Origin of the sequence: uncultured Tateyamaria sp. (assembly GCF_947488715.1) — a bacterium.
In the GTDB taxonomy this organism is placed as follows: domain Bacteria; phylum Pseudomonadota; class Alphaproteobacteria; order Rhodobacterales; family Rhodobacteraceae; genus Tateyamaria.
In genome coordinates this window covers 562430-673290 of record NZ_CANLAG010000001.1, presented here as the reverse complement: position 1 = coordinate 673290, position 110861 = coordinate 562430, and the positions used below count along the sequence as shown (strand labels likewise).

At 62.0% G+C, this 110861-nt stretch carries 124 protein-coding genes and 1 pseudogene (2 of these 125 running past the window's edge); 51 read left to right on the top strand and 74 right to left on the bottom strand.

Annotated features, from left to right (window positions below):
• The 7 genes from Q0936_RS03420 to Q0936_RS03390 form a co-directional block, all read right to left on the bottom strand.
• Positions 1–1737: the 5' portion of an HWE histidine kinase domain-containing protein gene (locus tag Q0936_RS03420; protein ID WP_299296095.1), read on the bottom strand. 795 nt of this gene lie to the left of the window's left edge; 1737 of the gene's 2532 nt are visible here — the first part of the coding sequence; its start codon is at positions 1735–1737; its stop codon lies off the left edge, out of view.
• A 93-nt stretch (positions 1738–1830) separates the two neighbouring features.
• Positions 1831–2229 (bottom strand): hypothetical protein, encoded by a 399-nt coding sequence (locus Q0936_RS03415; protein WP_299296093.1) that lies wholly within the window; start codon positions 2227–2229, stop codon positions 1831–1833.
• Between the two features lie 68 nt (positions 2230–2297).
• Entirely contained in the window at positions 2298–3776 is a 1479-nt protein-coding gene (locus Q0936_RS03410) for an aldehyde dehydrogenase (RefSeq protein WP_299296091.1), read from the bottom strand.
• An 8-nt stretch (positions 3777–3784) separates the two neighbouring features.
• A complete protein-coding gene (locus Q0936_RS03405) occupies positions 3785–4819 on the bottom strand; it encodes an LLM class flavin-dependent oxidoreductase (protein ID WP_299138319.1) in 1035 nt (344 codons plus the stop codon).
• A gap of 12 nt (positions 4820–4831) precedes the next feature.
• The gene (locus Q0936_RS03400; RefSeq protein ID WP_299296089.1) at positions 4832–5734 is read right to left on the bottom strand and encodes a flavin reductase family protein; all 903 of its coding nucleotides are present in this window, start codon (positions 5732–5734) and stop codon (positions 4832–4834) included.
• Positions 5731–6510, bottom strand: a complete 780-nt coding sequence (locus Q0936_RS03395; RefSeq protein WP_299296086.1) for an alpha/beta hydrolase — start codon at positions 6508–6510, stop codon at positions 5731–5733. The genes Q0936_RS03400 and Q0936_RS03395 overlap by 4 nt, the downstream gene beginning before the upstream one ends.
• The gene (locus tag Q0936_RS03390; protein WP_299296084.1) at positions 6482–7081 is read right to left on the bottom strand and encodes an amino acid synthesis family protein; all 600 of its coding nucleotides are present in this window, start codon (positions 7079–7081) and stop codon (positions 6482–6484) included. The genes Q0936_RS03395 and Q0936_RS03390 overlap by 29 nt, the downstream gene beginning before the upstream one ends.
• Positions 7082–7190: 109 nt before the next feature.
• Between Q0936_RS03390 and Q0936_RS03385 the strand changes: the two genes are divergently transcribed.
• Complete coding sequence (locus Q0936_RS03385) at positions 7191–8039, top strand: LysR family transcriptional regulator (RefSeq protein ID WP_299296082.1); 849 nt, start codon at positions 7191–7193, stop codon at positions 8037–8039.
• Between the two features lie 4 nt (positions 8040–8043).
• Here the strand turns inward: Q0936_RS03385 and Q0936_RS03380 are convergent, their stop codons facing one another.
• From Q0936_RS03380 to Q0936_RS03310, 15 genes are all read right to left on the bottom strand, one after another.
• Positions 8044–9189: a M56 family metallopeptidase gene (locus Q0936_RS03380; RefSeq protein WP_299296080.1), complete on the bottom strand. Its 1146-nt coding sequence runs from the start codon at positions 9187–9189 to the stop codon at positions 8044–8046.
• Positions 9176–9571 (bottom strand): BlaI/MecI/CopY family transcriptional regulator, encoded by a 396-nt coding sequence (locus Q0936_RS03375; RefSeq protein WP_299138336.1) that lies wholly within the window; start codon positions 9569–9571, stop codon positions 9176–9178. Before Q0936_RS03375 ends, Q0936_RS03380 begins: the two co-directional genes overlap by 14 nt.
• Before the next feature lie 79 nt (positions 9572–9650).
• Complete coding sequence (locus Q0936_RS03370; protein ID WP_299138339.1) at positions 9651–10049, bottom strand: DUF2160 family membrane protein; 399 nt, start codon at positions 10047–10049, stop codon at positions 9651–9653.
• Positions 10049–10846 carry a carbohydrate ABC transporter permease gene (locus tag Q0936_RS03365; protein ID WP_299138342.1) on the bottom strand — a complete coding sequence of 266 codons (798 nt, stop codon included), beginning with the start codon at positions 10844–10846 and terminating at the stop codon, positions 10049–10051. The genes Q0936_RS03370 and Q0936_RS03365 overlap by 1 nt, the downstream gene beginning before the upstream one ends.
• Positions 10847–10994: 148 nt before the next feature.
• Positions 10995–11858, bottom strand: coding sequence for a sugar ABC transporter permease (locus Q0936_RS03360; RefSeq protein ID WP_299295514.1), 864 nt, complete (start codon positions 11856–11858; stop codon positions 10995–10997).
• On the bottom strand, positions 11855–12928 hold the full coding sequence (locus tag Q0936_RS03355; RefSeq protein ID WP_299295516.1) for an ABC transporter ATP-binding protein: 1074 nt from the start codon (positions 12926–12928) through the stop codon (positions 11855–11857). The genes Q0936_RS03360 and Q0936_RS03355 overlap by 4 nt, the downstream gene beginning before the upstream one ends.
• 91 nt (positions 12929–13019) lie before the next feature.
• Positions 13020–14084: an ABC transporter ATP-binding protein gene (locus Q0936_RS03350; protein ID WP_299138350.1), complete on the bottom strand. Its 1065-nt coding sequence runs from the start codon at positions 14082–14084 to the stop codon at positions 13020–13022.
• A gap of 93 nt (positions 14085–14177) precedes the next feature.
• Complete coding sequence (locus tag Q0936_RS03345) at positions 14178–15911, bottom strand: ABC transporter substrate-binding protein (RefSeq protein ID WP_299138352.1); 1734 nt, start codon at positions 15909–15911, stop codon at positions 14178–14180.
• A gap of 246 nt (positions 15912–16157) precedes the next feature.
• Positions 16158–17147 carry a 2-oxoglutarate and iron-dependent oxygenase domain-containing protein gene (locus Q0936_RS03340; RefSeq protein ID WP_299377857.1) on the bottom strand — a complete coding sequence of 330 codons (990 nt, stop codon included), beginning with the start codon at positions 17145–17147 and terminating at the stop codon, positions 16158–16160.
• Entirely contained in the window at positions 17144–17833 is a 690-nt protein-coding gene (locus Q0936_RS03335) for an aspartate/glutamate racemase family protein (RefSeq protein ID WP_299292918.1), read from the bottom strand. The genes Q0936_RS03340 and Q0936_RS03335 overlap by 4 nt, the downstream gene beginning before the upstream one ends.
• A 2-nt stretch (positions 17834–17835) precedes the next feature.
• Entirely contained in the window at positions 17836–19137 is a 1302-nt protein-coding gene (locus Q0936_RS03330; protein WP_299292916.1) for a TRAP transporter large permease subunit, read from the bottom strand.
• Complete coding sequence (locus Q0936_RS03325; protein ID WP_299292914.1) at positions 19134–19847, bottom strand: TRAP transporter small permease subunit; 714 nt, start codon at positions 19845–19847, stop codon at positions 19134–19136. The genes Q0936_RS03330 and Q0936_RS03325 overlap by 4 nt, the downstream gene beginning before the upstream one ends.
• A gap of 67 nt (positions 19848–19914) precedes the next feature.
• Positions 19915–20853 (bottom strand): TRAP transporter substrate-binding protein, encoded by a 939-nt coding sequence (locus Q0936_RS03320; protein WP_299292924.1) that lies wholly within the window; start codon positions 20851–20853, stop codon positions 19915–19917.
• Between the two features lie 38 nt (positions 20854–20891).
• Positions 20892–22163 carry an FAD-binding oxidoreductase gene (locus Q0936_RS03315; protein ID WP_299292912.1) on the bottom strand — a complete coding sequence of 424 codons (1272 nt, stop codon included), beginning with the start codon at positions 22161–22163 and terminating at the stop codon, positions 20892–20894.
• A gap of 83 nt (positions 22164–22246) precedes the next feature.
• Positions 22247–23191, bottom strand: coding sequence for a GlxA family transcriptional regulator (locus tag Q0936_RS03310; protein ID WP_299292910.1), 945 nt, complete (start codon positions 23189–23191; stop codon positions 22247–22249).
• 83 nt (positions 23192–23274) lie between these two features.
• On the opposite strand from Q0936_RS03310, the gene Q0936_RS03305 reads away from it, so the two are divergent.
• From Q0936_RS03305 to Q0936_RS03295, 3 genes are all read left to right on the top strand, one after another.
• Positions 23275–24435 carry an acyl-CoA dehydrogenase family protein gene (locus Q0936_RS03305; protein WP_299292908.1) on the top strand — a complete coding sequence of 387 codons (1161 nt, stop codon included), beginning with the start codon at positions 23275–23277 and terminating at the stop codon, positions 24433–24435.
• An 88-nt stretch (positions 24436–24523) separates the two neighbouring features.
• A complete protein-coding gene (locus Q0936_RS03300; RefSeq protein WP_299292906.1) occupies positions 24524–26605 on the top strand; it encodes an acetate--CoA ligase family protein in 2082 nt (693 codons plus the stop codon).
• Positions 26602–27387, top strand: coding sequence for a carnitinyl-CoA dehydratase (locus Q0936_RS03295; RefSeq protein WP_299292904.1), 786 nt, complete (start codon positions 26602–26604; stop codon positions 27385–27387). Before Q0936_RS03300 ends, Q0936_RS03295 begins: the two co-directional genes overlap by 4 nt.
• Here the strand turns inward: Q0936_RS03295 and Q0936_RS03290 are convergent.
• From Q0936_RS03290 to Q0936_RS03275, 4 genes are all read right to left on the bottom strand, one after another.
• Positions 27384–28967, bottom strand: a complete 1584-nt coding sequence (locus tag Q0936_RS03290) for a tripartite tricarboxylate transporter permease (RefSeq protein WP_299292902.1) — start codon at positions 28965–28967, stop codon at positions 27384–27386. The genes Q0936_RS03295 and Q0936_RS03290 overlap by 4 nt on opposite strands.
• The gene (locus Q0936_RS03285) at positions 28967–29530 is read right to left on the bottom strand and encodes a hypothetical protein (RefSeq protein ID WP_299292900.1); all 564 of its coding nucleotides are present in this window, start codon (positions 29528–29530) and stop codon (positions 28967–28969) included. The genes Q0936_RS03290 and Q0936_RS03285 overlap by 1 nt, the downstream gene beginning before the upstream one ends.
• Positions 29531–29590: 60 nt before the next feature.
• Positions 29591–30541, bottom strand: coding sequence for a tripartite tricarboxylate transporter substrate-binding protein (locus tag Q0936_RS03280; RefSeq protein ID WP_299292898.1), 951 nt, complete (start codon positions 30539–30541; stop codon positions 29591–29593).
• A 123-nt stretch (positions 30542–30664) separates the two neighbouring features.
• Entirely contained in the window at positions 30665–31924 is a 1260-nt protein-coding gene (locus Q0936_RS03275) for a cytochrome c peroxidase (RefSeq protein ID WP_299292896.1), read from the bottom strand.
• Between the two features lie 51 nt (positions 31925–31975).
• On the opposite strand from Q0936_RS03275, the gene Q0936_RS03270 reads away from it, so the two are divergent.
• Positions 31976–32446: a tetratricopeptide repeat protein gene (locus tag Q0936_RS03270; RefSeq protein ID WP_299292894.1), complete on the top strand. Its 471-nt coding sequence runs from the start codon at positions 31976–31978 to the stop codon at positions 32444–32446.
• Between the two features lie 291 nt (positions 32447–32737).
• On the opposite strand, the gene Q0936_RS03265 is transcribed toward Q0936_RS03270, so the two are convergent.
• The 4 genes and pseudogenes from Q0936_RS03265 to Q0936_RS03250 form a co-directional block, all read right to left on the bottom strand.
• On the bottom strand, positions 32738–33652 hold the full coding sequence (locus Q0936_RS03265) for a LysR family transcriptional regulator (RefSeq protein WP_299292891.1): 915 nt from the start codon (positions 33650–33652) through the stop codon (positions 32738–32740).
• Between the two features lie 19 nt (positions 33653–33671).
• A complete protein-coding gene (gene leuD / locus Q0936_RS03260; RefSeq protein ID WP_299292889.1) occupies positions 33672–34277 on the bottom strand; it encodes a 3-isopropylmalate dehydratase small subunit in 606 nt (201 codons plus the stop codon).
• Positions 34277–35652, bottom strand: a pseudogene (gene leuC / locus Q0936_RS03255) (3-isopropylmalate dehydratase large subunit). The gene leuD and the pseudogene leuC overlap by 1 nt, the downstream one beginning before the upstream one ends.
• Entirely contained in the window at positions 35649–36551 is a 903-nt protein-coding gene (locus Q0936_RS03250; RefSeq protein ID WP_299292887.1) for an alpha/beta hydrolase, read from the bottom strand. The pseudogene leuC and the gene Q0936_RS03250 overlap by 4 nt, the downstream one beginning before the upstream one ends.
• A 221-nt stretch (positions 36552–36772) precedes the next feature.
• Here Q0936_RS03250 and Q0936_RS03245 point away from each other — a divergent pair, with 221 nt between their 5' ends.
• The 6 genes from Q0936_RS03245 (at position 36773) to Q0936_RS03220 (ending at position 40875) form a co-directional block, all read left to right on the top strand.
• Positions 36773–37366, top strand: a complete 594-nt coding sequence (locus Q0936_RS03245) for a TetR/AcrR family transcriptional regulator (RefSeq protein WP_299292885.1) — start codon at positions 36773–36775, stop codon at positions 37364–37366.
• Positions 37367–37615: 249 nt separating this feature from the next.
• Positions 37616–37966: a hypothetical protein gene (locus tag Q0936_RS03240; RefSeq protein ID WP_299292883.1), complete on the top strand. Its 351-nt coding sequence runs from the start codon at positions 37616–37618 to the stop codon at positions 37964–37966.
• Positions 37967–37969: 3 nt separating this feature from the next.
• Complete coding sequence (locus tag Q0936_RS03235) at positions 37970–38578, top strand: SRPBCC family protein (protein WP_299292881.1); 609 nt, start codon at positions 37970–37972, stop codon at positions 38576–38578.
• A 12-nt stretch (positions 38579–38590) separates the two neighbouring features.
• The gene (locus tag Q0936_RS03230; RefSeq protein WP_299292879.1) at positions 38591–39427 is read left to right on the top strand and encodes an SDR family NAD(P)-dependent oxidoreductase; all 837 of its coding nucleotides are present in this window, start codon (positions 38591–38593) and stop codon (positions 39425–39427) included.
• Positions 39428–39450: 23 nt separating this feature from the next.
• Complete coding sequence (locus tag Q0936_RS03225; RefSeq protein WP_299292877.1) at positions 39451–40422, top strand: haloalkane dehalogenase; 972 nt, start codon at positions 39451–39453, stop codon at positions 40420–40422.
• A 54-nt stretch (positions 40423–40476) separates the two neighbouring features.
• Complete coding sequence (locus tag Q0936_RS03220; protein WP_299292875.1) at positions 40477–40875, top strand: MAPEG family protein; 399 nt, start codon at positions 40477–40479, stop codon at positions 40873–40875.
• 69 nt (positions 40876–40944) lie between these two features.
• On the opposite strand, the gene Q0936_RS03215 is transcribed toward Q0936_RS03220, so the two are convergent.
• Together Q0936_RS03215 and Q0936_RS03210 are read right to left on the bottom strand one after the other, a co-directional pair.
• A complete protein-coding gene (locus tag Q0936_RS03215; RefSeq protein ID WP_299292873.1) occupies positions 40945–42168 on the bottom strand; it encodes a glycerophosphodiester phosphodiesterase family protein in 1224 nt (407 codons plus the stop codon).
• 118 nt (positions 42169–42286) lie between these two features.
• A complete protein-coding gene (locus Q0936_RS03210; RefSeq protein WP_299292871.1) occupies positions 42287–43180 on the bottom strand; it encodes an AraC family transcriptional regulator in 894 nt (297 codons plus the stop codon).
• Between the two features lie 166 nt (positions 43181–43346).
• On the opposite strand from Q0936_RS03210, the gene Q0936_RS03205 reads away from it, so the two are divergent.
• Complete coding sequence (locus tag Q0936_RS03205; RefSeq protein ID WP_299292869.1) at positions 43347–44294, top strand: SDR family oxidoreductase; 948 nt, start codon at positions 43347–43349, stop codon at positions 44292–44294.
• Between the two features lie 82 nt (positions 44295–44376).
• On the opposite strand, the gene Q0936_RS03200 is transcribed toward Q0936_RS03205, so the two are convergent.
• From Q0936_RS03200 to Q0936_RS03165, 8 genes are read right to left on the bottom strand one after another with little or no spacing between them, the layout of a single operon-like run.
• Positions 44377–45045: a GntR family transcriptional regulator gene (locus Q0936_RS03200; RefSeq protein ID WP_299138419.1), complete on the bottom strand. Its 669-nt coding sequence runs from the start codon at positions 45043–45045 to the stop codon at positions 44377–44379.
• 15 nt (positions 45046–45060) lie between these two features.
• The gene (locus tag Q0936_RS03195; RefSeq protein WP_299138422.1) at positions 45061–46272 is read right to left on the bottom strand and encodes a 2-isopropylmalate synthase; all 1212 of its coding nucleotides are present in this window, start codon (positions 46270–46272) and stop codon (positions 45061–45063) included.
• A gap of 11 nt (positions 46273–46283) precedes the next feature.
• The gene (locus Q0936_RS03190; protein WP_299292866.1) at positions 46284–47171 is read right to left on the bottom strand and encodes a dioxygenase; all 888 of its coding nucleotides are present in this window, start codon (positions 47169–47171) and stop codon (positions 46284–46286) included.
• Positions 47172–47182: 11 nt separating this feature from the next.
• Complete coding sequence (locus Q0936_RS03185; protein WP_299138428.1) at positions 47183–48493, bottom strand: TRAP transporter large permease; 1311 nt, start codon at positions 48491–48493, stop codon at positions 47183–47185.
• Between the two features lie 3 nt (positions 48494–48496).
• Positions 48497–49114, bottom strand: a complete 618-nt coding sequence (locus Q0936_RS03180; RefSeq protein WP_299292864.1) for a TRAP transporter small permease — start codon at positions 49112–49114, stop codon at positions 48497–48499.
• 15 nt (positions 49115–49129) lie between these two features.
• Positions 49130–50221 (bottom strand): C4-dicarboxylate TRAP transporter substrate-binding protein, encoded by a 1092-nt coding sequence (locus Q0936_RS03175; RefSeq protein WP_299292862.1) that lies wholly within the window; start codon positions 50219–50221, stop codon positions 49130–49132.
• A 22-nt stretch (positions 50222–50243) separates the two neighbouring features.
• Complete coding sequence (locus Q0936_RS03170) at positions 50244–50702, bottom strand: OsmC family protein (RefSeq protein ID WP_299292860.1); 459 nt, start codon at positions 50700–50702, stop codon at positions 50244–50246.
• A gap of 15 nt (positions 50703–50717) precedes the next feature.
• On the bottom strand, positions 50718–51371 hold the full coding sequence (locus Q0936_RS03165) for a malonic semialdehyde reductase (protein WP_299292858.1): 654 nt from the start codon (positions 51369–51371) through the stop codon (positions 50718–50720).
• A gap of 131 nt (positions 51372–51502) precedes the next feature.
• Here Q0936_RS03165 and Q0936_RS03160 point away from each other — a divergent pair, with 131 nt between their 5' ends.
• On the top strand, positions 51503–51886 hold the full coding sequence (locus tag Q0936_RS03160; RefSeq protein ID WP_299292856.1) for a YciI family protein: 384 nt from the start codon (positions 51503–51505) through the stop codon (positions 51884–51886).
• A gap of 28 nt (positions 51887–51914) precedes the next feature.
• Here Q0936_RS03160 and Q0936_RS03155 read toward each other — a convergent pair whose 3' ends face one another.
• Both Q0936_RS03155 and Q0936_RS03150 read right to left on the bottom strand, forming a co-directional pair.
• Positions 51915–53525 carry an alkaline phosphatase family protein gene (locus Q0936_RS03155; RefSeq protein WP_299292854.1) on the bottom strand — a complete coding sequence of 537 codons (1611 nt, stop codon included), beginning with the start codon at positions 53523–53525 and terminating at the stop codon, positions 51915–51917.
• A 20-nt stretch (positions 53526–53545) separates the two neighbouring features.
• Positions 53546–54223: a glutathione S-transferase family protein gene (locus tag Q0936_RS03150; RefSeq protein ID WP_299292852.1), complete on the bottom strand. Its 678-nt coding sequence runs from the start codon at positions 54221–54223 to the stop codon at positions 53546–53548.
• A gap of 132 nt (positions 54224–54355) precedes the next feature.
• Between Q0936_RS03150 and Q0936_RS03145 the strand changes: the two genes are divergently transcribed.
• The gene (locus tag Q0936_RS03145; protein ID WP_299138449.1) at positions 54356–55402 is read left to right on the top strand and encodes a TAXI family TRAP transporter solute-binding subunit; all 1047 of its coding nucleotides are present in this window, start codon (positions 54356–54358) and stop codon (positions 55400–55402) included.
• A gap of 67 nt (positions 55403–55469) precedes the next feature.
• Positions 55470–57836, top strand: a complete 2367-nt coding sequence (locus Q0936_RS03140; protein WP_299292850.1) for a TRAP transporter large permease subunit — start codon at positions 55470–55472, stop codon at positions 57834–57836.
• A gap of 108 nt (positions 57837–57944) precedes the next feature.
• On the opposite strand, the gene Q0936_RS03135 is transcribed toward Q0936_RS03140, so the two are convergent.
• Complete coding sequence (locus tag Q0936_RS03135) at positions 57945–58559, bottom strand: TetR/AcrR family transcriptional regulator (RefSeq protein ID WP_299292848.1); 615 nt, start codon at positions 58557–58559, stop codon at positions 57945–57947.
• 272 nt (positions 58560–58831) lie between these two features.
• Here Q0936_RS03135 and Q0936_RS03130 point away from each other — a divergent pair, with 272 nt between their 5' ends.
• From Q0936_RS03130 to Q0936_RS03120, 3 genes are read left to right on the top strand one after another with little or no spacing between them, the layout of a single operon-like run.
• The gene (locus tag Q0936_RS03130) at positions 58832–59251 is read left to right on the top strand and encodes a DUF4345 family protein (protein ID WP_299292846.1); all 420 of its coding nucleotides are present in this window, start codon (positions 58832–58834) and stop codon (positions 59249–59251) included.
• The gene (locus tag Q0936_RS03125) at positions 59244–59402 is read left to right on the top strand and encodes a hypothetical protein (RefSeq protein WP_299292845.1); all 159 of its coding nucleotides are present in this window, start codon (positions 59244–59246) and stop codon (positions 59400–59402) included. The genes Q0936_RS03130 and Q0936_RS03125 overlap by 8 nt, the downstream gene beginning before the upstream one ends.
• Before the next feature lie 14 nt (positions 59403–59416).
• The gene (locus tag Q0936_RS03120) at positions 59417–59656 is read left to right on the top strand and encodes a DUF1772 domain-containing protein (protein ID WP_299292844.1); all 240 of its coding nucleotides are present in this window, start codon (positions 59417–59419) and stop codon (positions 59654–59656) included.
• A gap of 159 nt (positions 59657–59815) precedes the next feature.
• Here Q0936_RS03120 and dctP read toward each other — a convergent pair whose 3' ends face one another.
• From dctP to Q0936_RS03090, 6 genes are all read right to left on the bottom strand, one after another.
• Positions 59816–60874 carry a TRAP transporter substrate-binding protein DctP gene (gene dctP / locus Q0936_RS03115; RefSeq protein ID WP_299138467.1) on the bottom strand — a complete coding sequence of 353 codons (1059 nt, stop codon included), beginning with the start codon at positions 60872–60874 and terminating at the stop codon, positions 59816–59818.
• A 27-nt stretch (positions 60875–60901) separates the two neighbouring features.
• Positions 60902–62374 (bottom strand): TRAP transporter large permease, encoded by a 1473-nt coding sequence (locus Q0936_RS03110; protein ID WP_299292842.1) that lies wholly within the window; start codon positions 62372–62374, stop codon positions 60902–60904.
• 1 nt (position 62375) lies between these two features.
• Positions 62376–62960 (bottom strand): TRAP transporter small permease, encoded by a 585-nt coding sequence (locus Q0936_RS03105; RefSeq protein ID WP_299292840.1) that lies wholly within the window; start codon positions 62958–62960, stop codon positions 62376–62378.
• 90 nt (positions 62961–63050) lie between these two features.
• On the bottom strand, positions 63051–63563 hold the full coding sequence (locus tag Q0936_RS03100) for a flavin reductase family protein (RefSeq protein WP_363323269.1): 513 nt from the start codon (positions 63561–63563) through the stop codon (positions 63051–63053).
• Positions 63563–64453 (bottom strand): aldo/keto reductase family oxidoreductase, encoded by an 891-nt coding sequence (locus tag Q0936_RS03095; protein ID WP_299292838.1) that lies wholly within the window; start codon positions 64451–64453, stop codon positions 63563–63565. The genes Q0936_RS03100 and Q0936_RS03095 overlap by 1 nt, the downstream gene beginning before the upstream one ends.
• Entirely contained in the window at positions 64453–65607 is a 1155-nt protein-coding gene (locus Q0936_RS03090; RefSeq protein ID WP_299292835.1) for an LLM class flavin-dependent oxidoreductase, read from the bottom strand. Before Q0936_RS03090 ends, Q0936_RS03095 begins: the two co-directional genes overlap by 1 nt.
• Positions 65608–65707: 100 nt before the next feature.
• Here Q0936_RS03090 and Q0936_RS03085 point away from each other — a divergent pair, with 100 nt between their 5' ends.
• From Q0936_RS03085 to Q0936_RS03075, 3 genes are read left to right on the top strand one after another with little or no spacing between them, the layout of a single operon-like run.
• Positions 65708–66418 carry a GntR family transcriptional regulator gene (locus Q0936_RS03085; protein WP_299292833.1) on the top strand — a complete coding sequence of 237 codons (711 nt, stop codon included), beginning with the start codon at positions 65708–65710 and terminating at the stop codon, positions 66416–66418.
• 12 nt (positions 66419–66430) lie between these two features.
• The gene (locus tag Q0936_RS03080; protein ID WP_299292831.1) at positions 66431–67534 is read left to right on the top strand and encodes a Gfo/Idh/MocA family oxidoreductase; all 1104 of its coding nucleotides are present in this window, start codon (positions 66431–66433) and stop codon (positions 67532–67534) included.
• Between the two features lie 57 nt (positions 67535–67591).
• Positions 67592–68359 (top strand): FCD domain-containing protein, encoded by a 768-nt coding sequence (locus tag Q0936_RS03075; RefSeq protein WP_299138490.1) that lies wholly within the window; start codon positions 67592–67594, stop codon positions 68357–68359.
• 65 nt (positions 68360–68424) lie between these two features.
• Here the strand turns inward: Q0936_RS03075 and Q0936_RS03070 are convergent, their stop codons facing one another.
• From Q0936_RS03070 to Q0936_RS03045, 6 genes are all read right to left on the bottom strand, one after another.
• Positions 68425–68988 carry a F0F1 ATP synthase subunit B gene (locus tag Q0936_RS03070; RefSeq protein ID WP_299292829.1) on the bottom strand — a complete coding sequence of 188 codons (564 nt, stop codon included), beginning with the start codon at positions 68986–68988 and terminating at the stop codon, positions 68425–68427.
• A gap of 5 nt (positions 68989–68993) precedes the next feature.
• Positions 68994–69530 (bottom strand): F0F1 ATP synthase subunit B', encoded by a 537-nt coding sequence (locus Q0936_RS03065; protein ID WP_299138496.1) that lies wholly within the window; start codon positions 69528–69530, stop codon positions 68994–68996.
• 114 nt (positions 69531–69644) lie between these two features.
• Positions 69645–69869, bottom strand: coding sequence for a F0F1 ATP synthase subunit C (locus Q0936_RS03060; protein WP_015496525.1), 225 nt, complete (start codon positions 69867–69869; stop codon positions 69645–69647).
• A gap of 63 nt (positions 69870–69932) precedes the next feature.
• Positions 69933–70691: a F0F1 ATP synthase subunit A gene (locus Q0936_RS03055; protein WP_299138500.1), complete on the bottom strand. Its 759-nt coding sequence runs from the start codon at positions 70689–70691 to the stop codon at positions 69933–69935.
• Positions 70692–70710: 19 nt separating this feature from the next.
• Positions 70711–71046 carry an AtpZ/AtpI family protein gene (locus tag Q0936_RS03050; protein ID WP_299292827.1) on the bottom strand — a complete coding sequence of 112 codons (336 nt, stop codon included), beginning with the start codon at positions 71044–71046 and terminating at the stop codon, positions 70711–70713.
• 203 nt (positions 71047–71249) lie between these two features.
• A complete protein-coding gene (locus tag Q0936_RS03045; RefSeq protein ID WP_299292825.1) occupies positions 71250–72131 on the bottom strand; it encodes a LysR family transcriptional regulator in 882 nt (293 codons plus the stop codon).
• A gap of 110 nt (positions 72132–72241) precedes the next feature.
• Between Q0936_RS03045 and Q0936_RS03040 the strand changes: the two genes are divergently transcribed.
• The 3 genes from Q0936_RS03040 to Q0936_RS03030 are packed head-to-tail and all read left to right on the top strand — an operon-like array spanning position 72242 to position 73771.
• Positions 72242–72451 carry a hypothetical protein gene (locus tag Q0936_RS03040; protein WP_299292823.1) on the top strand — a complete coding sequence of 70 codons (210 nt, stop codon included), beginning with the start codon at positions 72242–72244 and terminating at the stop codon, positions 72449–72451.
• A gap of 38 nt (positions 72452–72489) precedes the next feature.
• Positions 72490–72831, top strand: a complete 342-nt coding sequence (locus Q0936_RS03035; RefSeq protein ID WP_299138509.1) for a metalloregulator ArsR/SmtB family transcription factor — start codon at positions 72490–72492, stop codon at positions 72829–72831.
• Positions 72809–73771, top strand: coding sequence for a glycosyltransferase family 61 protein (locus Q0936_RS03030; protein ID WP_299292821.1), 963 nt, complete (start codon positions 72809–72811; stop codon positions 73769–73771). The genes Q0936_RS03035 and Q0936_RS03030 overlap by 23 nt, the downstream gene beginning before the upstream one ends.
• Here the strand turns inward: Q0936_RS03030 and Q0936_RS03025 are convergent.
• Positions 73768–74658 (bottom strand): DMT family transporter, encoded by an 891-nt coding sequence (locus tag Q0936_RS03025; protein ID WP_299292819.1) that lies wholly within the window; start codon positions 74656–74658, stop codon positions 73768–73770. The two genes, Q0936_RS03030 and Q0936_RS03025, sit on opposite strands and share 4 nt — an antisense overlap.
• Entirely contained in the window at positions 74655–75536 is an 882-nt protein-coding gene (locus Q0936_RS03020; RefSeq protein ID WP_299138512.1) for a LysR family transcriptional regulator, read from the bottom strand. Before Q0936_RS03020 ends, Q0936_RS03025 begins: the two co-directional genes overlap by 4 nt.
• A 118-nt stretch (positions 75537–75654) precedes the next feature.
• On the opposite strand from Q0936_RS03020, the gene Q0936_RS03015 reads away from it, so the two are divergent.
• Together Q0936_RS03015 and Q0936_RS03010 are read left to right on the top strand one after the other, a co-directional pair.
• The gene (locus tag Q0936_RS03015) at positions 75655–76227 is read left to right on the top strand and encodes an NAD(P)H-dependent oxidoreductase (RefSeq protein WP_299292816.1); all 573 of its coding nucleotides are present in this window, start codon (positions 75655–75657) and stop codon (positions 76225–76227) included.
• Positions 76228–76615: 388 nt separating this feature from the next.
• Positions 76616–77080 (top strand): hypothetical protein, encoded by a 465-nt coding sequence (locus Q0936_RS03010; RefSeq protein ID WP_299292814.1) that lies wholly within the window; start codon positions 76616–76618, stop codon positions 77078–77080.
• On the opposite strand, the gene Q0936_RS03005 is transcribed toward Q0936_RS03010, so the two are convergent.
• Positions 77081–77641, bottom strand: a complete 561-nt coding sequence (locus Q0936_RS03005) for a DinB family protein (RefSeq protein ID WP_299292812.1) — start codon at positions 77639–77641, stop codon at positions 77081–77083. It lies immediately after the preceding gene.
• Between the two features lie 265 nt (positions 77642–77906).
• Here Q0936_RS03005 and ffh point away from each other — a divergent pair, with 265 nt between their 5' ends.
• From ffh to rpsP, 8 genes are all read left to right on the top strand, one after another.
• Complete coding sequence (gene ffh, locus Q0936_RS03000; RefSeq protein ID WP_299292810.1) at positions 77907–79406, top strand: signal recognition particle protein; 1500 nt, start codon at positions 77907–77909, stop codon at positions 79404–79406.
• The gene (locus tag Q0936_RS02995; protein WP_299292808.1) at positions 79403–79735 is read left to right on the top strand and encodes an NIPSNAP family protein; all 333 of its coding nucleotides are present in this window, start codon (positions 79403–79405) and stop codon (positions 79733–79735) included. The genes ffh and Q0936_RS02995 overlap by 4 nt, the downstream gene beginning before the upstream one ends.
• Positions 79732–80253: a GNAT family N-acetyltransferase gene (locus tag Q0936_RS02990; protein WP_299292806.1), complete on the top strand. Its 522-nt coding sequence runs from the start codon at positions 79732–79734 to the stop codon at positions 80251–80253. Before Q0936_RS02995 ends, Q0936_RS02990 begins: the two co-directional genes overlap by 4 nt.
• Positions 80250–80777, top strand: a complete 528-nt coding sequence (locus Q0936_RS02985; RefSeq protein ID WP_299292804.1) for a GNAT family N-acetyltransferase — start codon at positions 80250–80252, stop codon at positions 80775–80777. Before Q0936_RS02990 ends, Q0936_RS02985 begins: the two co-directional genes overlap by 4 nt.
• A 139-nt stretch (positions 80778–80916) precedes the next feature.
• Positions 80917–81480 (top strand): GNAT family N-acetyltransferase, encoded by a 564-nt coding sequence (locus tag Q0936_RS02980; RefSeq protein ID WP_299292802.1) that lies wholly within the window; start codon positions 80917–80919, stop codon positions 81478–81480.
• Positions 81480–82082 carry a GNAT family N-acetyltransferase gene (locus tag Q0936_RS02975; RefSeq protein WP_299138524.1) on the top strand — a complete coding sequence of 201 codons (603 nt, stop codon included), beginning with the start codon at positions 81480–81482 and terminating at the stop codon, positions 82080–82082. The genes Q0936_RS02980 and Q0936_RS02975 overlap by 1 nt, the downstream gene beginning before the upstream one ends.
• Complete coding sequence (locus tag Q0936_RS02970) at positions 82075–82371, top strand: chorismate mutase (RefSeq protein WP_299377852.1); 297 nt, start codon at positions 82075–82077, stop codon at positions 82369–82371. Before Q0936_RS02975 ends, Q0936_RS02970 begins: the two co-directional genes overlap by 8 nt.
• Before the next feature lie 49 nt (positions 82372–82420).
• Positions 82421–82819 carry a 30S ribosomal protein S16 gene (gene rpsP / locus Q0936_RS02965; RefSeq protein ID WP_299295949.1) on the top strand — a complete coding sequence of 133 codons (399 nt, stop codon included), beginning with the start codon at positions 82421–82423 and terminating at the stop codon, positions 82817–82819.
• Between the two features lie 78 nt (positions 82820–82897).
• On the opposite strand, the gene Q0936_RS02960 is transcribed toward rpsP, so the two are convergent.
• Together Q0936_RS02960 and Q0936_RS02955 are read right to left on the bottom strand one after the other, a co-directional pair.
• Complete coding sequence (locus Q0936_RS02960; RefSeq protein WP_299295947.1) at positions 82898–83215, bottom strand: multidrug efflux SMR transporter; 318 nt, start codon at positions 83213–83215, stop codon at positions 82898–82900.
• A 139-nt stretch (positions 83216–83354) separates the two neighbouring features.
• On the bottom strand, positions 83355–83816 hold the full coding sequence (locus Q0936_RS02955) for a GNAT family N-acetyltransferase (RefSeq protein WP_299295945.1): 462 nt from the start codon (positions 83814–83816) through the stop codon (positions 83355–83357).
• Between the two features lie 192 nt (positions 83817–84008).
• Here Q0936_RS02955 and Q0936_RS02950 point away from each other — a divergent pair, with 192 nt between their 5' ends.
• The 4 genes from Q0936_RS02950 to trmD are packed head-to-tail and all read left to right on the top strand — an operon-like array spanning position 84009 to position 86364.
• Positions 84009–84251 carry a hypothetical protein gene (locus Q0936_RS02950; RefSeq protein ID WP_299377848.1) on the top strand — a complete coding sequence of 81 codons (243 nt, stop codon included), beginning with the start codon at positions 84009–84011 and terminating at the stop codon, positions 84249–84251.
• Positions 84244–84750, top strand: a complete 507-nt coding sequence (gene rimM, locus Q0936_RS02945; protein WP_299295940.1) for a ribosome maturation factor RimM — start codon at positions 84244–84246, stop codon at positions 84748–84750. Before Q0936_RS02950 ends, rimM begins: the two co-directional genes overlap by 8 nt.
• Positions 84751–84753: 3 nt before the next feature.
• Positions 84754–85509, top strand: coding sequence for a hypothetical protein (locus tag Q0936_RS02940; RefSeq protein ID WP_299295938.1), 756 nt, complete (start codon positions 84754–84756; stop codon positions 85507–85509).
• 57 nt (positions 85510–85566) lie between these two features.
• Positions 85567–86364 (top strand): tRNA (guanosine(37)-N1)-methyltransferase TrmD, encoded by a 798-nt coding sequence (trmD, locus tag Q0936_RS02935; RefSeq protein WP_299295936.1) that lies wholly within the window; start codon positions 85567–85569, stop codon positions 86362–86364.
• On the opposite strand, the gene Q0936_RS02930 is transcribed toward trmD, so the two are convergent.
• Positions 86361–87635 carry a vWA domain-containing protein gene (locus Q0936_RS02930; RefSeq protein WP_299295933.1) on the bottom strand — a complete coding sequence of 425 codons (1275 nt, stop codon included), beginning with the start codon at positions 87633–87635 and terminating at the stop codon, positions 86361–86363. The two genes, trmD and Q0936_RS02930, sit on opposite strands and share 4 nt — an antisense overlap.
• A gap of 81 nt (positions 87636–87716) precedes the next feature.
• Between Q0936_RS02930 and Q0936_RS02925 the strand changes: the two genes are divergently transcribed.
• The 4 genes from Q0936_RS02925 to Q0936_RS02910 all read left to right on the top strand — a co-directional run bounded on the left by Q0936_RS02925 (position 87717) and on the right by Q0936_RS02910 (position 89956).
• Positions 87717–88451, top strand: coding sequence for a DUF6502 family protein (locus Q0936_RS02925; RefSeq protein WP_299295931.1), 735 nt, complete (start codon positions 87717–87719; stop codon positions 88449–88451).
• Positions 88452–88857: 406 nt separating this feature from the next.
• Positions 88858–89244, top strand: coding sequence for a 50S ribosomal protein L19 (gene rplS, locus Q0936_RS02920; protein WP_299138554.1), 387 nt, complete (start codon positions 88858–88860; stop codon positions 89242–89244).
• Positions 89241–89462, top strand: a complete 222-nt coding sequence (gene rpmE / locus Q0936_RS02915) for a 50S ribosomal protein L31 (RefSeq protein WP_299138556.1) — start codon at positions 89241–89243, stop codon at positions 89460–89462. The genes rplS and rpmE overlap by 4 nt, the downstream gene beginning before the upstream one ends.
• A 101-nt stretch (positions 89463–89563) precedes the next feature.
• A complete protein-coding gene (locus tag Q0936_RS02910; protein ID WP_299295928.1) occupies positions 89564–89956 on the top strand; it encodes a VOC family protein in 393 nt (130 codons plus the stop codon).
• Positions 89957–90025: 69 nt separating this feature from the next.
• Here the strand turns inward: Q0936_RS02910 and eda are convergent, their stop codons facing one another.
• Together eda and edd are read right to left on the bottom strand one after the other, a co-directional pair.
• The gene (eda, locus tag Q0936_RS02905) at positions 90026–90673 is read right to left on the bottom strand and encodes a bifunctional 4-hydroxy-2-oxoglutarate aldolase/2-dehydro-3-deoxy-phosphogluconate aldolase (RefSeq protein WP_299295955.1); all 648 of its coding nucleotides are present in this window, start codon (positions 90671–90673) and stop codon (positions 90026–90028) included.
• The gene (gene edd, locus Q0936_RS02900) at positions 90673–92484 is read right to left on the bottom strand and encodes a phosphogluconate dehydratase (protein ID WP_299295926.1); all 1812 of its coding nucleotides are present in this window, start codon (positions 92482–92484) and stop codon (positions 90673–90675) included. The genes eda and edd overlap by 1 nt, the downstream gene beginning before the upstream one ends.
• A 192-nt stretch (positions 92485–92676) precedes the next feature.
• On the opposite strand from edd, the gene Q0936_RS02895 reads away from it, so the two are divergent.
• Complete coding sequence (locus tag Q0936_RS02895) at positions 92677–93486, top strand: division plane positioning ATPase MipZ (protein ID WP_299138563.1); 810 nt, start codon at positions 92677–92679, stop codon at positions 93484–93486.
• Here Q0936_RS02895 and Q0936_RS02890 read toward each other — a convergent pair.
• Together Q0936_RS02890 and Q0936_RS02885 are read right to left on the bottom strand one after the other, a co-directional pair.
• Complete coding sequence (locus Q0936_RS02890) at positions 93483–94307, bottom strand: polyhydroxybutyrate depolymerase (protein WP_299295924.1); 825 nt, start codon at positions 94305–94307, stop codon at positions 93483–93485. The genes Q0936_RS02895 and Q0936_RS02890 overlap by 4 nt on opposite strands.
• Before the next feature lie 65 nt (positions 94308–94372).
• Entirely contained in the window at positions 94373–94810 is a 438-nt protein-coding gene (locus tag Q0936_RS02885; RefSeq protein ID WP_299295953.1) for a MarR family transcriptional regulator, read from the bottom strand.
• 67 nt (positions 94811–94877) lie between these two features.
• Between Q0936_RS02885 and hmgA the strand changes: the two genes are divergently transcribed.
• The 3 genes from hmgA to Q0936_RS02870 all read left to right on the top strand — a co-directional run bounded on the left by hmgA (position 94878) and on the right by Q0936_RS02870 (position 97874).
• On the top strand, positions 94878–96233 hold the full coding sequence (gene hmgA / locus Q0936_RS02880; RefSeq protein WP_299295921.1) for a homogentisate 1,2-dioxygenase: 1356 nt from the start codon (positions 94878–94880) through the stop codon (positions 96231–96233).
• 86 nt (positions 96234–96319) lie between these two features.
• A complete protein-coding gene (gene fahA / locus Q0936_RS02875; RefSeq protein ID WP_299295919.1) occupies positions 96320–97576 on the top strand; it encodes a fumarylacetoacetase in 1257 nt (418 codons plus the stop codon).
• A gap of 88 nt (positions 97577–97664) precedes the next feature.
• On the top strand, positions 97665–97874 hold the full coding sequence (locus tag Q0936_RS02870; RefSeq protein WP_299138573.1) for a hypothetical protein: 210 nt from the start codon (positions 97665–97667) through the stop codon (positions 97872–97874).
• Here Q0936_RS02870 and Q0936_RS02865 read toward each other — a convergent pair.
• Positions 97871–98260: a RidA family protein gene (locus Q0936_RS02865; RefSeq protein WP_299295916.1), complete on the bottom strand. Its 390-nt coding sequence runs from the start codon at positions 98258–98260 to the stop codon at positions 97871–97873. The two genes, Q0936_RS02870 and Q0936_RS02865, sit on opposite strands and share 4 nt — an antisense overlap.
• 108 nt (positions 98261–98368) lie before the next feature.
• Between Q0936_RS02865 and Q0936_RS02860 the strand changes: the two genes are divergently transcribed.
• The 5 genes from Q0936_RS02860 to Q0936_RS02840 all read left to right on the top strand — a co-directional run bounded on the left by Q0936_RS02860 (position 98369) and on the right by Q0936_RS02840 (position 104153).
• A complete protein-coding gene (locus tag Q0936_RS02860; RefSeq protein WP_299295914.1) occupies positions 98369–99076 on the top strand; it encodes a glutamine amidotransferase in 708 nt (235 codons plus the stop codon).
• Positions 99073–100248, top strand: a complete 1176-nt coding sequence (locus Q0936_RS02855) for an amidohydrolase family protein (protein ID WP_299295912.1) — start codon at positions 99073–99075, stop codon at positions 100246–100248. The genes Q0936_RS02860 and Q0936_RS02855 overlap by 4 nt, the downstream gene beginning before the upstream one ends.
• A complete protein-coding gene (locus Q0936_RS02850; protein WP_299295909.1) occupies positions 100245–101648 on the top strand; it encodes an FAD-binding oxidoreductase in 1404 nt (467 codons plus the stop codon). Before Q0936_RS02855 ends, Q0936_RS02850 begins: the two co-directional genes overlap by 4 nt.
• 278 nt (positions 101649–101926) lie before the next feature.
• Positions 101927–103585, top strand: a complete 1659-nt coding sequence (locus tag Q0936_RS02845; RefSeq protein WP_299295906.1) for an ABC transporter substrate-binding protein — start codon at positions 101927–101929, stop codon at positions 103583–103585.
• A gap of 82 nt (positions 103586–103667) precedes the next feature.
• Positions 103668–104153 carry a DUF2165 domain-containing protein gene (locus Q0936_RS02840; RefSeq protein WP_299295904.1) on the top strand — a complete coding sequence of 162 codons (486 nt, stop codon included), beginning with the start codon at positions 103668–103670 and terminating at the stop codon, positions 104151–104153.
• A 62-nt stretch (positions 104154–104215) separates the two neighbouring features.
• On the opposite strand, the gene Q0936_RS02835 is transcribed toward Q0936_RS02840, so the two are convergent.
• The 8 genes from Q0936_RS02835 to Q0936_RS02800 form a co-directional block, all read right to left on the bottom strand.
• Positions 104216–104692 (bottom strand): 3-hydroxyacyl-CoA dehydrogenase family protein, encoded by a 477-nt coding sequence (locus Q0936_RS02835; protein WP_299295902.1) that lies wholly within the window; start codon positions 104690–104692, stop codon positions 104216–104218.
• Entirely contained in the window at positions 104689–105582 is an 894-nt protein-coding gene (locus tag Q0936_RS02830) for a helix-turn-helix transcriptional regulator (RefSeq protein ID WP_299295900.1), read from the bottom strand. The genes Q0936_RS02835 and Q0936_RS02830 overlap by 4 nt, the downstream gene beginning before the upstream one ends.
• A 59-nt stretch (positions 105583–105641) precedes the next feature.
• Positions 105642–106064, bottom strand: a complete 423-nt coding sequence (locus Q0936_RS02825) for a thioesterase family protein (protein WP_299295898.1) — start codon at positions 106062–106064, stop codon at positions 105642–105644.
• The gene (locus tag Q0936_RS02820; RefSeq protein ID WP_299295895.1) at positions 106061–106522 is read right to left on the bottom strand and encodes a flavodoxin domain-containing protein; all 462 of its coding nucleotides are present in this window, start codon (positions 106520–106522) and stop codon (positions 106061–106063) included. Before Q0936_RS02820 ends, Q0936_RS02825 begins: the two co-directional genes overlap by 4 nt.
• A gap of 209 nt (positions 106523–106731) precedes the next feature.
• Entirely contained in the window at positions 106732–108180 is a 1449-nt protein-coding gene (gene boxB, locus Q0936_RS02815; protein WP_299295891.1) for a benzoyl-CoA 2,3-epoxidase subunit BoxB, read from the bottom strand.
• Positions 108181–108228: 48 nt separating this feature from the next.
• Entirely contained in the window at positions 108229–109887 is a 1659-nt protein-coding gene (gene boxC, locus Q0936_RS02810; RefSeq protein ID WP_299295889.1) for a 2,3-epoxybenzoyl-CoA dihydrolase, read from the bottom strand.
• A 103-nt stretch (positions 109888–109990) separates the two neighbouring features.
• Entirely contained in the window at positions 109991–110806 is an 816-nt protein-coding gene (locus Q0936_RS02805; protein ID WP_299295888.1) for an alpha/beta hydrolase, read from the bottom strand.
• Positions 110806–110861, bottom strand: the final stretch of a protein-coding gene (locus tag Q0936_RS02800; protein WP_299295885.1) for a benzoate-CoA ligase family protein. The gene runs 1468 nt beyond the window's last position; 56 of the gene's 1524 nt are visible here — the last part of the coding sequence; the start codon falls outside the window, past its right edge; the stop codon is at positions 110806–110808. Before Q0936_RS02800 ends, Q0936_RS02805 begins: the two co-directional genes overlap by 1 nt.

The window sequence follows — 110861 nt, the reverse complement described above, 5'->3', positions numbered from 1 at the left end:
CAGCAGCACCAGCTCTGACAACAACACACCGCGCATGTCGGCGCGCGTCATCAGATTGTGCGCCCCCGCAAGTGCTACAATGCGGCTTTCGAGCGAAGCGGCGTATCCGTCAATAGATGTGCTGCCCTGGCGTGACTGTGACGACAGCGATTGAACCAACGCGAGAATGTTGCGCACCCGGTGGTTCAGTTCATGCACCATCAGGCCCATACGGTGCCGGTTGTCCCGCATCTCGTCCTGGGTTTCCAACACCTGATACAGCGCATCATAGAGCGCGCGCACGATCTCGATATCGACGGCCGTCCACTCCTTGGACTGTTCACGCGTGCTTTCGATATAGGTGGAAAACGAGGCGCGCGGTGACAATCGCGGCACGCCGTCCTGCACCGTTATCTCCTTTTCGGGCTGACCCGCCCAGCGCACGGACCGTTCGACAAGGTTCCGGCAAAAGGCAAGCGTCACATCCCGCTGCCGCGCAACACGCAGCGCCAGAACACCCGCCGTATCGCCCCAGTCGACGTCCGGGCGCGCGGTGGGCAACGTGTTGAGGCTGACGATGGTGTCGACCGCTGTCGCAAACAGATCCGGTATGGCCCGGCAGGCATCCATGGGCGGCACATCACCCTGTGACATCACCTGCTGCCCCAGCATCATCACAACACCGTCGCAGCCCACCATCGCGGCCAATTCGTCTTTGACTGCGGTCCAATATTGATCGACGGCCAGCTTGCTGTCATCGACAACGAACAACCGGTTTGCGATGCCGAAACAGGTGGTGTGGGCCTGTTTGCGACGGCTCTCAAGGACATGCTGCACCCGCAGGCTGATCACCTTGCCCGCCAGTTCCGCCGCCACCAGCACGTTGGGGTCCACGGTTTTGAGCGTCATGTGATGTGCGGCGAACAAGCCCCACAGCACCCCATCAACCACAACCGGCACTGTCAGCGTCGCGGCCACTCCCATGTTCTCGAGGTACTGCCGATGCACCGCATCTTTACCCCGCAAAACGGCCAGCGACATATCCAACGGCCCGGCCCCCGGCAGACCGATCATCTGGCTGTCCGAACCCTGAACATCGTGAATGACGCGCACAGGCGTCTGGGCATAGAGGGTGCGCGCAATCTGCGGAATGTCACTGGCGGGGAACCGCAATCCCAGGAACGTATCCACATCTGCATGACGCGCCTCGGCCACGACCTCTCCGGCACCGTCGGGAAGGAACTGATAGAATTTGACCCGGTCAAAACCCGAAAGCGCCCGCAGCCGCTCTGTCGCGCCATGAAAGAACTGTACAAGGTCGCCATCATTGATTGGCGTGGAAAGGAACGTCTGTGCCTGGCTGAGCGCGAGACCATGATCATGCCCCTGCAAAGGCTCGGGAACGATTTCTACAATCGCCTGATCACTCGCCATGTGAATGGACATGTGGCAGGACCGGCCCCGCACCACTTTGGGCGGCAACACCTCACGCTGGGTCTTGATCGTGCTGTGGCTCAACACGTTTCGAAAGCTGTGCAATTGCTGCTCGGTGAACAGGATGTCCGGGGATTGGCCCACAATCTCGGTGCCTGCACGACCAAACAGGTCCATGCAATTCTCGCTGATGCTGGTGATCTGCGTGCAGATGCGATCTATCGCAACCAAAACGCCAAAATCCTGGACATGTCCCGGAATGTGGATCGGATCAGCGCTGCATTGATCCAGCGCGCGCTGCAATTCTTCGGGGGATAGGGTCACGACAGAACAACACCCAGTGGCAAGAAAAATCAGTCAATACCACAACCTGCGCGTGATATCAGCCTGTGTCAAATCATCGCCTGCATCGCACTGTCACTGCAACAGACGCTGAACCTCGGCCCTGAGGTCTTCGGGAAAGAACGGTTTGCGCATGATGCTGTCCACATCCATGTTCTTGACGGTGACAAGCGGGTCGACACCGGAAAACTTGCTGGGCATGAACCCAGACACTGCGATTGTCTTGGGGCGATTGGCTCTCGGGATTTGCGCCCGGATTTTGCCCAGCAACAGGATGCCGCCGTCAATGGTCGGGTGGCCCTCTTCGCTTCGGATAAAGATGTCGGCGACCACGATGTCAAACGCATCCTGCCCCAACAACGCCCAACCCTCCAGCGCGCTGTGGACGTGCACGGTTTCGATACCAACCTCATCCAAACACACGCGCCATGCCGCAACCAGATCAAAGTCGTCCTCGAGGATCAAAGCTCGCATATGTGCCTCTTCCTTGCCTTCCCCCTCTATCGCGGAGAAATGGCGCAAGGAAAAGACAGGTCAACCAATCAGCGCATAACAAACGGATTTGCCATGGGCGCCTCAGAGGTGTTGATCCATGTGGTCTGGGTCCGGGTATAGTCCAAAACCGCCTCAATACCGGCCTCGCGGCCATAGCCGGACTGGTTGAACCCACCAAACGGCGCGATGGGTGAAATGGCCCGGTAGGTGTTCACCCAACAGATGCCGGACCGCAAGCGCCCCGAAACCCGGTGCGCGCGGGCAAGGTTTTGAGTGAAAACGCCCGATCCCAATCCAAAGTCGCTGTCATTGGCCAGCGCGATGGCTTCTTCCTCCGTATCGAAGGGCAACAGCGACATGACCGGGCCAAACATTTCAACCTTGAGCGTCTGCGTGTCAGGCCCCGCACATTCCACCAGCGTCGGAGCCATATAGTTGCCAGGACGCTCCAGCGGTGCACCACCAAACCGAATGCGCGCGCCTTGTGCCGTGGCGCGTGTCAGCGTGTCCTCGATGGTCGCGATCTGGCCTGTGGTACACAACGGCCCGACATGGGTTAGCGCATCCAGCGGGTCGCCCACGACAATCCCCTTGGCCTTGGTCTCGATCAACGCGGCCAGAGGTTCCAGGATCGACCGATGCACCAGCCCCCGCGACCCCGCAACACAGCTTTGGCCCGAGGCACCAAAGTTGCCCGCGATCAGCCCGTTTGCCGCCCCCTCAAGGTCTGCGTCGTCAAACACCAGAATGGGCGACTTGCCCCCCAGCTCCAGCGTCGTGACCGCGAAGTTCTCCGCCGAATTGCGCACCACGTGGCGCGCCGTACCCGGCCCACCGGTGAATGCGATGCGGTCCACGCGCGGGTGACGTGTCAGCGGCACCGCACAGTTTTCAGCATCACCCGTGATGACCGACACGACGCCGGGGGGGAACCCCGCCTCTTCGATCAACTTGGCAAATTCCAACATTGGCGCAGGCGCGGCCTCTGACGCTTTCAGCACCACGGTACAGCCCGCCGCAAGCGCCGGTCCCAGTTTGGTCGCGGTCAGGAACATCTGCGCGTTCCACGGCACAATGGCCGCCACAACGCCGATAGGGGCGCGCCGGGTGAACACGTGCATGTCGGGTTTGTCGATGGGCAACACGGACCCTTCGATCTTGTCCGCCAGCCCGGCATAATACCGGTAGTAGTCCCCGACATATCCCGTCTGCGCAGCCGTTTCCGCCAGCAGTTTGCCGCTGTCTGTCGTCTCAATCTCGCCCAGATGGCGCGCGTCGCGTTCAACCAGCTCGGCCAGACGGTACAACAGCTTGCCCCGCGCCGTCTGCGTCATGTCGCGCCAGACCGGATCCTCCAGCGCAGATGCTGCCGCCTGCACGGCCCTGTCGACGTCCGCCGCGCTCGCGCAGGCAAAGGTGGCCCAATCGGCACCGGTTGCCGGGTTGGATGTCGCCATCACTTGCCCGTCCGATCCCTCGACCCAAGCGCCACCAATGAACAGCGGATAGTGCGGTAATTGTCCCATGGGTGTCCTCACTGAAACTTGGGCATGACGTCGTCGATGAACCGGGCCAGCGAGGCCCGCTTGCGCTCCACGCTCATACCACTGTCGATCCAGAACGAGAATTCATCGTATCCGAGGTCCTCGTACCGCTTGATCCGGTCAATCACCTGCTGGGTCGTGCCGATGGTCAGGTCGCGCGCAATGTTGTCCGCCGAATACATCTGGTTGGCCGCAATCTCATCGTCCGTGATGCGCTGGATAATGCCCTGCGACACGGGCCGCTTGTTCAAAAACCAGGCCCCGAAATAGTTGTAATAGCGTTGCAGGTCGCGCACACCCTGCGCCACGTCATCCGCATCCTTGCCCACATAAGTATGGTGCAACAGCATCACCTTGGGGCGCGGCCCATCATAGCTGTCGCAGGCATCATTGAACCGCCCCATCAGCGTTTCGATCTCTTCCATACCCTGCCACAGCGGCGTCACCTGAATGTTGAACCCGTTGTGCACGCCAAAGGCATGGCTGTTGGGATCACGCGCCGCGATCCAGATCGGCGGGCCGTCCTGCTGAACCGGTTTGGGCGCCGAAGTGGTCGATGGAAACGCATAGAAATCACCCTCATGCGCGCAGTCCCCGGCCCACAGCTGCGGCAAGAGCGGCGTGCTTTCCCGCATCCTTTGCCCCGCCTCCCAGGCATCCATGCCGGGCATCAGGCGTTCATATTCAAACGCATAGGCCCCCCGCGCGATGCCCAGCTCAATCCGTCCGCGCGTCATCTGATCGGCCGCGGCCGCCTCACCGGCCAGCTTGATCGGATGCCAGAACGGCGCCACCACAGTCCCCGTACCCAGACGCAAATTCTTGGTCCGGTGGGCCAGATCGACCAGCGACAGGAACGGGTTGGGCGCAATCGTGAACTCCATCCCGTGATGTTCGCCCGTCCAGACCGCGCGCATCCCACCATCGTCAGCCATCTGAACCAGGCTGACAAACTCGTCATAGAGAACGTCATGCGGCTGATCCGGTGTCAGACGTTCCATATGGGCAAAAAGGGAAAAGTCCATGGTCTGGGTCCTTTATGACAAGGCGTGAATTTCGCCGCCCTCGGCATCACCGAGGTAGAGGGAAAAGTTGCGGGACTGCGCCTCGCGGGCAAAACGGGTCATCATGTGACCAATCGCAGGGGTCGAAAATGCCTGTGCGGGCAAGGCTGAAAACGGGACAAGGCACATGCCGGCGGGCGCGGCGTCCATATGGGGCGCATGGGCCAGATAGTAGGTGTGACGCACCCCGGCTTCGTCGTCGGAAAACGCGGAATAGACCTGATTGATCTGCACGCGCAAACCACGTGTCTTGAGCGCCGCAGTGATATGGTCGCGCTGTGCACCCGTCGGGGTGCCCGCCACTTGCACCGGGCGCATCCCGGTCTCGGCCTGCTCCATCAGGACGTGACCGTCCACTTCAACAATGGCACCTAGAACCGTGGCCGCGCCCGCGCCGGTCTCCCGCTCAAGGCCCAGGCTGAAATACCGCCCGCCCACATATCCCAGACCCGCAGCATCCGTGTGGGACACATCCGTGATCTCCCCCATGAGAACGACGTGATCACCTGCCGGCACGACCTGGTAGGTCTTGCAACAAAACTGCGCTACCGCGCCGTCGATCAACGGCAGTTCGTGCGCTCCGAAATGATGCGGCACCTTGGCAAACCGGTCACCCTTGTACCCGGCAAAGGTGTTCGACACGTCCTCTTGCCCCTCTGCCAACACGTTGACGGCAAAGTGGGTGCAGGCCTCAAACGCTGCAAAAGTCGACAAAAACCGCCCCGGACAGACCAGCAACAGCGGCGGGTCCAATGACACAGAGGTAAAGGAATTGGCCGTGAACCCCACAGGCGCGCCGCTGGCGTCACGGGCCGTGATCACGGTCACACCCGTCATGAAGCGCCCAAAGGCATCACGCAACGCAAGCGGGTTCATGGCAGGCACCGCGCTGCGAACCCGCACAAGATGTCGCTGATCACAGTGTGATGGGTCATGGGCAACATATGCGCCGCCCCGTCGATCACCATCGCGCTGCCTTTGGGCGCGTGGCGCGCCATGGCCTCGGACATGGCGGGGGTCGAATTGGGCTCCTCCGCGCCGGTCACGAACAGCGCGGGGCAATCCAAAGCCGCCAAAAGTTCAGGTGACGGGCCATCCTCGCTGGCAAAGGTCGTGTAGGCAGATTTGTAAGCCGCAGGATGCACTGCGCGCAGCCAGGCGTCACAGGCCCTGCGTGCAGGTGTGTCCGCCTCACCGAACCAACGGTGCAAGGTCGGCTCGGGATCGGGCAAGGATGCACCGTCCAATGCAGATGCGCGCGCCTGTACTGCTGCCGCAGCCTCTGGCGAGCGCTGAAAAATGGCATTCATGGCCACAACGCCCACAACCTTGTCCGGGGCGGCCTCGGCCAACGCCAGCGCAATCATCGCGCCCATCGAGTGCCCGATGACAACCACAGGGCCCTCCAATGCCGCGGCAAGAGGGCGGACATAGTCCGACAAATCCGCACCGGGTGCTGCGTCCGATCCCCCATGGCCCGGCATATCTGTCGCCATCACCCCGTAGCCATGCCGCGCCAGCACATCGATCTGCGGGGCCCAGGCATCTGCACACAGCCCCACACCGTGCAGCATCAGCACATCCACCCCCTGCCCCGCGACGACCGCAGGCAGGCCAGAGACCTCAGACCGCGGCCGGGTTGTCCACGTCATGTCCCAAATCCTTCAGGTCCTGATACCGGTCGCCAATGCGGTGATGTGGCCGCCCCGTTGTCGCCGCCCCCAAAACGACGACAATCTCATCCGCACGCGGCGCGTCCGGGATGGCAAACTGAATGGTCAGGTAATGCGACCGCCGCCCGGCATCGTTCTTGTCCATCAGCGGCACCATGATGGGCGCATTCGCGGGCCCGCGCGTGTTGGTAAAAGACAGATACGACTTCGCCCCCACCGCCTCGCGAAAATGATTGCCGAACCGCAAGGTGTGGATGAGCCCCGAGGCATGTTCGACCTCGCCGTCCAGACCAACAACCGCCGCCTTGCCATAGGCCTCGATGGCGTCACCGCCGCCCGTCAGGGCGATCATCCTGTCAGTCAGCATCTCACCCAACACCGGGCCATAGGCCTGGATCTCGGGCTTGAGGTCCTCCACATAGCGGCCCGCCCACGGGTTGCGCACAACCGCAGCCACGGCAAACATACGCCACGGAACGCTGGCTGCGCGGAACCCTTCGATCAGCACCTCTTCGTCATATGTTACGATTTTCCGAATGTCTGGTGTCACGGCGCGCCTCGTCTGCAAGTGTCGTCCAATTGATCCGCCGCGCCGTGTTTTTTGACAAACGAAAGAATCTGCGCCTTAGGTATTAGTGTTACTGATAGGTTGCTTGCACATGTCCAAATCCCTGCCCCCACTCAACTGGTTCCGCTCGTTCGAGGCGGCGGCCCGCACGCTCAGTTCCACCGCTGCGGCCCACGAGATTGGATTGACCCAATCCGCCGTCAGCCAGCAAATCCGCGCGCTAGAGGATCGGTTGGGCGTGCGGCTGTTCACCCGGCATGCCCGCGGGCTGACGCTGACCGATGAGGGGCGCAAACTGTTGCCGCAGGTTGAAACTGCGCTGGACGGCCTGCGCGTGGCGACCGCCCCCTACGCCCACGCACGCAACAGCGCGCATATCACCGTGGCCGCATCGCTCAGCATCATCGAATGGGTGATTTCGCCGGGTCTGCCGGACTTTCACGCACGTCACCCCGATGTCACGATACGGTTTGTCAGCACGATCTGGCCGGACGAATTTGCAGTGGCGCGGGCCGATGTCGAAATCCGGTTCGGGTCAGACAAACAGGTGGGCAAAGGCGCGCAGGCACTTGGGCCGGACAGGCTGATCGCGGTGGCGCGCGACAGTGGCCCGCTCGACACGATGCCCCTGATCGAAACGGTGGGCACGTCGCATGGATGGGCCGCATGGCACCAGACCACCGGACAAACCGCGCCACAGCCCGCCTATTTCGTGGATTCCTACGGCCTCGCCCTCAACCTCGCGGCCAATGGCAGTGGCGCGGCACTGGTCAGTTCGGTGGTGGCGGGGTCCGCCCTTGCAACCGGCAAGGTGCAGCAGGTCCACGAGACCTCAATCGATGCAGCAGAAAAGTACTTTCTAGCGTTGCAACGCACATCCGACGCAACCCAAAGCTTTGCCTCATGGCTGTCAGCGCGGATCGCGCCGGCAGATGCCTGAACACTCAGTTGCGGATGCGGCCAAAGGTCGACAGACGGTTGATCTCGTCCAGTCGCTCAAGGTTTACAACCGTGGACAGCATCAAACGGTCCTGGCTCCAATCGCCGGGCCGCTGAATGGCAATCGCCGTCAGCATGACGCAGGCCACAAGCGGCAAGAGCGTCGCAAGGTACAACAAACGGGGCCGCCGCATGTGGCGGAGATCAAGCAGCGATGTGATCCGCTGGTGCAGGAAACTGGTCTGCGTGTCATGCATTGCCGTCCGGTCCGCCGTCACCAGCGTCACCTTGGGAACCGCAACCACGAACATACGGTCCCGGCGCAAAGTCTGCTGGCACACCGACAGCAGCGTATCGCAATAGGCCCGCACGTCGATCCGACCACGGCGCAACACCTCGGCATCACAGCTCAATTCGCGCAGATGTTCCACCTGACGCTTCCACGCGTGATAGGCAGGGTTGAGAAAGAATACCGGCTTGAGCGCCTCCAGCAGGATCTCCCACTCGATATCGCCCTGCCGCAAATGCTGGAACTCATGCGCCAGCGATACTTTGAGCTCCTGACGCTGGCCCAGCATGTGCGACGGCACCACCACGTAATAGAACAACAGACCCCGCGTCGAAAACGGCACCAATGTGCGGTCCGACAGACGCAGCCGCACCCGGCCAAACTGCCGCCAGGCATAGCCCGCCGACACAATCCGGTAGAGGCAGGCCATGGAGTAGCACAGACGCAAAATGCCCAGCGCAAGGCTAAGGAAAAACACCGCGATCACGGTCCAGGCCACCCAACCGGCGGCATTGACGACGTTGTTCAGAAACGTGTCGCGCAGGTTGACCAGTCGCTCGAATTCGGTCGCGGGCATCTCGAACCCGCCATTCAGATAGTAGGCGACCACCATATCCGACAGGTTCACATTCACGCTCTTGGCGTAGCCGCTCGACTGAAGCGTCGTAAACGCGAGGATCAGGAACGGCGAAAAAATGATTGCGACGAAAACGGTGTTCAGCAGCTTGAGCTGCGTGACGTAGCTGTGTTTCAGACCCAGTCGGGTCAGGCCCCAGCGAATGCCCCGCCACAAGAAAAACGCAACGATAATGAGGATATTGGCATTGATGAACGCATCCAGAAAGGCATCACCCGGTATCATTTTTCAACCTCCGATCCACTAATGCCCGGATTGTCCCCAATGCTTCGTCTGTCAGTTCATCGTCGTTGACGAGGCGCGCAACCAAAGACACAGGCGTGTCGTCAAACAACTTCATGGACAGATCTTTCAGTGAACGGGTTTGATAGGCATCCTTGCCCAGCGACGGGATGAACACGTGGCTCTTGCCGTCTTTGCGGCTGGTCACGAATTCCTTTTGCTCAAGGATGCGCAGGATGGTGGCCGCAGACGTATAGGCCAGATCGCGCCCTTCGGGCAGACGGTCCAGTACGTCGCGCACCGTGCCTTCTCCCAAGGCCCAGAGTTCGTTCATGAACTCCAGTTCGACCTCGGTCAGCAGCTCGTTACTTTTCTTTTTTCTCATACGGTACCATCCAGCACGTATCGCTCACTTTTTGTGCATCGTGAGTAAATACGAAGTTTTTAGTTTTTCAAAACGTTTTTCACACTTTCCAGAAACAGAAGATGCCCCAAACGACCGACAGCCCCAAGGGCGCCCACAAGGGTTGCCCCACGAAACCAAGCCACGCGAGGAAAATATAGGCGCTTCCCAAAAGAGTGATGAACAGGCGATCGCCCAGTGTTGTGGTCAGGCCAAACACGCCCGTGCGTTCAATTCCATCGCGGTACTTGGTGATTTCCAGCGCCGCGATGATCGCAATCGCCCCAAAGATCCCGCAGAACAGTGCAAAGGTTACAGGCGTCCACGCCATCCAGAAACTGGGCCACAGCGGATCGGTCCACGAAAACCCCTTTTCCTCGGTTTGCTGGGCGACGTTGCCCCAGCCCTGTGCCAGCGCCGCACCCGGCGCGATGGCCGCAAGATATGCCAGACGTCTCATCAGACCCTCCCCAGGGCAAAGCCCTTGGCAATGTAGTTACGGACAAAATAGATCACGATGGCGCCCGGAATGATGGTCAACGTCCCCGCCGCCGCCAACAGGCCCAATTCGTATCCGGCAGAGGATGCCGTTTTGGTCATGGTCGCGGCGATGGGTTTCGCGGCCACCGCCGTCAGCGTCTTGGCCAGCAGCAGTTCCACCCACGAGAACATAAAGCAAAAGAACGCCGCCACCCCGATCCCCGCCTTGATCGTCGGCAGGAAGATGGTGACGAAAAAGCGCGGGAACGAATAGCCGTCCACATAGGCCGTCTCGTCCAGCTCTTTGGGCACGCCACCCATGAACCCTTCGAGGATCCAGACCGCCAGCGGGATGTTGAACAGACAATGCGCCAACGCCACCGCCAGATGCGTGTCGAACAGGCCGACGGACGAATAAAGCTGAAAGAACGGCAAGGCGAACACCGCTGCGGGTGCCATCCGGTTGGTCAGCAGCCAGAAGAACAGCTGCTTGTCGCCCAGGAACCGGTATCGCGAGAACGCATAGGCCGCAGGCAGCGCCACACAGACAGAGATCACCGTGTTCAACGACACATAGATGATCGAGTTGATATAGCCCCAATACCAGCTTGGGTCGGTAAAGATGACCCGGTAGTTCTCCAGCGTGAAGGTCTGGGGAAACAGGCTAAAGCCCGCGAGGATCTCGTTTGTGGTTTTGAACGACATCGCAACCAGCCAGTAGATCGGCAGCATCAGGAACGCGATATAGAGGATCGGGATGAGGGAGCGTTTTCTCATTGGTCAATACCTTCCGCGCCGACCAGACATTCAAGAAGAGCAAAGGGCAGCCCCCGACCGAGGGTGGGGGCATAGCCCCCGCCCGTGGGGGCGGTCGGGGGCTGCCCGGCGGTTCCGCCGCCGGGCACGACACACATGTCAAAGGTCATCATTGCGCGTCATCCTTCGTCATAAGGGTATAGAACAGCCACGACACCAACAGCGTGATGGCAAAGTAGATCAGCGACATCGCCGCCGCCGGGCCAAGGTCGAACTGCCCCAGGGCAATCTTTACCAGATCAATCGACAAGAGCGTCGTCGAGTTGCCAGGCCCGCCACCGGTCAAAACAAACGGCTCCGTATAGATGTTGAAGCTGTCCATGAACCGCAGCAGGATCGCGATGGTCAGAACGGTCTTCATCTTGGGCAGTTGGATGTAGCGGAACACTTTCCAGGGGGATGCCCCGTCAATCTTGGCCGCCTGGTAATAGGCATCCGGGATCGACACGAGGCCCGCATAGCTCAGCAGCACCACCAGCGACGTCCAGTGCCAGACATCCATCACAATGATCGTGACCCAGGCCGCAAAGGGGTTCTGCGTCATGTCATAGGCAATGCCCAACACGTCGTTCAGGAAATAGCCCACCAATCCAATCTTGGGCAGGGTAAAGATGTTCCACATCGCGCCGACCACGTTCCACGGGATCAGCATCGGCAACGCCATCAGCACCAGACAGACCGGCACCCACATGCCCTTGCGCGGCATCGACAGGGCAATGATGATGCCGAGCGGCACCTCGATGATCAGGATCAGAAAGGTGAACAGGAACTGCCGTCCCAATGCGGCCTGAAACCGGTCCGAACGCAGGATTTGCTCGAACCAGTCGAGGCCCTGCCAGAAGAACACGTTGTTGCCAAACGTCTCCTGCACGGAATAGTTCACCACCGTCATAATCGGCACCAGCGCGTTGAACGCCACCAGAGCCAGCACTGGCAGCACAAACAGCCAAGCCTTTTGGTTTTCGGTCTTCATGCCCGTGCCTCCGTAGAAATCCACCCGTCGCGATAAAGCCGTGTCTGATCCGGGCGGAATGCCAGATGCACCGCCGCACCTTGTTCAGGCACAGCACCCTCGACAATCGCCTTGACCGCCGTGTCACCGACCATCGCCTCGACAACGGCATGGCGACCGACGTCCGACACCTTCTGCACCCGCGCGGGCAGTCCGGTCTCCGCCAGCGACACAAATTCCGGACGGATGCCCACTTGCGTCAACCCGCCTTCGCCAATTGTCTCACCCTCCAACACGATCTGCTCGCCTTGGAACATCGCGCCGCCGGCACGCTCTTGGACGGGCAACACGTTCATGCCGGGGGACCCGATGAAATGGCCGACAAATGTGTGCTGCGGACGCTCAAACAACTCGACCGGCGTGCCGATCTGGACCACTTCACCGTCCTGCATGACCACCACCTGATCGGCAAAGGTCAACGCCTCGGTCTGGTCATGGGTCACGTAGATCATCGTGGCCTTCACCCGCTGGTGCAGTTCTTTCAGCTTGGACCGCAGCTTCCACTTCAGATGCGGATCGATCACGGTCAGGGGTTCGTCGAACATGACGACATTCACATCGTCGCGCACCAGCCCACGCCCCATCGAAATCTTTTGCTTGTTGTCCGGCGACAGGTGCGACGCCTTGATATCGAGCATGTTTTCGACCTCGAGCATCCTGGCAATCTCGGACACCCGCGCGGCAATGCGCGCCTCGTCCACGCCCCGGTTGCGCAGGGGGAATGCCAGATTGTCCCGCACCGTCATCGTGTCGTAGATGACGGGAAACTGGAACACCTGCGCAATGTTGCGCTGGTTTGGCGGCAGATCGGTGACATCCTTGTCGTCAAACAGGATGCGCCCCTCGGACGGGACCAACAGCCCCGAGATGATGTTGAGCAGCGTGGACTTGCCACAGCCCGACGGCCCCAGCAGCGCATAGGCACCGCCATCGCGCCAATCGAGGTTGATTTCCTTGAGCGCATAGTCGCCGGGCCCGGATGGGTTAGGCATATACGAATGACGCAGGTTCGAAAGTGTGATCTTGGCCATTACACGCCCCCTGTGCGGTGCGCATGAATGCGCGCCCGGCACTGTGCCTTAGGGTGCGCCTTTGCGGCGCACCAATGTTGCGAAACCGTGTTCATGCCACGAGCCTCCCATCTTGCGAGAAATAAAAGGCCTGGCTGGCATCCATGTAGAAATCATGCGTCTCGCCAACCTCATAGGGATGCACCCCATGCGCCAGCGACACCCAACCGTCCGCGCCCATCTGAAAATGCGCACTGGATTCCGAGCCCGACAGCTCCGTGACCAGCACGGTTCCAGAGACCGCCACCTGATCTGTCCCCGCGGGGACAGGTGTCACGTGGTGCGGTCGAATGGCCAATGTGTAAGACCCGTCAGGCAGGTCTGCGGCAGCACCCGACATGGACCAGCTGACCCCAGTGTCCAGCGTCGCGGTCTGGCCCGACTTGGTGACCCGTGCCGCGTTGATCGGCGGGTCCGAGAACACGCGCGCCGCCGTCAGACTTTCGGGTTTGCGGTAGATCGCAGCAGTCGTGCCGAACTGGGTGACGTTGCCGTCCTCCATCAACGCCGTGCTGCCGCCCAGCAGCAACGCCTCTTCGGGTTCGGACGTCGCATAGACCACCACCGCGCCGCGACCGGCAAACAGTTCGGGCAATTGCTCGCGCAACTCTTCGCGCAGCTTGTAATCAAGGTTGGCCAGCGGTTCGTCCAGGAACACCGCGCGGCTTTCCTTGGCAATGGCGCGCGCAAGGGCGCAGCGTTGCTGCTGACCACCCGACAGCTCATGCGGGCGACGGTGCAGCATGGGCCGCAGTTGCAGGATGTCCGCCGCCTCTTCGACGCGGCCCTGAATTTCCGATTTCGCCATGCCTGCAACCCGCAGGGGGGAGGCAATATTGTCGTACACCGTCATCTGCGGGTAGTTCACAAAGAACTGGTGCACGAGGCTGATGTTGCGTTTCTGCGTGGACAGTTTCGACACGTTCTGGCCGTCCATCCAGATCTCTCCGGCCGCCAGCGGGTCAAGGCCCGCCATCAGCTTGATCAGGGACGTCTTGCCCGATCCGGTCTGTCCCAGCAGCACGTTAAAATGTCCGGTCTCCAGCACCAGCGAGGTCGGTTTGATGTGCGTGATGCCACGCGTCACCTTGCTGGCCTGTTTCAGCTCGATTGTCATGGGGGTGTACCTGTTTCAAAACGGCCGGGGCTGTTGGGAACCCCGGCCTGATGTCGGCCCGCCTGCACTCACCAGGCGGACCCACGGGGAGGTTTAGTTCTGCCAGCGGGCAACCAGCTCGTCATAGTTCACGGTCTCGCCTTGCGGCTTCTCGTTGTCGAGCTTGGGCTTGGCGCCGCCATTGGCGAACCAGTATTCCGCGTCCTGTTCGTCGTTCAGACGTGGACCACAGCCACCATAGACACCTGCCGCCTCATCAGCTTGCTGCATCCGAGCCATGGTGATGTCCATTTCTTCGGCCAGACGGTCCATCGCTTGCTGCGGTGTAAACGCACCGGAGTTCACGTCACCAATCTGCTGCCACCAGATCTGGGCCAGCTTGGGATAGTCAGGCACGTTGATGCCGGTGGGCGACCATGCCACGCGATCAGGCGAGCGGTAGAATTCGACCAGACCACCCAGTTTGGGCGCGCGTTCGGTAAAGGACGCATGGTTGACCGAGCTGTCGCGTGTGAAGGTCAGACCCACATGGGACTTCTTCACGTCGACCGTCTTGGACGTCACGAACTGGGCATAGAGCCACGCGGCCTGTGCGCGGTCCGACGGGGTGGACTTGAGGAAAGTCCAGGACCCAACGTCCTGATAGCCAACCTTCTGACCTTTTTCCCAGTAGGGGCCGTGCGGGCTGGGTGCCATCCGCCACAGCGGGTTGCCAGCGTCGTCGACAGTGTTGTTGCCTTCGGACTTGGGCTTGACCATGTCGGCGGTAAAGGCGGTGTACCAGAAGATCTGCTGGGCCACGTTTCCTTGCGCCAGTGCGGGCAGCGATTGGTAGAAGTCATAGGACGCCGCACCCGGAGGAGCATAGTTGCGCAGCCATTCGTCCCACTTGCGGATCGCATAGACCGCCGCAGGGCCGTTCGCCGCGCCACCGCGCGTCACCGACGCACCGGCAGGGTTGCACGAACCGGCTTCCATGCGGATGCCCCATTCGTCGATCGGCACGCCGTTCGGCTCGCCCTTGGACCCGGTGCCTGCCATCGACAGCCACGCATCAGTCATACGCCAGCCCAGGTCGGGCGCGCGCTTGCCATAGTCCATGTGGCCATAGATCGCCACGCCGTCGATTTCCTTCACGTCGTTCGAGAAGAAATCAGCGATGTCCTCATAGGCGGACCAGTTGACCGGCACACCCAGATCATAGCCGTACTTGGCTTTGAATGCGGCCTTGTTGTCCGCGTCGTCGAACCAGTCCTTGCGGAACCAGTAAAGGTTCGCGAACTGCTGGTCGGGCAATTGGTACAGGTTGCCGTCCGGACCGGTGGTGAACTGGATACCCATGAAGTCATCAAGGTCCAGCGTCGGCGAGGTTGTCGCCGCCCAGTCACCGCCCATCTGTTCGGTCAGGTTGTAGGCCAGTTGCAGCCGCGAGTGCGTGCCGATCAGGTCGGAGTCGTTGACGTAGCCGTCATAGAGGTTCCGCTGGGTCTGCATCTGTGTCTGCACAGCCTGCACAACTTCGCCTTCGCCGAGGATCTGGTGGTTGACCTTGATCCCGGTGATTTCCTCGAACGCTTTTGTCAGCACTTCGGATTCGTAACCGTGGGTCGGAATGCCCTCGGACAGGACGTTGATTTCCATGCCCGCATAGGGCTCCGCGGCGCCAATGAACCACTCCATTTCCGACATCTGCTCGGCCTTGCTGAGCGTGGATGGCTGGAATTCCTGGTCAATCCATTTCTGAGCTGCCGCGGCATCAGCCAAAGCAGTCCCGTGCCCCGCGATGACAGCAATCGCTGCAGTCGCGGAGAGTAGATACTTGCGCATCTTGTATCCTCCCAAAATGTGTTTGTGAGCCGGATTTCGCCGACTGACATAACGATAGTCGCAAAATTTCGGCGCTGTCAAACTAAATTATTAGTAGTTTTTTATTGTTTATTTACAGTATTTTAAAATCGCTCTCGCGCCAGAAAGCCACCAAAAGCGCTTTGGTCACCACTCAGGTGTCGCGCCATATTCCGCGCTGCGATCCGGCGGGACTTTGCCAAATCTGGACATGCCGGGACGCCTGTTTCACCCGTCCTTGTACTGGGCGAAACTCTTGCGGTTGCGTGACGCGATATGCGCGCCCACGGTGACGGGGGCGTAACGACAGGCCGCACGGTCCACGCCAAGGTCCGCAGGGTCAACCACCGTGTCCGTATGCGGGTCAAAGAACACCGGGATCGAATAGCGCGCGCCAGCGGTGCGGTTGATCACGCGGTGCAGGGTCGAATTGAACCGGTCATTGCTCCACCGCGCCAGCAAGTCACCGATGTTGCACACCAGCGTGCCGTCAATGGGCGGCGCTTCGATCCAATCACCAGACCGCGCGCGCACCTGCAAACCGCCGCTAGCGTCCTGCAACAGCAGGGTCAGGACCCCGAAATCCGTGTGCGGCGCGACACCATAGCGCCGCGCGGCCTCGTCGGCCTGGGTCGAGGGCGGATAGTACACCGCCTGCCCCCGCGCCAGCGGCTTGGCGTAGGCGGCGTCGAACTGATCAGCGGGTTGCCCAAGGCTGACCGCGATGGCGGACATCAGGCGACGCCCCACATGGCAGACCGCCGCGTGATAGGGGGCAAGGCCGCGCCAAAGCTCAGGACAGGCCGCATCCGGCCACTGGTTGGGTGCAACCATCGGCTTGCCCGCACGCCAGTCGGGATCATCCTCTGCCACCTCAGCAGCCCAAAAGAACACCTCCTTGAGGTCGTGGGTGTCCGCCCCATCCAGCCGCGACATACCCTGCGCCATCCACCCGCGTTGGTGTGTGTCGACGGCGACAGACGCCTTGGCCTCGGTGTCCAAAGCAAAGAACTGTGCGGCGGCGGAAAAGGCGCGGTCGATAACCGTTTGCGCAATCCCGTGGCCCGAGACATAGAAAAACCCGTGATCCGTCGCGGCGGCGTATATGGCATCGGCGACCGCATCCATCCCCTCCCCCGCCATGAGGGTGGATATGTCGATCACAGGGATCGTCTTGGCATCTGTGGCACGTGCGGCGGCAAAAGGCGTGTCGGTCATGGCTGCACCTCAGTGGGGCTCAGAAAGGCGGGTTTGACGGTGCCGGGGCGGGCCGCTTCGATCTCCGTCAGGATGTCGATCACCGGCACAGGCGTCACGTCACGGATCGCGGGTTTGTAGGGCGGCAGGTTGGTGCATTCGAGCACGATGCAGCGATGCACAGGGCGGATGTGGTCCGCGATCAAGGTGCGCATTTCACGGGCGGCGCGGTCCTGATCCAGATGCGGCAGGTTCTGCCCGATCACCTGCCGCAGGTGCATGTCCGGGTACAGACCTACGATGCTGGCCGCAAACGCGCCGTGGCGACCCAGATGCGGCGCGCCAAGGCTGCCTGCGTCGAAGGTGACGATCATCACCTCGTCCGGTGCATGGGTTCGGGCGATGCGGTCCAGTGCCACCAGCGACGAGGCAATGACCGGACGGTCGGCCAGCGCGGCAAGGTGCGCCTGCCAATAGGACAGGAACCCGCAAGAGGTCACGATCACCTCGCCCGAGGCTGCGCGCAGGGCCGCTTCGAACGGGGCAATGTCGATATCCTGCGGCGCGCCGCTGACCACATGCGCGACCGTGGCGCTTGGGATGCGCAGCACCTCGATTGGATCGATGTAGGTCTCGGCACTGCCCACATCGCCCGGCACCCTTGGGAAATCGGTGTCGAGTTGCAGGACAGTGACAGACGGTGCCATGGCTATTGCCGGATGTTGTCCGGCAGCCACGTGGCCAGCCCCGGAAACGCCACGAGGATCACCACCATCAACAGCATCAGCCCCACCATCGGGATCGCGGTTTTGGAGATATAGCCGATGTCATGCCGCGTCATGCCTTGCAGCACAAAGAGGTTGAAACCGATGGGCGGTGTGACCTGCGCCATCTCGACCACCACGACGATGAAGATGCCGAACCAGATTACGTCGATGCCCGCCTGACGGATCATCGGTTCGACAATCGCCATGGTCAGCACCACCGACGAGATCCCGTCGAGGAACATGCCGAGGATCACATAGAACACCGTCAGCGCCGCAATGAGCGTAATGGGCGACAGGTTCATCTGGTCGATCCACGCGGCCAGCGCGCGGGGCAGCCCGGTGAAGCCCATGGACAGCGACAGGAACGCGGCCCCCATCAGGATGAGCGCGATCATGGCGGATGTGCGCGTGGCCCCCATCAGGCTTTCGAAAAGGGCCGACGCCGTGAGCGACCGCTGGAACGCAGCCAGCACAAGCGAGCCGATCACACCCACCGCCGCCGCCTCGGTCGCGGTGGCCCAGCCGAAATACATCGACCCGATCACGGCAAAGACCAGCATCAGCACAGGGATCAGGAACCGGCTTTCGGAGAACATCTCGCCCACGCTCATCCCCGGTTCGGGGGCCGGGCGCTGTGCAGGCCGGAAATAGTGCCATGCGATGATGTAGGACATGAACAGGCCCGCCAGCACGAGGCCCGGAATGATGCCCGCCATGAACAGCTTGATGATGCTCTCGTTGATCGACACGCCATAGACGATCAGCGTCAGCGACGGCGGGATCATCAGGCCCAGCGTGGCCGCGCCCGCCAGCGTGCCAACGATCATGTATTCGGGGTATCCGCGCTTGCGCAGTTCGGGGATCGACATCTTGCCCACCGTGGTGAGCGTGGCCGCCGACGACCCCGACACGGCGGCAAAGATGGTGCAGCCCGCAATGTTGGTGTGCAGCAGGCCACCGGGGAGGAACCGCATCCACGGGGCCAGGCCGCGGAACATGTCCTGCGATAATCGGGTCCGGTACAGGATCTCGCCCATCCAGATAAAGAGCGGCAGCGCGGTCAGCGTCCAACTGCTCGACCCCGTCCAGATTGTGGTGATCATCGCGTCGCCTGCGGGGCGGGTGGTAAACAACTCCATCCCCACCCAGGCGACGCCCATCAGGGCCAGACCGATCCAAACGGACGACCCCAGCAGGGTGAACAGGACAAAGAGAAAGACAATCGTGGCGTAGGCTTCGGTCATTCCACCGTCTCCGATACGATTGGGTTCACGCCGGTGATCAGCATCCGGAACAGGGTGTCCCACAGGGCGATGGCCAACAGGACGGTGCCCACGGACATGGCCAGTTGCGGGATCCAGACGGGGGTATAGACCAGCTCGCTCGACCGTTCGGCCCAGACGGTGCCCCACTGGCTGACCGCGTGGCTGGGCAGGCTGAACAGGGTCACGACCCACTCGGGAATCTGGTCTTGCCCTTGCGTCCGGTCGTTCAGCATCTCGGAAAATACGTTCGCCTTGATGGCGTAGCGGGCGAAATAGGTGGCGATGACCGCCGCGGCAAAGACCGCAAACACATCGAGCCAGCGTTTCAGAAAATCATTGGCGTTCAGGATGATCGACACCCGGATATGCGCCCCGCGCGTCATGGCGTGGCACAGCGCGAAAAAGGACGTGGCCGCCATTGCGTAGCCCGCGAACTCGGTGGTGCCGGGCAAGGCCACGCTGATCCAGCGCGCAATCATACCCGCCACGATCAACCCCAGAATGGTGACCATGAACACCGCCGCCATCACCCCGCTGGCCAGATAAACACCATCCAACAGCCGCCAAAACGGGCGCAGGATACGCTCGATCCGGGGACCGGCAAACAGGCAGATCACCGCAAACAGGGATGGAAGGACAAAGAGCCAGACCCAAAGCGGCAGACCCATGACCGGTGACCAGTCACGCATGGCAAATTCCCGATGTTGGAAAAACGTAGGTCGGCGTCGCAATGGGGCGACGCCGACCTTGTGTCACTCAGTTGGCCTTGTAGGCGTCAAGGATCGCCTGACCATCCGCACCTGCGGTTTCCAGCCACTCGGCGGTCATCTTGGCGCCAATCGCTTCCAGCTCGGCCAGGAAATCGGGGCCTGCATCTTCGACGCTCATGCCGTTCTTGGCCAGTTCGTCGAAATAGAAGTTCGCCAGTTCCGCCGACTTGGCCGCACAGCTCGCCGCTGTCTCATCCGCAGCCTTCTGAATGCCCGCTTGCACCTCTGCGTCCAGACCTTCCCACGCTTGGGTGTTGACCATCACGTAGTTGCGCGGCAGCCATGCGTTGACCTTGTAGTAGTGGCTCAAGTGTTCCCAAACCTTGCGGTCATAGCCGGTAGAGCCCGACGAGATGAACGCCGACGCCACGCCTGTGGCCAGCGCCTGGCTCAGTTCCGCCGCTTCGATCTGGACGGGGATCATGCCCAGCTCTTCGGCAAAGGTCGCAGTGGCCGAGTTGTACGAGCGGAACTTGATGCCCTGCGTGTCAGAGGACGATCCCACTTCGTTGTTGAAGTAGAACCCCTGCCCCGGCCATGGGCAGGTATAGAGCGCCACGAGGTTCAGGTCGGCAAGCTGTGCATTGACTGTGTCGCGCGCGGCCTCCCACAGTTTGGCGTTGTCCTCATAGGTTGTCGCAATAAACGGCAGGTTGTCCCAACCCAGCAGGGGCGCTTCATTTGCGTGGGCGGACATAAACCGTTCACCGATCGGCACCTGACCGGTCTGGATCGCACGCTTGATGTCACCACCGCCGAACAGCGAACCACCCGGATGGACCGTGATGTCGATGGCACCGCCGGTGTACTCACGCACCTTGTCGGCAAAGATCACGCCGTGCTCGGAATGAAAGTTCGTGGCCGCATAGGCCATAGGCATGTCCCAGGACTGCGCATGCCCATCGGCCCAGGCGGCACCGGTCATGCCAATGGCCGCAACACAGGCTGTTTTGAAAATCGTCTTCATGTCATTCTCCCTGAAGGCCGAGCAGTGCGCGCGGCAAATTTCATCGGATCAAAAGGCGCCAAATCTGCGTTCGGCTGTTTTCCGTCGATCAGATCCGCGATGATCCGACCCGTTTTGGGACCACCTGTCAAGCCAACGTGCTGATGTCCAAAGGCAGAATAGCTGCGGCCGCCCGGATCATTGGCACCGATCAGCGGCAAGCTGTCGGCCGGGGCGGGCCGGTGGCCCATCCACTCGACAATCCCGTCATGGGTCACGTCCGGCAAGAGCGACGCAACCTGCCGCCGCAGCAAGGCAAAGGGCGCGCGGCTCGGGCCGTTGTCCAGCCCGCCGAACTCGATCACCCCTGCGGCACGCAGCCGACCCTCCATCGGGGTGAGCACGAATTTGCCGCTGGCCACCATCATCGGAAAACGCGGCATCCGCGACGGGTTCAACAGCTCGATATGATAGCCGCGCTCGCTTTCGAACGGCACCTTGATGCCCAGCTTGTGTGCAATGGCCTTGGACCATGGTCCCATCGCAAAGACGATACGGTCTGCGCGCATCTCTCCGTCACGCGTGACCAGCGCGTCGATGGCCCCTTCGGCCGTGACGTTCACGTCGGTGATCTCGGTCAGGTGCAACTGCCCGCCCTCGGCGACAAAGTGATCGGCCAGTGCCTGCACATAGGCCCCCGGATCAGAGATGCGCCCATGGTTGTGACAACGCACAACCGTGTCAAAGGCGGTGCCGAACACCGGGTCATCCCGCCCGTGCGTCGCCCCCGAAATAACAGAGAATTCATATCCCAGCGCCTTGCGCTTGCCCCAACCATACGCATCCGCATCGTAGGCGGCGCGGGTGGCATAGCCAAAGCAATAATCCTCTTCGCTGATGAACCGCGCGGCGGGTGTGTCGCGGGCCAGCGCGCGATGCTGGTCCAGCGTGTCATGCAACAGCATGGACATCGCCGCCCCGTAGCGGTCGACATGCGCGTCGGTGGCATGGGGCAGGTAACGCATCAGGAACGGCATCAGTCGGGGCACGTAGGACCAGCGCAAAAACAGCGGCGCGTCCCGGTTCAGCAGCATGCCCGGTGCGCGCCGCATCAAACCGGGCGTTGTCACCGGCAGGACTGCGCCCGCCGCCAGCACACCCGCATTGCCGTGGCTGGTGCCGCTCGCCGGGCCCGCCCGGTCCACGATGGTGACGTCATGCCCAGCCCGTTGGAGCCATATGGCGCAGGACACGCCGACGATCCCGGCCCCTGCAACGATGATACGCATACCGCCCCCCATGCGACGTGTTGGTTTGCCCTGTGCCGCACAACACCCCAGACCGGCGCGCGGCACAAGGCGTTTCGCAGCACCTACTGGCGGCGGCGCACTTGGGTCGGCGTTGCATGAAACGCAGTCCGAAAGGCGCGTGTCATCGCACTGGCGTTGTCATACCCACAGCGCCCCGCGATTTCGGACACCGGCTGATCGGTCTCGATCACCAACTGATAGGCGCGGTTCAACCGCAACCGGTGATAGACCGCTTGCGGGGTGGCCTGCATCGCCTCGCGCATCCGGCTTTCCAATGTCTTTTGGGTGCATCCTATGCGCCGGGCGATGTCGGGAATGGACACGGGCTGTTCCAGATGCGCCTGCATCACATTCAGTGCGCGCGCCACCATCCGACCGGGTCGGCCCACGGCTGGGCCCTGTGCCGGTGTCCTGTCGGTGGACATGAACAAATGCGCGACGTCTGTGGCCAACAACGGCCCATGCGCCATGCCGATCAGATGGGTCACCAGATCAAAAGCTGCCATCGCACCCGAACAGGTGATGCGCGGGCCATCCAACACGAACCGCTCTCTTTGCACGTCGATGTCGGGAAACGCCTCGGCAAAGGCCGTCAGCTCATCCCAGTGGATCGTGGCCCGGCGGCCATCAAGCAGACCCGCACGCGCCAGCAACCACGGCCCGGTGTCAAATCCGGCAATCACGCCGTAACGGTCTGCAACCCGCCGCAGGGCGCGCACCACCGTCCACTGGTCCAGCGCCCGGATACCGTAAGACGGCATCACGCACAGGGTGTCACCCGTCGCATCTGCCAAGGATACGTGCGGCGCGACTTGCATCCCGCTCGAGCTGGCCACCGGCGCGCCATCCAGCGTGCAGAACTGCCACTGGTACAGATCCCGCCCCGCCAAAGCATTGGCCGCGCGCAGGGGTTCAACCGTGTTGGCCAGACAGTGATTTGAGAATTGGTCAAAGAGCAGCACGTCAATGTGACGGATGTCGTGCCAAATATTTGACGAAATCTGCATGATTTATGTCTAACTCTGCATGCCAGAGCTGCGCAAGCTGCGCTTTGATCCTTGTGACCGTCGTTTGAAAGGATGCCAAGGACATGCAGTTTGGCCTGACCCAGGAACAAGAGATGATTGTCTCGACCGTGCGCAGTTTCGTGGAAAAGGAAATCTATCCCCACGAGGCCGAAGTCGAGCGCACAGGCCACGTGCCGCACGAGCTGGGTGAAGAGATCAAGCGCAAGGTGATCGACCTGGGGTTTTACGCCTGCAACTTCCCCGAGGAGGTCGGCGGCGCAGGCCTGAGCCACGTGGATTTCACGCTGGTTGAGCGTGAACTGGGCCGCGGGTCCATGGCGCTGACGCATTTCTTTGGCAGGCCGCAAAACATCCTCATGGCCTGCAACCCGGAACAGCGCGCGCGCTATCTGCTGCCTGCGGTGCGCGGTGAACGGATGGATGCGCTTGCGATGACGGAGCCCGATGCCGGGTCGGATGTGCGCGGTATGAAATGCACAGCCGTGCGCGACGGCGGCGATTGGGTGATCAACGGGTCCAAGCATTTTATCTCGGGCGCGGAGCACGCGGATTTCTTTATCGTGTTCATCGCCACCGGCGTGGACGAGACACCCAAGGGGCCCAAAAAGCGGATCACCACATTCCTTGTCGACCGGGGCATGCCGGGGTTCGAGGTGCGCGATGGCTACACCTCGGTCAGCCACAAGGGGTACAAGAACTGCATCCTTTATTTCGACAATTGCCGTCTGCCCGATGCGCAGGTTCTGGGTGAGGTCGATGGCGGTTTTGCGGTGATGAACGAGTGGCTCTATGCGACGCGACTGACGGTTGCGGCCTTTTCCGTCGGTCGTGCGCGGCGGTGTTTCGACTATGCGCTACACTATGCAGCCGAGCGCCAGCAGTTTGGCCAACCCATCGGCAAGTTTCAGGGTGTGGGATTTCAGATCGCCGACATGATCACCGAGATCGACGCAGCCGACTGGTTGACGTTGGCGGCGGCCTGGCGGCTGGACGAAGGGCTGCCCGCGAACCGGGAGATTGCGTCCGCCAAGCTTTATGCATCGGAGGCGCTGGCGCGGGTCACGGATGCGACCTTGCAGATCTATGGCGGGATGGGGTTGATGGACGACTTTCCCATTGAGCGGTTCTGGCGGGATGCGCGGGTGGAACGCATCTGGGACGGGACCAGCGAGATCCAGCGGCACATCATCAGCCGCGATCTTTTGCGGCCCTTGGGCGCATGAATTTGGATCGAATGGGCAAGGCCCATCCGACAGGAGCGAGGGGCGCTGCCCCTCGCGCTCCCCGAGGTATTTGGAGCGAAAGGAAGCCATGACGGACGAAGTGCGGGATGTGATGCGTCTGATGCGGCCCAGATCCGTGGCGGTTGTTGGCGGTGGTGCCTGGTGCACGCAGGTGGTGCAGCAATTGGTGTCGTTTGGGTTTGATGGCCCCATTTGGCCAGTGCATCCGCGTGCTGCGATGGTGGCCGGGCTAGGTGCCTATCCGTCGGTTGCGGATTTGCCCGCGCCGCCGGATGCGACCTTTGTTGGGGTGAACCGCGTGGCGAGTGTCGACGTCGTGCGGGCGTTGGCAGGCATGGGCGCTGGGGGGGCTGTGTGCTTTGCCTCAGGGTTTGCGGAGGCTGAGGCCGAAGATGCCGCAGGCGTAGATATGCAGGCGGCGTTGGTTGCGGCAGCGGGGGCGATGCCGATCCTTGGCCCCAATTGCTACGGGTTTATCAACGCGCTGGACGGTGCGCTGTTGTGGCCGGACCAGCATGGGTGCGTGCCGGTTGAGCGGGGCGTCGCGCTCCTGACGCAAAGTTCGAACATCACGATCAACCTGACCATGCAGCAACGGGCGTTGCCTGTGGCCTATGCCGTCACCTGCGGGAACATGGCGCAGACGTCACAGGCGCAGATTGCGACCGCACTGCTGGACGACCCGCGCGTGACAGCCATAGGCCTGCATATCGAGGGCTTTGGCGATGTGCGCCAGTGGGAGGCCTTGGCCGCGCGTGCCCATGAGAAGGGCGTGCCCCTGGTGGCGATCAAGGTGGGCGCATCCGATCAGGCCCGTGCCGCGACGGTGTCGCATACCGCATCACTGGCAGGCAGTGATGCCGGGGCGCAAGCGTTTCTCGACCGGCTGGGCATACCCCGCGTGCGCAGTTTGCCGGAGCTGTTGGAGACGCTGAAGCTGTTGCACGTGACGGGGCCGTTGGCTGGCGGGCGCATTGCATCGATCAGTTGTTCGGGTGGTGAGGCGAGCCTGATTGCGGATATGGCGCTGGATCACGGGCTGACCTTTCCGGCCCTGGACCAGACGCAGACCAAGCAATTGCGTGCGGCCCTTGGGCCTATGGTGGCGTTGAGCAACCCGTTGGACTACCACACCTATGTCTGGCGCGACACGGATGCGATGACGCGTGCGTGGCTGGGGATGACGGGTGCGCAGATCGATATGACGCTGTCCATTGTCGACTACCCAGTGACGGATGCTAGCGATTGGTCCTGTGCCACCGATGCCGCGCTGAACGTGCGGCGTGCAACTGAGCGGCCCTTTGGCGTTGTCTCCACCCTGCCCGAGTTGATGCCGCGTGACACAGCAGAGACACTGATGGCAGGTGGTGTTGTGCCGTTCTTTGGGTTGGCCGAAGCCTTGGCCGCGCTGGATGCCGCACGACAGGTTGGTGCGCCGCATGAGCAAGCGGTGGCCCTGCCCGGCTCTGGCCCAGCTACGGAAACCCTGTCAGAGGCGTCAGCTAAGGCCGCGCTGGCCGCGCACGGTGTCATCGTCCCGGCGCATAGAACTGCAACGCCGCACACCGTTGACGCCGCAGTGGCGGCACTCTCACCACCCTTTGCGATCAAAGGGACGGGCCTTGCCCACAAGACCGAAGCCGGGGCCGTGCGCTTGGGCGTCACACGGGCGGATGCCGCGCGTGTCGCGACCGAGATTGGGACCCGAACCGTTTTGATCGAAGAGATGATCACAGACGGCGTGGCCGAGCTACTGATCGGTGTCACGCGCGACCCGGCACATGGCTATGTGCTGACGCTGGGCGCGGGCGGTGTGTTGACCGAAGTTCTGAAGGACACGGTTTCGCTGCTGTGCCCGGCCACGGCATCCGACATTGCGCAGGCCCTTGAACAGTTGGCATGCGCCCCGTTGCTGCGCGGCTATCGCGGCCAACCTGCTGCGGATATGACGGCCATTACAGACACGGTTCTGGCGGTGCAGGACTACGTGCTTGCGCAGCGTCTGACCGTCAGCGAAGTTGAGATCAATCCGCTGATCTGCACACCGCACCGCGCGGTGGCGGTTGACGCGCTGATCCGCATGGCACGCGCGGATGACGCCACCGATACGGACCACGACCCACTGACCCAAGAGGCACCGACGACATGACCGACACTCCGATCAAGACACGGCGCGATGGCGCAATCCTCGAGGTGACGCTGGACCGGCCCAAGGCCAATGCGATCGACCTCGCCACATCGCGGGTCATGGGCGAGACATTCCTGGCCTTTCGCGATGACCCCGCGTTGCGCGTGGCGATCATCACGGGTGCGGGGGAAAAGTTCTTTTGCCCCGGTTGGGATCTCAAGGCCGCAGCCGACGGGGATGCAGTTGACGGGGACTACGGCGTCGGCGGCTTTGGCGGTTTGCAAGAAATGCGGGCCATGAACAAACCCGTCATTGCGGCGGTGAACGGTATTGCCTGTGGCGGTGGGCTGGAACTGGCGCTGAGTGCGGACATGATCCTGGCCGCGGATCACGCGCAATTCGCCCTGCCCGAGATCCGGTCCGGGACGGTGGCGGATGCGGCGTCGGTCAAGCTGCCCAAGCGGATCCCGTATCACATCGCGATGGAGCTGCTGTTGACCGGGCGCTGGTTTGACGCCGAAGAAGCGCATCGCTGGGGGCTGGTGAACGAGGTTGTCCCCGCGGGGACACTTATGGACCGGGCGTGGGAACTGGCGCGGCTGCTCGCCTCGGGGCCGCCGCTGGTCTATGCCGCGATCAAGGAGATCGTGCGCGACGCAGAGGATGCCAAGTTTCAGGACACAATGAACCGTATCACCAAGAGCCAGTTGCCCTCTGTCGAGAAACTCTATCGCTCCGAGGATCAACTGGAGGGCGCGCGCGCCTTTGCCGAGAAACGCGACCCCGTCTGGAAAGGGCGCTAGGGTCGCCGCCGCGCGCCCAGGACGACTACCAGAACCGACAGCGCCATGAACACCGCAGCCACCGGGCTGGTGAACAGGAACCACGGGTCACCACCGGTGGCCGAAAACGATTGCCGCGCGCTGTCCTCGAGTTTGGCACCGAGGATAAAGGCAATCACAAAGGGCAGTGGCGACATCCCCACCAGCCGCATGCCAAACCCCAGCACGCCAAAGCCAAGCGTGAACCAGACGGCCTCCATCCGGGTTTCCTGCACGTAGATGGCGGTCAGGGTCAGCACCAGAACCACCGGCAGCAACCGGTGGCGCGGCACGCGGGCCAGAAAGCCCATCGACCGCATGAACACACCACCCACGGTCCAGTTCATCAGGTTGGCGACGAACATGCAGGTAAAGAGGCCAAAGGCGATCACCAGTTCCGGGTTCACCTGATCCGTGGTGAACCGAAACACCGAAGGTCCGGGGTTGAAACCGCCAATGCTCTCGGCGGCCAGGATCAGGAACACCGCCGCCGTGTTGCCCGGAATACCAAGCGACAGCACCGGGATCAGGTTGGCCCCTGACACGGACGAATTTGCCGCCTCGGTCGCGGCAATCCCGCGCGGCGCGCCTGTGCCAAACGCGGTGGCATCCGGCGGGCTGTGGCGGTCATGTCGCGCCTTGGCCGATGTGTAACCGATGGTGGCCGCCAGCGTGGACCCAATGCCCGGCAGCGCGCCAATCACCGTCCCAATCACAGAGGACCGCAGGATCGTGGGCATCAGTGCCCGAACCTCGGGCCAGGACAACGCTCTGTCGGCGTCCTGATCCGGCGTTTTCGCGTCACCTGAGGGGCGCAGGCGGTCGGCGTGGCCCTGCGCCATTTGGTGAAACACGGTGCCCAGGATCAACACGCCCAACACCGCTGCGGCAATCGGGAAACCCCGGTTCAAAGTCTGGGTGCCCATGGACAAGCGCGGATAGAAATCCTCGCCCGTACCAACGTAGACGGCCAGCAGACCAAGGCCCGCGCTGATCAGCCCCTTGCCCGGTGATCCGCCCACAACCGCCGCGATGAACGACAGCGACAGAATCAGCAGGGCCGTCTTTTCCGGCAGGTCGAGATAGGCCTCGACCATCAACGCAAGGAAGGGCGCACAGAGGATCAGCACGATGTCCGAGAACGTGTCGCCCGAGGCCGAAGACAGGTGCGCAATGCGCAGGGCGCGTCGGGCCTGTCCCTTCATCGCCATGGGATAGCCGTCCAGCGTGGTCATGTAACTGTCGGGCGTGCCGGGTGTGTTGAACAGGATCGCGGGTACCGCGCCGCCAATTGTGGCCCCTTTCATAATCCCGATGAGAAAGCCCATCACCGGCAACAGCGCATCAGGGGTAAAGCCAAAGGCCGAGATCAGGATCGGCAGGGAAATCGCCATGGCAATCGGCCCGCCCAAACCCGGCGTGGCACCGGCGACAATGCCCAGCAGGAACCCGGCACAGACCATGACCAGCGTGACAGACACGCCAACCCCTAACAGAGCAAAGGCTTCGGGTCCCTGAAACACGGCCAGAATGCCCAGCCAGACATATCCCAGCGCGTCCATCAGTAGTCCCCGTTGGGCGGCAACAGCAGATCGTCAAAGGGCAGATCAAACAGGGCAATCATCCCCGCCACGGCACCTGCGCCGATCAACAGCGCACGGATCGTCACGGCGCGTTCCGCCAGGCAGATGGGGCCGCTGATGGCGATCACGCCGCCTAGCACGAAACCGATGTATTTCCAGGGCGTATCCGCCCGCAACAGCCGGTATTCGCGCGCGCTCCCCTGCACAGTGTCAGCCAAGGCAAGCGCCATAGGACCGGCCACCAGCATCACCGCAAACCCGGCAACAATCATCGCCAGCATGGCCACGCCAAACCCAAGGGTGCCGCGCCAAGGCGCGCGATCCTCAGCCTCTGTTGGACCCGGTGCCAACGCCAACAACAGCCCACCCATCAGGACAAAGACCGCCGCCACGGTCGGCGCAAGCGCATCGCCGATCTCGACCCGGCGGCGGACCTTTTCGATCAGCCCGGTATCGGTATCAAGCGGGATCCAGACCGTGATGCACAGCACTGCGAAACTGGCGCAAATCAGGCCGAGCGCTCTTGTTCCGGTGCGGGACATCTGTTGCCTTTGTGCTTGGATCCGGGCCGCGTAGCTGGATGCGGTCCGGATCACCCTAGCCTATTCTGACGCCGCCGCCAAAAGCGCACCAGACGCATCGAAATCGGCGGCCAATTGCGCCTGCAACGCCGCACCGGACACGATCAAGGGTCCGCCAAATGCCTTGGCAATCAACGCGCCCGCTCCGGTGTCGGGGTCCGAAATGATCTCGGCAATAGCGGCGGACATGGCGGCCTGTGCCTCGGCGGACATACCGGCGGGACCGGCAAACAGGAACTGGCCATCCGAGTTGAAATCGACGCCGAGGTCCGCAAATGTGGGCGCATCCGGCGTCTGGTTCAGTGGTACGGACAGTGCCGATGCGAGGTTGACCAGATCACCTGCTGCGACGCCTTTGGACTGGATACCGGCCATAAAACCAAGGTCGAGATCACCCGCGTTCACGCCGTCCATCACCGCCTTGCCACCGCGCACTTCGACGATGTTGAACGTGACACCCTGGGCCTTGCCCAGGAGATAGGCCAGGTCGGCCAGTCGTGGGCTCATCGCGCCAAAGCGCAACGCCTCACCGCCCTTGGCTGCGGCCACGGCGTCACCGATGGTCGTCCACCCCTTGGAGCTGAGCGACACCACGCCCATCTGAAACCCGGCTGTGGTGGTGATACCGGTGAAATCGCCAGGCTTCATGCCCGCGTCCGCCGCAGCCATGTTGTAGCCAAACGTCTCGGTCACAGCCATGCCGATCACGGTGCCATCCGCAGGCGCGTCCTTGAGCACGGCGGCGAGGTTCAACCCGCCCTTGCCGGTGACCTGTTCGGGAATGATTTTCCAACCGTGCCGTTTCTCCAACTCTTCGGCGATCAGGCGGGCCTGTGTGTCCGCGCCGCCACCGGCACGAAACGCAATCATCAGCTTGATCGGGCCCGGCGGTGTCCAGTCCGCAGCCAGCGTCGTTGTCGCCGCCAAAGCCACGGCCGCCGCACCCAACAGTGTTTTGAAAATATCCTTCATCGCTTGTCCTCCCAGACCCGACGACGTGTCGCCAGAGCAATTAGTTGATACGTCAACAAAATCGGATCACCGGTTTGAGTCAAGACATATCGCATGCGCCCGGCCCCCGTTGGCGGGCCCGTTTCAAGGCGTGATGCGGCCATCAACGGGCAATCCGCTGGGCACGGATGCGGGGATGCCCAGAGGGCCATCGCGCGCTGTTTCGCCCGTCAAAGCCCCTAAAAACGCAACGATCTGAGTGACTTCCGCATCTGACATCTGGATGTTCGTCATCGGCACTGCCGCGCGCAGGCGCGCCATTTCGAGACGGTCCTGCCAAACCATGAAGTCAATGCCAGAGAGCCACGGCACGTCCGGCAGGTTGGCCATGTCGCGCGTCCAGGCATCCAGCATGTCCAGCGGCGCAAGGTGGTGGCGCACAATCCCTTCGAGCGTCGGATAGGCCCCGTTGTGACCGTAGGGTGCGGTCAGGGCCACATTGCGCAGCATGGGCGTTTTGAAGGCATAGGCGTCCTCGAGCGCATCGCTTTCGCCCATCCGACCGACATCGCGCACCATGGGGTCAAAACGGCGCGTGCGGCCCGGTCCAAACGGCGGCAGGCCAAGCGCGTGAAACTTCTGATCGGTCATCAGCGGACCGGCGTGACAGCTTGCGCAATCTGCCTTGCCATAGAACAGCGCCATGCCCTGTTTCTCGGCTTCGGTCAGGGCGCTGGGATGTCCGGCCAGATGGGCATCAAACGGGCTGTCGAAACTGGTCCATTCCCAGATCATGAACGCGCTGAGCGCGTTGGCAATATCGGCGATGGTGATGTCGGTGGCGGTGTCGATATGGGGGAAGGCGCCTGCGAACCCTTCGGCATAGGCGGGGATGTGGCGCACCCGGTCAGTCAGGATCGGCCAAGCGTAATCTATGCGGTTGTGCACCGCGCCTGCGACCTCGTTTTCCTTGGGATTTCCGGCCATCTCAAACTGGGCCACCAGTGGAAAAATAGCCTGTGCGGCCAATAGGTTATCCAGACCTTCGGGCAGCCACTCCTCGGCCGGGGAATTGAAGCCGTTCTCGTAGGTGTCCGCCACGCTGAGGCGGCCATCGTGGAACATCGTGTGCAGGTCGCGCGCTCCCAGATTCCACAGGCCCGGCGCGTTGCGCGGGATGCGCTTGCGGATACGGTCATCGCCCACGCCAGCGGTGCGGTGCGGGCCCAGACCTTCGCCCCCTTCGCCGATGCCCAGGCTCAGACCATCAGCGGTGCCAAGATCGGGGTGGTGACAGGTCGAACAGGCGATATTGCGGTTGCCCGACAGGATGCGATCATAGAACAGCAACTGCCCCAGTTTGGCTTGCGCCGGATCCACGGTGATGAAATCATCCGACGTCAAAGGCTGCGGGAGCCCTTGGGCAAAGGCCGGGGATGCAGCGAGGAGAATGACATGCGCAAACTTGCCATAGCCCTTTGTTTTCTTGGCTTTCCTGCCTTTGCCGAAATCGAGGAAGCCCGCGATTTGATGGAGGCTGGTGCCTATGAGGCGGCCTATGAGGCGCTGTGGCCCGCGGCGCGGTCGGGCAATGCGGATGCCGAGGAACTGATCGGCGTGATGTACGCCCTTGGCCTTGGGGTCGAGCGCGACGACGAGCGGGCGTTCGAATGGTATTTGCGGTCGTCCATGAAGGGGCATCCCGGCGCGCAGAGCGGTGTCGGATGGTACTATGAGGTTGGGCGCGGCATGCCCGCCCCGGACCTTGTGCGCGCCTATATGTGGTACACGCTGTCCGCCATCGGCGGCGACCCGGACGCGGCCATTTCGCTGGAAGAGGTGGTCAAGAAAATGACGCAGGAAGAGATCAATCGGGCGCATATTCTGGTCGCTGACTACAAGGTGTGGATGTATCCGTTTCGGTGAGTTTGGCAGGGGATGGACGCCTTGGGAACCCCCCGGCGTTAATGCACCGTACGGTGGTTCAGATCGGGCAAAACGTACAGTTTCAGGCGACATTTGTACGTTTCCCACCCGCCTGAGACGGCTGGATTTAGCGATTTTGAGCAAATTGTGCAGTTTTGCCGCCAAACTGCACGGTTTTGGTCCGGGACTTGCGTTCATACCCCGTTAACACCTGACGGGCGTTCATATTTGAAACCGCACGGTAACTTTTGGCTAAGGGTTTCGGGGCGGGCCACATAGCGCGCGCAGACCCTAGCCGGAATTTTCATTTTCGCGGGCGTTTTGGCTGGCGACGGCGGTTACGGCGTCCACGAACTCTGCGATCAATGCGCTGTTGCCGGTCTTGCGATAGGCGACATAAAGGTCGATCCCATTCTGGCTGTGATCAAACGGCACAAACGACAGGCCGCGCGGTGCGATGGTTTGGACCCAAGCCGGGGCCAGTGCGATGCCAAGCCCGTGCAGGACAAATTGCAGCAACGTGGATTTGTCGATCACTTCGCACACGATGTTGGGCTGCCGGCCCAGCGCGCGGAACCCCTGCCACAGCATTTCGTGCAGGATCGGGCGCGCGTGTTTTGGATAGCCGACAATGGGCTCGTCCAGCAAATCGGCGGGGCCGAGGTGGTGTCTGGTGGCGAGCGGATGGTTTTCCGACGTCACCACCACCACGCTTTGACTGTAGAGAAGGCGGCTGGTGACGAAATCCTCTTGGGAGGGCGTGCGAATGAAGGCGATGTCCGTATGATAGCTGGCAAGCTGTTGGGCATGGAAATCGGAGCCGGATATTTCGAGGATTTGCGCGTGTACATTGAGGTGCCGCGCGCGGAACCTGGCCAGGGCCTGAGGCAAGAGCATTGAGATCGCTTCGTCCACGCCGCTGATCCGCAACGTCCGGAGATCGGTTGCAGACATGTGGCGGACAGATGCGACCGACGTTTCGACGTCTGACAGGATCTTTTTCGCATCGCGCAGCAATTCGGCACCCGCCTGTGTCAGGCTGACCTGTCGCGTGGTTCGGAACAACAGGGGCGCGCCAAGTTCGGTTTCGAGCGCGGTGATCCGATCCGACAGGGCGGAGGAGCTAAGCCCCAGCCGTTCGCTTGCCTTGCGGAAGTGCAATTCCTCGGCGACCGCGACGAAACACTCTAGCTGTCTGAGTTCCAAATTGCCCCCGTTTGCCGGACTATTGCGCCACGGTCACACGCATGGTTTCGGTCAGACCCGCCTCGAATTGGCGGATCGCGTCGGCGTGTTTCAGGCTGTCCAGCGTGTCATCGCGATCTTCCAACAAAGCGGCGCGGGTTGCATCATCCATTGTGAAATCCAGCGTCTCGTTGCCGTGGGACAATTGCCGCGCCGTGATGTCGATGGTGATGTGCAGCCCGTCGGGATGGTCCGCCAGTGCAAGCAACCGGTCGCGGATGTCCGCTGTGATGATGGGCAGGGCCAGCCCGTTCTTGCGCGCATTGTCAAAGAAGATGCCCGCAAAGCTGGTCCCGATGATCGCGTGGACACCGTATTGCATCAGCCCCCATACGGCGTGTTCACGGCTGGACCCGCAGCCAAAGTTGTCACCCACGATCAGGATCGATGCGTTGTTCCACGGGGGTTTGTTCAGCACGAAATCCGGGTGTTTTTTGCCCGTCTCGTCGAACCTCAGATCGGCCAGCGCCCCATCGGCGAGGCCCTCGCGGGTGATGGTCACCAGAAACCGTTTGGGCATGATCACGTCGGTGTCGACATTGGCGAGCGGGAGTGCGGCGGCAAGGCCATTCAGCGTTCTGGGCATCAGTCGGTCCCTTTCTCGAAATCGCGCACGTCAGCCAGATGCCCGGACAGGGCGGCGGCGGCGACCATGGCGGGGCTCATCAGATGGGTGCGCGCCCCGCGCCCCTGACGTCCCTCAAAGTTGCGGTTGGTCGACGAGGCGACGCGCTCGCCGTCCATGGCGATGTCGTCGTTCATGGCCAGACACATCGAACAGCCGCTCTCTGGTCGCCAGTCAAAACCGGCCTCTGTGAAAATGGTATCCAGACCTTCGGCTTCGGCCTGAAGTCTCGTCATGGCCGATCCGGGCACGACAATCGCGTTCACGCCGGGGGCGACGGTGCGGCCCCGGATTACAGACGCCGCGGCGCGAAGATCCTCGATACGGCTGTTGGTGCATGACCCGATAAAGGCGCTGTCGATGCGGATGTCGGTGACCGGCTGGCCGGGTTCCAGCCCCATGTAGTCCAGCGCGCGTGCGAGGGCCTGTTGCGCCTTGGGTGTGGTGGCGGTGCTGGTGTCGGGCACGGTGCCGTCGATGGCAACCGATTGATCCGGGCTTGTCCCCCAACTGACCAGCGGTGCGATTGTGGCGGCGTCGATGTCATAGGTCGCGTCATAGGTGGCGCCCGCGTCCGAGGCCCAGGTTTCTGCGTCGTAGCGCAGCCCGGTCGAGGCGGCGTTAAAGCGGTCTGGTCGGCGGCAATCAGGGCTGCCCGCGCGCCCAGTTCGACAGCCATGTTGCAGATGGTCATCCGGCCCGCCATGGACTGCGCAAAGATGGTGTTGCCGGTGAATTCCACGGCAAACCCGTTGGCACCGCCTGCGCCAACGACTTGGACAACTTGCATGATGATGTCCTTGGCCGTTACGCCCGGTGCCAAAGCACCTTCGACATTGACCCGCATGGTCCTGAGCCGTTTGTAGCGGAGCGTTTGCGTCGCCAGAACGTGTTCGACCTCGGAGGTGCCGATGCCGAACCCCAAGGCCCCGAACGCGCCGTAGGTGGTCGTGTGGCTGTCGCCGCATACGATGAGCATCCCCGGTGCCACGAGCCCCTGTTCCGGCACGACGACGTGTTCAATGCCTTGGCGCGGGTCGCCCAACCCGTAAAAAGCGATGCCGTGCTTGCGGCAGTTGGCCTCGAGATTGTCGATAAGGAGCTTGGACGCCGCATCATGCGGGTCGCGCTGGCGTGTGGCGTTCACGTGGTCGACCACGGACAGGTGCGCCTGGGGACGCCAGACCTTGAGGCCCTTGTGGTCGAGGCCGGAGAACGCCTGTGGGCTGGTGTATTCGTTCATGATGTGGAAATCGACATAGACCAGCATGTCGCCGTCGGGCAGATCGCAGACCTTGTGGGCATCGACCAGCTTGTCATAGAGCGTGCGGCTCATGCTTTGGCCTCTGTTGCGGTGTGCAGGGCAAAGAAATCCGCCATCCGGGTGGCGATGTCCTGGGGGATTTCTTCGGCCATGTAATGCGTGGCATCCAGCATCTCGCCGTCCACATGGGCCGCGCGTTCGCGCCACAGGGCCAGCGCGTCAAAGCAGGCCGCAATTGCACCACGCTTGGCCCAAAAGACCCGCGTGGGCGTCGCAAATTTGCGGCCGCAGTCTTCATCGTCGTGCTGGATGTCTATGGTGGCCGCAGCGCGGTAATCCTCGCAGGAGGCGTGGATGGCGGCCTTGGTGCTGAAGGCGTCCAGATATTCCGCCAGCGCATCCGCCGCGAATGGATTGCCGCCCTTGGCCTGATTGAGGCATTTCAGTTTCCAGAACGATTGGGGGTCAGTGCCGATGATCTGTTCCGGCAGCGGGTGCGCCTGGATCAAGAAATACCAGTGCCAGTAGGCCGTGGCGAAGGCTGTTCCCGCGTCGCGGTACATCTCGCGGGTGGGGGCAATGTCCAAGAGCACCATCGCGTTCACACGGTCCTCGAAATCCAGCGCCAACCGGTGCGCCACACGCGCGCCACGATCATGCGCGCCCAGAAAAAACCGGCGATGTCCAAAATGGCCCATGACGTGGATCATGTCGCGGGCCATGACGCGTTTGGAATAGGGCGTGTGATCCGCGTCGGTGTCCGGTTTGCCCGAGCGACCGTAACCACGCAGGTCGGGACAGATGACATGGTAATTCGCGGTGAGCCGCGGCGCCACGCGGTGCCACATCGCGGACGTCTGCGGATAGCCATGCAGCAACATCAGCCCCGGCGCGTCGCGTGGCCCGGCGTGACGGACGAATATGTCCACGCCGTCGCCCTGTACGACCTCTTCTCTAAAACCTTCGAACATCGCGACCTCGGGATTTGTTTGCCGCAGTCTAGCCGGATTTTCATCGAGCACTGTCCGGAAAAACTGAGCAATGATTTCGGCGAAAATGCTGTGGCAGTTTGGGGAGCGTGCTTGGGCGGTCAAGCGACCGAAGGACAGGCGCGGTGGCGGCGTTGAGCGCTCACAGACAGGTGATCAAGGGAAAGCTGGACTCAGACTAACCGGTTGGTTATTGGTCTCGCATGACCACGCAAGAGACCAAAACCCAGATCCTGGACGCGGCAATCGAGTTGTTCTGGACGTCGAGCTATCATGCCACGAACATGAATGCCCTGAGCGATGCCGCGGGCATGAACAAGGCCACGGTATACCAGCACTACCGCTCCAAGGAGGCCATTGCCATCGCGGCTGTGGGCCGTGCGCTTGAACGCACGGAGGGCTGGGTTTTCAAGGAGAGTTTTGAGGCGTTTTCTGATCCTCTGGAGCGTCTTCAGTCGATTTATCAACGCATCTACCAAAGCCACAAATCGCTCTATGAGGCGGATGGGCGGATGCGGGGCTGCCCGTTTGTTAATATCGGCGTGGAGTTGGCCGTGAGCAGTGACGGCGTGCGTGAAGCCGTCAACAAGGCCTTTGCGGTCTTTGAAGGTTATTACGCCCGGATTGTCGAGGACCTCGCCGCGTCGGGCAAGCTGGTGCATGACCTGCCAGCGGCACAGCTTGCCACAGATTTGCAGGACAACATGAATGCAACGCTGGTGACGTCAAAGCTCACCAAAAGCCCCCAGGCGATACTTGATGGAGCGGATCGCGCGCGGCGGTATCTCATCGGGTAAAAATTTTGGCCGGAAAATAACCAACCGGTTGGTATAAGGAGGAAGCCATTGAATGACATGACCACCGTCGACCCTCTGGGTCTCAGGGCATTGGCGACGTTGGCCCACGCGTTGGGCGGCACAAGCGGACGTATCAAGGGCATCTGACCGCCACGACCTGACACCTGAAAAATTCGAAACCAACGCCGTCGGTCCCCGTGCCGGCGCATGGCACCGCTGTGCCAACGCACACCCAACAGGAGCGTCCTCATGCAACTTGTCTATTCCATTGCCGTCCCCGTCCTTGTCGCCAGCTTTGCCATGCCAGCACTGGCGCAAAACGGGCCCTCGCCGCTCTATGTGGTGTCGATCCTGGGCAGCGACACGCAGACGGCGGCAGAGCTGGCATCTGCCTACAAGGCCGACGTGTTCGTCGATCTGATTCATCACGAGGGCCGGTTCATTTCGGCCCCGAATGCCGTTGCAAAGGAAATGGACAACGACTGGCTGCCGGACGGCGCGACGGCCTTTCGCAATGACGCGGCGACGTCGTTCACCGAAGCGCGCGGCGATTTTCTGACGGCCGACCAAGCCCCCCGAAACCTCCAGAAAAGGACATAACCCATGATCACACGCAGAGACATTTTGATGGGGAGCGGTGCCGCCCTTGCCGCATCCATCGCAGGGCAGGCGTTCGCGCTTGGCAGCAGATTCCCGCATGACCAACGCACCATTGGAAATTTCCGGGTCGACACCGTCACCAGTGCCGCATTGGACCAGACCTTTGCCCTGCAACTGGACGCAGCCCCGTCGTCGGTCTGGGAATTGGTCGGCTCTCACATCCGGCTCAACGAATGGTTCCCCGGCATCGCACGCGCCTATGTGCTGGAGCCGACATCAACCAACCGCAGCTTTGCGCCGCTCTTGACCCGCCAATGCGAGTTCGAGGGGGATCTGCTGACCGAGGACATTCCCTATGACAATGGTCGCGACGCCTATGCCTATTCGATCAACAAGGACCGCTCGAACGTCCTTGTCCCCATCTCGGATCATCTGGGCGTTTTCACAGTCGAACCGGTGCAGGGCGGCAAGAGCCTGCTGGTGTGGCGGCAGTACTGGCGCAAGGGCCTTATGGGTCAGGTCGGCGTGCCACGGCTTGTGAACCGTTACATGAAGCCGGGGTTGCAGAACCTTGTCGACCGCTACGGCGGCGGCTTTGTGGCTGTGTCCTGAGGGGGTGGTGATATGAACAAGACAGCATTCCTTTCCCGTTTTGGCCCCTGGGCCATGGTCACCGGGGCCACATCAGGCATTGGGCGCGAATTTGCGGATCAACTGGCGGATATGGGCATGAACCTTGTGCTCGTGTCGCGCTGTCAGGATGCGCTTGATGGTGTGGCGGCCAGCCTGTCCAAACGGTCGGGCATCCAGACACGCACCATCGCGCTGGATCTGAGCGATCCGGGGTTTCTGGCCCCGCTGAAAACAGCCATTGCAGACATTGATCTGGGCCTGATCGTGTCCAACGCCGGTGCCGATCACATGGGCGCATTGCTGCGCATCCCCTTGCCCGATTTGCAGGCGATGCAGCGCCTGAATGCGGCGTCGCATCTGGACATGGCGCATGGGTTCGGCACCCTCTTCATGGAAAAGCGCAAGACGGCGGGTCTGATCTTTGTGTCCTCGACTGCCAGCCTTCAGGCGACGCCGTTGCTGGCGAACTATGCCGGGGCCAAGGCCTATGTGATGAACCTGGGCGCGGCGCTGAACAGCGAGCTGCAAGGCACGGGCATTCATTCCACGGTTCTGGTGCCGGGGCCCACGAAAACGCCCGCCTTTACGGACAGAACGGACATCGATCTCAAGACGATGCCCATGCCGCCGATGAAGACCCGGCCCGTCGTGCGCGCCGCCCTGCAGGGCGTGATGCAGAACAAACCCATCGTCATTCCCGGCACCCTCAACCGCGTCATGGATTGGATGGGGCGGCGTGTACTGACCCGCGGGATGAGTGCCGGCATGTGGGGCATGCTGATGAACAAGGCGGCCCCCGACACCCTCAAAGTAAAGCCGCGTGTTTGACGACGGTCTGAAAGGAAAACCCAATGAAACATCTCTATGCGTTCTGCGCCGTCATGGTGCTTTGGACAACATCAATGCTTGCGCAGGGCGGTTCTGACCTGGACCCCCGCATCGCCATCAAAGCGCCGCAGGCCTCGGAATTTGTCACGGTCAACGGATCGCAAATGCACTATCTGACGGCCGGGTCCGGGGATCCGATTGTCTTTTTGCATGGGCAGCCGACATCCTCTTACCTGTGGCGCAACGTGATGCCGTTTCTGGAGGATCAGGGTCAGGTCATTGCGCCCGACCTGATTGGCTTTGGCCAATCGGACAAGCCGGACCTCGGCTACACCTTTCAGGACCACTACGCTTACATCGACGGGTTCATGGATGCGCTTGAGCTGTCTGACGTGACGCTTGTGATCCACGATTGGGGATCGGTTCTGGGGCTGACCTGGGCGCGCGAGAACCCGGACCGCATCAAGGCCGTGATCTTTATGGAGGCCCTGGTGGCCCCTGTCTTTCCGATGGACGACATCAGCGCGTTTGGCCCTTTTGCCGACACGTTCCGGGCCTTTCGTGATGCAGAGGCAGGGCCGGAGTTGTTGATCAAGCAGAACGTGTTCATCGAACAGATTTTGCCAACATCGGTGTTGCGCCCCTTGCGTGCGGAGGAAATGGACACCTACCGCGCGCCGTTCCTGAATGAGGCGGATCGCAAGCCGTTGCTGATGTGGCCGAATGAGCTGCCGATTGGCGGTGCGCCTGCGCGCAATGTTGCGGTGTTCGAGGCCAACAATGCGTGGCTGACAACCTCCGAGACGCCCAAGCTGTTGATCTACTTCGATCCCGGTGTCCTGATCCCGCCTCAGGTCGCCCATTGGATCGGGGCGCATTTCAGCAACATCGACATCCGTTACGGCGGGGCGGGCCTGCACTTTGCGCAGGAGGACCAGCCCGTGGCCATCGGACGTATCAGCGCCGACTGGCTGAACGCGCTTGCCGCGCAGTGAAACGAGCAGCGGCAGGTCCTCTGCCGCCCTACCCCTCAAGGATTGGAACACATAATGACATTCACAACCGCTCTTGTCTCCTTTGCCATCATCACGCTTTTGGCCGTTGGTCTGGAGATCATGTACACCTACGCCACCCAGGGCTTTGGCTTTGGGTTTTCGTCCAATCGCCCCGCTGTGCAGAAGTCGCCGCTTGGGTTGCGCATCCAGCGTGCCTATCAGAATCAGGTTGAATCCGCCGCCTACATTGTCCCGCTCTTGATCGCAGGGCAGATGACGGGCCTGACGGGTGCAACCGCTGAATGGGTGACGCTGATCATCATTGCAGGCCGCGCGGCGTTCATGGTGCTGTATTACACCGGGATTCCGTTCCTGCGCATCCTTGGCTTTGTCGGCGGCTCGATGGGATCGATGGTTCTGGCCTATCTGCTGCTGACGATGGCAACGGTCTAGGCGGGTCGTCGGCAACTTTGCGACCTTGACCGGCGCGCCAACATGGGCGCGCCGGGACATTTGCCCAGCTCAGTTCAAGCCAAAGCAGTTCGCATAGTAGGTCACGGTCGCGGGCCAATCCGAGAAGATGCCTTCGATGCCGACGTCTTGTGCCAGCACGTGCAGCACCTCGTAATAGTCGCCATCGTTGTCAATGACATCGGCCGTCGACTGGAAGTACCAGCCACCACCCGTTTTCAGCGGCCCCGAGCGTTCCAGCGTCCAGGTGATGATTTTCAGACCGGCGGCCTTGGCTTCCTTGGCGTAGGCGGACGGGACAATCTGGTCGCCATCCAGAGTGACAAGCATCCACATCGGCGGTGCGATATAACGGACGCCGCGTGCGTAGAGGCTGTCCATGGTGTCGGGATAGGTGGTCGGATCGTTGGCGTCGAACCCTTCGACATCATAGCTGTCGTCGAGGTAAACCGCCTGTTTGCCGAACTCCGGCTCGTTCTCGACCCAGTAAAGCACATCGTCCAGATTGAACGACTGGAGCCAAACGTCGGACGCAGGCACGCCCGCCGCCTTGTATTCGTCCACCAGCTTTTGCGCATAGTCTTGTTGGCTGAAGCCGTTGAAGGGCATGTCGACCGAGGGCGATTTCAGTTCGGGTGTGAACTTGGCGCCAAGGGCGCGGAACACCTCGATCGATTCCGCGTGGGTCATCAACGTGGTGTTGTCCGCGAACAGATCGGTGCGCCAGCCCGCGGTGCCATCAAGATATGCCTCCGCAGTTGTGGCCGCCTTGTTGGCCGCGTCCATCTTGGGCGTCAGGGTGCGGAACTCGGCGAGTGTCAACTCAGAGGTACGGCACTCGGCCACAGCACCCGCGTCGCCCGACGCAGGCGTGAAGCCGGTCACGCATTTGTCTGCCAGGTCCGAGACGACGATATTGGTCGTCGTGTGCAGGTCATTTTGCGCGTGACGGCACACCAACGCCTGATCGGCGGTAAATGTCACGTCACACTCCAGAATACCCGCGCCCTGCCGCGCGGCGGCGACGTTGCTTTCCACCGTATGCTCGGGGAACATCAGCGGCGCACCACGGTGCCCGATGGAGAACAGCGACCGTTCCGGCGTCTGCGCAGAACACGAGAGCAGCTTTTCCTTGAGCGGGCTGTCGTCCATCTGGTCGATCAGATAGAACGGGCGGCTGCCGTATTCGACGTTTGGCTCGGACAGGTGCCCGTCCGCCAAGAGCGGCCCGCCGGCAATAATGGCGGCCGTGAAAGTGAGATTGCGGATGATCATGGTTTTCCCCGTATCGGATGCATGTTGGCGCATCTGATGGTCTGCACATGACACCGGTCTTACAGCGGGATGAAGTTTGCATGACGCGGCGACTATCGCACGTCAGAGCGTCATGCGCTCACACGCCCTCAATCACGACGCGGTGTCCGTCGCTCCATTGTCGTGGCGACTGGCCGTACATGCGTTTGAATTCGCGGCTGAATTGGGAGGGGCTGGCGTATCCCACGCCGATGGCGGCCTCGTTCACGGTCATGCCGCCTGCCATCTTCATGGCGGCGTTGTTGAGGCGCATTGATTTGACGAATTGGATCGGGGCCATTGTCGTGACCTGCTTGAACTTGCGATGAAAAGCGGCGCGGCTCATGCCTGCGCGGGTCGCCATGTCATCAATCGAAATCGGCGCATCCAGATGGGACGACACATGCGCAATGGACCGCGCTATGGCGTTGCCAGCGCCAAAGGCGCGCCGCGCAAATGGACCCGCCCCGCCCTGCAGGATCGCGTAGTACAGCTCGCGCAGCCGCGCGTCGCCAAGAACCGCCGTGTCTGTTGGATTTGCCCCAAGCTGCAACAACCGCAGCAGCGCATCCGCGAACGCTGCGTCCCACTCTGCCAGCCTGATGCCCTGCGCGCGCAAGGCGTCCTTTTCCGGCCCCATGGCGCCACCGACATTTTCCATCTCCAACACGAGTTCGGTCATCACACGCTGGTTGAGCGAGATGAACACCCCGTAGAGGGGATTGGAGACGGAGGCGGCGGGTGTCCCGGCTTTGACAGGCATCGACATCGGGCAACACAGGTAGTGGCTGTTGTCGTAGATGTACCGGTGACCGTCCAGCACCGCCTCTTTGGAGCCGCAGACGATGGCCACGACGCTGGGTTCATACACCGCCGGAACGCAAGGGATCGCTTGGGTCGCCCGAAACAGCCGCACCCCTGCTATCCCGGTTTCGGTCAAACCGTCATGCACGGTGCGGTCCTGGATAAGCTGTTTGATACGGTCTTTGATCATACGCCCAGTCTAGGGCCGCGCACCCAGTCGCGGCAACACGGCTGATACAATCAGGCAAGTATTTGCGATGAATTCGGCTATTTCCGGCGTTTGGTGAGAACTATTTACAAATGCAGGATGCGATCAATGGCGCGGCGGCAACGCGCGCGAGTGAAGGACAGGTGCAATGGCAGATACGACATTTGGACCGAAAGGCTGGACACCAGAGCGGCTGGGGTCACGCGCAGGCAAAACCTATGTGATCACGGGCGCCAACGCGGGCACGGGGTTTCAGGCCGCGCGCACCTTTTTGTCGAAGGGCGCGAAGGTGGTGATGCTGAACCGCAGTGCAGAGAAATCCGCCGTCGCGGTTGCGGCACTGAAAGAAGAGTTTGGTGCAGATGCCGACGTGCATTTTGTCCGCATGGACCTGTCCGATCTGGCCAGCGTCCGGGCCGCCGCAGAGGAGGTCAGACAAACCATTCCGCAGATTGACGCGGTGATCTGCAACGCCGCAATCGCGCAGGTGCCGACACAAACGTTGACCGTTGATGGGTTCGAGAGCCAGCTTGGCACAAACCACTATGGTCATTTCGTGCTGTGCGGGATGCTGTTTGACCGGATCGAGGCCAGCAAGGGCCGCATCGTCGTTGTCGCCAGCCTTGGCTATAACATGGGGATCAAGACGATCCAGTTTGGCGACATGAATTGGGACAAGAACTATAGCGCCAACGCGGTCTACAGCCAGAGCAAGCTGGCGCAGATGATGTTTGCCTATGAATTGCAAGACCGTGTCGCAGCGGCGGGCAGGCAGGTTCAGGTCTATGTGTGTCACCCCGGTGCATCGGCGACATCGCTGATCAGCACCAGTGGCGGGTTGGTGACGCGGTTGACCTGGTGGTTGATGAGCAAGACGCCGATGGTTCAAACGGCGGCAAAGGGTGCCTATCCCGAAGTCATGTGTGCGACCGAGGACGGACTGGAACAGCGGGCGCTTTATGGTCCTACGGGGATGATGCAAACGGGTGGTCCGGTTGGCAAGGGGACGCTGAACCCCCACGCCTATGACAAGGCGGTCATGTCCAAGCTGTGGGACGTGTCCGAAGAGGCGACGGGGTTTCGTTGGGACCTGTGATCGCCGCTTGGGTGGGGTCACGGGGCTGGGATTGGCCCGGCAATTGATCCCGTTCGGTTCTTTGGTGCCGCAAGTGGGCGGCCTAGGCGAAGCGTTTTGACAGGAAGGACCCGGTGACGCGGTAGTGGGCGACCAGTTGCTCTTCGGCGCTTTGGGCATCGCCGCCGAGGACGGCGTCGAGGATGTGCTGGTGTTCCGCGTCGACACTGCGGCCATCATAGTTCGATGAGGCGCCCGCGATGTAGCGGTAGCGGATGTTCAGATCATAGAGTTGGTCACAAAAGCGCATCAGCAATGGCGAGCCGCAATTGCTGATCAGCGCCATGTGGAAATCTTTGTGGTGGCGTTCGAAGTTCTCATGGTCCGACCGCTCGGCGCGCGTCATTCTGTGGTGCGCGAGGATCAGGGCCTCGTTGTGATCGTCGGAGGCGTTTTCCATGCTCTGACGCAGGGCCTTGCCTTCGAGGGTGCAGCGCAATTCGAGGATTTCCTCGAAGTTCTCGCGACTGGTCTCGGCGGTTCTGAAGCCGCGTTGATCGAGGCGGACCACGAGTTGATCGGATGTCAGCAGGCTCAGCGCCTCTCGGATCGGAGAGGCACCGAGCTCAAGCACGTCTTTGAGATTGTCGATCTTGAGTTTGACCCCAGGCGCCAGTGCCCCGGTCACGATCATCCGCCGCAACCGGTTGTAGGCCACACGGGTGGCCGAGTTTTCTAGCGTTTGGTTCTTGGGGTCAGTTCCAAGGTACATGCTGTTCCTTACCGATCAGCCGGTCTTGACTGCCGACACGATATTCACGAACTCCTCATCTGTCAGTACGTCCCGTTTGGCAATCCCGGTTGTTTTCACTTCGTCCAGGATTGCGGCGATCTTGTCGTCCTCCAATTCGCCCAGGCCTAGCTCTCCCATCTTGTAGATGATCGACGCCTTGCCGGACTTTTTGCCCAGCACGACCTCGCCTGTTTTGCCGGTCAACGCGGGGTGGGTGGCGAACATGACCAGCGGGTCATTCATCACGTAGTTGATGCCGATACCAGACTCGCGGATGAAATTGCCGTGGCCCAGCACCGGCTTGTTGCGGGCGATCGGGATGTTGGATTTCTCGGAGATCATCGCGGCCAGTTCGGGGATCTTTTCCAGCTTGTAGTTGGTGTCATAGCCGTAGAGCAGGTGCAGCCCCATCATCAGTTCTTCGAGGGCGGCATTGCCGGTGCGTTCGCCCAGACCGTTGGCACAGCTGTGCACGCAGACCGCGCCTGCGGTCACGGCGGCCAGTTCGGTGGCGACGCCCATGCCAAAGTCGTTGTGGGTGTGAATTTCGATAGGCAGGCCGGTCATGTCATTGACCCAACGCACCATATGTTTGATCGCCTCTGGCGTCGCGCAGCCCATGGTATCCACGATGCCGATGCTGTCGGGCGGCGCGTTGTCCATGATGTAGTTGCACAGGTTGGTCAGATCGCTTTTGCGCGCGCGGGTCGTGTCATAGGGAAAGAACAGCGCGTGCAGGCCATTCTCGCGTGCGTAGTTGATGACCGGCGCGGTTTTTTCGGCGACGTCTTTCCAGGTCCAGCCAAATTGCGTGACCAGTTTCGGGTAGCCAATCGGGACCTCGATCACGACACCATCCGCGCCACATTCCAGCGCCATGTCGATGTCTTTCATCATCGCGCGTGCGAAGGTGAAGATCTTGGAATCGAGGCCAAGTTTGGAGATTTCGGTGATCGCCTGTTGGTCCTGCGGGGAGACAGCGGGCATGCCTGCCTCGATCCGGTCGACACCCAGCTCGTTCAGCTTGGTCGCGATCTCGATCTTGTCGTCGACCGAAAAGACCACGCCCGGCGTCTGTTCGCCGTCGCGCAGGGTGGCATCGTGGATCTCGACCTTTTTGGGGAGGTTCAGTTCACCGCGTACATCGGCCTCGAAATTGTACGGGCTGACCCACCATTTGCCGTCTTCCAGATGTGTTTCACGCATGTTTTTTCCTTTCAGGTCGGTGTCTGCGCCGCCTCGGGCGCCAGCACGAAATCGAAATTGACTTTGTAATAGGGAACGGTGGCGTTTCGGCCGATCTGGAGGTCATCCGGCAGTGCGTCCAGGTCGCTGCACTCGATGTAGTCCATGATCAGGTCCTCGCGGACGCCGAACACCGCGTCCTGGTCCAGATAGGGGTCGCCATTGGCGAACACCTCGGTGACCAATGCGCGATAGCCCTCGGCCTGCACGATGAAATGCAGGTGCGATGGGCGCCAGGGTTCGCGGCCTGTAGCGCGGAACAACTCGCCCACCGGGCCGTCGTCGGGTACTTTGTAGGGTGCGGGTTTGACCGTGGTCATGGCATAGCGCCCGTCGGTCCCGGTGGTCATTGAACAGCACAGGTTGAAGTCGCCCTGCCCCGTGTCCTGACTGTAGTAGAGGCCGTTTTCCGCCGTCTGCCAAAGCTCGATCACAGCGCCTTCGATCTGATGGCCGTCGGTGCCTTTGACCACGCCCTCGACGAGAACGGTTGCGCCCTCGTTGTCTTTCTTGAGGTCACCCCCGACGGGCAGATGCGGTGCGCCGACTGAGTGAAACGGGCCGAGAACGCTCGAAGAGGTCCCCTCGTGGCGCGAGCCCAGCATGTCCACCAGCGACGACATGCCGGTGACGTCCGAGATCAGGACAAACTCGTTGCGCTCATCGTCGGAGATTTGCCCGGCATCGGTGAGAAACTTGAGACCGCGCATCCATTCGGCGTGCGTCAGTTCGGTTTCCTTGGCAAAGGCGTGCATGTGTTCGACCATCTTGCGCAGCACAAACAGCGTGCGCGGGTCGGTGTCGGGGCCGCAGTAATCCAGAAAGGCCTGCGTGATCGTGTCGATGGATACGTCTTTCATAGCGTCGGCTCCTAGTTAAGCAGGGCGGTGGAGAGAACCGGATAGCGGATCAGCAGGATGAGCACACAGAGCATGATGGCCGCAAAGGGAAGCGCGCCCAGAAAGACGTCCTTGAGGCTGATGTCGCGCCGGTTGAGCGTGCTTTTGATCACAAAGCAGGAAATCCCGAGCGGCGGCGTCAGCAATCCGATCTCTGCGCCGATGACGGTGACGATGCCGAACCAGATCAGGCTGAGCCCCATTTCCTCGATCAGTGTGATAAAGAGCGGGACCACGATCAGGATGATCGAGGCGGTGTCCAGCAGGGTGCCGAGGACCAGCATCAGCAGAACGTAGATCAGCATGATCTGGAAGAAGGACAGCTCCCACGCGTTGAGCACGGCGTTGAGTTCGTTTGGCAGGCCCGCAAAGCCGAGCATCCGACTGTAGAAGGAGGCCATGGTGATCAGCAGCAGGATCGCGGCCGTGATGTGCCCGGTTTCGACCAGAGTGGACCAGAACCCGGACCAGTTGATAGAGCGCCGCACCAGCGCGACGATAAGCGCCAGCGAGGCACCGGCGGCCCCCGCCTCGACCGGGGTGAGCCAGCCGGTGTAGATGCCGCCCAGCACCAGAATGATGAGGACAACAACCGGCCACGCCTTGGAGATCATTTCCGACGTGCTCAGGCCCGCGCTGTCGTCGACGGCAATGTCTGACCCGATGTACGACGGCCAAAGCCGCGCCATGGCGTAGATGGCCACGATATAGGCAGCGGTCAGGATCAGGCCGGGAATGATGCCCGCGAGGAACATGTGGCCCACCGATTGTTCGGCCACGAAGGAGTAGATGATCAACATCGCAGAGGGCGGGATGATCATGCCCAAAACGGACGACCCCGCCACAACGCCCACGGCAAAGCGTTTGTTGTAGTTGAACCGCAGCATCTCGGGCACCGAGATCTTGGTAAAGACCGAGGCCGACGCGATGGACGAACCGGTGATCGCGGCAAAGACCGCATTGGCCCCCACGGTGGCCATGCCGACCCCTGCCAACACGCGCCGAAAGGCGGAGTTCATCACTTCGTAGATGTCGCGGCCCAATCCCGCCTTGGACACAAGCAAGCCCATGAGGGTGAACAGTGGGATCGTGGCAAATTCGTATTCCGTGACCCCGTCACCCACCGCGATCTTGAGAAAATTGAAGGCGAGGATGGATTTGCCCGAGATGATCCAGATGGTCACAAAGGACACAAGGCCCAGCGCCACGGGGATGTAGAGCCCCAGATAGACCAGCGTGACAATCGCCAGCACGGACAACATGCCGATTTCAACCGGGCTCATGGCCTAGACCTCGCTGTGTTCATCGGAGATCGGCTGGGGATCACCCAACGCGGCCTTGAAGAAAAAGAGCAGGCCCGCCATCACGCAGCCAAAGACGATGGCCAGACGTGCGGGCCACCATGGCACAGTCATAATGCCCGGCGTGCCAAAGTAGTCGCACCGCGCCAGCGCCGCCTTGAAATCAGGCCAGAACGCGCCGGTGGGCTGTGCGCCAAATTCGGGCGGCGTGAAGAAGTGGCAACTCTCGAAGGCCTCGGTGAACTCGGGCCAGACCGTCCAGACGATCATGAACATGAAACCGCAAGACACCGCGTGAATGATGCGTTCCAGACCCTCGCCGAGACGCGGCGTCCTGGCGCGCATCAGGCTGGGAAACCCGTCCGAGCGGGTCAGCCTGCCGGTGCGGACCACATCGGGCAGTTGCAAAAAGACGATGAGGACGAGGGCAAAGATCACCAGCTCGACCACACCGCGAAACGGGGCATGAAACACGCCCCGCGCAATGACGTCCATATTCATGATGACCACCAGCGCCAGCAGGACAAAGGCCCCGCTGACGTTGGCGATGATTGCAACGGTCTCGGTGAAAGACCGGATTTTGTGCAGCACGGAGGCCATCATGTTTTCCTGCCGTGCCTAGTTGGTGGCTTCGGCAGACCAGTCGCGCAACGGGGTCATGCCCGCCGCTTTCAACTTGCCCATGTAGGCGGCCAGCATCGCAGAGCCGGGACCACCGGCGACGTCGATCTCTTTGGCCCATTCAACCGCGATGTTCGGCATGGCGTCGGCCCAGGCCTGACGCGCCTCGGGGCTCAGTTCGACAATCGTGCCGCCGCCTGCGACATAGGCCTCGCGCGATGCGGTGGCGCGGTCCATGGCGACGCCTGCAACGTGGTCGCGATATTCAATCGCCACGGCTTGCAAGACATCCTTTACGTCCTGCGGCAGACCTTCCCACACGTCGGCATTCACGGTGACCGTCTTGGAGTTCACAGCACCCAGATCGGCGCGCAGCATGTAGGGCGCGACCTCTGCGATCTTGAAGGTCTTGGCCGCTTCGGGCCAGAGCATCGCCGCGTCGACAACACCGGTTTGCAGCATGTTGTAGAAGTTGGGCAGACCGCCGCGCACGCCTGCGGCACCCGGAATACCCTCGAGATAGCGCAGGTTGTACCCGGCACCGGCCACTTTGAGACCCTCGATGTCCGCCAGCGAATTGATCGGCGTTTTCGAGAACATCTGGTAGGTGTCCAGCACAACGCCAGTGGCGAGGTAGACCTGATTTTCAGCGGCCAGTTCCGCGCTCATTTGCGGGAATTCACGCGCAATTTCGTCGACGGCCTGCGCCACGACACGGGCGTCTGCGGCCACAAAGGGGGTCACGGCGGAAATGCCCTGCGAGGGCAGCGCCGAGTTGTGGAAGATGGTGGTGACAATGCCGATGTCACCCAGCCCCAGCTTGATCCCCTCGAGAACGCCGCGTGGTTTCACGATTTGGCCGCCGTAGGCTTCCATCCAGTTGATCTGGTACGCGCCGGTCTTTGCCAGCTCTTCATTCACGCGCGGGATAAAGAAATTCGAAAATTCCTGAACCCACATTGCCCGCGCCGGATAGCCGTCGATGGCGGTCAGATTGATTGTTTCCTGAGCGGTTGCCGCGCTGCCAAGCGCGCCTCCCAATCCCAGTGCAAGCCCGGTTGCTAGGGCCAGACGCCGTGTCAGTTTCATGTCTTTCCTCCCAAGTTGGTTGTTAGCCGGCTTTTTGCCAGTCTTCGTTTATGACGGTGCCGGCGCCGCGAAAGAGCTTGGCCAGCGGGCAGTATTTCGCGACGTCGGCCGCGACTGCGTTCAGTTCATCTTGTGTGGCGGTCCCGTCCGAGATGACGACCAGGTCGATCTCTTCGAAGGGGACGTCGATTTCGTCGCTCAGGGTCACGCCGAGGCGGTTGAAGCGGCAGGTGGCCGAAATGTTCAGGTGGCCGATGTCCACGCCAAGTTTCGCCGCGCATTTGTGGCCGATCACGTTGGTGCAGCCGATCAGGGCGCTCAGGGCGGTGTCGGTCGGGGTGAACCCCTTGTTCGTGCCGCCCCGCGCCGTGGGTTCGTCGATCATCTGCACCAGATCGCGCACCGCGACCTGTGACAACGAATGCGAGGGACATTCAGCGCGGGCGGTGAGGGTCACGGAAGTCTTCATCTTGACGGTCATTGCCGGGCTCCTGTGTCAGATGATTTCGCACACGTCGTCAAAGTCGAACCGGGGCAAGCGTTGGAACAGCGCGGTTTCATCCGCGTAGCCGACATTGCACAGGAAGTTCGATTTGAGCGTTGTGCCCTCAAAGAACTCAGCATCCACAACCGCGTTGTCAAAGCCCGAGATCGCACCGACATCCAGCCCGAGCGCACGGGCGGCGACCATGAAATACGCCCCCTGAAGCGTGGCGTTGCGAAAGGCCGTGGCCTCGATATGCGCTGGTTTGCCCTCGAACATCGGGCGGCGATCCTCGTGCGGGAACAGGCGGGGCAGATGGGTCCAGAATCCCAGATCATGCGCGATGACCGCGGTGACCGGAGCGCCCATGACCTTTGGCACATTCGCGGGTTTGAGGGATTTCGCGAGACGTTCCTTGGCCTCGGTGGAGCGGACAAAGATCAGCCGCGCCGGGCAGGTGTTCATGCTGGTTGGGCCCATGCGCATGATGTCGAAGATGTCGCGCAACATATCATCGGCGACGGGCCGATCCGTCCAGGCATAGTGCGACCGCGCCCCGGTCAGGATAAGATCAATCTGATCATCCGACAGACGATCAATCTTGCCCCGCAGCCCACGCACATCATCCTGCGCGGATTGCCGGAGCTGCTCCAAATGCGAACTCAAGCCGTGTCCCCCCGTCTTTCTTTTGGGAGATAATCGGTATTTTTGCGCGTTGTCCAATAAAATCGATTTTTTAACTTGAAGGGTTTTACGTTGCCGATAGCATCGCGTTGACAAAGAGGGAGGACATCCACGTGCCAGACTGGGACAAGTACAAGGCAGAGGCCAAGGCGCGCGGCGCGCTTGCGCTGGAGCTGTATGTGATCAAAAGCACGCCAAACGATATTTCGCTGGTCAAAGAGTCGTTGCCCGATCACTTGGCCTATCAAAAGAAGCTGGAGGCTGAGGGCGTGTTGTTCCTGGCCGGGCCGATTTCGGATAAGACCGGGATAGCGATGGACGCGGAAGGCATGATGATCTATCGCGCGCCAGATTTTGAAACCGCCCACGTGCTAGCCATCAATGATCCCATGCACCTTTCGGGCGCGCGAGACTATGAGATCCGCAAGTGGCTGATCAACGAAGGCAGCGTGAGCCTTTCAGTCTCTCTGTCCGGTCAGGCCGCGCACTTCAAATAGGCAGTGTCGGCCTAGACTGGGTTGGGTCTCAGGCGTCCAGATGTGGCGGTGATACCAACCCGTTTGCCTCGGCCTCTTCGCGGTCCCAATAGGCGATGTAGATGCCGGGCGGTTCCTTGCCCGCGGCCATGCGTTCGATGATCTGGGGGCTGCGGGTGATCCGCGAGTGGTGCTTGCGCGCCCATTCGAAATGCAGGTCCCGCATGCGCGCGATCTGATCCTGGTGGTCGGGGCTGTCGCCCAGGTCGTGCAATTCGTCCGGGTCGGTTTCGAGGTCAAACAGCATCGGGCGCATCAGTTCGACATGCACGTATTTCCAACGACCGTCGAAAACCATGACGAGGCGCGCATCGCTTTCATCGACATTCACGTCCTGGCGGGCGTCGCGGGTGGAATAGTCGTATTCCGAGATGCAATAGTCGCGCCACGGCGCATCCTGACCGTGCAAGAGCGGTTCAAGCGAGCGCCCTTCCATCACATGGGGCTTGGCCTCGCCGCCCATAAGTTGATGAAATGTAGGCGCCAGGTCGATCCCCTCGACCAGCTTGTCACATGATGTGCCGCGCGTGCTGTCTGCCTGGGTCCGGGGGTCATACACGATCAGCGGGATTCGGGCGGAGCAATCGTAGAACAGGTCCTTTTCGCCCATCCAGTGATCCCCCATGTTGTCGCCGTGATCCGAGCAGAACACGACCATGGTGTCGTCCATCCGCCCGCTCTGTTCGAGGTGGCCAAACAACCGGCCCATGTTGTCGTCGAGTTCCTTGATCAGCCCCATGTAGACAGGTGCCACGATCTCGCGAACATCTTCGCGGGAGAAGCTCTTGCAGATGCGCGTCTGCGTCCAGGCTTGCAAAAGCGGGTGGCTGTGTTCCTGCGGCCGGCGGTTCACGGGTGGCAGATCATCGCGCGTGTACATGTCGTTGTAGGGCGCGGGGGCCAGATAGGGCCAGTGCGGTTTGATATAGCTGAGGTGGCACAGCCAGGGCTTGTCCCCCTGGCTTTCGATGAATTCGATCCCGCGTGTGGTCAGCCATGCGGTTTCCGAGTGCTCTTTGGGAACGCGCGCGGGCAAGGGTGCGTTTTCCAGAAACCAGCCTGATTTCTTTGTGCCGTCCGGGCCAATTGCGGTGTTGGCCCATTCCTCCCACGGGGTGTCGCCGCCCATCCCGTGTGCGCGCAGGTAACGTTCGTAGTCTTCGGCATGCCGGTTCTTGTCGGTGGCCGCATTGGTGCCGTCGTCCCGCACGAAGACCTCGAAACCACATTCGCTGACCAGCGCGCCTATGGTGCTTTCGGGATCAATGCCAAGGCGTTTCATGCCTTCTTCGTCGGGGCGCATGTGGGTCTTGCCGACCAGCGTGCTGGTGACGCCGACCTCGCGCAGGTGGTCGCCCAATGTGGGCTCGCCCACCCGCAGGGGAAAGCCGTTCCAGGTGGCACCGTGGCTGCGCACATACCGGCCTGTATAGAAACTCATCCGGCTGGGACCGCAGATCGGGGATTGCACGTAGGCGCGGTCAAACCTGACCCCTTTGGCCGCCAGACGGTCGATATTGGGGGTCGCGATATGTTGGGCGCCATAACAGCTGAGATAGTCCCAGCGGAGTTGGTCGGCCATAATCCAGAGGACGTTCATCGTGTTGCCTTTTGTCTGGGCTAGCGCGGAGGCATGTAGAGGTTTTCGGATTTGAGGACGTCGATATTGACCTCCTCTCGGGCCATGGCGCGCTGCACGGCGGGGCGCGCATTGCTGAGTTCAAAGTGTTTCTGGACGTTCGGGAAAGCGGTGCCGTCATAGCCGACGCCGGTGATCCGCCCCCAGACCCAATAGAGGTAGCCATCCACGATCGACCACGTCTCGCCGTACCACCAAGGACCGTCCTGAAGGCGGGTGTCGATCATCTTCATGATCTTGTTCATGTCCTCGACCCCTTTGGGGCGCACGATCTCGAAAGACTGCGCGGCGTCGGGGATCATTTTCATGGGCATGGCGATCCGGGTGACGACGGGATGAACGGTGCCGGCCCAAAAGGCGAGGTCTGCCGTCTGCTTGAGCGCGGCAAGCTGGTCGTCGGTTTCGGGCAACAGATGCGCCTCTGGATAGGTCGCGGCCAGCCAGCTCAGGATTGCGACATTCTCGGTCAGGGGCGCGCCGTCGATCAGCAGTGCCGGCACCTTGCCCTTGGGATTGATTTTCAGGAACTCGGGCGAGTTTTGCTGGTTGGCCGCCGTGCGGATCAGGGTCGTCTCAAACGGCACGCCAATCTCTTCGAGCGCGATGGTTGCCACGCGGGCACATGTGTTGGGAGCGACAAAGAGTTCTAACTCGGGCATTGCGCGACGTCCTAATCTGGTTACAGATATTCCCCAAAACCAAAAAAATCGATTTTTTGACCGTGGGTGAGATATAAGCAGCTAACAAAAGCGGTGTCACGCTCAAAGAACACGCATCATCTGGGAGGAAATATGATGTCAAACAAACGAATTGCGGCGGTGATTGCCGCGGCCTGCATCGGCTCTGGGGCCATGGCGCAGGGTATTTTGACTGCGGAGACCGCGGCGCCGAACACAACGCCGGGGATCTCGATCATTTCGCTGTCGGAGGCCGCGTCAAAAGCCGGTATCGCCGACATTCAGGTGACCGCGGGCCAGACGCTGACCAATTCGGTGCAGAACGTCGCCGAAGGCAAAACCGACATTGCCGCCGCCCCCTTTATCCTGCCGTTCCTGATGTCGCGCGGTGTGGGCCCCTACGCTGGTCTGGGTGCCGAAGCGGGCGCGGACCTCGCCGACAATCTGGCGGTGCTCTATACCTACCGTGTCTCGGTGCAGGGGCTTTTTGTTTATGACAGCGCGAACATTTCCGGCTGGGACGGGTTGGAAGGCAAAACCATCTACAACGGTCCGCCGCGCGGTGCGGCCCTGACCAATGCGCGCCTGTTGACCAAGACGGTGACCGGCCTTGAGGAAGGCACCGGTTACACGGGCGTGCAGGTGAACTGGGGACAGGCCGTCAAGACGATCCAGGACGGATCGGCCGATGCCTTTGTCCTGCCGCAGGCCTTCCCCGATCCGCGCATCACGGCGGCACTGGCCTCTGGCGACATCACCGTCTTTTCGATGCCCAAGGACGTGCATGAAGGCGAGGCATTCCAGAAGATCGCCAAGCTTCCCGGTACGGTCAGGTTCTCGATGCCGGTGGCAGAGATGGGTTACGGCGACGGTGTGACGGTTGTGTCCGAAGACGACACTTTCCGTGGCCCGGCCACCGTGGGCGGAGACGTGGTAAACGTGAACATGGACTTTGACACGGCCAAGGCACTGACCACGGCGTTCATCGAAAACATCGAGACGATTTACCACGCCAAAGCGTCTTTCATGCCCGTCACATGGCATGGCGAAACGGACCCTGAGGTGACGGATATGTGCGGCACAAATCCGATGAAGTACCACCCCGGCGCCGTCGCGGCCTGGGAGGAAGCCGGCTACACGCTGCCTGACTGCGCCAAGTAAGCAAGCAGACGAGATCGGGGCCGGGCGCATCTCGCGTGCGGCCCTTTCTTGAGGGGTAGGTATCACCATGTCTGAGGCATCGCCCGACCAGCAGGGGACGCACGGTTTCGCGCGCCGCTTGCTCTATGTGCTTTCACTGGTGCTGGTCATGGTGGGTTTGATCAATTCCACGCCCGGCATCCCCGGATACGACGATCTAACGGCCTCTTTTTTCGGTGAAAACGGGATGCGGTTTCGCAAGTTCCCGACCGAGTGGTTCTATCCCCTGTTTTTCGCGCTGATGATGTGCGTGGTGGTCCTGAAACACTCGATGTGGCGCGATTGGGTCGGGCGCAGTGCGATGCGCCGCGCGATGGGGCTGGCACTGGACGTCGCCCTGGTGGTCATGGCGATGACCATATCGGTCACCTATCTGGTCGAAATCGAATCTGTCTGTCTGATCGACCGCCTGAATGGCGACCGCGCGCGGCTGATTGCGCAAAGCCTCGCCGCCGCTGCGGAGTTCAGTGAAAGCCTGGGCCTGCCTGCGCCCACCACAGTCGAGGACCCGCAATGCGTCAACACCACGGGCGGCTGGCTGGTTCTGATTGTCGGTCTCGCGGTGGTGGTTTTCCTGTCTTACAACATCAAGGTCTGGGGCCTGCCGCTGGTCATCGTAGCTATTGCGGTGGCGGGTTACACCATTCTGACGGTGCTCGTCTGGTATGTGTACGGCGCCGACGACATCAACAAATACCTGGTCACCAAACTGGCGGGCGAGCCGCGCCTGCTGTCTGACGGACGGCCAAGGGTGCATGACGTTCTGGTCAACAACGCCTCCGGTCTGTTGGGTCGGTTCATGGATATCGTGCTGAACACGATCTTTCCCTATCTCGTGCTTGGTTCGCTCTTTGGCAGCTCTGCCGGTGGGCGGTCCTTGATCAAGCTCGCCTTTCGCTGGACCCGGCACCTGCGCGGAGGACCGGCACATGCGGCCATCGTGTCCTCGGCCATGTTCGGCACCATCTCTGGCGGGCCCATCGTCAACGTGCTGTCGACGGGTGTTCTGACCATCCCGATGATGATCAAGCGGGGCTTTTCCAAAGTGTTTGCGGGTGGTGTTGAGGCCGCCGCCTCGTCCGGCGGGTCCATCATGCCGCCGGTCATGGGTGTTGCGGCCTTCGTTCTCGCGTCGCTGACCTCGGTCCCGTATTCCAGCGTCATCGTCGCGGCGATCATCCCGTCCATCGCCTATTTCTTCTGTCTGTTCCTGTCGGCGGTGTTTCAGTCGCGCAAACAGAACCTCACCGCGATTGGCGAGATTACGGACGACATGATCCTGGAGCGGCAGGATTACCTGAACCTCGTGATGGTTTTTGGCCCGATCCTGCTGATCCTGACGCTGTTGCTGATCTCGAAGGATGCGGTGGGCTGCGGCCTGTTGGGCGGTGTGCTGGGTGCGGATCGCGTGTTCAACGACGGCACCTGTCAGGTTGAGAGCCTGAGTTGGTTCTTGCAGGCGGTCCAGAACTCTTCCGGATCGGCGGGTGCGGCGGGCTGGTGGGCGGTCATGTTGCTGTTGGTGTTGCTCTTGCTGGATCCGGAAATCCGCGCACGCCCGCGCAAGATTGTCGACGCGCTCTCTGGGGCGGGTGTTTTGATCGCGACGCTGTACTTGATGTTTCTGGCGGTCTCGATCATCGACTTTTGCCTGTCGTTCACGGGGCTGCCCGTCTTTTTATCGTTGGACGTATTGGCCTGGCTCAACAGCCTCAACCTCGGCACGGCCGGCACCGCGTTGCCGCAGTTCGTGGCGCTTTTGCTGACGATGCTGCTGGCCGTTTTGTTGGGCATGGGGATGCCTGCGGTCCCGGCCTATGTGAACGCGGCCCTGTTGATGAGCCCCGTTCTGGCCGGGTTGGGGTTGTCGTTTTTCACAGCGCATATGTTCATCTTTTACTTTGCCGTGGCGAGCGCCATCACACCCCCGGTCGCCCTCGCCGCCTTTGCCGCCGCTTCGATCACCAAGGCCGAGCCGATGGCGACGGGCCTGTCCGCCGTGAAATCCGGGATCGTCATCTTTGTGATCCCGTTTGTGTTCGCCTTTCACCCCGAGCTGCTGCTCATCAAGGAGGCGATCCTGGACCCGCAATCGGCCAACGGCGCGTTCCTCGCCGGGTACGGGGGCCAGCTTGATATTCTGGCGCTTGTCCTGCTCTTGATGCGCCTCGGGCTGGCGTTGTACCTGTTGTCATCGGCGTTGGCCGTCTTTGACCGGGCGCGGCTGGCGCCTTGGGAGATTGCCGTGCGTTTGGCGCTCGCGGCGCTCTTGATGATGAAGGCCGAGGTGATCTGGATCACGGCTGTTGCGGCCACTTTGGCGGTACTCTTTGCACATGACCGGTGGCGCGCACGGACACCTGTGCGGGCCGTTGATCCGAACGACGGGCGTTAGAGCGCACAGCGCTTCGTTTTGTCTGTGGGCGGACTATGTCCGCTTGTTCTGGTGCAAAGTTTGAGTGGCTTGGTTGTTGGTGGCTTGAGGCCTGCGATGCCGCGAAGGTCAGCGGCCAACGCGCTCAACTGCATCTGCAACCAGCGTGTCCGCCTGTGTCCATGGATACCCCTGCATGGTGATCAGGGAATGCATGATCCCGTGCAAATGGCAGATCAAACCATCGGTGGCGATTTTCACGGAAGGGGCCATACGATCTGCGGAACGCATTTTGGCGACGGCTTGGAAAAAGACGTCATACCGGGCAATGGTCTCTTCCTCTCCGACAAAGCTGCGCACGTCCGTGTCGGTAACGCCGGGGTTCATGAAGACAAGGTGGTAATGATCCTTGTTCTCGCACCAATAGCTGACATAGGCCTGTGCGGCCTGTGACAGCGCATCTTCGGGCGTGTCCGCGCCCTGCGTGGCGGCCGTGACACGGTCGAACGCCTTGCCAATGATGTAACCCCAAAGTCGGGCGAGAATGTCCAGCTTGCTGGGGTAGTATCGGTACAAGGCCATCGGCGTCAGGCCGACTTCCTTTCCCAAGCGGCGCATTGAGACGGATGCAAAGCCTTCGCTCAGAAACAGGCGCAAGGCGACGGAAGCGATTTCGTCGCGGCGCTCCGCCAAGGTGTCCTGTGACAGTGTAGGTCGTCCGCGTGTAGGCGTTTGCTCGGGCATTGTTACGGGTCCTCACGGCGATCGGCGCCTGTCATCACAAAATAGTATACGCGTATGATTTAATATGTACAGGTCGGTATATTTAAGTGTACGCGTATATTGCAGGGAGTTTCCTGTGGCATTCAGAACTGCATTCCATGCGTTGAACCGCCGTGATGGCAAGACCGTCCGCGCACCGATTGGGGGGTCGGCCCATCACACCATCGCGGCTGCCGCATGCTTGGGCGTCATCTGTCAGGGCTCCACGTTTCCAACTGAAAGAGGACAAGACAATGTTGGTACTTTTGAAATCTCTTCTGCTGCTCAGTGGCGCAGCGATCATCTGGCTTGGCCTGAATGTCGGGCTGGGCGGAATTGAAACGCTGGGCTGGCAAGGCGCGGGTGACTTCGTGCAAGTGACCGACCCCGGTACATTCGCCGTTCAGGACAATCACACGCGCTTTATCGCGGGCGTGTGGACATGTGTGGGTGTGCTGTTTGTTGCCGGGGCGTTTGCCTTGCAACGGTTGCGGACTGTCTTGATCGTGCTGATTGGCATGATCTTTGTCGGGGGGCTGATGAGGTTGACGCAGAGCGATATGGCGCTGCTGATGAGCCGCGACATTGCACCGTCCTTGGTCGCTGAACTCGTCCTGTTCCCTCTGCTGGGGCTATGGATCGCGCGGGCAACGCGGGGGGCGGAGCATGTTTGAGATCACATTGATCCTCGTCGGTTTGCTCGCGGGCAGCCTGTTGACCGAAGGCATGGTCCTTGTGCCGTTTTGGCGTGGTTTGCCAGCGGCCAAGTTTATGACCTGCATGGCGCGGGAGGACCCCGGCTGTTTCGTTATTTCGCGCCTTTGACGGCGCTTGCGGTCATGGCGTCGATGGACTTGGCGATCCTCGATGGACGGCCCGCGACTTGGACGGCGGCGTTTCTCTGCGGCCTGGCCCTCGCCTCGTTCTTTGTCTTTTTCCGGACGATCAACAACAGGCTGGCCGCACATGCGTACAACGATCAAGAGCTGATAGCGGTGCTGCGGCAATGGTCGATTTGGCATCACGCCAGAACGGTGATGGTGATACTCGCCTTTGGCGTTCTCGCTATAGGGCGCTGACGTCGGGGCGGGTTTTTACGGCAAAGCGTCGTGCCGTTCGTCCAAGACTGTCCCGCGATGGGCAGGGCCCACGGATCAGTCACCCACTGCAAAAGAAAAGGCCGCCCCCATCAAAGGAGCGGCCCGCCGTAGGATGCGCCCTCGGGGCGCACCGCATGTTTAGTTCAGGTCGGCGTCGCGCGCGGCGTTGACGTCCGCTTCGGCGGCGGCCACGGCCTCTTGCAGCGCGGTCAGGATCTCATCCCCACGGGCCACGTTGGCGGTGAACCAGTCGTTCACAGGTGCTGCCGCTTCGGCGAAGGCTGCCTTTTGTGCAGGTGTCGGCACGTAGAGGTCACCGCCGCCGGCCACGAAGTCTTCGTAAGCCTGGATCGACTTGCGCTTGGGCGAGGCGAATGTCGCCTGTTGCAGCGCATAGAAGCCGTCGACCACGACGCGGCGCATGTCTTCGGGCATCGCCATGAAGTTCTGGTTCGACATCCACCACAGCGCGCCCATGTAGGCGTGGCCGTCCAGTGTCACGTATTGCAGGCCCGCATCGGGGAATTTCATGCCCATGATGTCGGTGATGCCGTTTTTCGAACCCTCGACAACGCCGGTCTGGAATGAGGTGAAGAGCTCGGGCCACGGGATCGGGGTCGGGGACGCGCCCAGAGCCTTGACCAGTTCCTGTGGCAGGTCGGCGACGACTGTGCGGATCTTGAGGCCGTCCATGTCCGCGGGTTCAGCCACACGGCGTTGCGTGTTGGCAAAGTTGCGCCAACCGCCGGTGTTACCGATGGTCATCAGGCGGATCGCGTCACCGGAGTCTTCCAGTGCCATGGCGCGCATTTTGCGGGTGAAGTCGCCCGACAACACGTGTTCGGCGATACGGTCATCGGCCATCAGGTAGGGCAGATCGAGGACCTGCACGTAGGGGAAGATGCCCGACGCGCCACCGGAGGTGGAGATGTAGACATCGATCGAGCCGTCTGCCACGCCTTGCAGGCATTCCGCGCCGTTCGAGCACAGCTGTGTGCCAATGAAGAGTTCTACGGCGATGGCGCCATTGGAGGCTGCCTCGACATAGTTTTTGAACACGACGAGGCCGTCATAGTCTTCGTCATTGGTGTTGGAGTTGGCGGTGGCGCGGATTGTGTAATCCTGAGCCTGCGCCATGATCGCGGAGCCCGCGACAAGCGCGGCTGCGGTCAGGGTTTTGAGGGTGTTTTTGAGCATAGTGGTAAGTCCTCCCGGTTATAGCTCTTAGTTCGCGAACCCCGTCAGGCGGGGTATCGTCATTGAAATGGCCGGCACGTAGGTGATCAGGAAGATCACCGCGATTTCGATGGCCAGGAATGGCAGGATCGCCTTGGCGATGGTTTCGACCTTTTCCTTGCTGACCGCCGCGGCGACGAACAGCACAAGGCCCATGGGTGGCGTGGCCAGCCCCACGGTCAGGTTCACCGACATGATGATGGCAAAGTGGATGCTGTCGACGCCCAGATCGGTGAAGATCGGGGCGAGGATGGGCCCGAGGATGATGATGGCGGGGCCTGCGTCGAGGAACATGCCGACGATGAACAGCAGCAGGTTGATGAGGAACAGCAGGATCAGCGGGTTTTCCGACAGGGTCAGAATGTAGTCGGCCAGGATCTGCGGCGCGTAGGACAGCGACACGACCGTCTTGAACGCCATGGCGGCCCCCACCAGCAGCAGCACCACGGCCGAGGTGAGCCCTGCCCGGCTGAGGATGTCGGGCAGGTCCCGGAGCGACATGGTGCGCAGGACAAAGAACGCCACGAACACCGCGTAGGCCACGGCGACGGCGGCGGCCTCGGTCGGGGTAAAGACACCGCCGAGGATACCGCCCAGGATCAGTACAGGCGTTTGCAGCGGCACGATGGCGCGTTTGCAGATGGTGCGGAAGTCCGAGCTGACCTGCGTGCGGAGTGCCAGCAGCAGCGCGTGGGCCACAGCCACGGCGGCGAGGAACGTCACCCATGTCATCAGGCCCGACGTTTCGGGCAGCGGCGCGATGACCCAGATCAGCAGGCCGATGTTCAGACGCGCCAGCGCGAAGCTGACCCATTTTTCCAACGCGCCCAGTTCGACGCCGTCGAACTCCACCCGCTTGGCCGCGGGCAGGTCGTATTTGTCGGCGGTGACGCGGATCATCACCATCAGGCCCACGCCCACGAGGATGCCCGGCACGATGCCCGCAAGGAACAGCGCCGCGACGCTTTCGCCCATGACATAGGCGTAGATGATCATGATGCCCGAGGGCGGGATGATCGGGCCGATGACAGAGCTGGCGGCGGTGATCGCAGCGGCGTAGCGTCTTGTGTAGCCTTCCTTTTCCATCGCGGGGACCAGCATGGAGCCGAGCGCGGAGGTGTCCGCCACGGCAGAGCCCGAGAGCCCTGCGAACAGGATCGAGGACAGCACGTTGACCTGTGCCAGCCCCCCGCGCAGGTGGCCCATGAGCGCCTGTGAGAACTGCACGAGGCGGATGGTGATGCCGCCCTTGTTCATCAATTCACCGGCCAGCATGAAGAACGGGATCGCCATCAGCGGAAAGCTGTCCATGCCGTTGTAGACGTTGCGGTACAGGAGGGTGATGTCCTTTTCCTGACCGTTCATCCACAGGAGCAGACCGGGGGCGGCCAGCAGGCCGAAGAACACCGGCAGGCCGATCAGCAAAAAGAGCAGGAAGAGAGGCAGAAACCAGATCAGCATATCATTCGCTCCCCGCGGCCATGTCGCCCAGATCGAGATCGGGCAAACGGTCGCCGCCGCCCAGGAAAGTCACGATGCTGCGCAGTATCAATTCGATGTTCACACTCAAGAGCAGGACCACACCCACAAAGAGCGAGAGCATCATCCAACTGCGCGGCACCCGGAACCAGCCGTCGAATGTCGGCAGGTAGAGCGATGCGGTGGCAAATCGGCCGCCAAAGCCTGTGACCTCTTTGAACCCGATCTGGACGGCCACGATCAGGATGGCGAGCGAGATCAGGAGGAGGACGAGGCCCAGCAGGGCCGCGACCCGTTTGGACAGAAGGCCCGAGATCATGTCGAGCGCCACGAAGCCGCCGCGCCGGAAGGCCGTGGGGGCCATCAGGCCGGTCATCCACAGCATGCAGAAGCGTGCGGCCTCGTCCGGCCAGGGCAGGGCGTTGTTGAAGATATAGCGGGCCACGACCTGTATCAGGATCGCGGCCACCATGAATGCGATGGCGGCAATACCGACCGCGCGCCCGAACTTGAGCACGAGGGCGTTCACCCAGCTGAGCGGTGCAAGCACCGTCAGTAATAAGCCCATTGCGGGCCCTCCCTTTGTCGGTCGCCCGGCAGTTTGTTCTGCCGTGGCCCATTTTCCGCTTTCACCCCGCGGGCGGGTATTGGGCCTGTCCTAGCTGGATAGGCTGCCGAACTGGCCGGCAAAGAATGTGAGCGGCTGGCCATCGCGCATTTCGGTGCGCTGGACCTGGCCCACGATGATGACGTGGTCGCCCGCGTCATGTGCAGCCACCCTGCGACATTCGAACCGCGCAAGGCAATGATCAATCAACGGCACTCCATCAGCGTTAAGCGTGTGGGGGTGGTCGTTCAGCATGTGGGCGTTGCGCGCAGCCAGGCTGCATACGTCCTGCTGTTCTGCCGCCAGCACGTGGATCGCGTAGTGGTCCGCCGCCTCGAAATAGGGAAAGCGGCGCGCGCCGCGGTCGACGGACCACAGCACCAGTGCGGGATCCAGCGACACGGACGAAAAGCTGTTGGCGACTATGGCGACCGGGCCGTCTGCGCTGGGGGCGGTGATGACCGTGATGCCGGTCGCGAATTTGCCGAAGGCGTCGCGCAGCTGGCGGCTGCTGTCGGCGTCGGGGGAAAACACAGTCGGTTGGTTCGGGCTTTGCATTGTCATCAGGCCACCTCGTGTCCAAGCGCCGCCTCGTAGAGACGGAACCATGTGGGTCGGTCGAGCGTCACATTGGTCGCTGCGCCGATGTTCTTGATCCGGTCGATGTTGTTGGTGCCCATGACCGGGATGATATGTGCGGGATGCGCCAGCAGGAACGCGGTCGCCACGGCGGCGCGGTCCACGCCATTGGCGCTGGCAATCTCGTCCATGACGGCGTGCAGTTTGTCGCCGCCCGTCATCAGCCCGCCGCCGCCCAAGGGCGACCATGCCATCAGGGGTTGGCCGTGCTGTTGGTGGAAGGCCAGATCGCCATTGGTGAAGGGGTCGATCGCGCTGAGCGAAATCTCGATCTGGTTAGTGACCAGCGGGGTTTTCATCGCTGATTGCAGCAGGGACCAATCCCAGGGGCGGAAGTTCGACACGCCTACGGCACCGACCTTTCCGCTCGCCACGGCCTCGTCCAGCGCGGCCCCTGTTTCATGGTGGTCCATGAACGGGTCGGGACGGTGGATCAGCAGCAAGTCGATGTGGTCAATCGCCATATCGCGCAGGGAGTTTTCGATGCTCTGCATGATGTGGGCGCGGGAGGTGTCGTAATATTTGACCGGCGCATCGGCATAGCGGCCCACTGGGGCCACGATGTCGCATTTGGTCACGATCTCCATCTTGGACCGCAGGGCAGTGTCGGCGCGCAGGGCCTCGCCCAGCACGGCCTCGGCCACGTAGCCGCCGTAGATGTCGGCCTGATCGAAGGTGGTGATGCCCTGATCGAGGCAGGCGTGGATCTTGGCCTGCACATGCGCCACGGAGGTGTCCGTGTCATCGGCCAGACGCCACATGCCATAGACGATGCGGGAAAAATTCAGGGTGTCGGATAGTTGGACGCGGTCCATTAGCGGCGCTCTCCTGCGGCAAGGGGTGTTGCAGGTGCCTGTGCGGGCACCCGGCCATAAGCATGGGGCAGCGAACAGGTTTTCAAGTGCGGCATGACGCGCGCGCCGAAATGTTTTGCCTCGTCGATGTGGGGGTAGCCCGAGAAGATGAAGGCGCGGATGCCCATTTTCTGGTACTCTTCGATCTTGGACATGACCTGATCGGTGGAGCCGACAAGGGCGGCACCGCAGCCAGAGCGCGCCCGGCCCACGCCGGTCCAGAGGTTTGGCTCCACATAGCCGAACTTGTCCGCCAGTTCGCGGGCCTTGGCCTGATGCGCGACGCCAAGGGACGTCGAGTCCAGTGCGCGGTCGCGGATCAGCTGGCCGTATTCGTCATCCAGTTTCGACACGATGTAGTCGGCGTATTCGCGGGCCTCGGCCTCGGTGTCGCGGACGATCATGTGGACACGCAGGCCGTAATCCAGCGTGCGGTTGTATTTCTCGGCCACGGCATTCACGTCGCGCATCCGCCCTGCCAGATTTTCCTGTGGCTCGGGCCACATGAGGTAGACGTCGCAGTGCTGGCCGCAGAGTTCCAGCGCAGAGGGCGAGTAGCCGCCGAAGTAAAGGAGCGGGCCACCGGTTTGGTAGGGGCGCACCGGGTCGGTGGTGAGGCCGGAGAAGTTGTAGACTTCGCCCGCGTAGTTGATCTCGTCCTGGGTCCAGGCCTGTTTCAGAATCTCGACCACCTCGCGCGAGCGTTGGTAGCGGTAATCACTGTCGGCCTTTTCACCGGGGAAGTCGGACGAGATGATGTTGACCGTCAGCCGCCCCTCGAGCATGTGGTCGAGTGTAGCGATGGTGCGGGCGAGCATGATGGGCTGCATCTCGCCACAGCGGACGGCGGCCAGCAGGTTAATCTTCGACGTGATGGGGGCACAGCCCGCGACAAAGGACAGCGTGTCCTGACCGACCTGATAGGAGGACGGGCACAGGATGTTGCGGAAGCCTTGAGCCTCGGCCTCGCGTACGATGTCGGAACAATGCGCCCAGGACGAGCGCAAATCGCCATCCGGCACGCCGAGGAACTGGTAGTCGTCCGAGCAAAGCGCCGAGAACCACGACACTTCGGCCGCGTCGAGGTCTGGGGAGGTGATGGGGACGACTGTCATCTTCGGTCTTTCATTCGCTTCAACTTGCCCCTTGCGTAACACTGTCATTGATGTAGATCAATGGTGTATCAATTTTCAAAACGCCACGTCGCCGCATCCTATGACCAGCCCCCGCCAATCCCCCCAGTCGCTGCCGATCTATGTGCAGATCGCCGAGCTGTTGACGCGGGATATCGTGGCCGGGCGGCTGATTGACGGCGAGCGGTTGCCCCCCGAGCGGGACATGGCGGCGGAGCTGGGCGTGAGTGTCGGCACCTTGCGCAAATCCCTGCGGGATATGGGCGAAAAGGGTCTGATCGAAAGCGTGCAGGGGTCGGGCAACTATGTGCGCGCGGGCGGGGATACCGGCACCGTATACGCGATGTTCCGGCTGGAACTGCTGGAGGGCGGGGGCCTGCCGCGGGCGCAGGTGCTGTCGGTGGATGTGATGGACAAGCCCGCCGATTTGCCGACCTTCGGCACGGCGACACGAGCGACTCGCATCCGGCGGTTGCGGTCGCTGAATGACACAATCATGGGCGTCGAGGAGATCTGGCTGGATGCGGATGCGGGAATCGTGTCGGAGGCGACGATGTCCGAATCCCTTTATGCCACCTATCGCAAGGATCTGGGCCTGTGGATCCAGCGCGCCGAGGACCGCGTGTCGCTGGGCCCGGTGCCGGATTGGGCACCGGATGCCTATGGCCCGCGCCCCGGCGACGCCGTGGGGTATATCGAGCGGCTGTCCTGGTCCGATCCGCCCGCCCCCATCGAATTTTCGCGCACCTGGTACGATCCGGCCCGCGCGGTTTATGTCCAACGATTGAAGTAAGGAACGCCACCCATGGCACAGCACATCACCTATGGCATCATCGGATGCGGCATGATGGGGCAAGAGCATATGCGCAACATTGCCCTGTTGCCCGACGCCACCGTTGGCGCCTTTTACGAGCCGGACGACGAGATGGCGGCGCGCGCCCTGGCGATTGCACCCGCCGCCACGCGGGTAGGATCGGTGGCGGAGTTGCTGGCGGTGGAAGACCTTGACTGCCTGCTGATCGTCAGCCCCAATTTCTGCCACGTGGCACAGATGGAAGAGATCGCGGCCACGCGCCCCCTGCCCCTGCTGGTGGAAAAGCCGTTGTTCACCGACCCCGAGGATGTGGCCAAGCTGGCTGCGTTCCGAGACAGCTATCCGCATCCGGTCTGGGTCGCGATGGAGTACCGTTATATGCCCGTGGTCACGGAATTCCTGACCAAGGCCGCAGAGGCCACGGGCGGCATCAAACAATTCAGCATCCGCGAGCACCGCTTTCCCTTTTTGGAGAAGGTCGGCGACTGGAACCGGTTCAACCGGTATACGGGCGGCACCTTTGTCGAGAAATGCTGCCATTTCTTTGACCTGATGCGGCACGGGTTGCAGGCCGATCCGGTGCGGGTCATGGCATCAGCCGCGCAGGCGGTGAACCATCTGGACGAGCGTTACGACGGCGAGGTGCCGGACATCATCGACAGCGGGTACGTGCTGGTTGATTTCGACAATGGCGCGCGGGCGATGCTGGAGCTGTGCATGTTCGCCGAAGGGTCCGCCTATCAAGAGGAGCTGTCCGCGGTGGGGCCAGTGGGCAAGATCGAAGCCTTTGTGCCCGGACCGGGGCGGTTCTGGCCGGAGCATCTGGGGCCGGCCCCCGTGGCGAAGCTGGTGACATCGCCGCGCCATCCGCAGGGGCCGGTCGTGCATGACATCCCCGTGGACCCCACATTGCTGGATGCGGGCGATCACAATGGATCGACGTTCTATCAGCACCAGAAATTCGTGGCGATGGTGCGCGGCGACGGCACGCCCGAGGTGACGCTGGCCGATGGCTGGGCCGCCGTGGCCATGGGGATCGCCGCGCAAGAGAGCGCGCGCACCGGTCAGGCCGTGGACCCGCGCCGCTGGATGTAGATTGCGCCCACGCCGAATTGGTCATACAAAATGACCAATTCAATCAGTGGAGCGCCGATGCCCTTTCGCCCTGTGCAACCGGAAAAGCTGTCTTCGGCGGTGATCCGTCAGATCGAGCAGTTGATTTTACGCGGTATTCTGCGCCCCGGTGAACGCCTGCCGCCCGAACGGGAGCTGGCCGAGCGGATGGGCGTGTCGCGCCCGTCGCTGCGCGATGCGATTGGCACCTTGCAGGACAGCGGGTTGCTGGCCACGCGGCCCGGTGCGGGGATCTTTGTCGCGGATGTGCTGGGGTCGGCCTTTGCGCCTGCGTTGACCGAGCTCTTTGCCCGCCATGACGAGGCGGTGTTCGATTACCTGAGCTTTCGCAGGGACATGGAGGGGCTGGCCGCCGAGCGCGCCGCGCGGCTGGCGTCGGATACGGATCTGGCCGTGGTGCAGGCCGTATTCGAAAAGATGGAGGCCGCCCATCCCAAGCGCAACAGCGACGAAGAGGCGCGGCTGGACGCGCAGTTTCACATGGCGATCATCGAGGCCAGCCACAACGTCATCATGCTGCACATGATGCGGTCGATGTACCAGTTGCTGAGAGACGGCGTGTTCTACAACCGGCAGGTCATGTTCAAACAGCGCACGACGCGGCAGGCCCTGCTGGATCAGCACCGCGCGATCAATGCCGCATTGCAAACCCGCGACCCGGAAGGTGCGCGCGCCGCGGTTCACGCGCATCTGGACTATGTGGAGCGGGCATTGCGCGATCAGGTCACGGCGGACCGGAACGAGGATGTGGCGCGTCAACGTCTGGACCACGAAACCGGCGGCTGAAACGGGGCCACGAAAAAACCCGGCGCACTGGCCGGGTTTCATCAGAATCTTAGATTTGACTGCGCTTAGTGCAGCCGCGTGTCCACTTCGGCAATGGCCGCGTCGATCAGCTTGTTGCCGTCGGTTGCGGTCATCTGCTTGGCGATCACCTCACGGGCCACCTGCACAGCCATGGTTGCGGCTGTGTCACGGACCTCTTTGACAGCGCCTGCTTCGGCAGAGGCGATCTGGTCCTCGGCAGCGGCAACACGGCGTTCGATGGAGCGCGCCAGGTCGGCACGGGCCTGTTCCGCAGCGGCTTCGGCGTCGGTCTTGGCCTGGGCCACAATCTTGTCTGCCTGCGCCTGCACTTCTTTCTGCTTGCGCTCGTAGGAGGCCAGAAGCGTTTGCGCCTCTTCGCGCAGGGCGCGGGCCTCGTCGATCTCGGACTGAATGCCCGAGGCGCGGTCGTCGAGCATGCGCGACAGCATACCCGGCACCTTGAAGTAGAACAGGACGCCGACGAACAGGATGAACGCCACCAACACGATGAAGTCGGTGTTGGCGAGGCTCAGGAACGGTCCCTTGGCGGCGAGCGCAGGGCTGGCCAGCAGGGTCAGAGCCGTGGCGGATGCAAAGATGTTGCGCATGTGCCTTATCCCTTCATCCGGCTGTCGACCGCAGCGGCAACCGCTTTGGCGTCGGCCTTGCCACCCATGGCGGCGACGATTTCCTGTGCGGTGTCCTTGGCCACTTCGGCCACGGCATCCATGGCACCGGCGCGAATTTCGGCAATGGCCTTTTCGCTCTCGGCAGCCTTGGCCGCGATGTCTGCGTCTGCCTTTTCGATGGCGACGTCGAGGTCCGCCTGAATGGCAGCCTTGGTTTCGCCTGCGATGCGCTGTGCCTCGGCACGGGCGTCTGCCAGTGCTTTGTCATAGGCGGCTTCGGCGGCCTCTGCCTTGGCCTTGAGGTCCTCGGCGGCGGCGATGTCATTTGTGATTGTGCCCTGGCGTTCCGCCAGAATGGCCGCGATCCGTGGCAGGGCCACGCGCGACAGCACGAAATAGATCGCGACAAGCGTGATCAGCAACCAGAAGACCTGGTTGTCGAAAGTGCCAATGTCGAGTTGCGGCATGCCCGGAGGGGCGCCTACTGCAACTTCGCCCAGGGCGTTTGTGTTCTCTGCCATATCGGTCGTTCCTCTGGAGTGGCCCGATATTCGGGGCCGAAATGCGAAGCCGTTACATTGGGCAGCGTGAGGGTGTCACGCCGCCCAACCGTAAGGAATGCGTCTCAGAGTGACTTAGACAGCGAACATCAGCAGCAGAGCGACGAGGAACGAGAAGATCCCCAGGGCTTCTGCGAAGGCGATGCCGATGAACAGAGTAGCAGTCTGGCCGGCAGCAGCCGACGGGTTGCGCAGGGCGCCGGCGAGGAAGTTGCCAGCCACGTGACCAACACCGATGGCGGCTGCGCCGGAACCGATTGCTGCGAGGCCTGCGCCGATGTGTGCGAGTTCACCTTCCATGAGAATTCTCCTTACGATTGGAAGTTTGATGTTCGTAGGGTGGGCAATTTGCCCACCAAACCTTTAGTGATGCGGGTGCAGTGCGTCCTTGAGATACACGCATGTGAGGATCGTGAAGACGTAGGCCTGAATGGCCGACACCAGCACTTCGAGACCGTAGATCGCCATGACGCCGATGATCGCGACGGGCGCAATGGCCGCCACCTGGGCAAAGCCCGCGAACACCTTGAGCACGGCGTGACCGGCCATCATGTTGCCCGCCAGACGAATGGAGTGGCTGACCGGGCGGACGAAATACGAGATGATTTCGATGATCGCCAGCACCGGGCGCAACGGCAGCGGCGCGCTCGACACCCAGAACAGGCCCAGGAAGGACGCGCCGTTCTTGACGAAACCGAGGATGGTCACGGCAAAGAACACGCCAAAGCCCAGGATGGCCGTTACGGCGATGTGCGACGTGGTGGTGAACGACATCGGGATCAGCCCGAGGAAGTTGGCGCAGAGGATGAACATGAACAGCGTCATGATATAGGGGAAGTACTTGATCCCGTCCTTGCCCGTCACGTCCTCGACCATTTTGTAGACAAAGCCGTACATCAGTTCGGCGATCGACTGGCCACGGCCCGGCACGACGGCGCGCTTGGACGTGGTCAGGACCATCAGGCCTATGATGGCCAGTACGGCCAGTGCAAGCCACAGGGTCGCGTTGGTGATGGTGTACCAGTGAACCGGGTCGCCAACCTCGCCAAACAGCGGTTTGACGATGAACTGATCCATCGGGTGAAATTCGAGGCCACCGCCACCTTTTGCGTCGTCTGCCATCCGGCTGTCTCCACTTGTCTCACCCGTTCGGGTGGGTCTCGTCCTCGGCCATTTCGGCCGCTTGTCGGCTCTGCACTTCCTCGGCGCTGCGCATCATCGTTTTGACGCCGGCCGCAAAGCCCAGAAAAATAAACACGATCATGAACCATGGAGAGGTGCCAAAGATGGCGTCCAGCCCGTAGCCCATGCCAAACCCGATCCCCAGACCGGCCACCAGTTCGATCACCATGCGCCAGGCCAGCTGGGCCTGAGAGTGATGATCCGGCGTGCGGGGTTTGGGGGCGTGCACCTCTTTGACGGCGTCGATCCGGGCGCTGAGCGCCTCCATCTTGGCCTTGTCATCAGGGTCGGTCACACACCTTCGTCCCGCAATTTGGATTACAGGGTGGATATGTCGGGTGGGGGCGTGAGTCAACGCGCTGCTTGCTGTGTGGGGTATGGTGTTAGGTCGTTGTTTTCTTGCATATTTTTGGAACAATGAAGATGGGCGACACCGCGCCGCACCCTGTGTTTGGGGCGGATTGCGGGGCTTTGGCTTATTCAACCGTTTGGTTGATTTTACGCGCTGCGCAGTGCCTGTGTGTGGTCGAGCAGCCATGTGCGGACCTGGCGCACGGCCTTGCGCCGCCCGGCCTGGCCGCTGGTCAGAAGGTGGAAGGACCCCTGGCGGAAGCCCACATCCGACACCCGCACGAGGCGGCCTGCGGTTTCGTCGAGATGGGTGCCGTCGGACGCGCCGAGGTAGATCCCCGCCCCGTGCACCGCCGCCTCGAGTGCGAGTGCCGCGCGCATGCGCCACGGCGGGTCGGGCACGGCGACATCGAAGCCCGCGATGCGGGCCCAGTCGATCCAGATGTTGGGGCCGCGGTCGCGCAGGAGGAGGCGTTCGAGCAGGTCATTTGGGCGCAGAGTGTCATTGGGGAGGTATCCCGGCGCAGTGAACGGATAGATCGGCGCATCACTTAGCAGATCGGAGGGTTGGTCGAGGCTGCCGGTTTTGGCGTAGCGGATGGCGAGGTCGGCCTCGTAGCGGTCGAGGTCGGCCAGTTCGTTGGAGCCCACCAATCGCAGGTCGATGCCCGGCAGGTCCTGTTGGAACTTGGCCAGCAGGGGGATCACGATCTTGGTGGCGAAGACCGGTTCGCTGTTGACCACGACCCGCCCGGCGGGGGCGTCGGCGAGCCCCTCGGTCGCCTCACCGATCACGTCGAAGGCGGGGGTGATGCGCTGAAGATAGTGGCTGCCTTCGGCGGTCAGGGCCACGCCGCGCGCGGCGTCGCGGAAGAGGTGCACGCCCAGCCGGGCCTCGAGCCCGCGCACGTGGCGGCTGATGGCGGAGTGGCTCACGCCCAACTCGTCCGCGGCACGGCTGAAGCTTTCGTGGCGGGCGGCGGCCTCGAAGGCGCGCAGGGCGTTGAGCGGGGGCAAGGTGCGGGACATGTAACGGTAACCTGTGCAGAAAACGCACAAGAGATGTCAGGGAACTCTGTTTGTGGCAAGGGCTGCGTTTGGGCATGGTGGGTATATTCCTCAACCCAAAGAGGTCTTTCATGCTTGTCACCCAACAAAACGCGTTTTTGCGCGCCCTGTCGACCTGTGCTAAAATCTTGCGCCGCTTGCGGCCTGCGGCAACTGTCAAAGGCACCGCTTTGCCGCCGATGACCGATCATATCGCCCGTGACATCGGGCTGAGCCCGCATGAGCGGGCGTTGATGTCGCATCACTGGCCGTCGCGCGACAGCAGGCACCCGTTTCTGTGATCGCTTTCCCTTGGCGCTTGCGCCCGGTATGACGGGGCATGGCCGATCCGCTCGACACTGTGTTTTCTGCGCTTGCCGACCCGACGCGGCGGGCGATCCTGACCATGCTGCTGGAGGATGACATGGCCGTCACAGATGTGGCCGAGCCGTTCGAGATGTCGCTGGCCGCGATTTCGAAACATCTGACGATCCTGACGCGCGCGGGCCTGATCACGCAGGAAAAGCGCGGGCGGGTGAAGTGGTGCAAGCTGGACCCCGATGCGATGCGGGCGGCGTCGGTGTGGATGCAGGGGTTTGGCCAGTTCGAGCCGGTGAACCTGGATGCGTTCGAGCGGTTTCTGGCCGCAGAGCTGCCGCATGATCCTGCCGCTGACGGATGACCTGCCCGACCCGCGCATCCGTGTGGTGCGCGGCGCGGTGGTGGTGCCGGATCAGGGCGCCGATCTGGTGCCGCATGGTGTGTTCGACAGTCGGGGCGCGTTCCTGCCGCTGTCGCGGGCGCGGTTGTCGCGGGGGCGGGTCAGTGCGGTGCCCGAGGCGCGCGCGGTCGAGGGCCATCTGCCCGGCACGCATCTGTATATGGGGTTCAGCCACACGCATTTCGGTCACTTCCTGCTGGAGGGGATTGCGCGCCTTTGGGCGCTGGATCATGCGGAGATGCGCATTGACGGGCTGGTTCTGCCCGCGCGGGGCGACATGGATATGGAGCACAACCTGTCGCACAATCTGGGGCCGGTCGTCGCGCGGCTGTGCGATGGGCTGCCTGTCCGCATCCTGCATGTGCCGACGCGGGTGGACCGTCTGGTCCTGCCCAGTGCGGGGTTCGGGCATGGGCCGTGGCTGGTGGGCACGCCCGCGTTCCGCGCCTTTGTCGCCAAGCGGTTTGCGCAGATCGAGGTGGACGGGCCGGAGCGGCTGTACCTGACGCGGGGCCGTTTGAACCGGCCCGATCAGTTGGTGGACCGCGAGGACGAGATCGAGGCGATGATGGAGGCGGCGGGGTATTTCGTCTTTGCGCCCGAAAAGTTCCATTTCGAAGTGCAGTTGGGCGTGTTTCGCGCGGCGCGGCAGATCGTCGGGCCGGATGGGTCGGCCTTTCACCACCTGCCCTTTGCCATGCGCGGGGATGCGCAGGCGGCGGTGTTCATGCGGCGCAACCGGCCCGAGGTGCTGGGATACCTGGCGCGGCAGATGGAGGGGTTTGCGGGGATCACCCCCACCACGATTGACCCGCGTGTGCGCCCCCTGCCGCGCACGACGCCTGCGCCGCTGGATCTGGATGTGCTGCGGGACAGGCTGGGGCAAGCCGGGTTTCTTTAGCGGGCGCGGTCCTCGTCCCGCAGGAGCATCAGCAGGGCCACGATGGTCAGGGCCACACCTGCGAGCACCAGTGCACCCGGCACGCCGTTGCCCAGCGCCATTTCCCAGCCAATCACCCATGTGGGGGTGAGGTAGGTGTAGGCCATGACCTTGGCTGCGGGCAGGCGCAGGGACGCGAATTGCAGCAGGACGAAGGTGGCCGCGCTCGCACAGACAGCGATGTAGATCAGCGTGATCCAGACGATGCCCGGCAGGGCCGCCCATTGTGTCGCGCGCAGGTCACCCCAGCCATAGACCGTGAGGAGCAGTGCGCCCGCGAGCAGGGTTCCAAGGGTGAAGACGACTGCGCTTTCGCCGCGGTTGAGCCGGCGCACCAGCGGGGTGTAGACGGCGTGGGCGATACAGCCGAAGAAGTAGATGACCTCGCCCCGGCCCACGGCAAAGGCCATGAGCGCCGCGATGTCCGCGCGAAAGATCACCCAGAGCGCGCCCGTGGCCCCGATGGCCAGCGCCAGCGCCATGCGCGGGGTTGTGACCTGTCGCAGCAAGAGCCAGCCAAAGCCGCCCGCCAGCACCGGCGTCAGGGTAAAGACGGCGGCGGCGCTGACAGGGGGTGCGGTTTTGAGCCCCTCGAACATCAGGACGAAATACGTGGCAAAGAACCCGCCCAGCAGCAGGTAGCGCCAAGGGGCGGCCAGTGCCGATCGGGGCACGCCGCCGGTGGCAAAGACAACCGCGCCTATCACGCAGGCCGCGATGGCAAAACGCGCCGCATTGAGTGCGGCGGGTTCAATTTCATTCGCGGCCAGAGACCCAAGCGAGAACGACCCCGCCACCAGGGCGGAGAAGCACAGCATTGCCAGATGGCCCTGAAGGGCGGGGGTCACAGCACCTGCCAGTTCTTCGACTGATCCTTGAGATAGGTCAGGAAGGCCTGCACCTTGTTGGTGCGGTGCAGATCCACGTGCGTCACGAGCCAGAGCGGCGCAGACCAGTCTTCGCGCGGGGGCATGATTTCGACCAGATTTGGGTTGGCACGCGCCTCGAGCACGGACAGGAACCCGATCCCTGCCCCTGCCAGCACCGCCTGTTCCAGCGCACGAACGTCGGTGGAGCGGAAGGTGATGTCGTCTTCGCGCACCTGGCTGCGCAGCCATTTGTGGAAGGGCGCGCGGTTGTCGGCGGCATCGTGGCTGACAAAGCGGTGGCCGGTGCAGGTCGCGATGTCACCCGGGTCGCCGTATTCGGCGATGTAGCCTTTGGTCGCATAGATGCCCATCGACTGACGCACAAAGGGTTGCACGACATTGTCTGGTTGATCCGGCGCGTTGCCCGCGCGGATGGCCACATGCGCCTCGCCATATTCGAGACGGAACAGCCGGTCGCCGGTCAGGTAGCGCACGACCACATCCGGGTGCATGCGTTGGAATTCGGTCAGGACCGGGGCCATGCGCGGGGCCATGTTGACCAGCGATGTGACCACCAGTTCACCCGACACCTCGGTGCCGCGGCCCTTGATCCGGCCCACCAACTGGCTGAACTGATCATCGGTCGCCTGCGCCACGCGAAACAGGTCATCGCCCGCCTCGGTCGCAGTATAGCCGCGCGCGTGCCGTTGAAAGAGTTTGACGCCGAGGCGCCCCTCGAGCGCGTCGATATGGCGGATGACGGTGGCGTGGTGCACGCCCAAGACGTCTGCCGCCCCGCTGACCGTGCCCATGCGGGCCACCTGATACGCGGTCTTGATCTCGTCCCAATTGTCCATGTGTGACCTGTACTGTGCAATTTCAAACAGATGTTGTTGAGTTTCAGCAATTGCGTTCAAATTTGCAAGGGACAATTGTCATCCCAGACACACAACACATCCCAATGAGGACCCGACCATGACCATTCTTCACATCGACAGCTCTGCCCGTACCCAAGGTTCCGTGACCCGCGACCTGTCCGCCGACATTGTTGCAAAACTGGGTGGCGACGTGATCCGCCGCGACCTGTCAGAGGCCCTGCCCCAGATCAACGAGACCTGGGTCAACGCCAACTTTACCGCCGTCGACGACCGGGACACGGCACAACGTGACACGCTGGCCCTGTCCGATCAACTGGTGGAAGAGCTGAAGGCTGCGGACACCATCGTGATTGGCGCGCCGGTCTATAACTTTGGCGTTCCTGCCGCGTTGAAAGCGTGGATTGACCTGATCGCTCGGGCCGGTCTGACGTTCAAATACACCGAAAATGGCCCCGTGGGCCTGCTTGAGGGCAAGCGCGCGGTGATCGCGGTTGCCACGGGCGGCACACCTGTCGGCAGCGACATCGACTTTGCCTCTGGCTATTTGAAACATGTGCTGGGGTTTGTCGGCATTCACAATGTCGACGTGATCGCGGCGGACCGCGTGATGGCCCAAGGGGAAGAAGCCATTGCAAATGCCAAGGCCGATATCGCCGAACTGGCAGCCTAGGCACTCTTGAAATACGTCACCACTCACAGGCCCCCGGAGCAGACTTCGGGGGCCTTTTTCGTGTTCAACGCGATGTCAGTGGCAGTGCAACGGTTGCGATCCCGCGTGGCAACATTGGCCCGGAGGCGATGATTTGCGGCAACCGCCGCTGTGCCAGACGACCTTGTCAGGGGCGACGCTCAGGGCCGTTGGGGTTGGGGCCGCCTGAACAATGGGGGCTGTAAAGGTGATGAGGGCAAGAACGATGCAACTGCGTTTCAATGGGTATCCTAGTCTGCCGGACCTTGCGGGTGCCGACGTGGGTAAAAGTTAACAATGGGTTAACGCGGACAGGCCCACAAAGTTCCGAGACTTGTTGCGATACGGCTTTGGCCGCTACGGTCGGGACATGACAATCCTGCGCAACATGCCCCAGCACTTGATCCTTGCCCACGCGCCCTGGCTGCTGGGGGGTGGGTTGATCGTGTGCATGATCGCCTGCGCGGCGGCGGGACTGGCGCTGATTGCCGGTGGTGAGACGGCAGGCCTGTTGACAGTGCTGGTGGGCGCAGGCGTGCCGCTGTGCATCTTTGCACTGGCGGTCAAACGGGATCAGGTGATTTTCGATTCCATCGCCGGGACGGTCACGGTACAGCGCCGCACCCTGCTCGGGTATCGCAGCGCCACCTACCCACTGACCAACGTACGGCGAGCCGAGGTGGAGACGTTTTCAGACACTGCCCGCGCAACGCTGACCTTTCACGACACCGCCCCGCCCTATCCGCTGGTCGAGGCTTACGTTTCCGGCAACGGCCCGCGGCAGGCGACGGACGCCATTAACGATTGGCTGCGTAACTGGCGGCGGAGCGTGTGATCAGCGCCCGGCCCAGATGTCAGCCTCGGTCACGCCCATTTCGGTGAAATCAGGCGCGCGCAGGGACGCGTCGGCCTCCCAACTCATGTAGAATTCGTCCAGTTGCGGCGGTGGCACGTCCGTCATGCTGAGCAGCCCGTGCACCTGACCCCGGTGGTGGATCTGGTGCTGGATCAGGTGCAGGAACGTCCGGTCAAAGCGTTCCTCCTGCGCCCCGCTGTCGCGCAGCATGCGCACGGTGCGAGCGGGATCAGAGAGGGTCGCATCCTGCGTCACCGCGATCAGCCGTTGATCAACGTCGCGCTGCGCCGCACGCAAGGCAGACAGATCGGGACAGGGCACCAGATCGGCAAAGGCCTGCGTCCCGACACAGGCCCCTTCGAGGGCAGACACATAGAACCAGTCGACAATCAGGATGTGGTTGAGCGCCGCGATGATCGAACCAAAGAAGGATGGGCGCGGCGCGGACAGATCGGCGGCAGAGACCGCGCCACATGCGCGCAACAGGCGGTGGTTGGACCACGCATTGTTATACGCCTGCGGGGCAAAAAGGTCGGACATGGGCGGCACCTTTGGGTTTTGACGCACCCTAGCGTGCCTGCGCCCGGCACGTAAACGGCCCGAGACTTGACTCTGGGCGCGCTGCCGCCTAATCCGCGCACAACACCCGGAAGCGTGAAACCTTCCGGTCCCATGGATTTATTCCGGGATCGCCCTCCGTCAGCGCGTTGCGCCCACGGGGGCCATCGTGGTTTGGGCCATTGGGTTCCACGCCGCCCGCACTTAGGTGAAGGCATAATGTCAACGGTCGAAAGGATGATGGCCCATGTTTGAAAATCTCTCCGAACGCCTCTCCGGTGTATTCGATCGGCTGACCAAGCAGGGCGCGCTGTCCGAGGACGACGTCAAGACCGCCCTGCGCGAGGTGCGTGTGGCCCTGCTGGAGGCGGACGTGTCGCTGCCCGTGGCGCGGGATTTCGTCAAGGCGGTGCAGGATCAGGCGACGGGTCAGGCGGTCACCAAATCCGTCACCCCCGGCCAGCAGGTCGTCAAGATCGTGCACGATGCCCTTGTTGATACACTCAAGGGCGAAGGCGAGCCCGGCGCGCTCAAAATCGACAGCCCCCCTGCGCCGATCCTGATGGTGGGTTTGCAGGGTGGTGGTAAGACGACGACCACCGCCAAGCTCGCCAAGCGCCTGACCGAACGGGATGGCAAGCGCGTGCTGATGGCCTCGCTTGACGTGAACCGTCCGGCGGCGATGGAACAGCTCGCGATCCTCGGCAACCAGATCGGCGTCGACACCCTGCCCATCGTCAAGGGTGAAGACCCCGTTGACATCGCCAAACGCGCCAAGACCCAAGCCAGCATGGGCGGCTATGACGTCTATATGCTGGACACCGCCGGTCGCCTGTCCATCGACGAAGAGCTGATGACGCAGGTCGAGCAGGTCCGCGACGTCGCCACCCCGCGTGAGACGATCCTCGTGGTCGACGGCCTGACCGGTCAGGACGCGGTGAACACGGCACAGAATTTCGACGACCGTATCGGTATCTCGGGCGTGGTCCTGACCCGGATGGACGGCGACGGGCGCGGTGGTGCCGCCCTGTCGATGCGTGCCGTCACCGGCAAGCCGATCAAGTTCGTGGGCCTCGGCGAAAAGATGGACGCGCTCGAAACCTTCGAGCCGGAGCGGATCGCGGGCCGTATCCTCGGCATGGGCGATATCGTTTCGCTGGTGGAAAAGGCGCAGGAAACCATCGAGGCCGAACAGGCCGAGCGCATGATGAAGCGCATGGCCAAGGGTCAGTTCAACATGAACGACCTGCGCATGCAGCTGGAACAGATGATCAAGATGGGCGGCATGGAGGGCATGATGGGCATGATGCCCGGCATGGGCAAACTGTCGAAACAGGTGGCGGATGCGGGCTTTGACGACAAGGTCCTGAAACAACAGATCGCCATGATCCAGTCCATGACCAAGAAAGAGCGCGCCGCCCCCCAAATCCTGCAAGCCAGCCGCAAGAAGCGCATCGCGCGCGGCTCCGGCATGCAGGTCAGCGACCTCAACAAACTGCTCAAGATGCACCGCCAGATGTCGGACATGATGAAAAAGCTCGGCAAGGGCAAAGGCGGCATGATGAAACAGGCGATGAAGGCCATGATGGGCAAAGGCGGCGGCATGCCCGACATGGGCGGCATGGATCAGGCGCAACTGGAAGCGGCGGCCAAGCAATTGGGCGGCAAAATGCCCGGCGGCCTGCCCGGTCTGGGTGGCGGCATGCCCCTGCCCCCCGGTCTCTCGGGGTTCGGCAAAAAGAAATGATCACCGCGCTCATCACATATGTGATCGACCCGGCAAAGGTCGATGCGTTCGAGGTCTACGCCCGCGCATGGATACACCTCGTGAATTGCATGGGCGGCACGCACCACGGCTATTTCCTGCCATCTGAGGGGGCCAACAACAAGGCGTGGGCGATGTTCTCGTTCCCGTCGCTGGCAGCCTACGAGGTCTACCGCACCGAGATGGCACAGGACGGCGCATGCCAGCGCGCCTATGCACACGCGCAAGACACCGGCTGCATCCTCAGCTTTGACCGCACATTCACCCGCCCCGTTCTGGACGGCGCCACGGTCGAGGAGCTGGGCCTGTGACCGCCATCGCCCCCACCCTGACCACGGATCGGCTGACGCTGCGCGCGCATGTCATGGACGACTTTGCGCCGCTTTATGACCTGTTCGCATCCGACCGCGCAAAATACATGGGCGGCCCTGTGGACGCCAAACAGATGTGGTACTGGATCGCTGCCGAAGTGGGCAGCTGGCAGCTCAAGGGCTTTGGCAGCTGGGGCATTGAGCGCAACAGCGATGGCGCGTTCATGGGCCAGATCGGCATCAACCAGCCGCACCACTTTCCCGAACCGGAACTTGGTTGGGTCCTGCTCGAAACCTACGAGGGGCAGGGCTACGCCGCCGAAGCCGCGACACTGGCACGCGACTGGTATTGGGCCAGCTTCGATGCCGACACACTGGTCAGCTATATCACCCCCGGCAACACGCGGTCCGAAGCACTTGCCACAAAGCTCGGGGCGATTGCAGATGAAAACGGGCCCTGGCCCGGCGGCGAAGATGTGGCCGAAACCACGGTTTACCGGCACCGGAGGGCGGCATGATCACCCTCACCGGCACCCCCATCCTGCGCACCGAGCGCCTCACCCTGCGCGCGCCCATCGAGGCCGACGCGGACGCCTTTGTCGCCTATTTCGCAACCCAGCGGTCTGAATTTACCGGCGGCCCCAAGACACGGCGCGACGCCTGGAACTTCTTTGGCACCGAACTCGGCCATTGGGTCATGCGCGGCTTTGGCATGTTCACGGTCACGCGCCGCGGCGACGACACCCCGCTGGGCATCGTCGGCCACTGGTACCCGCTGGGCTGGGCCGAACGCGAAATCGGCTGGGTCCTCTTTGACCCAAAGGACGAGGGGCAAGGCATCGCCGCAGAGGCCGCAACCGCCTGCGTCGCCCACGCTTTTGGCCCGCTAGGCTGGGACACCGCCGTCAGCTACATCGCGCCGGGCAACGTGGCCTCTATCCGCCTCGCCGAACGGCTGGGCGCACAACGAGACGACGCCGCGCCCAAGCCGGAAACTACCAACCCCTGCCTCATCTACCGCCACCCGAGGCCCGCACCATGACCGCATCGCACGCCCTCCGCCCCCAACGGGCTCACGGTGCAGCCGCCGCCAGAATCGTGTCGCGCGTCAGCGCGCCAATTGGATCACGCCGCGTCAGCGCGCCAATTGGATCACGTCCCGCCAACGGGGGACCGCGCGCATGACCTACGCCTGCGAAACGCCCCGGCCTGGCGCAGCTGCGCTCTTTGCCATCGCCCTTCAGAGCCACCTGCCCACGCTGGCCACGGACCGGTTGATCCTGCGCGCGCCGCGCGTGACCGACTTCGACACCTACGCGCAGATCGCCTGCACCGATCGTGGCAAACACCTCGGCGGCCCGATGACGCGCGAGGACGCCTGGCTCGACTTTTCCCAGATGACCTCCACCTGGCTGCTGCACGGGCACGGGCTCTGGACCATCGGCCACGCGGGCGACATCGCGGGCTTTGTCGTGTTGGGATATGAACCCGGCGATCAGGAGCCGGAACTGGGTTTCATGCTCACCGCAAAGGCCGAAGGGATGGGCGTAGCCTTCGAAGCGGCCAGCGCCGCGCTCACCCACGCGTTCGAAGCACTGGGCTGGTCCACGCTCGTCTCATATATCGACCCTGCCAACGCACGCTCCCTCAAACTGGCGCAGCGGCTCGGTGGCCTGCCCGATGGCGAGATCACGCAAGACGGCGGCACGACCCTCATCTACCGCTATGTCCGGGAGGTGATGTGATGGGCCACCCCGTTATCCCCGTGATCGAAACCCACCGTCTGGTCCTGCGCGGACCGCAACCCGAGGATTACCCGGACTTCAAGGCCACCTTCGCCTCCTACCGCTCGCGGTTCATGGGCGGGCCGTTGAACACCTACGAGGCCTGGATGCTCTATGCCGCCGAGATCGGGCACTGGGAAATCCGTGGCTTTGGCATGTGGATGATCCACGACAAAGACAGCGACGACACCTATGGCATGGCAGGCGGCTGGCAGCCCGCGGGCTGGCCCGAGCGCGAAATCGCCTGGATCATCTGGCCCGACAAGGCCGGCAAGGGCTATGCGCTCGAGGCGACCCATGCGGTGCGCGCGCACTACTATGCAAACGGCTGGGACGGGGCGGTCAGCTATATCGACCCGATGAACCTCGACAGCATCCGCCTGGCCGAACGGCTGGGTGCGATCAAGGATCGGGACGCCCCCACCATCGACGGCTCGGACGCCGTCTATCGCCACCCGTCGCCTGCGGCCCTCGACGGCACGCAGCTGGCGCACGGGATCGAAATGGAAATCGGCCACTATGCCGACCCGATGTTCAAACCGAAAGGATGGGCGCTTGACTGATGCCGTTTCCAAAGCAGCTGACGTGCTGGCCGATCACCGCGCCAGCATCGACCGGCTTGATGCGATCCTCGTCTACACGCTGGGCGAGCGGTTCAAACACACGCAGGCCGTGGGGAAACTCAAGGCCACACACGACCTTCCGCCCTCTGATCCCACGCGCGAAGCCGCGCAGATCAAGCGGCTCGAAGATTTGGCGAACCGGGCCGATCTGGACCCCGAGTTCGCCAAGAAGTTCCTGAACTTCATCATCGCTGAAGTCATTCAGCACCATCAAAAACACCAATCGTAAGGCGGACGTGTCGTCCGCCACCCAACTGAAAACCAAAAGGAAATACACCATGGCTATGAAAATTCGTCTCGCCCGCGGCGGCTCGAAAAAGCGCCCCTTCTATCGCATCGTCGCAGCCGACAGCCGCATGCCCCGCGACGGCCGCTACATCGAGAAACTGGGCACATATAACCCGCTCCTGCCCAAAGACAGCGAAGAGCGCGTGAAAATGAACATGGAGCGCGTCCAGTACTGGCTGGGTGAGGGCGCACAGCCCACCGACCGGATTTCCCGTATGCTCGAAGCCGCGGGCGTTCTGCCCAAGAAAGAGCGCGCGAACCTGAAAAAAGGTGAGCCCGGCGCCAAGGCCAAGGAACGTGCCGAAGAGAAAGCCGCCAAGGCAGCAGAGGCCGCCGAAGCCGCAGCCGCACCTGCCGAGGACGCTGTCGAAGAAGCCGCCGCAGAGTAAGGCCGCGCAACCGGGCCATCCGCCCGGCCACGATCACGAGACGCCCGTCCGGTCCACGACCGCGGCGGGCGTTTCATTTCACCCCGCAGAAATCTTCAACCCGGCCACACCCGCAACAATCGCGAGGGCCGAAATCACTTTGAGCGGCGTCAAAGCCTCGCCCAAAAACGCGTATCCCAGCGCAACGGTGCCCAGTGTCCCCACTGCCGTCCAGATCGGATAGGCCACGCTGACTGGCAGGTCGCGCAGCGCCATGGTCAAAAAGCCGATGCCAGCAATCACCGCCACCACCGTCACGATGCTGGCCCGCAGATTGGTGAACCCATCCGCGTATTTCATGCTCATCGCAAAGATCACTTCGAACACGGCTGCCAGAGCCAGATAGAACCACGCCACTTCGCCGCCTCTCAATTTGGAACCATTTGGTTCAAAATCTAAACCGATCACTGTCACAGGCAAGGGCCAAAACGTGCCCTACGCCCATGTCTTACAAGTGGCATGGGCGGGTTGCCGTCCCGCCCATGCCTTTGTGCAACTAGATCAAGGCTTTGACAAAGGTCACCTTGTCTTCGCCTGCGCCAAAGAAGTCGGGGATTGTCCCGACCTGACGCCATCCGCGCGCGACGTAGAACCGGCGCGCCCGCGCCTGATCCGGCAATTGCGTGGTATCGATCACCAGCAATCTGGCCTCGTGCAGCGCGGCTTCGACAGCGCGGATAAGCGCTGTGCCGGCCCCTGCGCCACGTAGATCGGGATGTGTCGCAATCGCCCGCAGGTTCCACGTGCGGTCGGTCATCGCCTCCGGCTGAGCAAAGGCGAACCCGACCGGGATGTCGTCACGTGTCACCACGCGCCACAGGTCGTCGCCCTCTCCGGCCAAGGCCGGTGCCATCATGTCCCTCAGCAGGCTGCCGGGAAACAGTGTAGCGTCCGCAATGGCGGCGAGGGTGGGGATGTCAGTCGCGCGAGGGGCGCGTGTTTGAAAGAGGTCTGGCATTGGCCATCCTTTTGATATTTTTCGGTTTTGGATGAAAGCGCCAGCAACGGGCGCCTTAAAATCGAGGCACAGCTACAGGGGTCGCGTCGCGACCTGTGTGTATCCCTGAATGCGGCACCCATCGTGGGGCCACGGGGCATGTGCCCATTTATACCGACATAAAATCTCCGTTCCGCACCTTGGGGCGCGGTTGTGGCGAGTTTGGCCGTCAATGCGGTCTCGGGCAAGGCTGCTCTGGACAAATACCCACCGGGTGTCCCAAATGCATCGACCCGCCACCAGCCCATACAGGTGCCTATGTTCGGACTGATCCGCACTGCCATTCTGATCTGCGTCGCCTTCGTCGGCGGCCTGCTGTTCGAACGCAGCCAGGCGGCGGATGCCTGTGCGGGGTCGGGCGGCGTGATGCGAGACGGGATATGCTGGAATGAGTGAAGAGTTGATCTGTGTCGGGGCCATCAGCGGCGCCTACGGGGTTCAGGGCGAGGTGCGGATTAAGTCCTTTTGCGCCCAGCCCGACGACATCGAAACCTATAGCCCGCTCACAACAGAGGACGGCAAACGCAGCTTTGCGCTGGCTTTGATCCGCCCGATGAAGAACGGGTTTGTGGCCCGCATCGCCGAGGTCTCGACCAAAGAGCAAGCGGATGCGCTCAAAGGCACGCAGCTATTTGCGCAGCGCGCGCAACTGCCCACGTTGCCGGATGACGAATACTATTACTCTGATCTGGTGGGGCTTGAGGTGTTCGACACTGGCGGCACGTCGCTGGGCCGGGTGAAGTCGGTGCAGAACCACGGCGCCAGCGATCTGCTGGAGGTGCATCAGCCCGGCGCGACGGCCACTGTGTTGCTGCCGTTCACGCAGGCCGCGGTGCCCACCGTCGATCTGGGTTCGGGTCGCATCGTGGCGGACCCGCCCGACGGCCTGTTCTGAGCGATGGTGCAGCGGCTGATCGTCCATGCGGGCTTTCACAAGACCGGCACGACCTCGATCCAGAAGGCGCTGAAAGCGCATCGTGCGCAGTTGCGGCCCCATACCCGCGTCGGCCTGCGCCCTGCGATTGTCGGTCTGTGCGAGGCGGCGCGCGCCTATTCCGTCAGCCGCAGCGCGCTGGACCTGGGGCTGGTGCAATACGAGGCCGCAGAGCTGGCGAGTGCTTGGGCGGAGCAGGACGGCACGCTGCTGCTCAGTTCCGAAGACCTGAGCGGTCACATGCCGGGTCGGCGCGGCCTCCAGACCTATGACGCCACGCCCAAGCTGATGGCGGCGATGGTCGAGGCGTGGCGCGCGGTGCTGGGGGATGTTGCGATCGATCTGGTGTTCACCACCCGTGAGGCTGGCCCGTGGCTGGCCAGTTGTCACATGCAGCATCTGCGCGCGACACGGATCACGCAGGCGCAAGAGGACTATGTGCGCGATTATGCCGGGTCTGCTGATCTGGACGGGATTATCGACGCAGTTGCCGCTGCGTTGCCGGGGGTGCCTGTGCACCGGTTCCCGCTCGAAGACGCGCCCTTTGGCCGGATCCTCGCGCTGGCGGGCGTGCCAGAGGACCTGTGGCCCGCCATGCCGCATCGCAACCGGGGCGAGCCGGACAGCCTGCGCGCGGCCCTGTTGGAGATCAACCGGTCGGACCTGTCAGACGATGACGCCCGTGCCGCCCGCAAAGCCGCGATGCAGGCCAAGGCTTGAAACCGCAGGGGCCTTGCGCCCATAAGTCGCCCCAGACCCCCGCGTGAGTGATGTGACATGACCGGACCTTCGAAATCCCACGGCCGCAAGGCGATCCGGCCCACTCTGCGGCCCTCGTCGCTGATGGACGAAGCGCCCGATCTGGTGGGCGTCTGGCAGGCGCGCATCGTGACGCTGTTTCCCGAGACCTTCCCTGGCGTGCTGGGTGCGTCGCTGACCGGCAAGGCCTTGCAGGACGGCAAATGGCAGCTGCACACCCACGACCTGCGCACCCATGGCGTAGGCAAGCACCGCAACGTCGATGACACGCCTGCGGGCGGTGGCGCGGGCATGGTGTTGCGCGCCGATGTGGTAAGCGCAGCCCTCGCCGAAGCGCAGGCAAATGCCCGTGGACGCTGGCCCATCCTGTACATGTCCCCGCGGGGACAGCCGTTTGATCAAACCATGGCGCGGGATCTGGCGCGCTGTGACGGGGTGACGATGCTGTGCGGTCGGTTCGAGGGCGTGGACGAACGGGTGCTGGAACACTGGGGCGTGACCGAGGTGTCGCTGGGTGATTTCGTGATGACCGGCGGCGAGATTGCAGCGCAAGCGATGCTGGACGCCACCGTGCGCCTGTTGCCCGGCGTGTTGGGCAATGCGGAAAGTGCGGTGGAGGAAAGCCATTCGAACGGCTTGCTGGAGCATCCGCAATACACCCGCCCCGCCACGTGGGAGGGGCGCGATATCCCCGAGGTGCTGATGTCCGGCAATCACGGCAAGATCGCCGCGTGGCGGCAGCAGATGTCAGAGCATTTGACCAAGGAACGGCGGCCCGATTTGTGGGCCGCCGCACAAAGCACCGACAGTCTTTAACTGCGGCACACGCCGCCCGCGTAACTGCCAACGCTGCGTTTGACCGCATTTGGAGCGGCTTCGATCCGGCGCCCGGTCAATTCGCTGCGCAAAACTCGCGTCATCAGGTTGGTCAACGACGTGACGCGGTAGCAGGACACCGTTGGTTCTGCGTGCGCGTTGCCCACGCCGCTGTCATCGGTGAGGAACATATATCGCCCACCTGTCGCGACAGCGCCCTGGCGCATCAGGAATTCAACCTTTGCCTCGGCGCCGCTGGCGGCCAGACCAAAGACCTGCACCCCTTTGACAGCAGCGTTTTGAACTGCCGTGTAATAGACGCCCACCTGATCGCGATGTGGCGGCTCGTCCCCGATCTGGATGATCAAACGTTCCCCCCGGCCCCGGCGCCAAGGCAGGGCAACCGCTGTCTCAAGCGATTGCGCCATGGCTTCGGGATAGCCACCGCCGCCACTTGTGGGCAGCTCGCGCTGCAACCACCGTTGGAACTGGGACCTGTTTTTGGCAAAGCCGTAGTCGCGCACCGTGTACACGTCGCCCCGCGATTTGTAGGTGACGAGGCCCAGCCGCAGGTCGACTCCCTTGGCCGTCGCTTTCACAATCGCCCCCAAATCCGAAATCAGCCATTCGATTTCGTCCGTCATGCTGCCCGTCGTATCCACCACAAAGACAAGGTCGACGAATTGCGGCTGCCACGCATGATCCGTGTCCAAGGCGACGGTAGTTCGCCTGCCGTTCGTGCGCAGGGTCGCCTGTGTGGCAGGGCCGTCGTCCGAGGGAAACGCGCGCAGTTCAATTCTGTCGGACCGGCGCGCATCCACCACCGCAGGGAAGGCGGTGATCATGCCATCAACGCCGGAATACCCATCGTGAAACGGGTCTGTTGCGCCGGGGTGGCGCAAAGTGAACCGAACACCGGGGGCGGGCGTACCCGTCGGGCCCACCAATTGCGCCAGCACGGGTTTGGACAGGTTCATGCGCTGCCATTTCAGGTGCCGCGCGGCGCGGGTCTGGTATCGCATGAGCGCGGAGAGGTTCAGGCCGTCATCGATGTCGCCCGCTGTCAAAACGCCGGATGGCGGCAAAGAGCGCCGTTGGGGTGCGCGGGCCACGGATGAATTGGGACGCGGCGCGGTGATCGGTACAGCGCTTTCCTGAGCAATGACGGGTGCTTCGATAATCGGTTCAACAACCCCACCGCCCCCCGGCGCGCAGGCCGCAACACATGCCCCCGCAAAGAGCACGCAAATCAGTCGCTTGGGTATAATCATGATGAGACTCCAGAAAATGTGTATTTTGCACATATTTTGAATCAACTGGCGCCGTCAAGATAAATGTGTATTTTGCACATTATGATAACCCTGCTTGATGCCCTGCTTGCGCCGCTGGCCCGACTGCTGGTCGCGCAAGGCGTGCGATTCCCTGACCTCGTTGAACGTCTGAAGGGGCATTATGTGGCGGCAGCCGTGGATCATACGGACGGCAAGGTGACGGACAGCAGGTTGTCGGTCATGACCGGGCTGCAGCGGCGCGATGTTGCGCGGCTGCGTGCAGCGCCGCCGCGATCCGAGCGTGGCAATGCTCTGTCTGCCGTGGTGGCGCGCTGGCAGACCGACCCGGACTATGGGGGCAAGCCGATCCCGCGTACCGGCCCTGCCCCCTCTTTCGAGGCATTGGCCCAGACCATTTCCCGCGATGTTCATCCGCGCACCGTTCTGGACACGTTAAGCGCGGCGGGCACCGTCTCGATCTCGGGCGACACGGTCGCGTTGCAACAGGCGTCCTATCAACCGCTAGCCGGGTCCGAAGATCAGGTGCGGTACTTCGCCCACAACCTTGGCGATCACATTGCAGCGGCCACGGATAACGTCCTGGGCACCACCCCGCCTCATTTCGAACGCGCTGTTCATTACACCGATCTGACCGATGCGCAGATCGAGCTGTTGCAGGAGATACATGCCGAACGCCAAATGGCCCTGTTTCACGACCTTTCTATCGAGGCCGCCAAGATGAAATCACAGAACACCAAAGCACATGGCAGGTTCCGCGCCGGTGCATTCTTCTTCAGATCCAAGGATATGAAATGAGATTTATTGCTGCACTCGTGTGTCTGCTTTTCGCCATTGCATGCACACCTGCGCCACCGCCAGCCGAACCAATCTTAGAAGAAGCGATCCTCTCTGAAGAGCGCGTTGAGCCATGTGTGACCGGCGACGGTGACGGGATTGGCGGCACGGGATGCCCCGTCGACTAGTCCCTTGATCCACCTGTCGGCTTTGCCTATACACCGCCCATTCCGACTCGGGTATTTCCGATCGGACCCTTTGTGCTGTGGCACCTTCTTCGGTGCAGCAGGCAGGGCAAGGGGCAGCACGACAAGGAAATGATGACCTGATCTCTGGCGGGCACTGCGGTGGACCCGGTGAAGACCAAGAGCTCTGAGGCGCGACAAACCTTCGTGGAAAAACCACGAGCATCAAGAGGAGATGGTCAATGGACCTGATCGCACAATTGGAGGCGGAGCAAATCGCCGCCCTCGGGGCAGATATCCCCGATTTCAAAGCCGGTGACACCATCCGTGTCGGCTTTAAAGTGACTGAAGGCACCCGCACACGGGTGCAGAATTACGAAGGCGTCTGCATCGCACGCAACAACGGCCACGGCATTGCCGGTTCGTTCACCGTGCGCAAGATCTCCTTTGGTGAGGGCGTGGAGCGTGTGTTCCCCCTCTATTCGACCAACATCGACAGCATTACCGTCGTGCGCCGCGGCCGCGTACGCCGCGCCAAGCTGTACTACCTCCGTTCGCGTCGCGGCAAATCCGCCCGTATCGCAGAGGTTACAAACTACAAACCCAAGTCCGAAGGAGCCAAGGCATGAAGGCCGATACGCATCCCGACTACCACATCATCGACGTCAAAATGACCGATGGCACAGTGGTGCAAATGAAGTCGACCTGGGGCGCCGAAGGCGACCAGCTGGCTCTGGACATCGATCCCTCCGTGCACCCGGCATGGACAGGCGGCTCTTCGCGCCTGATGGACACCGGTGGCCGCGTATCCAAATTCAAGAACAAGTACGCAGGCCTGGGCTTCTGAGCCAGCCACGCGCATCACAGCCCAAAGCCGTCCCAAAACGGGGCGGCTTTTTTTGTGGGACATTGATGTTCAGCCTGACAGAATGATGGCGGGAGGTACCCATGATCGACCACATCACCATAGGTGTCGCAAACTTTGCGCGATCCACCGCGTTTTACGATCCGGCCTGTGCGCCGCTCGGGGTCAGCCGCCTGATCACCATGACCGAAGACGGGGTGGACATCGCAGGCTATGGTGACACGCAGCCGTGGCTTTGGCTGGTTGCGGAACGTCCCACCACCGGTCTCCTGCATGTCGCATTGCGCGCACCGAACCGGGCAAGCGTCGACGGTTTTCACGCAGCAGCCCTCACAGCAGGCGGAATGGACAATGGGGCGCCAGGCCTGCGCCCGCACTTTCACTCGGACTACTACGCCGCCTTTGTTCTGGATCCAGACGGGCACAACATAGAAGCGGTGTGCCACAGCCCACATGCCCCGATACAGCCAAAATGATTAACGCGCCAACCGTGGGTCGGCGGGCGGGCGCCTTTGCGTCAGCAAACAGAGCCGCCCGACGACGCCTTAACGCGGCAACGCAGCCGCGTCGCGCGCCAGTGCCTCGATCCCGGCCCAATCGCCCGCAGTGACCCTGTCCTTGGGCGCGACCCAACTGCCCCCGGCGCACACCACGTTGGGCAGGCTCAAATAGCCGTCGGCATTGCCGGGGCTGACGCCACCCGTCGGGCAGAATGAAATCTGCGGCAGCGGCGCGCCAATGGCTTTCAGTGCAGGTGCGCCACCCGATGCTTCGGCAGGAAAGAACTTGAGCATGTCAAATCCCTTCTCGAGCAGCGCCATCGCCTCGGACGCCGTCGCAGCGCCAGGCAACAACGGCAACTCTTCAGCCGCACAAGCGGCGATCAATGCGTCCGTCGCCCCAGGCGACACGCCGAAATGCGCACCCGCCGCCTTGGCCGCTTTCACATCATCGGGTGTCACCAACGTCCCCGCCCCGACAACACCGCCTTCGACTTGCGCCATCGCAGCGATCACATCCAGTGCTGCTGGCGTGCGCAATGTCACCTCGAGCGCGGGCAAGCCGCCAGCCACCAGAGCCTCGGCCAATGGGCGCGCATGTGCGACGTCATCGACCACCAACACAGGCACAATTGGTGCCAGTTCACAGATTTCGCGGGCCCGAACGGATGCGGCCTTGGCAGTCAGCATAATCAAAAGTCTCCAAATACGGTTGCGCCGGTATTGGCGGATCCCACGGTGTTGCGGAAGGCCGTGAACATGTCGCGGCCCACACCCCACTGGTTCGCGGACAGATCCGCCGTGGCGTGCGGCCTTTGAAGCACACCTTCGGTGAGAACCTCAAGGACGCCCGCCTCAGCATCGATACGAATGATGTCACCATCCTGCACCTGACCGATCGGGCCGCCGTCCAGCGCTTCGGGGCAGACGTGGATCGCCGAAGGAACCTTGCCAGACGCACCCGACATGCGGCCATCGGTGACCAGCGCCACTTTTTGCCCCCGTCCCTGCAAAATCCCCAGCAGCGGCGTCAGGCTGTGCAATTCGGGCATGCCGTTGGCCTTTGGACCCTGGAACCGCACCACAATGATCACGTCGCCAGTGAACTCACCGGCCTTGAATGCTGCCTTCACCGCCTCCTGATCGTGGAACACCCGCGCGGGTGCTTCGACAATGCGGTGTTCGGGGGCCACGGCGGAGACTTTCATCACACCCGTGCCAAGTGTGCCTTCCAAGCGGCTCAGCCCGCCGGTTTCCTGGAACGGGTCCGTTGCGGGGCGCAGGATGCCTTCGTTCAGACTGTCCTTGGTGCCCGGTGTCCAGCCCAGCACGCCGTCGGTCAGTTTGGGCTCGTGGGTATAGTTCTCCAGCCCCTCGCCCGCGACGGTCTGCGTATCCTCGTGCAGCAGGCCCGACGACAAAAGTTGCCCGATCATAAATCCCAAGCCACCAGCGGCGTGGAACTGGTTCACATCCGCAAGCCCGTTGGGATAGACCCGCGCCAGCAGCGGCGTCACCTCTGACAGGTCGGCGAAATCCTCCCAATCGAGCACGATGCCCCCCGCCCGCGCCATGGCAATGAGGTGGATCAGCAGGTTAGTAGAGCCACCAGTTGCGTTCAGCCCGACAATCCCGTTCACGAACGCCTTTTCATCCAGAATGTTGCACACGGGCGTGTAGTGGTTGCCCAGCGCCGACAGCGACAGGGCGCGTTTCGCCCCCTCGACCGTCAGGGCGTCACGCAGGTCGGTGTTGGGGTTGACGAAAGACGATCCGGGCAGGTGCAGCCCCATGAATTCCATCAGCATCTGGTTGGTGTTCGCGGTGCCGTAGAACGTGCAGGTGCCCGGCCCGTGATAGGCGGCCATTTCGGCCTTGAGCAGTTCGGCGCGTGTGGCCTCGCCTGCGGCGAAACGCTGGCGGACCTTGGCCTTTTCATCATTGGGCAGGCCGCTGGTCATTGGACCCGCGGGCAGGAAGACGGCGGGCATGTGGCCAAAGGATTGTGCCGCAATGATCAGCCCCGGCACGATCTTGTCACAGACACCCAGATAGACGGCGGCATCAAAGGTGTTGTGCGACAGCGCGACACCGGCGGCCAGCGCAATCACGTCACGGGAAAACAGGCTCAGCTCCATCCCCGCCTCGCCCTGGGTCACGCCGTCACACATGGCAGGAACGCCGCCTGCCACTTGCGCCGTGCCCCCCGCTGCGCGGATCGCGTCGCGGATCAGCGTGGGATAGCGTTCGAAGGGCTGGTGCGCCGACAGCATGTCATTGTAGGCGGTCACGATCCCCAGATTGCCAGCGCTCGCCTCGGCCAGCCGGGTCTGATCGTCGCCTGCCGCGGCAAAGGCGTGAGCCTGGCCGCTGCACGACAGGTGCGCGCGCGCTGGACCCTGCGATTTGGCGGCAGCCATACGGTCCAGATAGCGGCGGCGCGTTGGTTCGCTGCGGGCAATCACGCGTTCTGTCACGCGTTCGAGTGTCGGGTGTAGGGGCATCTCGCTCTCCCATCTCCATTCCTAGGTTGCGCGCACTCTATCATAGCAAAAATGATAGCGCTAACATAAACCAGCCTGCGCCCCCCGTGCCACGGTGCCGCAGGAAAAGGCGCGCGCCCGCTTTTCAACGCGCAGACCACAACATATAGTGTGCTGAAAATCGCCTAGCGGACGTGCGGTAAGGGGACATCAATGGCGCATATCATCGTCGTCGGCAACGAAAAGGGCGGCGCGGGCAAATCGACCGTGTCCATGCACGTGGCCACTGCGCTTGCGCGGATGGGTCACAAGGTCAGCGCGCTGGATCTGGATTTGCGGCAACGCACATTCGGTCGCTATGTCGAGAACCGTCAGGCCTTTATCGCGTCGTCCGAATTGGACCTGCCCACACCTGATGTGCATGACCTGCCCGAGATTGACGCCAGTGCGCTGAAACCGGGCGAAAACATCTATGATCACCGGTTGTCAGCCGCTGTGGCGACGCTGGAGCCGGACAGCGATTTCATCCTGATCGATTGCCCCGGTTCGCATACGCGGCTGAGCCAGGTGGCACATTCGCTGGCGGACACGCTGATCACGCCGCTCAATGACAGCTTTGTCGATTTCGATCTGTTGGCGCGAATCGACGCGAGCGGAGAAAAGATCCTCGGGCCATCGGTCTATTCCGAGATGGTCTGGAACGCGCGGCAGTTGCGCGCGCAGGCGGGGCTGAAGCCCATCGACTGGATCGTTGTGCGCAACCGGATGGGCGCACAGCGCATGGTCAACAAGGAAAAGATGGAGCGCGCGATCAAGATGCTGTCCCAGCGCATCGGGTTCCGCATTGCACCCGGTTTTTCCGAGCGGGTGATCTTTCGCGAACTGTTTCCGCGCGGGCTGACCCTGTTGGACCTGCGCGATATTGGCGTCAAACAGTTGAACATATCGAACGTCGCTGCGCGCCAGGAACTGCGCGAGCTGCTCAAGGCGGTCAAGCTGCCGGGTGTCGAAGTCGACCTTTAGGACACTTCGTTCTCAAACCAGTCCATGACGCGGGTGGACCATCCCTGCGGCGCGCCGTGGCCGCCCTTGTGCAACATCAACTGTATCTCGCCGGCGGCACAGTCGGTCCAGTGGCGGAACCACAAGTCGCCCTCATAGCTGTTGCGTTCGGGTTGGCGCGCGTCGCACCCATTGGTGGCGCGCAGGATCTTGAGAGACGCCCAGACATCGCCCTGCACAACCGCGCCGTCGCGAAAGGACCGCCCTTCGAGCGGCACAGTACGATCATTCCAGCCATGGGTGTGAAACAGGCGCACAGGCGCGGTGCAGTTGTCGGGCAGGTCGTCCCACAGCGCGCCCGCAAGCGGCGCGTAGGCGGTGGCAAAGTCAGGCGTATAGCAGGCGATGTCCCACACCATCGACCCGCCCCGCGAGAAACCCGCCAGCAGAACCGTATCGTTGGTCACCCCGCCGCGCGCGCGGGCATCGGCCAGCACCTCGCGCAGAAACGCCTTGTCGTCGCGATTGTGTGACGTGCCCTTGGCCTTGACCGACCAGTCGCGCGTCCAGCGGTTTTCCGGGTGCTCGCCATTGGGCGCGACAAAGACGTAACCACGCGCCAGCGCCGCTTTGGCCAGACCGGAGTTCAACAGACCACGGCCCCGACCGCCGCCACCGTGCAGGTGGATCACCACGCCCTTGGGGTTTGCCACATCCGGCGTTGCCATGTGATAGCCCCCGATTGCCGTTTCGCAGGGCGTGTCGGCATCACCGCAATCCGCGGCGTGGCCAAGGGTGGGCCACATCAAACAGGCAAGGGTAGCAAGAAATCGGCGCGGCATGGCAATGTCCTTTGTTCACACGCGCAAAGACTGTGGTGAGACATGCGCCTGCGCAAGTCACGTTCTCATGACTGGCGGGCAAGTGCCGCCAATTGCGCCTTGAGGTGTGCAACTTCGCCCGCGGACATGCCTTCGACCAGTGCGGCGTCATATTCCTGTGCAATGCGGCGCAGGTCGTCATAAACCTTGCGCCCCATAGCGGTCAGTTCCAGGTGTTCAACCCGCCGGTCGCCATCATCGCGCTGGCGCACGAGATAGCGCCGTTCGGCCAATCGCTGCACCGCCCGGCTGATCTTGGTCTTGTGCATCTGTGCGCGTTCGCCGATCTCGCTGGCGGTCATGCGGGTGTAGATGCCCAGATGGAACAACACACGCCATTCGTTGCGCAGCATCCCGTAGCGGTCCTTGTACACTTTCTGAAATTCGAGGCTCGACGCCTCTGCCGCCTGATTCAAAAGGTACGGCAGAAAGCTGCGGACATCGAAATCGGGATCATTTGGCATCATGTGGTCGCTTGTTAGTTACAAAAACAACTATTACATACGTAACCACTGCGCAAGGGAGTCCCAGATGAACCGTCAAACCACACCGCACAGCATGATCCAGGCCCCGTCTGGCGCGGGCATCACGGACGGATACATGCCCGGCTTTGGCAATGATTTTGAGACCGAGGCGTTGCCCGGTGCGCTGCCTGTGGGCATGAATTCTCCGCAGAAATGTAACTATGGCCTGTATGGCGAACAGTTAAGCGGGACGGCTTTTACCGATGTGCGACCCGAGCGCACGTGGTGTTACCGCATTCGGCCATCGGTCAAGCATTCCGGCCGATACGGGCGCATCGACCTGCCCCACTGGAAGACGGCGCCGCATGTGCCACAGGACGTTACAAGCCTGGGGCAATACCGCTGGGACCCGGTGCCGCACAGCGACGAGGCGCTGACGTGGCTGACCGGCATGCGCACCATGACGACCGCCGGGGACGTGAACACCCAAGTGGGCATGGCCAGCCACATCTATCTGGTCACGGCGTCGATGCAGGACGCCTATTTCTACTCCGCCGACAGCGAAATGCTGGTGGTCCCGCAGGAAGGTCGCCTGCGCTTTTGCACCGAGCTGGGCATCATCGACGTCGCTCCACAGGAAATCGCCATCCTGCCGCGCGGCTTGGTTTACCGGGTCGAAGTGCTAGAGGGGCCGTGCCGTGGCTTTGTCTGCGAAAACTACGGCGCCAAGTTCGAAATGCCGGGGCGCGGGCCGATTGGGGCCAACTGCATGGCGAACCCGCGCGATTTCAAGGCCCCCGTCGCCGCGTTTGAGGACCGCGAAGCGCCGTCGACCCTGACGATCAAGTGGTGTGGGCAATTCCACGAGACGACGATCGGGCATTCACCGCTGGACGTGGTGGCGTGGCACGGGAATTACGCGCCGCTGAAATACGATCTGACCACCTATTGCCCGGTGGGGGCGGTACTGTTCGACCACCCGGATCCGTCGATCTTTACCGTGCTGACCGCCCCGTCGGGCCAGCCGGGCGTGGCCAATATCGACTTTGTCCTGTTCCGCGAACGCTGGATGGTGGCCGAGGATACGTTCCGCCCGCCCTGGTATCACAAGAACATCATGTCCGAGCTGATGGGCAACATTTATGGCCTGTATGATGCCAAGCCCAAAGGGTTCATTCCGGGAGGCATGTCGCTGCACAACATGATGCTGCCACATGGCCCCGACAAGACAGCCTTTGAGGGGGCCAGCAACACAGCCCTTGAACCGGCCAAGTTGGACAATACCATGTCGTTCATGTTCGAGACCCGGTTTCCCCAACATCTGACACGCTTTGCCGCGCAAGAAGCGCCACTGCAGGACGACTACATCGACTGCTGGTCCGACATCGACAAGAAATTTGACGGAACACCGGGCAAAAAGTAACCAAGTGCGGTGCGCGGTAAACGCACACCCTACCCAGACACCGTAGGGTGCGCATGCACTGCGCGCCGCAACCAGAAAGACACCCCATGCCTCTGCAACGCTCCTGGGTCGCCAGCGCCAACAGCGCCGACACCGACTTCCCTCTCAACAACCTGCCATACGGGGTTTTCTCGACGCCGAACCACGAGGCGCGCTGCGGCGTGGCAATTGGTGACATGATCCTTGATATGGCCGCCGCCGAGGAACAAGGCGTCATCGACCTGACGGACGAGCCGCTGTTCGACATTCCGTTCTGGAACGAATTGATGGAACAGGGTCCTGCCGTCTGGACCGCCCTGCGCAACCGCCTCACCACCCTGCTGGCCGATGGCGCGGCGGACCGCGCGCTGGTCGAGCCGCTGTTGGTGCCCGTGTCCGATGCCACCCTGCATATGCCGTTGGTCGTGTCCGAATTCACCGATTTCTACGCAGGCCGCCACCACGCCACCAATGTCGGCACCATGTTCCGAGGCGCCGAAAACGCGCTGCCCCCGAATTGGCTGCACATTCCGATCGGCTACAACGGGCGCGCATCCTCTGTCGTGGTGTCCGGCACCGACATCCGCCGCCCCTGGGGCCAGCTCAAATCACCCGACCATGATAGCCCCGCCTTCTTGCCCTGCCGCCGCTTTGACATGGAACTCGAAATGGGCGCCATCGTCGGCATGTCCTCGGATGGACCAATCAGCGTTGACGAGGCGGACGCCGCAATTTTCGGCTATGTGTTGCTCAATGACTGGTCGGCACGCGACATCCAGGCCTGGGAATACCAGCCGCTCGGCCCATTTCAGGCCAAGGCAACGGCCACGTCCATCTCACCCTGGATCGTGACCAAAGCAGCGTTGGAGCCGTTCCGCACCTCCACTCCCGACCGCGAAGTCGCTATTCTGGACCACCTAAAAGACACAGGCCCCATGCTCTACGACATCGCGCTGGACGTCTCGCTGACACCGGATGGCAAACCGGCCACAACCATCACCCGGACCAACTACAGCGAAATGTACTATTCCGCCGCCCAACAGCTTGCCCATCACAGCACCTCGGGTTGCCCAATGAATGTCGGCGATCTTCTTGGTTCCGGCACGATCTCGGGGGCCACGAAACCCGAACGCGGATCCCTTCTCGAACTCAGTTGGGGCGGCAAGGAACCTCTCACCCTCGACTGCGGCAGCACGCGTACCTTCCTCGAAGACGGCGACACACTCACTCTCGCCGGCGCCGCCCACGGCGACGGGTTCCGGGTCGGGTTCGGCACCTGCACCGGCACCATCCTCCCCGCGCTCCCTGAACCTTACGCGCGCTGATGCACTTTCCTTTCGCTTCAAATACCTCGGGGGAGGCGCGCAGCGCCGGGGGCAGCGCCCCAAACCGCGCCAAGGGGGCGGCACCCGCATGACCAACAAGCACGGCCCCACCCGTGGCGATCTGAAATTCCGCTTGGGCTTTTCGCTGCTGGGCCTTGCACTGGTGGGTGCAGCGCTTGCGGTGCGTGGCCTGCCCCAAGGCCCAGGCGGATGGGAGGCGATTGGCCTCGGCACACTCTTTTTCGGCGGAACACTGGTCTGGACCCTGCGCAAGCTGATCCGGCGCGACCACAGCTAGGGGGCCGCCGCCCACACTTCGACTTCGACCACAAATTCGGGGCGTGTGAACCCGGACACAATCATCAGGGTCGACGTGGGCAACGCCACCCGGTCCGACACATACGCGTCCCGCGCCGTCATGTACCCCAGCATGTGCTCGCGATCCGTGACAAAGGCGCTGACGTGAAACACGTCCGCCGCGGACATGCCCGCCTGCGCCAAAATGGCGTCGATATTGCCAAAACACACACGGGCTTGCGCCTCAGCCCCGTCCGGCACCTGACCATCGGCCTGTTGCCCCAATTGGCCCGACGTGCGGACAAACCGGTGACCTGCCGGGATTTCCACGCCATGCGCATATCGGGCAAATGGCGGTGCAATACGGGACGGATTTAACGACTTCATGCGGCCACCCTTGCGCGTGCCGTCAAAATTTGAAACCCTCAGAGTACATCTCTGGCACAGATTTCGATCTCAAGGGCCGCTGACATCCACTTGCAAACGGAGCAAGCAATGGACACGCGCATCTTGTGCATCCGCCACGGCGATGGCCCCATGGACGACCGCGTCACCACATGGTGTGGCGCACATCAAGTACGGTGTGACGCGCGCCGCGCCTGGAAAGGTGACCCACTCGGGGACATCACCGAAGACCTGGCCGGTGTGGTGGTCTATGGCGGCAACTACAATGCCTATGACACGGCCAAGCATCCGTTCCTGAAAGATGAATACCGCATGATCGACGCGGCGATGGCGGCTGGGGTGCCCGTGATGGGCCTGTGCCAGGGCGCGCAGATGATCGCACATCACATGGGCGCATTCGCCGGAGCGCCGGATCATGGCAACCACGAGTTTGGCTATTACAAGGTCACACCCACCGCCGCAGGGCGCGATATGTTCCCTGCCCCGCAGTACTTTGCACAGGCACATTTCCACACATTCGACATACCTGAAGGTGCCACCCATCTGGCGCGCAGCGCGTTGTTTGAGCATCAGGCCTTCGCCGTCGGTGACCGGGTTCTCGGATTTCAGTTTCATCCCGAACAGACCATCGCAGGTTTCCAACGCTGGATGGCGCGGGGCCACGAATGGGGCCGCTATGATGAACCGGGGGTCCAAAGCCCTGCGGAACAGACCCGCCTGATGCTGCAACACGACGCAGCCCAGGGCGAATGGTTCCGCGGCGTTCTTGACCGTTTCTTTGCACGGGCCTTGCCATGAACGTGCTGGTCCCGCGCAAATTGATTGATGATCCCGGCGCGTTTGGCGGAGCGCCCTGGGACGATTGCCTGCACGGCGCACCCGTGATCAAGGACGGGCGGCTCATCGCCCTGACACCGTCGACCGGCGCACCGCAACGGATGGTTCTACCCCGGCTGGTCGAACCACACTGCCACTTGGACAAATGCCACACCATTCACCGCCTGGGGCAAGTCGGCGGAAACCTGCGGCATGCCATCACACGGCAATTCGAGGACAAGGTACACTGGACCGAAGAAGACCTGCGCGCCCGTGCGTCTAAGGGTTTGGCAGAAGCACAGGCCAATGGCTGCCATCTGATCCGGTCCCATGTGGATTGGGGCACCGATCCCGCCCCGCCGCTCAGTTGGCGTATGCTGTGCGACTTGGCCGCCGAAACACCGGGTTTGCAACTTGCTGCACTGATCGGGGCGAACCAGTGGGCAGATCCCGCATTTGTCAGCGCGGCAGTGCCGACCATCGCCGCAACAGGTGGGGTTTTGGGTGCCTTTGTGCTGGACCATGATCACATCGATACGGCGCTCGAACATATCTTTGATGCAGCCGTGCAGCATGGTCTGATGCTGGATTTTCACGTCGATGAGGGGCTTGGCGATTTCAACGGGCTTGAGGCGATCGCGGACCGTGCCATCGCAACCGGGTTCGAAGCACCCATCCTATGCGGCCATGCCGTCAGCCTGATGGACCGCACAGAACCCGATTTTGCCCGCATTGCAGACAAATGCGCGCGGGCGGGTATGACCATCTGCGCCTTGCCTGTCACCAACCTCTATTTGCAGGGACGCGTAGAGGGCACCCCGGACCGGCGGGGCATCACACGGCTGCGCGAATTGCGAGCGGCAGGCGTGCCAGTGATTGTTGGGTCAGACAACGTCGCCGATGCGTTTTGCCCGTTGGGCGCACATGACCCGCGCGCGGCACTTGCCCTTGGGTGCGTGACCGCGCATCTGGATCCCCCCTTGGGCGATTGGCTGAGCGCCATCACGACGGATGCCGCCGCTGCATTGGGTCACCGGCCCGTCACCGTGGATGGTGCCGCGTTGAGCGATCTGCTGACCTGTGATGTGACCCACACCGCCGACCTCGTTTCTGGCCACACCCCTTTGTTGTCTGCAGAGGAGAGCCTGACATGACTTCGCTTTCGGGCAAGACCGACATCGACTGGGTGGCGTTTGCCGCTGCATTGGCACCGGTCGAAACCATCACCGAACCCGTGCTGATCAAGAAACGCAGCCGCGATTTCTTTTGGTATTCACCCATCCTGAACGCGGAACTCAAGCGGTGTTTTGGTGACCTTGTGGCCCGACCAAAGTCACCTGATGAAATGGCACATGTTCTGTCCGTTGCTTACCGGCATGGCGCGCCCATCGTGTTGCGCGGCGGCGGCACGGGCAACTACGGTCAGGCGGTGCCGATGGAGGGCGGTTTGATCATCGACACCACGGCCATGGCCGGTGTGTTGTCGATCGGAGACGGGCAAGTTACGGCATTGGCCGGTACACTGATGGCGGACATCAACGCGGCCGTTGCCCCGACTGGTCAGGAAATGGCCATGTTCCCCTCGACCCTGGATATTGCGACCATCGGAGGCTTTGTCGCCGGCGGGAGCGCGGGCATCGGATCGATTGCCAACGGGGCGTTGCGCGATCCCGGCAATCTGATCGCGCTCAAGGCGCTGACTGTCGAAGACACTCCGAACACACGTGTGTTTGAGGGCCCCGATACGCTGCATCTGCACCATGCTTGGGGCCTGAACGGGGTCATCACCGAAGTCACCCTGCGCACGGTGCCCAAGCGCGACTGGGTGGGCTGCATGGCCACATTCGACAGCTATGAAGCCGCCTATGCCGCAGGCTTGGCCATCGCGCAGAGCGACGCCATCGCCGCTAAGCTGATCACAACCGTAGACGCCCGCATCTGCACCTACTTTCCCAAGCTGGTGGGCCATATCCGCGCCGACCGTCACCTGCTGGTGTCGATGATCCCCGCCGAAGATCAAGACGCGTTTGCCACCTTGATCGGCCACCAGGCGGGCCATGTAGACCTGATGTTGACCGAGACGAAACGACAGGACCTCGGCCTGCCGCACGTGTTCGATTTCAGTTACAACCACACGACGTTGCAGGTGCTCAAGGCCGACCGGTCGGCCACCTATCAACAAGTGGGCTGCCCCACACCGCCTGACCCCGCAGCCATTGCGGCACTGCGTCCAAAGCTGGGTGACGATGTGTGGATGCACCACGAATTTGCACGGGTCGGCGGTGAGATTGTCACCTTTGATCTTCCGATCATCTGGTACACGACGCAGCAGCGGCTGGACGCGATCAACGCCACCTACACGTCGCACGGATTTCCGGTCTATGACGCCCACACCTGGAACGTCGAAGGCGGTGGGCTGAAACCGGACTACACCCATCTGGCCTGGAAAAAGCGCATGGACCCAAAGGGGCTTTTGAACAGTGCCAAGTCCAAGTTCTGGCATGCGGTCAAAGACATGGACGCGGACGAGATCGAAACACTGGGTGCGCCATGAATGGGCCCGTTTCCGCCCAAATGCGGCATCAAAGGACGGTTTTGCACCGCTGGACGACGTGGAATCGCAAAGAGCCGCCTGATTTATCAAGTATTTGTATTCGCGCGACCCCCGAAGATGGGGTTGACGCCAAGCGCCTGATCGTTTGATCTTTGGGCGTCCCCCGCGAGGGGAGGCGATAAAATCGCAGGTCAACTGCAACACCGACAAGGCAAGGCACTCACCCTTGCCGAACAAGGACGCGGCCCATGGTCGCGACGCCAACAGAGAGGAAGAACATGACCTTTTTAACCCGTACCGGCAAACCGCTGCCTCAATCCGTCGTGGATTCGGCTGCCAAAGTCGGCACCGATCCGGTCAACCGCCGCGAGTTTCTGGCCATTGCCAGCGCATTCGGCGCGACCGCTGCGACAGCATATGGCATGCTGGGCACAGCCGCACCGGCGATGGCCGACGGTCACAAGACCGGCGGCACCGTCCGCATCCAGCAGGAAGTCCGCGCACTCAAGGACCCCCGCACCTACGACTGGAGCCAGATCGCCAACGTCTCGCGCGGATGGCTGGAATATCTCGTGTCCTATGAAAATGACGGCACGTTCAAACCACAGCTTCTGGAAAGCTGGGAAATCAACGACGACGCGACCGTGTACACGCTGAACGTCCGCAAAGGCGTCAAGTGGAACAACGGCGAAGACTTTACCGCCGAAGACGTCGCCCGCAACATCGCGATGTGGTGTGACAAGGACGTCGAAGGCAACTCCATGGCGGGCCGGTTTGCGACGCTCATCAGCGCCGACACCAACCAGGCCATCGAAGGCGGCATCGAGGTTGTCGACAGCCACACTGTCAAACTGAACCTGCCCGCATCCGACATCTCGCTGATCCCCGGCATGGCCGACTATCCTGCGGCCATCGTGCACAGCTCGCACACCGCTGACAGCATGGCGGACAACCCGATCGGCACAGGCCCCTACCTGCCCGAGTCGATCGAAGTCGGCGTAAAAGCCGTTCTGGTGCGCAACGACAACCACACATGGTGGAATGCTGGCAACGGCGCTTACCTCGACCGGATCGAGTACATCGACTACGGCACCGACCCGTCGGCCTTTGTCGCTGCGGCCGAAGCCGAAGAGATCGACATGACCTACTCCATCGAGGGTGAGTTCATCGACATCTTTGACACGCTCGATGGCTGGGTGAACAACGAGATCGTGACCGCTGCGACCATCGTGATCCGTCCGAACCAATTGGCTGAGATCGACGGCAAGACACCCTATGCGGACGCACGGGTACGTCAGGCGATCACTATGGCCGTCGACAACAACGTGCTGCTGGAGTTGGGTTACGCCGGGCGCGGCATCCCTGCCGAAAACCACCACGTTGGTCCGATGCACCCCGAATATGCGGAAATGCCCGCACGCAAGGTTGACCCCGCAGCGGCCAAGGCCCTGATGGACGAGGCCGGCATGGGTGATTTCGAGCACGAGCTGATCTCGATCGACGACGCCTGGCGCAAGGACACCACCGACGCGGTGGCGGCCCAGCTGCGCGACGCAGGCATCAAGGTCAAGCGGACCATCCTGCCCGGCTCGACCTTCTGGAATGACTGGGCGAAGTATCCGTTCAGCTCGACCAACTGGAACCACCGCCCCCTCGGTGTGCAGATCTGGGCCCTGGCCTACCGCACCGGCGAGGCATGGAACGAGTTCGGCTATTCCAACCCAGAGTTCGACAGCCTGCTGGAACGCGCGCTGGCCACAGCCGACGTCGAGGCGCGCCGCGCCCTGATGGCCCAAGGTCAGGCGATGATCCAGAACGACGGTGTGACGATCCAGCCGTACTGGCGGTCGCTCTACAACCACACCCGTGATGGTCTGGTTGGCGGTGCACACCACATCTCGTTCGAAATCCGCCCTGCGGAACTGGCCTGGACCTGATCCAAGCCTTTTCGACCATTCGAGGGGCCGCTTTCGCGCGGCCCCTTTTTCATGTCTGCCCCAATTTGCGCGAAAGGGCCCAATGGAACACATACTTATTTCTGCTCAGGCCCTCGTCACTGCCTTGATCGCGGCGTGGCTCAGCCTCGGGGTGCGGGACAACATTTTGCACCCTGCGGTGAACGAAACCTACACCGCCGAAGTGATGGAAATGTCCCGGATGCGAGCGGACTTTCCCGATGCGTTTGTACATGTGGCCCACCGCGCCATCACCGACCGCCGCCTGCAACGGCTGGCCTTTCGCGTCGTTGTACTAGCCGAGTTGATTGCCACTGTCGTGCTGTGGGCGGGTGTGTGCCTGCTGATGACCGGGCTGTTCGGCCTGACGGACATCACCACAGGGCAGGTTGTGGCGCTGGGGGGTGCCATGCTGTTCACCGCAGTCTGGGCGGGGTTCCTGATCGTCGGCAACCACTTTTGTTACTGGTTCTGCCACGAAGGTGCGCAAAACACGCACTACCAGATGACCCTCTGGGGTATTGGCACCATGATCTTGCTCGCGCTCTGACGGGACGGTGGGCGGGGCGCCTTTGCCACTTGGGGCAAACAGCGTCCGACCGGCGGACCGTCCTACAGCGACATCATCTTGTACGCGGGAAACCCCAAACAGGCCGCAGCACCTCGCGGATCACTGCGCACTTGATCGCCAATCTCTGCATGAAGCACATCGACAAGAACCGCACCTTCCAACTCGTCGCGCGGCAGTTTGGCAAACCACGCCTCTTCGCGCACCAAATCCTCGATCAACGGATCCACAACCGCGCCACCGCCACCGGGATAGCGATAAAACCCCCACCCCACGCGTTTGCCGAGCCGTCCCTCGGCCACCATCCGCGCCAAAACTGGCGTCGGATGCGCGCCTTGGCCGCGCGCGTCCAGCACCACATCAAGCCCAATCAGGTCCTGCGCCGCACAGGGTCCGATCCGGTAGCCCCAATCAGTCAGCGCATCATCCAGTTCCCAAGGGTTTGAGTGGCGCAGGATCACTTGCTCGCACGCCCGCCAAAACATGTCCTGCATCGGATGGATGGCGGCTAACAGTGTCATTCGACACCCACATGGCCCAGGAACCGGTTTTTGGCGATTGTCGCCAGCAAGTCGTTCAGCGAGGTTTGCACCGTCCTTGATGCCGTATCCACCTGTGCATGTGCCCGCTCGTACAGGGGTGTGCGTGTCGTCAAATACGACTTCAACTGGTCCATGGCCGCGGGGTTGCCCTCCATCGGGCGCAGGTCCCCCTGCGCGCGCACGCGCTCCATGTGTTCGCCCGGACTGGTGCGCAGCCAAACCGTGTGGAACCGTTCAAGCACCTGATCATAGGTCGCAGCCTCGGCAACTATACCGCCCGCAACCGCCAAAATCAGCTTGTCATACTCCGCGACCACCTGCGCAATCGCTTCGGCCTCAAACGCGCGATATCCGTCCTGCCCATAAAGAGCCATGACTTCGCTCAACGGCATCCCGGCACGCGCCTCGATTTCGTCGTTCAACTCGACAAACGGCAGCTTCAGCTTGTCCGCCGCCATCCGCCCAAGTGTCGACTTACCAGCCCCGCGCAGCCCGATGAGACAAATCCGGTGTGCCCGCAGCGCCGTCGGATTCTCAGGCGCCAGCAACGCGCGCACGCGGCCCTGCACCGCCGGAGACGCTGACTGATACAGCCGCGCAACACGCGCGACATCCCCGTCGGCAGAGCCGCCTTCGCTCAGCAAATCTTCGATGCGCAAGTTCAGCGCAGTCGCAACGCGGTCCAGCAGGATGACCGATATATTGCCCTCGCCTGCCTCGATCTGCGCGAGATACCGTGGCGACACACCGGACAGATCAGACAGCGCGCGGCGGGGCATGCCCAGCGCGGTACGCGCTGCGCGAACACGGGTGGCGAGACGTTCGATCATTGCGACCGACGCATCAGGAATGGGCTTCGGTGATGTCATGCGCACAACTGTTTGTCTTATCAACCAATGCTAGCGCGATGTTGCGCCAGATCAACGGGTTAGGCACTGAGAATATGGGGCGCGATGACCTGTCGCAGGGACTCTGGCGCGGGCTGGCTCTTGGACTGATCCGCGATCACAAAGACGCAGACAAACGTCCCTTCGAAACACAAAACGCCGTCCTGATGCCCGTCCACACGAAAGGTCACGGACCGATCACCCAGCGCACTTGGCCACACGGAACACTGCAAGCGGTGGCGTGGTGTGACAGGCGTGCGAAAATCCATGCTCATGTGCACAAAGGGCGTGCCAATGTTGCGATCCACCTCCAGCTGATACCAACCATCACCACCTAGATGTGCCTCCCACCAGGCATTGATGGCATCCAGTGCAAACCACGGCAGGCGGGCGGTGTAGGCGATGCGCGCCGGGTCACAATCGCCCCAGGTGACGCGGATCTCGTGGCAAAAGGCTGCGTTCAAGCGGCTTTGTCCGCAGTCATCAAACCAACGATGCCCTGCACCCACGGCAACGCAATGTCCTCGGGCATTTCAAAGCTGGACGCGTCATGCAAGCCGCGCTCACCCACCTGCACTGCGCCTTGCGCCGTCATCATCTGCGCCAGCTTCATGGAGCCATGGTTGTAGGTCTCGGCAAACACCATATCGCCCAGACCAAAAATCGCAAAGCGGACACCCTGCAGGTCGGGTTTCGCAGTTGTCAGCGCCTCTTCGAAAGGCAGGGCGGTCGACGGCAAATCGCCATTGCCGTAGGTCGATGTCACAAGGATATAGAAGGCGTCCGCTTCCATGGTCGCCGGATCAACGTCCGCAAGGCTCTGGATGTCGCATTCGAACCCTGCGCCCAACTCGGTCTCGATGTCCTCGCAGAGCATCTCGGAATTGCCGGTTTCAGAGCCGTAGTAAATTCCAACTTTCATCACTTTACCTCACTCTCAATGTCGTGTGACGGCTGTTCCGTCCGGCCTTTGAGCGCACCGCAGTGCATCCCGTTCATCTCGTGTCAGCATCATGTAGAGCGACAGGCAGATACCAGTGCACCCATCGCATTCCAGCGGGCAGAATGCCTGCCCGTTGGTGTCATTCATAGCCAAGGTGGCGCGATCAATCTGCATGTCCACCTCTCCGTTCAGGCCATGTGCAATTTGACGTATTCAAAATCGCCGGGCTTGTTGTCGATGCCCACGCGCGGTGGGGCGATCCAACTGGCAAACTTGCCGGGCTCATAACAAGGCTTCATGAGCGACTGGATAAAGGCCCCGTCCTCTTTCGTCGGCAACCACTCCGCCTCGCGCGCGGACCAGTCCTCTGCGCTGATGAACGTGCCTTCGGGCGTGATGGGCTGGTTTGCAAATACGCCGATCTTGCGGTGGAAACCCTCGTGCGGCAGCGTCAGTTCGAACTGGATGCCTGTGCGGGAAATCTGCTTGTTCCAACGCCGCAAACCACCGCTTGCGTCGCGGACATAGTCGTCGCGCAAGCGCATGTTGATCGCGGTCAGTGCAGGCACATCCTCGGTCACGATCTGGCCGTCCTTGATGCTTGCCACGGCATATGTGTCATTGGTCAGCTTGTGATCATCCTCGATCCGCTGCTCCATATACCGCCCCTTGATGCCTGCGTTGAACGCATTGGCGGCGTTGGTGCTGACCTCTTGGCCAAAAAGGTCGAGGCTGAGGGTATAGTGCAGGTTCAGCTTTTTCTGGATTGTCGGTAAGTCGATCACGCCCAGCGCGCGGATTTTGTCGGTGTCATATGAATCTTCGATACCATTGGCCTGCATCGCCTCAAGCGTCGCCTGAATGGTCCGCCCCACACCCGTCTCGCCGACGAACATGTGGTGCGCCTCTTCGGTCAGCATGAACCGGCACGTGCGCGACAGCGGGTCAAAGCCGGATTGCGCAAGGCTTTCCAACTGCATCTTGCCATCGCGGTCGGTGAAATAGGTGAACATGAAGAAAGACAACCAATCCGGCGTTTCCTCGTTGAAGGCGCCCAACATCCGTGGCGCTTCGTCAGACCCCGAGGACCGAACCAGCATGTCGTCGGCCTCTTCGCGCCCGTCCTTGCCGAAGTACTTTTGCAGCAAATAGACCATCGCCCAGAGGTGGCGGCCTTCTTCGACGTTGACCTGAAACAAGTTGCGCATGTCGTAGAGGCTGGGAGCTGTGAGGCCCAGGAACCGCTGCTGTTCTACCGATCCCGGCTCCGTGTCGCCCTGAATGACGATCAACCGCTTGAGCATGTTGCGGTATTCTCCCGGCACTTCCTGCCAGGCGGGTTGGCCGTAGTGCTCGCCCATGGGAATACGCCTGTCCTCGACAGCCGGGGCCAGCAAAACACCCCAGCGGTAGTCGGGCATTTTCACGTAGTCGAATTTGGCCCACCCCTTGGGGTCCACGCTGACAGCTGTGCGCAGATAGACCATCGAGTTCTGGAAATTCTGCGGGATCAGGTCATTCCACCAGTTGATGTAACCGGGGTGCCATTTTTCCAACGCCTTGAGAACTTTGCGGTCCTCGCTCAGACCCACATTGTTGGGGATCCGGGTGTCATAGCTGACGTTCATCACAGTCATGTCTTCATCTCCTCCAGGGTCCGTAGGGTGCGCATTCACTGCGCACCGCTATACCCGCTCCATGTTGAAATCACCGCGCACGCCGGTGCCGTATCGTTGCAGAGCACCCTCTGCGCCAACCGCGTTGGGCCGGTTGAAAATCCAGTTCTGCCAGGCCGTCAGCCGTCCAAAAATCCGGGTCTCCATCGTCTCTGGCCCGGCAAACCTCAGGTTGGCTTCCATCCCCGTCATCGCATCGGGCGAGAAACTCGCCCGCTCTTCGAGAAAGATGCGGATTTCGTCTTCCCAGTCGATGTCATCGAGAATTTCAGTGACCAGACCGGCCGCCTCCGCCTCTTCGGCTTCCAGCGGTGTTCCGATATGATCCTGCAGGCCCGCAGCATCCTCTGTGCCGTAGAACCGGGTTTGCAACCGTGTCAGGTCGTTGCCCATAGGATACGCACCGAAGTTGCCGTCGCTCAGGGTGATGGTGGCGAGGGGGCGGTTGTCGCCCTCAAACTCGTCCTCCATCATGTAAGTCCGGTCGACGGCCCACAAAAGCTCTGCCAGCACGCCCGCAAAACAACTGCCATGTTCGTTCAGCGCGACCAGCGACCGCGACGTCACATCCACACGCTTCAGCACCCGTTTCCAATAGTGCCGGATTTCGTTTGCCAGCCAATGGTCCGGGTTGTTCAGGATCAACGCCTCATGGGCCAGCACGGCCTCCGGATCGCCCTGAGACCGGATCACCCACACACCCGCCTCCATCTCATTCAAACGCAGGTGCAGGATTGCGTCCTCCAACTCGCGTGCGAGGCGCAGCATATAGGACTGATCCCCCTCGGCGACCAATGCCGCAACGTCGGCAGGTGCTGCACCTTGGGGGCCCTTGATCAGTATTTCGGCACGGCGCGCGGCCCGGTCCAGGGTGACCTCGACCAAGCTGTAAGTCACTGACCCGTCCTCAGCGATACTGCGTTCCAGCGGGCCAAGCGTGATCCCATGCGCAACATCCGGTTTCGCAGAGGCGTCAGCAAACTCAGCAGCACGCGCAGTTACCACAGCATCGAAAGTGGCGTTTGGCACCGCCTCGTCCACCAGTTTCCACTGCACGGCGCGCTTGCCCTTGACCCCTTCTTCGGTAGAGCAGAACACGTCCGCGCGATCCCGGCGCACCATCCTCTTGTCAGTCACACGGGTCAGGCCACCGGTGCCGGGCAGCACGGCGAGCAGTGGCACTTCGGGCAGGGCCACGGATGAGGTGCTGTCATCCGTAAGCATGATGTGATTGCACGCCAGCGCCAATTCATAGCCACCACCCGCACAGGCACCTTTCACCGCAGCGATGTATTTCTGTCCACTCTCTGCTTCTGCGGCCTCATAGGCGTTGCGTGTCTCGTTGGTGAATTTGCAAAAGTTGACCTTGTGCGCATGCGCGGCACCACCCAGCATACGGATGTTGGCCCCGGCGCAGAACACGCGATCCTTGGCGGATTTCATCACCACGACCTTGACCTCGGGGTGCTCAAACCGCATCCGCTGGACCACATCGTTCAACTCGATATCGACCCCAAGATCGTATGAGTTGAGTTTGAGCTGGTAGCCGTCGAACAGACCGCCGTTCTCGTCCACATCCATCCACAACGTCGCGACAGGTCCGTCATAGTCGACGCGCCAATGGCGGTACTTGGACGGGTCCGTGCGAAAGTCGATGATCTTGGACATGAATCAGGTCGTTCCTTGGCGCTGAATTGGCACTATCATACATTATTTACCTACCTTGATGCACAAGAGTGCCGTAATCGGGCTGTAAGTATGCACTTTATTGCTATATTTGCGTGATCTGAACGGCACTTTGCTCCAGTTGTTGAAGCGTTGTGCAAAACGCCACCACCGCGTCGCGGACCTGATCCGGCGCGTCGTGGTGTGGAGCATGGCCTGCGGCCTCAATCATCAGGACGTCAACCGGCGCATAGGATCGGTCGTGGGCCTCATCCACCTGCGCGCGCGTGCCGTATGGATCATCCGTGCCTTGCACGATCAAGGCAGGTACGCGCCAATGATCAATGGCATCCCCCACATTCCAATCCGCAAAGGCAGGGTCAGTCCACGCATCATGCCAGCCATAAAATGCCACATCCGCGTTGTCGTGGTGCCGGGCCAGCCGCGCCTTGAGGTCGCCGGTGCCATATGCCGTTCCCGCAGCACGAATGGCGGCAAGCCCCTCTGCTTCGGTAAAGAAATGAGGGGCGATCAGCACGAGGCCCCGCACGCGCATATCCGACACCGACCCGGCATAGATGCCGGCAATTGTCGCGCCGTCGGAATGGCCCAGCAACACGGCGGATTGCACACCCGCTGCATCCATCAAAGGCCCCAGAATATCCGTCGCCTCGCGGCTCATGTAGTCAAGAGGGCGCGGTAGATCCACCAAAGACGATCGCCCATACCCCGCACGGGAATAGGCCAAAACACCCATCCCGGTTGCCTCGGCCAGCGCTGCGGGCCAGTCCCGCCACAGATCGACCGCCCCCAGCCCCTCATGCAACATCACCAGCGTCGGTGCTGTGTCAGGGGCGGGGCCCCAGCATGCGTATTCCAGATCGTGCCCCGCAACCGCGACAATGCCCCTGCCCCATTCCATCACAGACCCTCGCGCAGTTTAAACCGCTGAATTTTGCCCGTCGCGGTTTTGGGCA

Coding starts and splice junctions, on each gene's coding strand:
- trmD (WP_299295936.1), top strand. CDS start 85,567: ATGACCGGACCTTCGAAATCCCACGGCCGCAAGGCGATCCGGCCCACT.
- Q0936_RS02835 (WP_299295902.1), bottom strand. CDS start 104,692: ATGACACTGTTAGCCGCCATCCATCCGATGCAGGACATGTTTTGGCGG.
- Q0936_RS03110 (WP_299292842.1), bottom strand. CDS start 62,374: ATGCTGATCTGGTTTCTGCCTCTCTTCCTGCTCTTTTTGCTGATCGGC.
- Q0936_RS03155 (WP_299292854.1), bottom strand. CDS start 53,525: ATGAACGTCCTCTGGATTATGGCCGACCAACTCCGCTGGGACTATCTC.
- Q0936_RS02805 (WP_299295888.1), bottom strand. CDS start 110,806: ATGGAATGGGGCAGGGGCATTGTCGCGGTTGCGGGGCACGATCTGGAA.
- Q0936_RS02830 (WP_299295900.1), bottom strand. CDS start 105,582: ATGACATCACCGAAGCCCATTCCTGATGCGTCGGTCGCAATGATCGAA.
- Q0936_RS03375 (WP_299138336.1), bottom strand. CDS start 9,571: ATGAGAAAAAAGAAAAGTAACGAGCTGCTGACCGAGGTCGAACTGGAG.
- Q0936_RS02860 (WP_299295914.1), top strand. CDS start 98,369: ATGGACACGCGCATCTTGTGCATCCGCCACGGCGATGGCCCCATGGAC.
- rpsP (WP_299295949.1), top strand. CDS start 82,421: ATGGCTATGAAAATTCGTCTCGCCCGCGGCGGCTCGAAAAAGCGCCCC.
- Q0936_RS03250 (WP_299292887.1), bottom strand. CDS start 36,551: ATGTTCGAAGGTTTTAGAGAAGAGGTCGTACAGGGCGACGGCGTGGAC.
- Q0936_RS03030 (WP_299292821.1), top strand. CDS start 72,809: ATGATCCTGCCGCTGACGGATGACCTGCCCGACCCGCGCATCCGTGTG.
- Q0936_RS03170 (WP_299292860.1), bottom strand. CDS start 50,702: ATGACCGTCAAGATGAAGACTTCCGTGACCCTCACCGCCCGCGCTGAA.
- Q0936_RS03285 (WP_299292900.1), bottom strand. CDS start 29,530: ATGTCCCGCACCGGAACAAGAGCGCTCGGCCTGATTTGCGCCAGTTTC.
- Q0936_RS03125 (WP_299292845.1), top strand. CDS start 59,244: ATGTTTGAGATCACATTGATCCTCGTCGGTTTGCTCGCGGGCAGCCTG.
- Q0936_RS03100 (WP_363323269.1), bottom strand. CDS start 63,563: ATGACAATGCAAAGCCCGAACCAACCGACTGTGTTTTCCCCCGACGCC.
- Q0936_RS03105 (WP_299292840.1), bottom strand. CDS start 62,960: ATGGGCTTATTACTGACGGTGCTTGCACCGCTCAGCTGGGTGAACGCC.
- Q0936_RS03020 (WP_299138512.1), bottom strand. CDS start 75,536: ATGGACAATTGGGACGAGATCAAGACCGCGTATCAGGTGGCCCGCATG.
- Q0936_RS02940 (WP_299295938.1), top strand. CDS start 84,754: ATGGTGCAGCGGCTGATCGTCCATGCGGGCTTTCACAAGACCGGCACG.
- Q0936_RS03010 (WP_299292814.1), top strand. CDS start 76,616: ATGACAATCCTGCGCAACATGCCCCAGCACTTGATCCTTGCCCACGCG.
- fahA (WP_299295919.1), top strand. CDS start 96,320: ATGCCTCTGCAACGCTCCTGGGTCGCCAGCGCCAACAGCGCCGACACC.
- Q0936_RS03380 (WP_299296080.1), bottom strand. CDS start 9,189: ATGATACCGGGTGATGCCTTTCTGGATGCGTTCATCAATGCCAATATC.
- Q0936_RS03035 (WP_299138509.1), top strand. CDS start 72,490: ATGGCCGATCCGCTCGACACTGTGTTTTCTGCGCTTGCCGACCCGACG.
- Q0936_RS02955 (WP_299295945.1), bottom strand. CDS start 83,816: ATGCCAGACCTCTTTCAAACACGCGCCCCTCGCGCGACTGACATCCCC.
- Q0936_RS03330 (WP_299292916.1), bottom strand. CDS start 19,137: ATGACCGAAGCCTACGCCACGATTGTCTTTCTCTTTGTCCTGTTCACC.
- Q0936_RS03400 (WP_299296089.1), bottom strand. CDS start 5,734: ATGAACCCGCTTGCGTTGCGTGATGCCTTTGGGCGCTTCATGACGGGT.
- Q0936_RS03365 (WP_299138342.1), bottom strand. CDS start 10,846: ATGAGAAAACGCTCCCTCATCCCGATCCTCTATATCGCGTTCCTGATG.
- Q0936_RS03210 (WP_299292871.1), bottom strand. CDS start 43,180: ATGATCAAAGACCGTATCAAACAGCTTATCCAGGACCGCACCGTGCAT.
- Q0936_RS03185 (WP_299138428.1), bottom strand. CDS start 48,493: ATGAGCCCGGTTGAAATCGGCATGTTGTCCGTGCTGGCGATTGTCACG.
- Q0936_RS03055 (WP_299138500.1), bottom strand. CDS start 70,691: ATGGCAGACGACGCAAAAGGTGGCGGTGGCCTCGAATTTCACCCGATG.
- Q0936_RS02930 (WP_299295933.1), bottom strand. CDS start 87,635: ATGATTATACCCAAGCGACTGATTTGCGTGCTCTTTGCGGGGGCATGT.
- ffh (WP_299292810.1), top strand. CDS start 77,907: ATGTTTGAAAATCTCTCCGAACGCCTCTCCGGTGTATTCGATCGGCTG.
- boxB (WP_299295891.1), bottom strand. CDS start 108,180: ATGACTGTGATGAACGTCAGCTATGACACCCGGATCCCCAACAATGTG.
- Q0936_RS02995 (WP_299292808.1), top strand. CDS start 79,403: ATGATCACCGCGCTCATCACATATGTGATCGACCCGGCAAAGGTCGAT.
- Q0936_RS03410 (WP_299296091.1), bottom strand. CDS start 3,776: ATGGGACAATTACCGCACTATCCGCTGTTCATTGGTGGCGCTTGGGTC.
- dctP (WP_299138467.1), bottom strand. CDS start 60,874: ATGCTCAAAAACACCCTCAAAACCCTGACCGCAGCCGCGCTTGTCGCG.
- Q0936_RS03140 (WP_299292850.1), top strand. CDS start 55,470: ATGTCTGAGGCATCGCCCGACCAGCAGGGGACGCACGGTTTCGCGCGC.
- Q0936_RS03340 (WP_299377857.1), bottom strand. CDS start 17,147: ATGACCGACACGCCTTTTGCCGCCGCACGTGCCACAGATGCCAAGACG.
- Q0936_RS03205 (WP_299292869.1), top strand. CDS start 43,347: ATGGCAGATACGACATTTGGACCGAAAGGCTGGACACCAGAGCGGCTG.
- Q0936_RS03230 (WP_299292879.1), top strand. CDS start 38,591: ATGAACAAGACAGCATTCCTTTCCCGTTTTGGCCCCTGGGCCATGGTC.
- Q0936_RS03135 (WP_299292848.1), bottom strand. CDS start 58,559: ATGCCCGAGCAAACGCCTACACGCGGACGACCTACACTGTCACAGGAC.
- Q0936_RS03290 (WP_299292902.1), bottom strand. CDS start 28,967: ATGGACGCGCTGGGATATGTCTGGCTGGGCATTCTGGCCGTGTTTCAG.
- Q0936_RS02870 (WP_299138573.1), top strand. CDS start 97,665: ATGACCAACAAGCACGGCCCCACCCGTGGCGATCTGAAATTCCGCTTG.
- Q0936_RS03320 (WP_299292924.1), bottom strand. CDS start 20,853: ATGACCGGTGCCGCCTGGGCCGATGGGCATGCGCAGTCCTGGGACATG.
- Q0936_RS03120 (WP_299292844.1), top strand. CDS start 59,417: ATGGCGTCGATGGACTTGGCGATCCTCGATGGACGGCCCGCGACTTGG.
- Q0936_RS03195 (WP_299138422.1), bottom strand. CDS start 46,272: ATGCGTGAAACACATCTGGAAGACGGCAAATGGTGGGTCAGCCCGTAC.
- Q0936_RS02885 (WP_299295953.1), bottom strand. CDS start 94,810: ATGCCAAATGATCCCGATTTCGATGTCCGCAGCTTTCTGCCGTACCTT.
- Q0936_RS03005 (WP_299292812.1), bottom strand. CDS start 77,641: ATGTCCGACCTTTTTGCCCCGCAGGCGTATAACAATGCGTGGTCCAAC.
- Q0936_RS03295 (WP_299292904.1), top strand. CDS start 26,602: ATGACCGACACTCCGATCAAGACACGGCGCGATGGCGCAATCCTCGAG.
- leuD (WP_299292889.1), bottom strand. CDS start 34,277: ATGCCCAGAACGCTGAATGGCCTTGCCGCCGCACTCCCGCTCGCCAAT.
- Q0936_RS03305 (WP_299292908.1), top strand. CDS start 23,275: ATGCAGTTTGGCCTGACCCAGGAACAAGAGATGATTGTCTCGACCGTG.
- Q0936_RS03080 (WP_299292831.1), top strand. CDS start 66,431: ATGGCACAGCACATCACCTATGGCATCATCGGATGCGGCATGATGGGG.
- Q0936_RS02890 (WP_299295924.1), bottom strand. CDS start 94,307: ATGCCGCGCCGATTTCTTGCTACCCTTGCCTGTTTGATGTGGCCCACC.
- Q0936_RS03190 (WP_299292866.1), bottom strand. CDS start 47,171: ATGAAAGACGTATCCATCGACACGATCACGCAGGCCTTTCTGGATTAC.
- Q0936_RS03345 (WP_299138352.1), bottom strand. CDS start 15,911: ATGCGCAAGTATCTACTCTCCGCGACTGCAGCGATTGCTGTCATCGCG.
- Q0936_RS03060 (WP_015496525.1), bottom strand. CDS start 69,869: ATGGAAGGTGAACTCGCACACATCGGCGCAGGCCTCGCAGCAATCGGT.
- Q0936_RS03145 (WP_299138449.1), top strand. CDS start 54,356: ATGATGTCAAACAAACGAATTGCGGCGGTGATTGCCGCGGCCTGCATC.
- Q0936_RS03045 (WP_299292825.1), bottom strand. CDS start 72,131: ATGTCCCGCACCTTGCCCCCGCTCAACGCCCTGCGCGCCTTCGAGGCC.
- Q0936_RS03325 (WP_299292914.1), bottom strand. CDS start 19,847: ATGCGTGACTGGTCACCGGTCATGGGTCTGCCGCTTTGGGTCTGGCTC.
- Q0936_RS02840 (WP_299295904.1), top strand. CDS start 103,668: ATGGAACACATACTTATTTCTGCTCAGGCCCTCGTCACTGCCTTGATC.
- Q0936_RS03225 (WP_299292877.1), top strand. CDS start 39,451: ATGAAACATCTCTATGCGTTCTGCGCCGTCATGGTGCTTTGGACAACA.
- Q0936_RS02910 (WP_299295928.1), top strand. CDS start 89,564: ATGATCGACCACATCACCATAGGTGTCGCAAACTTTGCGCGATCCACC.
- Q0936_RS03300 (WP_299292906.1), top strand. CDS start 24,524: ATGACGGACGAAGTGCGGGATGTGATGCGTCTGATGCGGCCCAGATCC.
- Q0936_RS03200 (WP_299138419.1), bottom strand. CDS start 45,045: ATGTACCTTGGAACTGACCCCAAGAACCAAACGCTAGAAAACTCGGCC.
- Q0936_RS02850 (WP_299295909.1), top strand. CDS start 100,245: ATGACTTCGCTTTCGGGCAAGACCGACATCGACTGGGTGGCGTTTGCC.
- Q0936_RS03075 (WP_299138490.1), top strand. CDS start 67,592: ATGCCCTTTCGCCCTGTGCAACCGGAAAAGCTGTCTTCGGCGGTGATC.
- Q0936_RS03235 (WP_299292881.1), top strand. CDS start 37,970: ATGATCACACGCAGAGACATTTTGATGGGGAGCGGTGCCGCCCTTGCC.
- Q0936_RS03335 (WP_299292918.1), bottom strand. CDS start 17,833: ATGGCACCGTCTGTCACTGTCCTGCAACTCGACACCGATTTCCCAAGG.
- Q0936_RS02855 (WP_299295912.1), top strand. CDS start 99,073: ATGAACGTGCTGGTCCCGCGCAAATTGATTGATGATCCCGGCGCGTTT.
- rpmE (WP_299138556.1), top strand. CDS start 89,241: ATGAAGGCCGATACGCATCCCGACTACCACATCATCGACGTCAAAATG.
- Q0936_RS03015 (WP_299292816.1), top strand. CDS start 75,655: ATGACCATTCTTCACATCGACAGCTCTGCCCGTACCCAAGGTTCCGTG.
- Q0936_RS02820 (WP_299295895.1), bottom strand. CDS start 106,522: ATGAAAGTTGGAATTTACTACGGCTCTGAAACCGGCAATTCCGAGATG.
- Q0936_RS03095 (WP_299292838.1), bottom strand. CDS start 64,453: ATGGACCGCGTCCAACTATCCGACACCCTGAATTTTTCCCGCATCGTC.
- boxC (WP_299295889.1), bottom strand. CDS start 109,887: ATGTCCAAGATCATCGACTTTCGCACGGACCCGTCCAAGTACCGCCAT.
- Q0936_RS03175 (WP_299292862.1), bottom strand. CDS start 50,221: ATGAAACTGACACGGCGTCTGGCCCTAGCAACCGGGCTTGCACTGGGA.
- Q0936_RS03405 (WP_299138319.1), bottom strand. CDS start 4,819: ATGGACTTTTCCCTTTTTGCCCATATGGAACGTCTGACACCGGATCAG.
- Q0936_RS02975 (WP_299138524.1), top strand. CDS start 81,480: ATGGGCCACCCCGTTATCCCCGTGATCGAAACCCACCGTCTGGTCCTG.
- Q0936_RS03355 (WP_299295516.1), bottom strand. CDS start 12,928: ATGGCCAAGATCACACTTTCGAACCTGCGTCATTCGTATATGCCTAAC.
- Q0936_RS03180 (WP_299292864.1), bottom strand. CDS start 49,114: ATGATGGCCTCCGTGCTGCACAAAATCCGGTCTTTCACCGAGACCGTT.
- rplS (WP_299138554.1), top strand. CDS start 88,858: ATGGACCTGATCGCACAATTGGAGGCGGAGCAAATCGCCGCCCTCGGG.
- Q0936_RS03220 (WP_299292875.1), top strand. CDS start 40,477: ATGACATTCACAACCGCTCTTGTCTCCTTTGCCATCATCACGCTTTTG.
- Q0936_RS03315 (WP_299292912.1), bottom strand. CDS start 22,163: ATGCGTATCATCGTTGCAGGGGCCGGGATCGTCGGCGTGTCCTGCGCC.
- Q0936_RS03270 (WP_299292894.1), top strand. CDS start 31,976: ATGCGCAAACTTGCCATAGCCCTTTGTTTTCTTGGCTTTCCTGCCTTT.
- Q0936_RS03310 (WP_299292910.1), bottom strand. CDS start 23,191: ATGCAGATTTCGTCAAATATTTGGCACGACATCCGTCACATTGACGTG.
- Q0936_RS03415 (WP_299296093.1), bottom strand. CDS start 2,229: ATGCGAGCTTTGATCCTCGAGGACGACTTTGATCTGGTTGCGGCATGG.
- Q0936_RS02845 (WP_299295906.1), top strand. CDS start 101,927: ATGACCTTTTTAACCCGTACCGGCAAACCGCTGCCTCAATCCGTCGTG.
- hmgA (WP_299295921.1), top strand. CDS start 94,878: ATGAACCGTCAAACCACACCGCACAGCATGATCCAGGCCCCGTCTGGC.
- Q0936_RS03350 (WP_299138350.1), bottom strand. CDS start 14,084: ATGACAATCGAGCTGAAACAGGCCAGCAAGGTGACGCGTGGCATCACG.
- Q0936_RS03040 (WP_299292823.1), top strand. CDS start 72,242: ATGCTTGTCACCCAACAAAACGCGTTTTTGCGCGCCCTGTCGACCTGT.
- rimM (WP_299295940.1), top strand. CDS start 84,244: ATGAGTGAAGAGTTGATCTGTGTCGGGGCCATCAGCGGCGCCTACGGG.
- Q0936_RS02925 (WP_299295931.1), top strand. CDS start 87,717: ATGATAACCCTGCTTGATGCCCTGCTTGCGCCGCTGGCCCGACTGCTG.
- Q0936_RS03085 (WP_299292833.1), top strand. CDS start 65,708: ATGACCAGCCCCCGCCAATCCCCCCAGTCGCTGCCGATCTATGTGCAG.
- Q0936_RS03070 (WP_299292829.1), bottom strand. CDS start 68,988: ATGCGCAACATCTTTGCATCCGCCACGGCTCTGACCCTGCTGGCCAGC.
- Q0936_RS02895 (WP_299138563.1), top strand. CDS start 92,677: ATGGCGCATATCATCGTCGTCGGCAACGAAAAGGGCGGCGCGGGCAAA.
- Q0936_RS03150 (WP_299292852.1), bottom strand. CDS start 54,223: ATGCCCGAGTTAGAACTCTTTGTCGCTCCCAACACATGTGCCCGCGTG.
- edd (WP_299295926.1), bottom strand. CDS start 92,484: ATGCCCCTACACCCGACACTCGAACGCGTGACAGAACGCGTGATTGCC.
- Q0936_RS03240 (WP_299292883.1), top strand. CDS start 37,616: ATGCAACTTGTCTATTCCATTGCCGTCCCCGTCCTTGTCGCCAGCTTT.
- Q0936_RS03130 (WP_299292846.1), top strand. CDS start 58,832: ATGTTGGTACTTTTGAAATCTCTTCTGCTGCTCAGTGGCGCAGCGATC.
- Q0936_RS02865 (WP_299295916.1), bottom strand. CDS start 98,260: ATGAAGTCGTTAAATCCGTCCCGTATTGCACCGCCATTTGCCCGATAT.
- Q0936_RS03280 (WP_299292898.1), bottom strand. CDS start 30,541: ATGAAGGATATTTTCAAAACACTGTTGGGTGCGGCGGCCGTGGCTTTG.
- Q0936_RS02980 (WP_299292802.1), top strand. CDS start 80,917: ATGACCTACGCCTGCGAAACGCCCCGGCCTGGCGCAGCTGCGCTCTTT.
- Q0936_RS02985 (WP_299292804.1), top strand. CDS start 80,250: ATGATCACCCTCACCGGCACCCCCATCCTGCGCACCGAGCGCCTCACC.
- Q0936_RS03245 (WP_299292885.1), top strand. CDS start 36,773: ATGACCACGCAAGAGACCAAAACCCAGATCCTGGACGCGGCAATCGAG.
- Q0936_RS03370 (WP_299138339.1), bottom strand. CDS start 10,049: ATGAGACGTCTGGCATATCTTGCGGCCATCGCGCCGGGTGCGGCGCTG.
- Q0936_RS03065 (WP_299138496.1), bottom strand. CDS start 69,530: ATGGCAGAGAACACAAACGCCCTGGGCGAAGTTGCAGTAGGCGCCCCT.
- Q0936_RS03090 (WP_299292835.1), bottom strand. CDS start 65,607: ATGACAGTCGTCCCCATCACCTCCCCAGACCTCGACGCGGCCGAAGTG.
- Q0936_RS03360 (WP_299295514.1), bottom strand. CDS start 11,858: ATGAAGACCGAAAACCAAAAGGCTTGGCTGTTTGTGCTGCCAGTGCTG.
- Q0936_RS03215 (WP_299292873.1), bottom strand. CDS start 42,168: ATGATCATCCGCAATCTCACTTTCACGGCCGCCATTATTGCCGGCGGG.
- Q0936_RS03395 (WP_299296086.1), bottom strand. CDS start 6,510: ATGACGTGGACAACCCGGCCGCGGTCTGAGGTCTCTGGCCTGCCTGCG.
- Q0936_RS03385 (WP_299296082.1), top strand. CDS start 7,191: ATGTCCAAATCCCTGCCCCCACTCAACTGGTTCCGCTCGTTCGAGGCG.